The organism is Psychrobacter sp. CR212 (genome assembly GCF_059693765.1).
Genome location: NZ_JCATIF010000001.1, coordinates 692057 through 807399, shown reverse-complemented (window position 1 = coordinate 807399; position 115343 = coordinate 692057). Strand labels below are relative to the sequence as shown.

Genomic DNA, 115343 nt, shown 5'->3' with positions numbered 1-115343 from the left:
GTATCCGATATCCAAACGCCCAATGATTTGGCAGGCTACCCTACGGTACTGTGCACCCCTATGTCTACTTGGCATCTACAGCATCGTATAACGGGCGAGGTACAGACGCATCAGCCAACAAATAATATCCGTCTAAAAGTTGATAATATTAGTTTACTAACGGGGGCTATTGCGGATGGTATCGGTCTAGGTTTCATCCCCGATTATGATGCACAGCCTTTGATCACATCAGGCGGTTTGCAGCAAGTATTGCCTGATTGGAATAACCAACCTAGAGGCTGCCAGATGCTCTATCGCGACCGTGATAACATGCCTCATCGCATGCATCTATTAATTGATTTTATCCTCAAGCGTTTTGGTAAGTAGACATTCCGCAAACGCTCACCGAGAATAAATGCATCACAATATCATTGATCTTATGCTTTAATTTTTAATGTTAAAGACTAGGTTTTCGACCCTGATGTTTTACGGCTTTAAATGTGTTAATCTTCGCAGCGCAACAGCGATCAATACGGCTGGGTGATTGACTATTTGATATAGAACGTCAGTACAAAGATCCATAATTTGCCTATAAAATATGCAATCAATAGTCACTTATCTACCTAGCCACTGACAGACATAAGTGACAGTCGCTAATGATGACCGATACTAAGGCCAGTAATACCATGTCCCAAACCGACACCCATCCTCAAAGTACTGAACAGACACGCTTGACAGATTTACCGATCTTGTTTAAGTCGCTGCACATTGATACCCTGCCAAATGATGTACAGACAAAAATTGCACGCGTTGATGCTTGTCTGCCGCAAACGCAATGCGGGCTTTGTGAGCATCCAGATGGCTGCTTGCCTTACGCCACTGCTATCGTATTAAAGGGTGAGCCATACAATAAATGTGTGCCTGGTGGCCAGCCAGTAACGGACGCTATCGCTCAGACAATTGGGATAGATACTCATCTGACAGCCGCACCATCACAATGGCCGATAGACATGACATCAGGACGTCCAACAGAGGTTCGTGCTGTGATTCGTGAAGACGACTGTATCGGCTGTACCAAATGTATTCCGGCTTGTCCAGTGGATGCTATCGTCGGTACTGGCAAACACATGCATACGATTTTTACCGATTTGTGCACAGGCTGTGAGCTATGTATCGCACCCTGCCCTGTTGATTGTATCGACTTGGTCATTGTCGAGCGTGAGCTTTCTCCCTTTGAGAGAGTAGCCGAACAAGAAGACTTGAGACAGCGCTACCACACGCATCTCAAACGCGTGACAGAACAACTGGCTGATACCAGCAATAGCAAACCTGTGGTCAGCATGGTAGAGGCCAAGCTCAACAATGCAACGAGCCAATCGCTAAATATTAGCGAAGCACAAGCAAAGAATACCATTGCAGCGGCTAAACTACGTACCAAAATCAAAAAACTCGAAAAGCAGCTCAGCGTGCGCGCCAATGATAAAAAACAAATGGAGCTTGAAGGCTTGCAAGCAGAGCTCGACGCATTACAAGCGGTGCTGTGATTACGTGATTGATACTTTAATAACTCATATAAATGCCATCGCTAGCATATAATTTTGCAACACCACTCACTAAAATAATAGTTAAAACACCATGAGTAAAACGGTCAAACATAAAACAGCCGATACACCGCCCTCTAGAAGAATGCCCAATCGCGATGTGCGTCCATTTTTTGAAAAGCTAGCGGCGACGATTGACGAGCCTGTCACCGAGCTAAATTACGGCAGTAATTTCGAGCTGCTCATCGCCGTTATCTTATCTGCACAGGCAACTGATGTGAGCGTCAATATTGCCACTCAGCAGTTGTACCCCGTGGCGAACACACCTGAAGCTATACTGGCACTAGGCGAAGAAGGTCTAAAGACGTATATCAAAAATATTGGCTTATATAACGCAAAAGCCAAAAATGTCATCAAGACTTGCCGCGATTTGATTGAAAAGTTTGATAGCACCGTCCCTGACAACCGCAAAGATCTAGAATCATTAGCTGGTGTGGGGCGTAAAACCGCCAACGTAGTTTTGAATACTGCTTTTGGTCAGCCAACCATGGCGGTCGACACGCATATCTTTCGCGTCGGCAATCGTACTGGACTCGCTACTGGTAAAACGGTGCTCATCGTCGAAAACAAACTGGTCGAGCGTATACCCGATGACTTTATCGTTGATGCGCATCATTATCTTATTTTGCACGGGCGCTATACCTGCCAAGCGCGTACACCCAAATGCGGCGCTTGCCCCGTCTATGAAGAGTGCATGTTTAAAGATAAAGCGACCTTTTTAGAACTATAACGTAGTGACACTCCTGTCTCAAAGACAAACTTATGTAGCCATGAACTGGCAAGTACCTACGTTTTACGACAGTGAATCACTTGTTGAGCATTTCTTATAGTATAGCAAGTGCTGCTCACTAGAGTTTTATAACGTTTCAGGGTAGAATAACCCTATTTTGTGTTAAGAGATTTTGGCAATTACCCCGCTTCTGATAAGGCAATCTGCACACTGACAGTAGCCTATTAGAGCGAACATTGACCTAACTCTCTACCGCCATAGCCATAAAAGCTTATTATCATTGCTCCATATATGAATTGATTGAATGATAGTAGGTCTAGATTTTAGCCAAATTGATGACAAAAACTTTGTTCAACACCGATTTTTAGCATTGAGAAATACCGATTATCTGCCGCGTAAATGCGTGGTCAACATTAATTAGAGCAGCACCCAGAGTGTTGCTTTTCCTACCTTTATTGATTCAATTAAGCGATCCCATTATGCGTGAATACAACTTATTTACCTCCGAATCTGTGAGCGAAGGCCACCCTGACAAAATGGCTGACCAAATATCAGACGCCATCCTTGATGCTATCTTACGTGAAGACTTACACGCACGTGTGGCCTGCGAAACTTTAGTAAAAACAGGCGCGGTGATACTTGCCGGTGAAATCACCACAACTGCCAATATCGATTTAGAGCGGCTGGTGCGTGACACGGTCAACGGCATTGGTTATCACCACTCAGATTTGGGTTTTGATGGCGAGACTTGTGCGGTCATCAATATGCTGGGTAAGCAGTCTCCTGAAATCGCTCAAGGTGTCGATCGTCATGATCCTGAAGAGCAAGGTGCAGGCGATCAAGGTTTAATGTTTGGTTACGCCAGTAATGAAACTGATGTATTAATGCCGGCCCCTATTGAATATGCCCATCGTTTGATGGAGCGTCAATCTGAGCTGCGCCGTGCAGGCGAGCTACCATGGCTCCGTCCTGATGCCAAAGCGCAGGTTACCTTGAAGTATGATGGCAACCGTCCTGCTGCAATCGATGCGGTCGTTCTATCAACTCAGCATGATCCGAGCATCTCGCAGTCTGATCTGCAAGAAGCAGTGATGGAATCTATCATCAAGCAAGTGCTACCGGCTGATCTGTTACATGCGGGTACACGCTACCATATCAATCCAACGGGTAAGTTTGTCATTGGTGGTCCTGTGGGTGATGCAGGCTTAACAGGCCGCAAAATCATTGTCGATACTTACGGCGGTATGGCACGTCATGGGGGCGGTGCTTTTAGTGGTAAAGATCCCTCAAAAGTAGATCGCAGTGCTGCTTATGCGGTACGTTATGTGGCCAAAAACATCGTCGCAGCTGGTCTTGCTGATCGCTGTGAAGTACAAGTCAGTTACGCGATTGGGGTTGCTGAGCCAACGTCTATCTCTGTCAACACTTTTGGCACGAGCAAAATCAGTAACGATGAAATCATTCGCCTGATTCGTACTCATTTTGATTTGCGTCCTTATGGCATCACTCGTATGCTGAACCTATTACAGCCAATGTATCAGCAGACGGCTACCTTTGGACATTTTGGTCGTCAAGGCTCAGAAACTGCCTTTACTTGGGAAAAAACAGACAAAGCAGATATCTTAAAAGCAGACGCTGGCTTATAAGGGTCATAGAGTCATTACGTTGAATCATTTACAAACCGCCTTTATATACTAAAATTATCGACACTTATTATTAGGAGCAGCTTATGTCTCAAGACAGCAACACTCAAGACAACAATGTGGATGCAAGCATTGAAATCACCCCTGAAATGCAGGCGTTTTACCAACGCGCTGATGCTATCATCGGTGTCGCCAATAGTCAGCTAGGCCCTGATGCCCATTCAGGACAGGTAGGTGCTTCTTTGTTATATGCTGCCGCACGCTACAGCGCCTCTGTGGCCTCGATTGGCTTCGTGAAAGCCGATGATTTTGCCAAAGAAAAAGACGATATCGTCGAGTTTTATGTCAAACAATATCGCCAGATGCTAAGTGACAATTTGACAGATTATGCACAAAATTTCGATAAATATGTGCAGCTAAACAAAGATGATAAGCCAGCTGAATAAGTTGCTATTCTTATCTAGGTAGATATTCTGCTGTGACAATCATCTGTATTTAACAAAAAACCCAAGCCGCTCAAGCTTGGGTTTTTTGTATTATGTTATTGAGTCCATAGCCATTCATTAGTTATTATAAAACTTTAAGTGCTATATCGATCTATCAATAACGTGACGAGCGGTAATAGAACGCTTGCAAATAAGGACATCACATCATGCAAAAAACGCTATCTAAATTATCACTGCCTACACTGGCGCAATCCCTCAAACCATCATTAGCTGTCGTCTCCTTGGTATTAGCACTGGCGGGTTGCAGCGCTACGCCTGGCGCAGTTACTCCCACGCAACCTGCAACAGATAACAGTCAAATGCTTGAAAACACCTTAACTCACTGTCCAACCTCTCGCTCTGAGAAGACCATGTGTACCATGCAATATGATCCAGTCTGTGTAAAAACGAAAGTTGGCTCAGTGATAAGCTACCGTACGGCAGGTAATGCTTGCTCGGCCTGTAACATACCTGAGGCCATTAGTTATACCAAAGGTGAATGCAGTTAATTCATAAGAATACTTCATTCCAAAAAATATATTTGAGTAGCCACAAAGAAGCCCCAATTTAAAAATAAATTGGGGCTTCTATTAATGATTAGAACAATGGTTAAAATAACGATTTTACTGCTTAGTCACCCTTAACAATCTTAGGTGGGCCTTTGAGTAAATGCTCATCAACAAACTCATCTGCAGAGTTATGATCTGCTGACTCATCTGTGATATAGCTTTGCTGCGCACGGTAAAGAATCAGACGATCACGTCCTAATCCGCGTAACAACGCATACATTATGACAAAAACCACTAAAGCAAATGGCAATCCTGCTACGATGGCAGCTGCCTGCAAAGCAGACAATCCACCAGCCGCTAACAATATGGCAGCGATAACGCCTTCTGTGGTTGCCCAAAACAAACGCTGAATCTTTGGTGGATTGGTATCGCCACCAGCGGTCAGCATATCGATAACAAAACTGGCCGAATCTGACGAAGTCACAAACCAAAGCATAATCATGACAACAATCATTAACGTAATCGGTTTGGCTAGTGGGTAGTACTCAACTAGCTTAAAGATTGCGCTACCGGTATCTGCTTGTACTGCTTCAACCAAACCTGGGCTAATACCTGTCACAGCAGAGGCAAGCTCCATATGAATCGCTACGCCACCAAAGGTCGTGAACCAAAAGAACAAGATAAGCATAGGGATTAACAGTACCCCAAACGTAAACTCACGGATGGTACGACCACGAGAGATACGGGCAATAAAGATACCAACGAATGGTGCCCAGCTCACCCACCATGCCCAATAAAATATCGTCCAAGCACTTTGCCAATCTGTTCCACTATAAGACTCGCCCCACGTACCCAAAGGCACGAGTACAGTCAGATAGTTGCCGATATTTTCGATAAAGCTATCAAAGATAAAGAGCGTTGGCCCTAAAGCCACCATGAATACCAATAAAACGATTGTAAAACCGATATTGATATCACTAAGGCGCTTAATACCTTTATCCAGACCCATCATAACGGAAGCGGCTGCAAGCGCTGTGATGAAAGCTATCAAACCGAACTGTACAGTGAGACTATTCGGCATGCCAAATAGTTTCTCAAGTCCCGCATTGATCTGCATCACTCCAAGCCCGAGTGAGGTGACCACACCAAACATCGTACCGAACACGGCCAAGATATCGACCGTATGCCCCCAGCGACCATAGATTCTTTTGCCGAGCAAAGGATACAAAGTTGAGCGAATCGATAAAGGCAAACCGCGACGAAAATGAAAATACGCTAACGACAGTGCCACAATCGTATAGATGCCCCAAGCGTGTAGACCCCAATGCATAAATGAGATATTCATCGCTTGCTTTGCGGCTTCAACCGTTTCGGCCTCGCCCATTGGTGGTGCCATAAAGTGATACAACGGCTCCGCTGTACCCCAGTAGACAAGGCCAATACCAATACCAGCAGAGAACAACATACCAATCCAAGAAAACAGATTGTACTGTGGTCGCTCCGTTTGGTTACCTAAACGAATATCACCATAGCGACTCATTCCTAAGTAAATGCAAAGCCCAAGCGCTGTATTCACTAAGATAATAAATAACCAACCGAACTTATCGGTAATAAAATTCTGTAAAAAACTAAAAACCGCCCCTGCTGTTTCAGTGAAAAGTGCGCCGAAAATAATAAATCCAACGATCAACAGTGACGATGTAATAAACACAGGTTTACTCACCCGTGGAAAAGGTCCTAATCTGCCTACTTTTACTTCTTCCATGTGCAAGTCTCAAAATTTAAGGAATATTACCTTAACAAAATAGGCTTTAACTATCAATCAATTACAAAATAAAACTTGATAAAACCTTTAAACTATTCTAATAAGATTGATAGTTTTTTTTAAAAGGTCTACATAAATACAGATCTAAAAGCAGCTTTATCATGATGTTATTTAGGCAATAATCTGAGTAATCGTCCACCATCACCATCTTCCAATACCCACACTTGTCCATCGACTGCCAGCACGCTACGAACACGCTCACCCATGTCATAACGATAGCGTTCAGTAGCACTATCATCTTCATCGACACTTACGACAATAAGCGCTTTTGAAGATAAACCACTGATTAAAAAATCGCCTTGTAATGCTGGAAAGTCATTGTGGCTACCAGCCGTATATAGACTCAGTGATGACGGTGAAATAACGGGTGTCCATGTGATTTTAGGCATTTTAAACTCAGGGCGAGTGTCGTGATCTGGGATTGGTGTACCTGAATAATTACGACCATTTGATACAATCGGCCAGCCGTAGTTTTTGCCTTTTTCAATCAGATTAAATTCATCACCGCCCTTTGGCCCCATCTCGTTTGCCCAAAGCCTGCCGCTTTCATCAAATCTTATGCCGAGCACATTGCGATTGCCCATTGTCCAAAACTGAGAGGCAATGTCATTGCTATCATTGACAAATGGATTGTCCTTTGGAACCGAGCCGTCAGCATACAATCTAATAATCTTACCTAGATTCATGCTCATATTTTGTGCAGGCTCTTTTTTCTGGCGTTCTCCTGAGCTGATATATAGATACTGTCCATCAGGTGAAAACAATAAGCGATGGCTATAGTGACCTTGCCCCGTGACTTTTGGAGATTGCTCCCAAATAGGCGTGATGACCTGTAGTGTGGGCGCATTTGTGCCTAATCCTGCCAGTGTCGCTTTGATTACTTTTGCCCCAAACTTATTACTATCACCCCCCTTTCCTGCTTCTACGTAGCTGATATATACAGCATTAGAAGTCGCAAAATCTGGTGCTAATATAATATCTCCCAAACCACCTTGACCACCATAGGCCACTTTAGGGATGCCTGCTACTTGTGTCTTGCTACCCGTCGCCGTGTCTACAATGAATAACTCTCCTGTTTTTTGCGTCACTAGTAGTTTGGGCGCTTTGCCATCTATACTGGGTAGTGCTGTCATAGCCCAAGGCTCATCAAAAGTGGCGACCGCTTTGGTTGTAAACTCAGGCTTGTCTGCACTAACTTGAGCATCACTTGTCCGCATATCTGCTTTAGAGATTTGGCTCTCTTTCTGTTCTGGTACGTTGTTGCTGGTATTGACGGTTGCAGGATTGGAGCAAGCTGATGTACTAAACAATAAAGCCGCAATGAGTAACGGCGATGTTAAGGGCAGACTTGCACGTTCAATAGGGGTTGTCATTGTTTTGTCCTTTCTATCCAATTGGCATTTATTTTATTGGTCATCCATTTATTTATAGCATAGTCTTGATATTTAAGAGATATTTAAATGGTAAAAAAACAGTAACGCAAAATACCACCATAAACGAAAAACCCCTTACCTACGATTGTAGATAAGGGGTTTGTTTTAAACGTACAGTTAGGTCATAAAGACCTCAAGGCTAGAGTGACTAGCTCATTCTAAGCTTATCAAAAGTTAGCTTGTCGTCGGCACCTACATCGACTTTGATAATATCACCTGCCACAAAATCGCCCGCTAGTAGCTTCAATGATAATGGGTTTTCGATCTCCTGTTGAATAGCACGCTTCAAAGGACGAGCGCCATAAACAGGATCATAACCGACGGCAACCAATTTATTCATCGCGTCGGCTGATAGCTCAATATCCATCTCACGCTCTTGGATACGCTGACGCAAACGATTCAATTGAATATCAGCAATACCTGCCATCTGCGACATACCAAGCGGATGGAATACTACGATTTCATCAATACGGTTGACGAACTCTGGACGGAAATGCTGCCCAACAGAATCCATTACTTCCGCTTTAATATCCTCGTAACTTTCGCCAACCATTTCTTGAATCTTGTGCGAACCCAAGTTACTGGTCATGATAATGACGGTGTTTTTGAAATCTACCACCCGACCTTGCGAATCGGTTAAGCGACCATCGTCCAATACTTGTAGCAAGATATTGAACACATCTGGATGCGCTTTTTCTACTTCATCAAACAATATGACGCTATATGGCTTACGGCGTACCGCTTCAGTCAACGTACCGCCTTCTTCATAACCAACGTAACCTGGAGGTGCCCCTACAAGACGACTGACACTGTGTTTTTCCATATATTCACTCATGTCGATACGTACGATTGCATCTTCAGAGTCAAACAAGAAGTTCGCTAGTGATTTGGTCAGCTCCGTCTTACCAACGCCTGTAGGTCCTAAGAATAAGAACGAGCCTGAAGGACGGTTGGGATCAGATAATCCTGCACGGCTACGACGTACCGCATTGGCCACCGATTCGACCGCTTCGTTTTGACCGATAACACGCTCATGGAGCTTTTCTTCCATTGCGATCATTTTGTCACGCTCGCCTTGCATCATCTTGCTGACTGGGATACCAGTGGCGGCTGCTACCACTTCTGCAATCTCGTTGTCTGTGACCTTATTCCGTAGCAATTTGACACCATCACCTTCACCAGTCTGCTCTTTTTGCTCAGCCAAATCAGACTCATGAATACGTCGTTCTAACTGCGGAATGGTCTCGTATTGCAGCTTACTCATGGTCTCGTAGTCGCCTTCGCGGCTGGCTTTGTCATAAGCGATACGGGCTTTATCTAGCTCGTCTTTTAGCTGTTGACTGCCTTTGACCAACGCTTTCTCTGCCTGCCAAACTTCATTAAGATCAGCGTATTCTTTTTCCAATTCTGCTATTTGCGCATCGAGTACTTTACGTTCTGATTGCGCGCCAGCATCTTCTTCGTTTTTGAGGACTTCGCGCTGCATTTTTAGCTGAATGAGGCGACTATCGAGCTTACCTAATGATTCAGGCTTGCTGTCCATCTCCATACGCAAGCGGCTGGCTGCTTCATCAATCAAGTCAATGGCCTTATCCGGCAACTTACGATCGGTGATATAGCGATGGCTCATGCGCGCAGCAGCAATGATGGCGCTATCTTGAATATCGACGCCATGGTGCAGCTCGTAACGCTCTTTTAAACCCCGTAATATCGCAATGGTATCTTCGACTGTTGGCTCATCGACCAAAACCTTTTGAAAACGACGTTCAAGCGCAGCGTCTTTTTCGATGTACTGGCGATACTCATCAAGGGTGGTCGCACCAACGCAGTGCAGCTCACCGCGTGCCAAAGCAGGTTTTAGCATATTACCCGCATCCATCGCACCTTCAGACTTGCCTGCACCAACCATCGTGTGCAGCTCATCGATGAACAGAATGACATTGCCTTCTTGTTTGGCCAAGTCGCTCAATACGCTTTTGAGACGCTCTTCAAACTCACCACGGAATTTTGCCCCAGCGATTAGCGCGCCCAAATCTAACGACAACACTTCTTTGCGGCGCAGACCTTCTGGTACGTCGCCATTGATGATTTTTTGTGCCAAGCCTTCGACGATGGCTGTTTTACCAACGCCCGGCTCACCGATGAGCACAGGGTTGTTTTTGGTACGGCGCGACAGTACCTGAATGGTACGGCGAATTTCTTCGTCACGGCCAATGACTGGATCTAGTTTGCCAAGCTCTGCTTGCTCAGTCAGATTAATCGTGTATTTGTTGAGTGCATCACGCTGATCTTCGGCGTTTTGGTTATTGACCGTATCATCACCGCGCAGCTGCTCAATGACCGCTTTTAGTTTGCTTGCCGTCACGCCTGCACTTTCAAATATCTTTTTGGTTTCGCCTTGCTCAGCGAGTGCCAACATGACCCATTCAGTCGCAATAAAATCATCGCCTTCTTTTTGCGCCTGACGATCTGCCAAGTTCAGAATTTTGACTGAGTTTGGGTTTAAATTGACGTCACCTGTCGGCTCCGAAATGGTCGCTTGATTATCGAGCGCTTTGGCAACGCCATTTTTTAGCGCTGGAATAGAAGCGCCTGCTTGTTGGCAGATAGATAAATTAGACTCATCTTGTAGCAATACCGCAAGCAAATGCACAGGATCAATGCCCGTATGATCACGACCTAACGCTAGGCTCTGAGCTTCTTGAATCGCTGATTGCAGTTTTTGCGTAAACTTCTCAAATCTCATGTTTATATCCTTTTATAATTAGTATTTTCAGTGGAACTTCTAGGGACTCTCCTAGTCTAGTGCCCACTGTTATCTGTCATTTATATAAGGTATGCATACGGTTATTTCAAGACAATAAATCAATAAAACCTTACTTAAGACAATGATATTTATTATTAACAATATTTAAATGGGCTATTAATACCAGATAAAGGAAGTTAGTAGGTAAGAAATGCCATTTTATTGATGTAAATTCAAGAGAAATCTCCGTTGAATATGGTAATAAGCAATGCACTTATTGAGTATAGACCCAATGATAATCCGACTATGCTACTCCACGATTTCAATAGGAGTACCAAGTATCACCGATACCATAATCTCATCCATCTCGGCATTGGTCACGGCGATACAGCCATCTGTCCAGTCGCGTTGTTGATTCAGCCATCCCAAAGCGCCAAAGCCATTCATTTGCCCATGAATCATAATGTCGCCGCCCGGATTGACCTCTAATGACTTCGCTCGTGCCTTGTCTTCATCATTTGGATAGCTAATATGGATAGAACGATGCGCAATAGAGTTCTCGTTTTTATAATCTAAGGTATAAATCCCAACGGGCGTACGCTGATCGCCTTCTTGTTGCTTATGTCCCGATGGACTACCCCCTAGCGCAATACGATACGACCTAATGGCTTTACCATCGCTCATCAATGTTAAGACACGATCTGATTTGTCGACGAAGACTCGATCAATAACTGCAGACGCAGGAATACGGTTTTTGGATGTTGAGGAGTTTTTGGCATAAGCAATAGCACTGGTGCTTACAATAGCAGCAAGGCTAATGCCTATAAGTAACCAATACATGCGCTGCTCATTTGGCGGGTGAAATTTATTATAAAAAAATGACATAGGCTTTGATCCTCACAATTAATTTTTTGTCATTAATCATATGTATCAAAGCACTATGTCAGATTGTGTAGATAAACTTTGTGCAAAACGAATGAATTACTCAAATGTTACACCATACGAATTGCACCATCTAAGCGGATTACCTCGCCATTTAGATAAGCATTATCAATGATATGAGTGACCAATTTGGCAAACTCATTGGGAGCGCCCAAACGTTTGGGATAAGGCACGCCTGCTTCTAGCTGCTCGCGGGCTTTTTCAGGAATGCTCTCCATCATCGGTGTGGCAAAGACACCCGGTGCGATGGTCATAACGCGTATACCATGACGTGCCAGCTCGCGAGCAAGCGGCAAGGTCAGACCAACCACGCCTGCCTTGGAAGAAGAATAGCTGGCTTGACCCACTTGACCATCAAAGGCTGCAATAGAAGCTGTATTAATAATAATGCCTTGATCTACATTCTTTTCTGCATGCTCGCCTGCATTGCTATCATTCGCTATGCGTTTGGCAATGCTAGCCGCGACCAAACGCGCAACGTTAAATGAACCGACCAGATTGACATTGACCCCGCGACTAAATGACTCAAGGTCTGCCGGATTGTTATCACGATCCAGTAGCTTTTGTACCACTACGATACCCGCACAGTTGATTGAGCCTTGTAAGCCGCCGAAAGCTGACTCTGCCATTTCAACCGCTGATTGTACTTCATCGCCGTTAGTGATGTCACAGCGCACAAAGCGCGTACTATCACCCAGCTCAGCGACCAGTGCTTGCCCTGCTGACTCATTGAGATCAGCGATGACGACGTTGCCGCCTTGATAGACAATCGCACGAGCCACTGACTCACCCAAACCTGATGCACCGCCTGTGACCAAAAAGCTATTCTCTTTAATTTGCATGTTTATTCCTTTAAATCTTCATTTTTTATTAGCTGTTTTCTATGAATTATCTATAAACGCTCTATCGGGTAGTTACGCGGCAGATAAACTACGTAGCAAAAAGCGTTGAATCTTGCCACTTGGTGTTTTTGGTAACTCGGTCACAAACTCGACCTCACGTGGATAGGCATGAGTTGATAGACGTTTGCGCACCAGCTCTTGGATTTCTTTGGCGATTTGCTCGCTACCTTCGATACCCTCTTTTAGCACCACGTAAGATTTGATCGTATGTCCACGCACTTCGTCTGGCACGCCCACAGCCGCAGATTCTGCCACTGCGTCATGCTCTAATACAGTGTTTTCGACATCAGTAGGTCCCACGCGGTAACCTGCCGTAATGATAATGTCATCATCACGTCCTGAGTACCAGTAGCTGCCGTCACTATGACGCTCAACCACATCGCCTGTCAGATAGTAGTCATCAACGAAAGCTTGTTTTTCGTTCCAGCTATAACCATGGAAATAAAACGCAGGTGACTGGCTGACCACGACTGCTAACTGTCCTTGCTCACCATCTGGCAATACATTCATCTCGTCATCCAATACGACCAGCGTGTGACCTGGTAGCGCCATTCCCATCGAGCCAACTGGTGATTCGTGTTTCAACGCATGATGCGCACAGCACATCATGCCCGTTTCTGTCTGACCGTAATGATCTTTTACCTGACAGCCCAGATAGGTCTCAACCCAGTTAACGACTTCGGTGTTCAATGTTTCCCCTGCCGAGTTGGCACAGCGCAAAGCGAGTTTGGCGTTATTGTCTTCATTAACGTTGTCAAAAACGCCGCTGGATTTCATCATGCGAAATGCCGTTGGTGAAGAGGCCAAATTGGTGATCTGATGACGCATCATAAAGTCGCGCGTATTGGTCGCGTCAAAGCCTGCTTCATTAAAATAAGTCGTGATCCCTAATAGCAGAGGCCCTGTGATGGCGTAATACAATCCATACGCCCAGCCAGGATCAGCCATGTTCCAATATTGATCGTCTGCGCGTAGGTCAATGGCATAACGCATATAGAGATAAAACGCAGGTAAGGCTGATAATGGCACACTCACGCCTTTTGACTTACCGACTGTCCCCGAGGTAAACATCTGCAAAAATGGTGCATCCGTATCGAGCATAACGGGTTCTATCATTTGCGCCTGTGATTCCATGGACTGACGGTAGTGATCGTCACCCCACGTCTGAGCATCTTCAGTACTGCCGACCAATACCATTTTGGTTTGCACAGCCAAGTCATCAAACTTGTTGCGGTTCTCTACATTGGTAAAGACCACTTTGGTATCGGCTTTATCCATGCGATATTTGATTGAGTCATAACCAAAAGCAGTAAACAGCGGCTGATATACCGCGCCGATGCGCCATGTTGCCAATACAACCGTCAGTAGCTCAGGCGTACGCGGTAGCATCGTCGCTACTTTGTCCCCCGCTTTTACGCCATACGACTGTAATAAGTTGGCAACCTGTGCACTGGCTTTATCGAGCTCACCAAAGCTCATGCGCGTGACATTGCCTGCCGTATCTTCGTGTACCAGTGCGGCATTATCCGCGCGGCCATCACGTACATGACGACCACAGCAAGCCATATAAGCATTTAATCGATCATTGACATGCTCGCCAAAAATTTCTGACAGCAATGTATCCATATTAAAATTATTATAATAATCGGTATATTCTTTTGGTGTCGTTGAAGCATCTGTGTGACTGAGGGTAGGAGTTTGAGAGGCGGTGTTCATAAGCTAATCCTTTAGCAATAGCAGATAAAATGATATTCATATTGTAAAACGGTCACATCCTATAGACCGTTTAATATCTTTGTATTTAACATGCTCTATTAGTAACGTATTTTTATACTTATTTCAATACATAACGTATCATTTTTATTTTATATAAATAAGCATGACCTATAACTATTTATCATCAAATAGCTAATAGTAAACTTAAAAAACTTGTAGGATCAAATATTTAAATTATTTTTGAAGTACTTTCTCAAGAATCGATATTTAACGATCAGCACTGAGAAAACCTAGTAAGGCTTTCTCCTCACAGCTTTGGTATTTTTTCGTACGACCGCGGCGTGCTTGTTTGTAGTCATCATAAAATTCCCCTGCCAAAAAACGCTCAATAATGATGGGGTGAATATACGACGCGCGGCATACGGTTGGCGTATTGCCCAGCTCTGCCGCCACGCTTTTTACCATATCGGTGACCAGCTGCTGACGCTCAGCACTTTCTGGTGCGCTGGCAAGTATGTTAGCGCCTGCCGTCGTTTGTAGCTCATCATATAGATAACTTGCCGCGAGTACACTTGCCATCCATGTTCGAAAATCTTTTGCACTATATAATTTGCTTTCGCAGTCCATACCGCATGTATGCATTCGCAAGTAGTCGTTGATATCGCTACTGTCGACGACTTGTTTATGTCCATTGTCATCTAAGTATTTAAATATTTGATAGCCCGGCAGCTCAGAACATGCCTGCACGATGTCAATCAAACGCTCATCTTGCAGCTCAATGTGGTGTTCTTTGGCGCTTTTTCCGACAAAATCAAACGCCAGTCCATTATCCGTTTCGCTGACATGCTTACTACGTAGCGTACTCAGACCATAGCTTTTATTTTGCTTGGCATAGCGGCTATTACCAATACGAATCAACGTGGTTTCAAGCAATTTGACCACGGCAGCGAGTACATTGGTGCGTGACAATGATTCTGCTTCCAAATCTGTCTCGACCTGCGCGCGTAAATTGGGCAGCGCCTCTGCAAAGCCTATCATCGCATCAAACTTGGCTTGGTCACGAATATTATTCCACAAGGGATGATACAAGTACTGCTTGCGTGATTTTTCATCGCGTCCTGTCGATTGCAGATGACCTTTTTCGTCTTGGCATATCCACACCTCCGACCACATAGGCGGTATCACCAATGCATCAAAACGCTGACGCAATGCTTTGTCTTTGACTGTCTTGCCCGTTGCATCGCGATAGGTAAAGCCGCGGCCCCAACGTCTACGCTCATAACCTGGTTCGTCGTCACTCACATAACGCAGATTGGCACGGCGTGCGAGACGCTCATAGTCATGGCGCACATCCTGCGTCGTCGACTGCTCGTTTGTTTTGCCCATAACAACACTCATCTAATAATTTTATGGTTTTAGCATAATCAACTGCGCTTATTTTTGCTGTTTGTTTGCCACGGACAAAGTGTAATCCTGTGTAAAATAAAGCAGTGATAAAAATAGCGATACGGGTTCTAAGTGCTGTACTTTTAAGGCTTAATTCAGCACTACTCACGACTTAAGTTTATAAAAAATAAATCATTCTCCTATGAAAATAAAGCCACTCGCCCTCGCCGATCATGATCTTTGGGCGCACTTATGGCAAAACTATCTCACGTTCTATGAAACCAGTTTGCCATCAAACACGACGGAGACGACGTGGCGCAATCTGCTTGATAAGGGTAAGCTCGAGAATGAAATACCCACCAAAAAAAGCCAAGCATCAAATGCTTGGCTTTTTTTATTTTGATACTACTTTACAATAAAAGTCATTATTTACCGTATACACATAAATAAGCGGTTTCGACGTCAACTTTTACTTGGAATTTTTGATTGGCTTCAACGGTGAAGTGCTCGCCAGCGTTAAACGTTTGCCACTCATCACTCTCTGGTAGCTTGACCGTCAATGCACCGCTCACCACGCTCATGGTTTCAAACTCACTGGTGCCAAATTCATACTCACCAATTTCCATAACACCTACTGTTGCAGGCTTGGTTGCTGTTTGAAAAGCAATCGAAGTGACTTTATTATCAAAATAATTATTTACGCTTGGCATAATCTTCCTTAATTACATGTTAGTTGGTATTTGAATTCTATTTTATAGACCTGCTTTTAGACTGGCTTCGATAAACTGATCGAGGTCGCCATCTAGTACCGCGCCCGTGTTGAAGGTTTCAACGCCGGTACGCAGATCCTTGATACGAGAATCATCGAGCACGTATGAGCGAATCTGGCTGCCCCAGCCGACATCAGACTTATTGTCTTCAACCGCTTGTTGTTTTTCCATACGTTTTTGCATCTCAAGCTCATAGAGCTTAGCACGCAGCATCTTCATTGCCGTGGCTCTGTTACCGTGCTGACTACGCTCATTCTGACAAGTCACCACCACACCACTTGGCTCATGGGTAATACGTACCGCAGAATCTGTCGTGTTGACGTGCTGACCGCCCGCTCCTGAGGAGCGATAGGTATCGATACGCAAATCCGCAGGATTGATGTCAATCTCGACATTATCATCAATCTCAGGCGAGACAAACACCGCCGCAAATGAGGTATGACGACCATTGTTGCTATCAAATGGTGACTTACGTACCAAACGATGGACGCCAATCTCGGTACGCAGCCAACCAAACGCATAATCGCCTTTAATCTCAATGGTGGCCGACTTGATACCCGCGACACTGCCAGCAGACACTTCAATCACATCTACCTTAAAGCCATGAGCTTCCGCCCAGCGTGTATACATACGCAGCAGCATCTCCGCCCAGTCTTGTGCTTCGGTGCCGCCACTGCCCGACTGGATATCCAAGTAGCAGTTGTTTGGATCCATCTCGCCGCTGAACATACGGCGGAACTCTAGATCAGCCACGCGCTGCTCAGCATCATCTAGCTCGCTTTGCACGTCAGCTAGCAAGGACTCATCCTCTGCTTCTACTGCCAACTCTAGCATGGCAGACGCATCTTCTAGCGTGGTTTCAAGAGAGAGCACCACATCGATGACACCATCAAGGTGGCTTTTTTCTTTATTGATCTTGGTGGCACGCTCTGGATCATTCCACAGCTCTGGGTTTTCTAGCTCTAAATTGACTTCTTCTAAGCGTTCTTGCTTACCATCGAAGTCAAAGATACCTCCGCAAATCCTGCCCGCGCTCGGATAAATCTTTAATCTGTTCTTGATACGGATTGATTTCCATAAGTGTTCCTGTTTTTCTAAAAAAATAAATAACGCATTTGGCGCTATTTTAAATGAGATTGATCATAAATGGTTGGCTAATTATCATGGTGATAACCACTTATGCATCCATTAAGCTATATTGACCAATCTTCTACTGCCCAGCGATGCGCCAAGGCATGAGCATGTAGCGCCTCATCAGGTGACACACAGATCGCCACATCCGCCCATTCTAGCAACGGGATATCGTTTTTGGAGTCTGAATAGGCATAGGTTTTTTCAAAGGTGATGCCCGCTGCTTGCTGCTTATCAAGCCATTTATCTAAATGGTAGATCTTGCCTGCCTGAAAGTTTGGTTTATCAGTCAGCTTGCCCGTATAACGATTGTCTTTGATCTCAAGCGGCGTAGCCAATACATTGGCTGACTCAATACCAAAACGCTTGGCAATAGCGGACACCACAAAATCATTGGTTGCAGAAATAATCACCACATCGTGCCCTTGCTCAATATGCTGGCACAATGCTTCCATTGCTTTTGGGCGAATATGTGGCTCGATTTCACTTTTGATGTAATCTTCTCTTAGCTCATCAAGTCTATCAAGCGGCAGACTACTCAAAAACTGCGCGACGAATTCATTGTACTCTGTCGCATCTAACGTCCCTTCGATATAGTCATTATAAAACTTCTGGTTGGCTGTACGGTACTCAGCCTCATCGACAAGGTCGTGCTTGACGATATACTCACCCCACAGATAGTCACTATCGACATCCAGTAAGGTATGATCTAAATCAAATAGCGCTAGTTGTTTTTGTTGTTTTTGTGCTGGATTTGCCTGCATGGTGAGACCTTATCGTTGGTTGTGAAAAAATATGGATCTTTTAGGGCGTGTTGAACATTCGCAAATAGGCACTGCTGATCGCTAAAATGGTTCCAGACAAGGCACAAAGCGACGATAATGCAGATGCCTTAGCGAGATTTGTAACGCAGTATGGGGCAATTTTAACATCAGCCCCAACGATAAAAAGCAGGGGACAGGACTCTTTTTTGCCGCTTCATCGTTAAAAATAAGCGCTTAGTTAGTCAGGCATCGCTATTTCTGTTAAACCTGTTTTGAATTTTTGACAACGCTCAGAATAATGCAGCGCTGACATTTTCAACATCGCTACTTGCTCATCTGTCAGTGTCTTAACGACTTTGGCAGGCGCGCCCATCACCAGGGAATTGTCAGGAATAACCTGACCTTCAGTAATTAAGGCTTTCGCCCCTATCAGGCAGTTTTTACCTATTTTGACATTATTGAGTACTACCGCACCGATACCAATCAAACTATTGTCACCGATCTCACAGCCATGCAGCATCGCTAGATGGCCAATAGTCACGTAATCACCGATAGTCACTTTGATACCTGCATCAGTGTGAATCACACTATTTTCTTGCACATTACTATAGTCGCCGATATGAATACGATCGTTATCGCCGCGTATCACCGCACCAAACCAAACATTGGCCTGATGACCCAAATACACATCACCGATTACTTGTGCCGAGTCAGCAATCCAACCGTTGAACGGTACAGCAAACTCAGGGGTTTTGTCTAAATATTTAAATATCATCGTTTTTCCTTAGTAAGGATAATGTTATTTTGGAGTAAGTCATTGGTTATACCACAATCATTTTTATGCTTATTTGATTGGCATGTCAAAGAACCATCTCACTTTGGACCATAGCCATAAAAAATATATTTTACAGTATACAATCCCATTTAATACCTTATCGTATGTCCACTTTATAGTACAATTAGCAAGGCCAACATTCTCATTTTGCTATCGTAGCGCCTGCCCTAACAAGTACCGCTACCCTACTAAGGACGCATCCATGCTTCGCGAAACACACGTACCTATTATCTTGTTGGCAAGTAGTGTGATCATCACCGCGCCCAGTTATGCTGAAAATACCTCAAGTTTGGAGAGAGCCGGTGACATTGTTGCGGTTGCCATACCTGCCATTGCTTATGGCAGCACGCATTATATGAATGATAAAGAGGGACGTCAGCAATTTTATCAATCATTTGCTACCAATCTTGCCGTGACCTATGCTGTGAAGTCAACCATTAATAAAGAGCGTCCTGACCATAGCGACAATGACTCCTTCCCATCAGGACATACTTCTTTGGCATTTCAGGGCGCAAGCTTCATTCATAAACGCTATGGATTAGAATATAGTATTCCAGCTTATGTTGGCGCAACTTTTGTGGGTTATAGCCGTGTTAAAGCGGAAAAACATGATGTGGCTGATGTATTTGCTGGTGCAGCACTAGGGGTTGCCAGTAGTATGTATTTGACCAAAAGCTATAACGATCAGCTTCTCATCACAACCAATCTTGCGCCTGACTATTACGGGCTGTCTGTCCACTACCAGTTTTAATCACTCAGTTTGCCCTTGATACTAGGGCGTGTTGAACATTCGACCATGGCACTGACAGCGACTGTTTTTTAGGCGATTCGATGTTAAAAATAATAAGTTTAGTCATTCTAAGCGCTTATTTTTAACGATGAAGCGGCAAAAAAGAGTCCTGTCCCCTGCTTTTATCGTTGGGGCTGATGCTAAAATTGCCCCATACTGCGTTACAAATCTCGCTAAGGCATCTGCATTATCGTCGCTTTGTGCCTTGTCTGGAACAATTTTAGCGATCAGCAGTGCCTATTTGCGAATGTTCAACACGCCCTAGCCATAAGTTACTATTTTGTATATAATACGCAAAATCTGTGCCTAAGCGAGCGGACATGATGCAAGTTACCTATTCACTATCGAGTGAGTTTTGTAGTTTTCATCAATAATGTCTTCTCGCTTTTTTGTGGAAAATTTTTGTGTGTCGTCCTTTGATTTATTTTATCTGATAGCAGTCAAATGCCGTAAATAAAAGGATACGGAGCAATTTTAGACCAACAAAACATGATGGCACTCACCAATAATAGCGGAGGCAATCCTTGAATTCATCGGTAGAAACACAAGCAATTTTGGCACTAGCAGACGGTACAATTTTTCGCGGTGTCAGTATCGGCAGCCTAGGTCATCGTGTTGGTGAAGTGGTATTTAATACCGCCATGACAGGGTATCAAGAAATTCTAACCGATCCAAGTTACGCGCGACAGCTGGTGACCCTAACTTATCCGCATATCGGTAATACAGGCACCAATGCCGAGGATACCGAGTCTGGTAACGGTCACAAAGTATGGGCAGACGGTCTGATCATCCGTGACGCCACTATGGCAACCTCTAACTTCCGCAACTCTGAGTCGCTTAGCGACTATCTACAGCGTAACAATACCGTCGCTATCGCTGAAATTGATACACGCCAGTTGACCCGCCTATTACGTGATAAAGGCGCACAAAACGGCTGTATTATGACCGCATCAGATGGCGAGACGATCAGCGTTGAAGATGAGCAAAAAGCGATTGAGCTGGCACAAGGCTTTGCAGGTCTAAAGGGCATGGACTTGGCAAAAGAATGCTGCACGACAGAAAGCTTTGAGTGGACAGCAGGCACATGGGATCTATCAGACACCCTACTCAACCGTGACGTGGCGGGTAGCCATGACAGTGGTACTGGCGGCTTCTTTAAGCAGCTCGGCACTCATATCGATGCCAAATTCAACGTCGTCGCTTATGACTTCGGTAGCAAAACCAATATCCTACGTATGCTCGTCGACCGCGGCTGCCATGTGACGGTTGTCCCAGCACAAACGCCTATTGCTGATGTGCTCGCGATGAACCCAGACGGTATCTTCTTATCAAACGGCCCTGGCGATCCTGCCGCCTGTGACTACGCTATCGACGCCGTACGTCACATTATTGAAGAAACAGACGTACCAACCTTTGGTATTTGCTTAGGCCATCAGCTAATCGGTCTTGCCAGCGGCGCCAATACCATCAAAATGAAAACGGGCCACCATGGTGCCAACCATCCAGTACAAGATCTAGCGACTGGCACAGTGATGATCACCAGTCAAAACCATGGCTTTGCGGTTGATGAAGACACGCTACCAGAAAACGTTAAGTCAACGCATCGCTCATTATTCGATGGTACTAACCAAGGTATCGAGCTGACCAACAAGCCAGTATTTAGCTTCCAAGGTCACCCAGAGGCCAGCCCTGGCCCGCATGATTGTGGTCCGCTATTTGATAAGTTTGCTGAGATGATGGAAGCGGCTAAAACTGCTCAAGCTTAACGATTCATTATAACTTGATAATAAGTCAGTGCTTGAATCGCTAAAAGCGGTTTGAGCAGTACTGTAACAACGCATTGTAAGTATAAAACGCCATAAGCGTTATTAAAAATAAAGATTACTTAAAATATCATCAAACGAAGGTAGCTCTAACTATGCCAAAACGTACCGACATAAAAAGCATTCTTATCATTGGCGCAGGCCCCATCGTTATCGGCCAAGCGTGTGAGTTTGACTACTCAGGCGCACAGGCGTGCAAAGCACTAAAAGAAGAAGGCTACCGTGTCATCTTGGTCAACTCAAACCCTGCGACCATCATGACCGACCCTGTCATGGCAGATGCCACCTATATCGAGCCGATCACGTGGCAGACCGTTGAGCAAATCATTGCCAAAGAGCGTCCTGATGCAATCCTGCCAACCATGGGCGGACAGACTGCGCTCAACTGCGCCCTAGACCTAGATAAGCACGGCGTATTGGCCAAGTACGACTGCGAGCTGATTGGTGCGACCAAAGACGCCATCGAGATGGCAGAAGATCGCGACTTATTCGACAAGGCGATGAAACGTATCGGTCTTGAGTGCCCGCGCGCTGAGGTTGCCGAAACCATGGAAGAAGCTTTTGCCACGCAAGAAAAGATGGGCTACCCCTGTATCATTCGTCCCTCATTCACCATGGGTGGTTCGGGCGGCGGTATCGCTTATAACCGCGATGAGTTCATCGAGATTTGTGAGCGCGGCTTTGATTTATCACCGACCCATCAGCTACTTATCGATGAGTCACTCATCGGTTGGAAAGAGTACGAGATGGAAGTGGTCCGTGACAAAAACGACAACTGCATCATCATCTGTGCCATCGAAAACTTTGACCCAATGGGCGTACATACAGGCGACTCAATCACTGTCGCACCCGCGCAGACCTTGACCGATAAAGAATACCAAATCATGCGTAATGCGTCATTAGCAGTACTGCGTGAGATCGGTGTTGAAACAGGCGGCTCAAACGTCCAGTTCGGTATCAATCCTGATACGGGACGTATGGTCGTTATCGAGATGAATCCACGTGTATCACGCTCGTCTGCCCTCGCCTCAAAAGCGACTGGCTTCCCAATTGCCAAAATCGCAGCAAAACTGGCAATCGGTTATACCCTAGATGAACTGCAAAATGACATCACAGGCGGCAAAACGCCAGCCAGCTTTGAGCCTGCGCTTGATTACGTTGTCACCAAGATACCGCGTTTCAACTTTGAAAAATTCCCACAAGCGGACAACATCCTATCGACGCAAATGAAGTCAGTCGGTGAAGTCATGGCGATCGGTCGTAACTTCCAAGAGTCGATGCAAAAAGCCTTGCGCGGTATGGAAACTGGCGCGGATGGTTTCGATGAGCAAATTGATTTATCCAAAGTCAGTGCTGAGAAGGCTCGTAGTGAGATTATCAACCGCTTAACCATTCCAACGCCTGAGCGTATCTATTACGTTGCTGATGCCTTCCGTGTCGGTATGAGCGTTGATGACGTATTTAATTACACCAAGATTGACCCGTGGTTCTTGGTACAAATCGAAGACATCGTTAAGACTGAAGCGACGGTAAAATCACTCGGCTTTGGTGGCTTAAACGAAAACAACCTACGTCGCTTTAAGCGTAAAGGCTTATCAGATTTGCGTTTGGCTAAATTGCTTGGCATCTCACAAAAGCAACTACGCAAAAAGCGTTGGGATTTAGGCGTCTATCCCGTGTATAAGCGTGTCGATACCTGTGCTGCAGAGTTTGCGACCAGCACCGCTTATATGTACTCAACCTACGATAGCGAATGTGAAGCCAACCCAACTGACAAGAAAAAAATCATGGTCATCGGTGGCGGCCCTAACCGTATCGGTCAAGGTATCGAGTTTGATTACTGCTGTGTACATGCAGCGCTTGCCATGCGTGAAGACGGCTATGAGACCATTATGGTCAACTGTAACCCAGAAACGGTTTCAACCGATTATGACACCTCCGACCGTCTGTACTTTGAGCCAATCACATTAGAAGACGTGCTAGAAATCGTCCGTATCGAAAACCCAGACGGTGTGATTGTGCAGTTCGGTGGCCAAACGCCATTGAAACTTGCGCGTGCGCTAGAATCAGCGGGCGTAAAAATCATCGGTACGAGTCCTGATGCGATCGACCGTGCTGAAGACCGTGAGCGCTTCCAGCATATGATTCAGCAGCTAAACCTTGTACAACCATCGAACGCTTTAGCAACCAGCTTAGAAGATGGCTTGGTTAAAGCAAAAGACGTGGGCTATCCATTGGTGGTACGTCCATCTTATGTGTTAGGTGGCCGCGCGATGGAAATCGTCTATAACGAAGATGAGCTAAAACATTACCTGCGCACCGCAGTACAAGCCTCAAACGAAGCGCCTGTCCTGCTTGATCGCTTCTTAGATGACGCTATCGAAGTCGATGTCGACTGCGTATGTGATGGTAATGATGTCGTCATCGGCGGTATCATGCAACATATCGAACAGGCAGGTGTCCACTCAGGTGACTCAGCATGTTCACTACCACCATATTCATTGTCTGATGAGCTATGTGATGTGATGCGCGCCCAAACCATTGCTATGGCAAAAGAGCTTGGCGTTGTCGGTCTGATGAATGTTCAGTTTGCGGTTAAAGGCGAAACCGTATATATTTTGGAGGTGAACCCACGTGCTGCACGTACCGTACCGTTTGTCTCTAAGTGTATCGGTACTTCGCTAGCTCAGGTCGCGGCTCGCTGTATGGCAGGCACCTCACTCAAGGACCAAGGCTTTACGACTGAGATTGTTCCAGCATTTTATGCGGTCAAAGAAGCGGTGTTCCCATTTGCTAAGTTCCCAGGTGTTGATCCAATCTTGAGTCCTGAGATGAAATCAACAGGCGAAGTCATGGGCGTGGGCAAAACCTTTGGCGAAGCATTTTACAAAGCCATCATCGGTAGTAATGAGCGTCTGCCGGGTCTGCCTACTGAGGGCGAGACCAAAACGGTCTTTATCTCAGTTCGTGATAGCGACAAAGGACAAATCGCCCCAATCGCCCGTCAGCTTGCAGATTTCGGTTTTAATATCGTATCAACCACTGGCACGCAGAAAGTACTGAGCGACGCTGGTATCGAAAGTCAGCAAATCAACAAGGTCACTGAAGGTCGCCCGCACATCGTTGATGCCTTGAAAAACGGCAAAATTGACCTGATTATCAATACGACCGAAGGCAAGCAGGCACAAGAGGATTCGTTCTCTATCCGCCGTAGTGCGCTACAGGGCAAGGTATTCTATGTCACGACGTTAGGCGCAGCCGATGCGGTTTGTAAATCTTATGCCATTGACTTACCGTTTGATGTCTATAAGTTACAAGATTTGCATGAGCAAGCAAAGTCTATTGACGCGGCTGAATAATTTCAGTAGATTAAGCATAACCGCTAAGCTTATATAAAAGCTTAGCCAAGACTTGTTATTGATTATTTTGTGATAATCATACGTTAAAAAAACAATATCTTGAAAGAGACAAACCTACAAAAGCATAGTGGCTGAACTGCGACTATGCTTTTTATTACGTAAGGTTCAGTGCGCTTGGTGCTAAAAGTAGAGGTGCTAACACACAACAGCCTATTTACTAACGACACCATCTGAACCCCGCTCTTTTTATATTTCATACTCATTGCAACAACACTGGCACCATCTCCTTATGAGATGGTGTGGTGTTATTGGTTTAAGGAAAAAACATGCAACGTTATCCCATGACTCCGCAAGGACATGCAGCTTTAGAAGCTGAATTAAAACAGTTAAAAAGTGTCGACCGTCCACGCATCACCGCATCGATTGCTGAAGCCCGCGAGCACGGCGATTTAAAAGAAAACGCTGAATACCACGCTGCCCGTGAGCAACAAGGCTTTTGCGAAGCGCGTATTCGTGATATCGAAGCCAAGCTTGGCGGCGCACAAATCATCGATCCTTCAACATTGCCAAAAGAAGGTCGTGTCGTGTTTGGCGTCAGCGTCATAATCGAAAACATGGACACTGAAGAAGAAAAACAGTACAAAATCGTCGGCGATGATGAAGCCGATTTCAAGGCTGGCAAAATCTCAGTTAACTCACCGATCGCTCGTGGCCTCATCGGTAAGTTTGAAGGCGATGAAGTACGTATCGAAACGCCAAAGGGCGTGGTGGAATACGAAGTGATGAAAGTTATCTACGACTAATAAGACTCACTATTTCTGGTCATCCGTAGGCGTGATGCTTTCAAGGCTGGATGAAAGGCGCTTTGAATAATAGCTCTTTAAATACTAGTTCTCTTAAATAGCAAACATGTTTGACAGTGACAGATACGGCTGGCTATTCGCTACCCAATAACATGAATATAAGCAACATTACGTATTGATAGCATTTATACCGTTTCGGTTACACAATGCAGCTTTTATACACGATTTGTTTTGGCACATAATTATTTGAGTTTTTAGTGCATCGTAATTTTTATATTAGGTGATATTACCCACATAATATCGATGTAAATTTATACTGAAGCACTTTTACTCAAAATAATGATGGTCTGATTATAGACACCGACTATCGTCAGTACTGATACCCTCGTTATTTGGCATACTTTTTGGTGTCATTTAGCGGGGGTTTTGCTTGTTTAGACGTTAATTATTGCTGTTTTACTTATTGCTGCTTTTTTTTATTGATACTGTTAAGGAGTCTATTATGACCATGAAATCTTATACACCATCAGCACTAACCACCACGGTATCTGCAATGCTCGCAGGTATGGTGCTTGCATCCTCAGCCCATGCCGATCCTGAGATTGCGATTAGCTCATCTGCTGGTGGTAGCACGACGGTAGTTGAACAATACTCTGATGGCAAAACAGCCACTATTACTGCGACACCTAACGGTATCACCATGCAAGATGGCATGCCTTATGCCGTGACAAAAGTGACGACTGTGCCGCGCTATGTCGTTCGCCAATCTCCTGTGGTTCAAGGCAGCACGACTGTCACAAGCGTACCTGTAACCAATCGAGTGACCAATAGCGTCACCAAGGTAGACGTCGTCACGGCGCCAGTTAGCACTGTGACACAAGCCCTGCCTGTCACTACCGCTACTCCATTACCTGTGATGAATGCCCCAGCGACAACCGTCATCACTAACCAGCCATCTATCCATCCATCTGTGAGCAATCAAATCACGACGACCACGTTAGATACCTTGCAATTGACCCCGACTTTTAGCACGCCGGGTGTCGTCAATGCAAACACCAAGGTCATGAAAATCATGAAGAATAGTGCTGGACGTGAAGTTGCGGTGCCTGCCAACCATATCGCCCCTGGTGATATCATTGAGTATCACACCACATACACCAACACCACGGCACAGCCAGTTAATGACATCAATGCTATGGTTTCATTGCCAAGCGGCGTCCAGCTGGTATCGTTAAATAGCCCATTACCAACGTTTGCCACCACTGGCGGCGACACTTATAAAACCATTCAGCAAGTTGGCAATACCGTTGTTGTGCAAGAAAACTACTCTGGCCTGAAATGGAACTTAGCAAATCTTAATGCCAATGGTAATCAAACCGTCGTGATACGTGCCAAGGTTCAATAAATAATGCACTCACTACAAAATACGTATCTTTAACAGTATCATGTTGCAAAGGGTCTTGAATATTCAAGGCCTTTTTTAATGTATGTCATATCGAGTAGCATGTATGCTCGCTCACAACCTCTTGATGGATACGACACTATCTGTCGTGTTATTTTTTAAATTTTCTTATAAATACAATGACTTAATACATATTTTGGTAAAATGGTTACTCGTTAATTAATTGGTAACAACCGACTTATGGCAAACATCAATTATGAAAGATTACAGGGCAAGCTCAATATCTTGGCTGACGCTGCCAAGTATGATGTCTCTTGCTCCTCCTCCGCTGGTACTCGCAAAAACCAAGGCGGCGCTCTAGGCGATGCCTCAGCAACCGGTATCTGTCACAGCTATACCGAAGATGGTCGCTGTGTCAGTCTGCTAAAAATTCTTTTGACCAACCATTGCATCTATGATTGCGCGTATTGTACTTCACGTAAAAGCAACGACACGCCGCGCGCTGCTTTTACGGTTGAAGAAGTGGTTGATTTGACCATGCAGTTTTATCGCCGCAACTATATTGAGGGGCTATTTCTCAGCTCTGGTATATTCAAAAGTGGCGACTATACGATGGAGCGACTGGTCGAAGTTGCCAAGCTCCTGCGTACTCGCGAGCGTTTTAACGGTTATATTCATCTAAAAACTATTCCTGGCGCTTCAAAAGAGCTATTGCTAGAGGCAGGACTATATGCAGACCGTCTGAGCGTCAACATCGAAATTCCGACTAAGTCAGGGCTCGCATTGCTTGCGCCTGAGAAGTCACATGATGAGCTAAAAGCACCGATGGAAACGGTTAAAGAAGAGATTATAACTATCCGTGAGAGTCGCAAAACCCACAAAAAAGCGCCTAAATTTACGCCCGCGGGTCAGACCAGTCAAATGATCGTCGGTGCAAGTAACGAGACGGATCTGCAAGTGATTCAGCTATCGAGTCACTTTTACAAAACCTACGATCTCAAGCGTGTCTATTACTCAGGTTATGTACCGATGCTCTCTGATAATCGCTTGCCAGCGATTGGGACCCCTGTGCCGATGGTGCGCGAGAACCGTCTATATCAAGCAGATTGGTTAATGCGTTTTTATGGGTTTGGTGCGCATGAAATTGTCGAGCCAGAATCGCCATTTTTGGACTTAGACTGTGACCCAAAACTGGCGTGGGCGATACGCCATCGCGAGCATTTCCCCGTCAATATTCAGACAGCGACTTATGAGATGATCGTGCGTATCCCTGGCATCGGTACCAAGACGGCCAAAAAAATCGTCAAAGCGCGCAAATTTAACCAGTTGACGCTCTATCATCTAAAAAAGATGGGAGCCGCGGTCAACCGTGCCAAGTATTTTATCGCAACCACTGGCAAAAACGAGCACCTTGCCCATTTGACACGCGATAACTTCCGTCAGTATGTACTGGCGCAAACGCAGACCAAGTTTAAAGATCAACGTAGCGGACAGCTAGCGTTGTTTTAAATTTGGCATTGTCATAAATATAAATCAATCTAGGGCGTGTTGAACATTCGCAAATAGGCACTGCTGATCGCTAAAACTGTTCCAGACAAGGCACAAAGCGACGATAATGCAGATGCCTTAGCGAGATTTGTAACGCAGTATGGGGCAATTTTAGCATCAGCCCCAACGATAAAAAGCAGGGGACAGGACTCTTTTTTGCAGCCTCTGTCACGCGATGCGAACAGCACGCAAGAAAAATATCCCCCAGTAGCATTTGACAATACTTACATACATTTTATGGCGAGCCAAAATACATTTCACATCGTTTCAGGATAAACCATGTCAGCACTTGTGCAAAACGACAATTATACTATCGGTCAGTTAACGCCCAGCATTGTGCTGTATGAGCCAAGCTTTGAGGGCTGGCTCAGCGCGGTGTTTTATGTCTATGCCAATCGATTGCAAGAAGACGCCTCACTCAAACTCACCGCTCAAGACTGTTATATACCCTCCTTGATTGCGCAAGCGATTAGCGTCGCAACGGATGCAGACAACGCAGAGCGCGTATTGGTTAAACTAAATAGCTTGCTTGGTCGCTCAGGTATGCGCAATATCTTGTGGGGGTTTTTATCAGAAAAGGACGATATCGGCACGACTTTATTCCGTGTGGTTAAGTATGCCATTGACTACCCTAGCCGAAATATCATGCAAGATCTTGGTCACTTGGATGTGTTAGAGCTGGTACAGACGGTCAAATCCGTCGGCCGTGAAAAACATCGCATGGAGGCCTTTGTACGTTTTGAGCACACGACCGATGATATTTATTTTGCACGGGTCGAGCCTGATTTTAATGTATTGCCACTGATTGGGGAGCATTTTCGTCAGCGTTATCAAGATCAGCACTGGGCGATTTATGATCTGACACGCGGCTACGGCATTTATTATGATAAAAGTAATAGCACGCCTACTCGTCCCGCGCCGCTACAAACCATCACCGACCTTGATGATGCGGTACTACGCAATCCTGCCAGCATTCATAGCCCTGATGAGCAGCGTTATCAAAAGTTTTGGCAAGGCTACTTTACCAACGTCAATATCAAGGAGCGCAAAAATCCCAAGCTACACAGGCAATATCTACCGCAGCGATATTGGAAATACTTAAGCGAAAAACAAGTATTGCCCAACGCTGAGCATCTACAAAAACGCCGCTAAATACATTTGAGTAGTTTTGAGCCAAGAAAATTATGCTCATATCTGCTGGAAAGCCACATATCTGACGCCATCTTTTTATCTTGATGGTTGAGTTTTATGCGCTTTTAACTGACAATAGCAGCTTGATCCTCCTAACCTGTGACCTATGTTATTATGAAAGTGATGCGCCTACTGTCGTCTTTGAAGCATGATGAATCCGAGCGCGGTATTTTTCATCTTGGGCGCGCACTGGTCAAAAACGGGCATACCTCGATCATTGTTTCTAGCGCTGATGAGAGCAATGACTTGGTCAGACGGCTCAAGCGTGATGGCAATCACTATCATCAAGTCCACATGAACAAAAAATCGTGGCTGTCATTGCTGCAAGTTTCAGCACTACGGCATTTGATTGAGAAGTATGAGCCTGATGTCATTCATGTACATTCGCGCACCCCTGCATGGATATTGCATTTAGCATTGCGCCGAGCGCGGGTCAAGCGTTTCCCAAAGCTGGTCTCGACCATGTATGGGTTTTATCCTATCAATAAATACTCTCAAGCATTGCTCAATGTCGATACAATTATAACGGTCTCTGATAGCGTCACCCAATATCTAACAAGAAGACTGCGCCGCGAGGAAGCCGATCCCAAAGTCATCACGCGTATCTACCGCGGCATTGATACTCGGCGCTATCCTTATCGGCACAATCCATCGGTCTATTGGTTGCGTCATACCTTTGCGGAATATCCTGAGCTTGAGCATAAGAAGTGGCTCGTATTTCCAACGGTCATTGGCAATGAGTATGGTCAAGAATGGCTGATTGATATCTTGGGCAATCTACAAGAGCAATTTCCCAATATTCATGTCATCATTATGGACGATGATGATAAAGATGGTGATGTCGCTCATGAAGACTTTCGTCAACGTACTCACAGTCTGGGGTTGGCTGAGCGCATTACTTATGTGGGTAGCAAGCGTAATGACATGCGTGAATGGCTCTCAGCGGCCAATATCGTTATGGCACTTGCCAATGAACCAGAATCGATCGGCATTAATGCCCTGCAAGCGATTCATTTGGGCACACCTGTCATTGGCTGGGATAAAGCCGCCTTTAGCGAAATCTTACAACCGCTCTATCCGCAAGGTTTGGTAAAAGAACACAATGCCAACTCGTTATGTAAAGCGGTGCGCAATCAATTAGAAAGTGTGACGCGACCTGAGATGACCAACAAATTCACCATGCGTGAGATGATCGAAAAGACAATCGCGGTATACCAAGGATTGTACGATACTGCGCTGGCAGAAGAACAGGCTGAGGCCGATGCGCTCGCCGTACGAAGAACCAAAAGAAGCCTTAAAAAGACCTATAAACCTGCCTTTGGTGCGGCGGTCAAACATGTCGAACCCATCCCCAAACGCCCAAAAGTCAAATTGATCAAAGAAAAAGCAAGTAAAGCGGAATCGCCAGAAATAGAAGATGAAATAAAAGTAGAAGAAACAACAAAAGTAGATATCAAATCAGAAGCACCTGACGCTGATCAAAAGTCATAAGCTGACTGCCTACCTCTATCTGTGCAGGAGCCAATCTCAGTCATGATGAGATGTATTAAGCAAAAAAATGCCATTTCCAGCAATGGAAGTGGCATTTTCAATCTGTATTAAGATGAGTATTCAGTTTAAAGTTACAGAACACGAGCCTAATAAGTCATTGGTGTATGTGCACTTTGAAAAAATCTCTCCGCAGCATCAAGTAGTGGGAGTACGCATAAAAGAGATTGTCTATGGCGGCGGTAATATTCATTGTATTACAATGAACCATAATAAATCGCACTTATTAGCAAATGAAAGCATAGCAGTAACTGAAAATATAAGCATAAACACAAAAATGGATTTTAAACCCAAAAACACGCTAAAAATAAGGAAAAAGTATGAGCGATTATCAAATCAACAATCCAGCCACTGGCGAACTAGAAGCCACTTACCCTACCGCCACTGAACAAGACATCCAGCAAGTCATCGAGCAGGCTGACAACGCCTATCAAGACTGGCGTCAGGTTTCACTAAGCGAGCGCAGTGCACTACTGCATAAAATTGCCGATAGCTATCTGGAACGTCAAGACGAGCTGGCTCGTATCGTGACGGGTGAGATGGGTAAACCCGTTGCACAAGCCAAGGGTGAAATCGGTCTGGTCGCTGAGATCTATCGTTACTATGCAGACAATGCTGAGCAGCTACTCGCGCCGAATACCATTGACGTTGACTCAGGATCAGCTTCGGTAGAAAAACGTCCTGTTGGCGTTCTACTCGGTATCATGCCGTGGAATTATCCGCATTATCAAGTGGCACGTTTTGTCGCGCCAAACTTTATGGCAGGTAATACTATTATCTTAAAGCACGCGCCTCAATGCCCTAAGACTGCAGAAGTTATCGCTGATATGTTCAAAGAGGTCGGCGTACCTGAAGGTGTTTATAACAATATCTTTGCCACCAACGAGCAGGCAGCGACTATTATTCATGACAAGCGTGTACAAGGTATCTCACTCACTGGCTCTGAGCGCGCTGGACAAGCCGTTGCCAAAGAAGCAGGCGGCGCACTCAAAAAAGTCGTGTTGGAGCTTGGCGGCTCCGATGCCTTTATCGTTGCAGCAGATGCCGATATCAAACAAGCGATAAAAGGCGCGATCTCTGGTCGTTTTGGTAATGCCGGCCAAGCCTGTAACGCCGCCAAACGCCTAATCGTGCTTGAGTCTGTCTATGACAAGTTCGTTGAGGGCTTTACTGATGCTGTACGTGGTATGACATTGGCCAATCCTCTTGATGAAAAAACCTTTATCGGCCCAATGTCTTCAAAGGCTGCCGCGGTCAATCTGCAAGCGCAGTTAGATAGTGCCGTTGAAGCAGGCGCGACGGTCCTAGTAGAAGGTGGACTGGTCAAAGATAAGCCTGGTGCATGGTTCAAACCTGCGGTACTAACAGATGTCACTGAATCAATGGATGTCTACCGTGAAGAGTTGTTTGGTCCTGTCGCTGTCGTCTACAAGGCTCGTGATGTCGATCACGCTATCAAGATTGCTAATGATGTGCCTTTTGGTCTTGGTGCTTCTATCCAAACGCAAGATGCTGCCCTAGCTGCTGATATTGCTGATAAATTAGAAGTGGGCATGGTCACTATCAACGCGCCGTCTGGTACCGAAGCCAATACCCCATTTGGCGGCGTTAAACGTTCAGGATTTGGTCGCGAGCTTGGTACGCTTGGTATCACTGAGTTCTTAAACTATAAGCTTATCCGTGATAAGTCTTAATCGTATAAGCACTTGATTGTATGCACTAAAAAAGCCTAACGTTTGACGTTAGGCTTTTTAAGGTAGTTAACTGTCTAAAATGAGACTATTATTTATATGGATTTTCTTTTAACCATTGTTGATTAATGATTTTGAGCTCATGCAGCTCATGATCCATAATCTCTTTACTCTTACCAGGGTTTTTCATTGACGCATAGCCATACATTGCGCCGCCAAGAACCGTCCAGCCAAGGAAAATCCACCACTCGATAGGAACCAATGCCGACGGCATACCTGGCAGATAAAGCGCCAACATACCAAGGCTGAGTACGATTGTGATGACACCAACCAATTTACCTGCTGGTACTCTAAATGGACGTATCATATTAGGCTCACGGTAGCGTAGCACTAAAAATGACAATGCAACACAAGTATAAGCGATAACGATACCAAAGCCGCCCGCATCAACAATCCACACGAGCATTTTGCGACCAAATAATGGCGCTAGTGTTGCAAGGCCACCGATCAACAAGATCGCATTGACCGGGGTGTTGTATTTAGGGTGTAGCTTGCACAAGAACTGTGGCAACATGTGCGTTTTACCCATGGCGTACAATAAGCGACTGCCACCAATAAGAAACGCGTTCCAGCTTGATAAAATACCCAGTACACCGCCGATAACCAGCAGCGTACCTGCCCATTTACCATTCCAAGCGTTGGTCATCGCATCAGCAGTCGCCAATGTTGAATCTTGTGCTTGCAATAGCGGCAGGGTTTTGCCCACACTCCAAGCGACAGCCACGTACCAAAGCACGGCAATGATAATAGAGACAATCAAAAATTTGCCGATATTTGGACGCGTTAGGTTGATTTCTTCTGCGGCTTGTGGAATCACATCGAAGCCCACGAATAAAAACGGTACCATCACCATCACCGTCATGATACCGCCCATACCACCGATAAAGTTTGGTGCTTGTACTGAGTTGGAGGTTTCAGGATTGAATAATAACGCACCAACGAATAGTAAGATACCGACGCAGAAAATACCGACGACGGCCAACTTTTGGAACCACGCACTGACTTCCATACCGCGTATATTGAGCCAGGTGACAATGATGGAGCCAAGCATACCGACAGCTACCCACGTGGCATAAACATCCCAGCCTGCGACATTCCAAAGATAGCCTTGACTATAATTGGGAATGACATATTCGACAACGGTTGGCAGTGCCACCGCCTCAAAAGCAACGACGGAAAAATAACCAAATAAAATACTCCATGAGCAGATAAAGGATATATTTACCCCCAGTGCACGGTGTGTATACGTGTGCTCGCCTCCTGTGATAGGCATAGATGCCGCCAATTCAGCATAGGTCACGCCAATCAAAACCACCACAAGACCGCCAATTAAGAATGCACTGATTGCGCCCCAGATGCCTGCCGAGATAATCCAACCACCCGCCAGCACGACCCAGCCCCAACCAACCATCGCACCGAATGCCAGCGCAATGATATCGAACACACCTAACGTTTTCTTTAATTCAGACATAACCTACTCCTTGTCTGTGTGTCATCCGTGTGAACCTTTTATGGTTACACTATTTCTATTTAATGGAGTAATACCCATCATATTTACTGTATATCGTTTCCGCCAAAGAAAGCCGATTGCTCGTTGTTTGATATTCACATAGCAAAAACGGCGCCTTGACTTGCAAGGCGCCGTTTAAAATCACACTCCATGTGAGTGTCATAAGGGCAACCTTGCCGTTATCTTCACTATAACTTTTCAATCAAAATCAATGTTTGATTAGAAGCGATCCATCGCTAAATTTTATGACACTCGATAACTATTAAGCTGCAAGGATATCTTTAATGATATCAAGACCTTCTTGTAGCACCTCGTCTTCAACTGTTAATGGCACCATCACACGAATAGCATTGCCATACATACCACAAGACGCTAGTAGCAAGCCTTGCTCAAATGCTTTTGCTTTTAGGTTGGCTGCTGCTGCTGCATCAGGTTTGCCTTCGCTATCAATCAATTCAAACGCTAGCATCGCGCCTTTATGACGGATATGACCGATGCTGCTTAGGTTCAAGCCTTTTAAGAACGACGCGATGGTATCGCCAATCTCGATACTACGCTCCAGTAAGTTTTCTTCTTCGATCACTTCCATGACAGCAAGCGCAGCCACACAGGCGAGCGGGTTACCAGAGTAAGTGCCACCTAAGCCGCCGACTTGCGGCGCATCCATGATATCAGCACGGCCGATGACCGCAGAGATAGGATAACCACCCGCCAAGCTTTTCGCGGCAGTCATCAAATCAGGCTCGACGCCTAACTGTTCAGTGGCGAACAACGTACCTGTACGAGCAAAACCACACTGTACTTCGTCAAAAATAAGCACGATGCCATGCTCATCACAGATCTCGCGTAGTGCTTTGGCAAATGATGGCGTTACCTGATGGAAACCGCCCTCGCCTTGGACTGGCTCAACAATCATCGCTGCCACTTCACTCGGATCGATGTCTGCTTGGAAGATCATATCAAGGCTATGTAGCGCTTGTTCTTCGGTCACATTCAACTCTTCTGCAGGGAACAATGCATGGAACACAGGTCCTGGCATTGGGCCGAAGTTCTTTTTGTATGGCAGTACTTTACCAGTCAGGCTCATGCACATCATGGTGCGACCATGCCAGCCACCAACAAAAGAGATCACACCTGGACGCCCCGTTTTAGCACGTGCAATCTTGATGCAGTTTTCGACCGCTTCTGCGCCAGTAGTCAAAAAGAACGCTTTTTTATCACCGCTGATCGGTGCTTTTTCACACAGCTTTTCTGCCAAATCCACATAGCACTCATAGTTGATCATTTGCGCCGCAGTGTGCGTAAATTTGTCGAGCTGCTCATGCACACGCTGGGTGATTTTTGGATGGCTATGACCGGTGTTCAATACTGAGATACCACCGACAAAGTCGATATAACGCTTGCCTTCAATGTCCCAAATCTCTGAGTTCTTTGCTTTTTCTGCAAAGATAGGAAAGGCAACCCCAAGTCCTGTTGGTAAAACAGCTTTGCGGCGCTCAAGTAATGACTGATTGGTAGTCATGGGAATGTCCTTTTCTGTGTTCGTAACATAAATGCCATCTAGTGATTGGCGGTTCAGTTGATACCTTTTAGATATCGAGGGATGTTTGTTTAAGATAAAACACCATTCGACATCTAAAATGTTTCGTTAAGTTTTTTGTTAAACGAATGTTCTGCTAAATGCTAGCCGAGTTATTTATTAGCTGATGTCAGAACACCAGTATTTAGTCGTAATATAGTCTTCGATACCATATTTTGAACCTTCACGACCAAAACCAGACTGTTTTACGCCGCCAAATGGGGCAACTTCTGTAGAAATCAAACCCGTGTTATGGCCGATCATGCCGTACTCTAACCCTTCAGTGACGCGCCATGAGCGTGCATAGTCACTACTATAGAAGTAAGCGGCCAAGCCATAAATGGTATCGTTGGCAGCACGAATCACTTCTGCTTCGTCTTTGAAGGTAAATATGGTCGCAATTGGTCCAAAGATTTCTTCAGAGGCGATATCCATATCACTGCTGATATCGGTAATAACGGTTGGGTTATACGTCAGCTCTGAGGCGTCATTGACACTACCGCCCGTGACCAATTTGGCACCCTTATCTAAGGCGTCTTTTAGCAGGGCTTGAACTTTATCTAACGCTTTTTTGTTGATAAGCGGTCCAATATCGACGCCTTCTTCTAAGCCGTTACCTACTTTTAGTTCAGCGACTTTTTTGACAAAGACGTCTAGGAACTTATCTTTGATGCTGTCTTGCACGTAGACACGGTTGGCGCACACACAGGTCTGACCCGCATTGCGATATTTGGAAGCGATAAGGCCTGCCGCCGCTTTCTCAAGATCAGCATCATCAAAAACGATAAATGGCGCGTTGCCACCCAGCTCGAGTGATAGCTTTTTAATAGTCGGCGCGCATTGTGCCATTAGCGTACGACCGACTTCTGTAGAGCCTGTGAACGACAGCTTATGAATACGTGCATCGCCTGTTAGGATTTCACCAATGGTTGATGATTTGCCCGTTACAATCTGGAGCACGCCTGCAGGAATACCCGCTTGCTCTGCCAAAGCGCCCAATGCTAATGCTGAGAATGGCGTTTCGGTGGCTGGTTTGACGATAATTGTACAGCCTGCTGCCATCGCTGGAGCGACTTTGCGCGTGATCATCGCCGCTGGAAAGTTCCAAGGGGTGATGGCGGCACAAACACCGACGGGCTGCTTGAGCACGACGTGACGTAATTGCGTACTATTGGCAGGAATGACATCACCGTAAACGCGCTTGCCTTCTTCGGCGAACCAGCGAATAAAGCTATTGGCATAACCGATTTCGCCGCGTGACTCAGTAAGCGGCTTGCCTTGCTCAGCGGTCATGATGATCGCAAGATCTTCTTTATTGGCATCAATGAGATCCGCCCACTTTTGCAACAGCTCTGCACGCTCTTTAGCCGTTTTTGCCGCCCAAGCAACTTGCGCTTCATGAGCATAGGCAACGGCGTCATTGACATCATCGGTCGTGAGGCTAGGCACGGTACCGATAAGCTCGTCGTTGAATGGGTTATTGACTTCAAGTACCGCCTCGTCACTGGCAGCATACCAGCCGTCTTTGATAAAACAAGATTGTTTGAGTAGGTCTGGATTGGATAACTGTAGCGTATTTGACATGTTAACGCTCCTTCCTTGTCATATAGGTATGTTTATAAGAGTGGATATAATAGTAGTCATGAGATAATGATTGATAATTGTTTTTTTGTTCAATATACTGAACACGTATTCTATATACGAGACATCATTATAAGAACGATATGTCGTGATTTGCAACCCTTAATCGCATTATTTTGATAATTATCTTGTGCTTTTTCATTTTATTTTACTTTTATAGGTTACTTATGAGCTCGACTGCCGTACCTGCCTTAGACAAAACCTTTCAGATTTTGGACTTGATTACCGATAGCGCCCAGCCGCTGACAGCCGCTCATATTGCCAAAGAATTGGGGCTTCCTCGCAGCTCTACGCATAATATTTTGCAGAGCCTACTGTCCAAGCACGTCATTTATAAAGATCCTGAAAGCCGCTTTTATTTGGGCTCATATCTAATGTATTGGGCGGGAAAGTACGAGCAGCAGCAAGGCGTTGTACGATTGTTTAAGGATTTGATCGTGCAGTATCCGGTGCTACTGCAACACACGGTGACGTTGTCAAAACTGGATTTGGGAGAAGTGGTGTTTTTGGCCTGCCATGAATCACCTGCCCCGCTTGGTTTTACCTTTCGTGCAGGCGTGCGCGTGCCTGCGGTATTTTCGGCGACAGGCAAAGCCATGCTATCCACATTGTCGATGGATAGCATAAAGTCACTGTATAAAGAAAAGTTCCCCACACCCATGACCCAACATGGCGTCAAAAACTTTGCGGATTTATCCACTGAGCTTGCGGTGATTCAGGAAAGTCGAGTGTCGCTCGATAATGGGCAGTTGCGTGATGGGATGTACTGCTTGGGCACGTATATTCGTAATGCATCCGGCACGGCGGTCGCTGGCATGGCAGTGAGTTTTCTGCAAGGAGAGTATGAGTCCAAACGGGCTGAGGTCAGTGCGGTATTGATTGAATTGGCCGAACAGATTGAGCGGCATTTGGGCTTTATAGCTGACTCATAATTGATTGCTTATGTGACGTAGTTGCAAGATTCATTATCATGAACGGCTAATATGGGCGCGATACCGATATCGGTGACAGCGGTAACCTCTAAACCCAATGCTGCTGGTTCTTTTAACAATTCCACCATACGCTCTGGTATCTCCAGCGGCTCAAACATCTTGCCATAAGAAAAATAGGGCAACGGTCTATACAGACTTAGGTTTTCATGGCTATATATTTTCATGCTTAACATTCCTTGTTTTACACTACTTGGTTTAGCTTGTTTTGTTTAAAAATTCCATTTTTTAGTATTTATCACTGTAAAGATACTGTGGCAAGCATTGAACTAAACAATGCCGTCCGCCTTTAGCTTGGCGATTATCTCGCTGTCGTAGCCTAAATCAGCAAGCGTACTATCGGTATGCTCGCTCAAACGCGGTGGCGGTGTGCGATAGCTGACAGGGGATGCCGATAATTTGATGGGATTGCCAAGGGCGCGAACGGGGCTGCCTTGCTGAGCGAAACTCACGATCATTTCTCGCGCTTGTGCTTGCGGCATCGCCAAAGCTTCGGCGACGTTGTGAATCGCACCGCAAGGTACGCCGACCTGATCCAAAGCTGCAAGCCAGTAAGCCCGAGGCTGTTTGGCAAATATTTTAGTCAGCTCAGCACAAAGCAGCCCACGATTGGCAACGCGATTAGGATTGGTCGCAAAACGCGTATCAAGATGCCAATCAACTGACAATACGTTGCACAGTTTGGCAAATTGATGATCATTACCGCACGCTAAAATAAAGTGCGCCTCCCCTTTAGCCGCAAATACTTGATAAGGCACAATGTTGGGATGCTGATTGCCCAGTCTTGGTGGAATCTTATCTGAAGCCAAATGATTCATGCCGACATTGGCCAGCATAGACAGCGCACTGTCTAAGAGTGCGACATCGACATGTTGACCGACGCCAGTATGTTGACGCGCCAATAGCGCCGCTTGGATACCAATCGTCAGCTGTAAACCTGCAAATAAATCAATCACTGCGACGCCAACTTTGTGTGGTTCGCCATCACTTGGTCCTGTGATACTCATCAACCCTGACAACCCTTGAATAATATAATCATAACCGGGACGCTTGGCATCTGGTCCTGTCTGCCCAAACCCTGTCAAAGACGCATAAATCAGGCGCGGATTGTCTTGCTTGAGGCTGTCGTAATCTAAACCGTATTTTTTGAGACCACCGACTTTGAAATTCTCTACCAAAATATCACTGTCAGCGATGAGCTGTTTGATTATGGTCTGCCCTGCTGGCGTGGTGATGTCTACCGTGAGTGATTTTTTGTTACGATTGATGGTAGCGTAATAAGCGGAGGTGTCATCGCTGAAGGTTGGCGGTGCCCAGTGGCGCGTCTCATCACCGATATGTGGACGCTCAACTTTGATGACGTCTGCGCCCAGATCGGCGAGCACTTGCGTACAAGAAGGACCTGCCAACACTCTTGATAAATCGAGGACCTTGATACCATGCAATGCACCTTTTGGTATATCCATCATATCAGTTATATCTGCCATGAAACCCCCTTACCCTGTGGCGTATTCTTCGATTTTCTGATTAGAAAATTGCTATTCATCATTTAGTTTTTTGCGTTGTTTAATGACACACTGTTAAATAAATGGTGAGTAACAACTGAAAAACGTACGCCACTGTCGATACTCTTTTTGATAAAAAGCCAAGCAGCAACGTACGTCATGAAGTACCACTTTGTTAAATTTTCTTAGCTAAAAATACTTAAAAGAACGCCTGAATGCCTGTCTGTGCACGGCCTAAGATAAGCGCATGAATATCATGCGTGCCCTCGTAAGTATTGACGGCTTCCAAGTTCATCACGTGACGGATGATGTGGAACTCATCAGAGATGCCATTACCACCATGCATATCGCGGGCAATACGAGCGATATCGAGCGCTTTACCGCAGTTGTTACGCTTAATCATGGAGATCATCTCAGGTGCAGCGTTGTCTTCATCCATCAAACGACCGACACGTAGCGCGGCCTGTAGACCTAAGCTGATTTCGGTTTGCATATTGGCAAGCTTTAACTGCACCAGTTGGGTGGCGGCAAGCGGACGACCAAACTGCTTGCGATCTAGCGTGTATTGACGCGCCGCTTTCCAGCAAAACTCTGCCGCGCCCATACTGCCCCAAGCGATACCATAACGCGCTTTATTCAAGCAGCCAAACGGCCCTTTTAGACCGCGGATATCTGGGAAAGCATTGGCTTCAGGAACGAACACTTTGTCCATGACGATCTCACCGGTGACCGAGGCGCGTAGTGAGAACTTGCCTTCGATTTTCGGCGCAGATAGGCCTTTCATGCCTTTTTCTAAGACAAAACCACGAATCTCGCCTGCATCATCTTTTGCCCAGACCACAAACACATCCGCGATAGGACTGTTGGTAATCCACATTTTATTACCCGTCAGCTCATAACCACCATCAACGGCGCGCGCACGTGTCGACATTGAGGCAGGATCAGATCCCGAATCAGGCTCAGTTAAACCAAAGCAGCCGACGTACTCACCTGTGGCAAGTTTTGGCAAATACTTTTCTCTTTGCTTTTCAGTGCCATACGCCCAGATCGGATGCATCACAAGGCTTGACTGCACACTCATCGCTGAGCGGTAGCCTGAGTCGACCGCTTCCACTTCCTTGGCAATCAGACCATAAGCCACACTCGATAGACCTGCGCAGCCGTAGCCCTCGATGGTCACGCCAAGCAGACCCATCTCACCCATTTGACGCATGATATTACGATCAAAATGCTCATTACGGTTGGCATTGATAATACCGGGCATCAATTCCTTTTGAAAAAATTGACGGGCGCTGTCGGTGACCATGCGCTCTTCTTCAGTAAGCTGGTCGCGTAATAAGAAAGGATCTTCCCAATCAAAGCGTGGGCTAGTCGATGTTGCCATGTGTCTCTCCTTGATATCAGTCATCCTGACTGACGAATAGTGGTTGATACCTCATTTGGTTTAACAAGTTATTGACTTTGTTATTCCGCTGTGCGAAACTTTGTTTCATAATATAAAACTATTTAAACAAACTTTTGCCATCCTGTAAACCTTTATTAAAAAATAGGCATCAAAAGAGATAATCATTAAGAGAAATGGAGATAAAATGACAACATCTACATCGGCAGCTACCTCACTACTCGGACGAATGGATCACCTGATGGGTCAAAGCAAGGAAGAGAACGATCGACAGTTTGTGACGGCACTAGGTCGTGGATTGGTTATACTGGCTGCCTTTGAACACCATGAGCGCCTTACCCATCAGCAACTATGTCAGATGACCAAACTGCCAAAAGCGACCATTAGTCGCCTGATTCATACCTTGACCACGCTTGGGTTTTTGCGTACTAATGAGCACGGACAGTATCAACTGGGCAGCAGTGCAGTACGCCTAAGCGCGACCGCATGGGGTCGTCATGACATGGTGGCCTATGCTGAGCCACTATTACGGCAGTTCGCTAGCGAAAATGAGGTATCGGTAAATCTAGCGACCGAAGTTGAAGGAGAGATGCGCTATCACGCCTGCTGTCGTAGTCCTGCACGCCTATCGGTCAACTTGCAGGTTGGCTCAGCGGTGCCGGTGGCACGTACTGCCATTGGACGGGCTTTTTATGCAGTAAGCTCTCAAGCGAGAAAGGCAATGATTATTAGCAATTTGAAAGAGAATTTATCTGATGAAGATTACATTCACGCACAGTCAGCGCTCACTCAAGCAGCCCAGCACTATGAGCAGTACGGCTATACCGTCTCTGATGGGGAGTTCTCTACTGATATCTTGGCAGTCGCGGTTGGCGTCTATGATGTCGCGACTGGGCAATACGCCTATTCGCTTAATGCCAGTGTACCAAGTGCCAACTGGGAAGCGGACGACTATGCGGCAATCATAGTGCCAAAATTGCAGGCATTGGCGGAGCGGATTGGCGGTGGTGATGCGTAAAAGTAAGCGACTGTCACTTCAAGTTTCATCACCATTATAAATGGCTATAAACAGCACGCGCAGTTGCGTTTGGTTTTTGGCATTTGACCGATACCAGGGTTAAAAGTATTGGTAGGATCTAGGCGCTCATAAAATTGCTGCAAGTCAGGTTCGGCTTCATATAAGTGGCCGACATTATGCTCAGCAGGGTATTTGGCACCGCGCTTGTTTAATAGCTCAAGCATCATCTTTTTGACCTGCTTGGCATCACTGCCCTTTTTTAAAATATAATCTTGATGAAACACATAACAAAAAAAGTGACCGTAATACAGCTTTTTTTCTAAGTGCTGAGTGATGCTCTCAGGCAAATTTTCCAGCCAATCAAGCGTGTTACGCGGGATAGCAATATCGAGCGCCAGTATCTCTCCGGCGGTCTCTTCATGCATGACTTCATAACGTATGGCGGCCCCTGCAGCAGCAAAGCGATGCAAAAAGGCGCTGTCTGACTCAGCTTGCGTGCAGGTAAAATAACTGCCCGTTTCTGAATCTGCAAAAAACGACTCTAAAAAAGACTGCGCCTCATAGATGCCATCATCGCTCATTTTGATAATCAGGTGATGCTCATACTGGTTGCGGTACTCAAGCATGCGCTTGGGCAAATGCTGCGGCAATACTTGGGCGATCATTTGCATGACTTTATCGGTCAAATGATTGGGCACCCATGACCATTTACTCAGTTTGGCATCAATACTGCCTTTGATAGAAAACAGCTTGGGCAAAGCATTGGTGCCCAGATGCTTGATGCTCAAAAAGGTGTCTTTGCCGTACTTGGCAGACACATCAAATATATCGCGGTGCATATATTCGCCCACTTCAGGCATATTTTTAAACGTTGACAACACTTGCCGTCTTAGCTCGGCAAGCTCGCGCACGCTGTTGCTACCGATATAAAAGGTCTGCTCCGCTTTCGCTGTCGGATATGTGTCCAGACGCACCGCAAATACCGCAATCTTGCCTGCACAGCCACTGGCTTCATACAGCCTGCGCTTATCCGCATTAAAGCGGCTCGGCGTGTCGGCATTGACATCCTGTATTCGGGCGACATACTCTTTGTCTGAGGCCAGTTTGTTGCTTTGGGATAACTGTGACTTGTCAAAATAGCCGTTTTGTAAATTGATGAGGATTTCTTCGGGCGTATCACCCAATTCAACCTCTAAATGATTCACCAGTACCAGCTGACCGTGTTCATTAATCTGAGCAAACAGCGACAGCTCTGTGTAAGCAGGGCCTCGTTTGACCAGCGCGCCGCCTGAATTATTGGAGACACCACCGACGATTGACGCGCCCAAAGTCGATGAGCCAATCACCGAGTGCGGCGCTCGATTGACCGCTTTTAGCTCGTTCTGCAGTTGATGCAAAGTCGTACCCGGTAGGCTGATAATTTGCTCATTATCATTGATCAAATACAGCTTATTTATCGCCAGCGTATTGATGACCACCACGGGTCTATCGTAGTCATCACCGCTGGGCGTTGAGCCTTCTGTCAGACCTGTTTTGGCCGCCTGCATGATGATGATACAGTTGCCCTCAACACACACTTCCAGACATTGCCAAATCTCCAGCAGCGTTTGCGGAAACAACACTGCCAGCGCGCTACCGCCGCCTGAGCGCCAGCCCATGCGGTAGTGCTCATTTTTTGCTGGATCTGCCTGTATATTGGCAGCACCCAGTATTTTGGTCAATTTAACCAACACCTGATCTGATGGTAGCTGGCTTGTATAGGAGGCGGTTGATCGATAACGGTTCATTACTTGCTCTTTTTTTTGCTGTACATTCATAAGGTTAGCGGTCCTTGAAAGCCAAAGAAATAAATGGCTGCCATAACGATGATGCCACTGAACAACACATAATAGATGGTTGGTAAGATGGTGCGTCTCAGCGTCGCACCCTCCATCCCAAGCAGCCCAACGGTTGCTGATGCGGCCACCACATTGTGAATGGCAATCATATTACCCGCCGCGGCGCCAACCGCTTGTGCTGCGATGATGAGTGAGGGCGAGATGTGCAAGCTCATGGCCGCTTCATACTGAAACTGACTGAACATCATGTTTGACACGGTATTCGAGCCTGCGATAAACGCACCTAGGGCACCGATGGTTGAGCTGATCAGCGGAAAGGCGCTGCCAAACGTGCCTGTAAACAACTCAGCACTGGCAACTGGCATACTCGCGACATCGGATAGATTGACCCCAGAGTTGATAAAAATACGCACCATAGGGATGGTAAAAATAAGCACAAACCCAGCGCTTAAGACGGTTTTGCTTGATTCGCTCAAAGCATCACCCAGCGCACGCGTTGGATTTTTAGTTTGTACAAAAGCTGCGATTAAGGCGCTGATTAACAACAGGCCGCCGGGCAAGTATAAAGGACTAAAACCTGCACTGATATCGGCCTCGCCCAAAATCGTATTAAAGTCTAGCGTGGCGCTGCTGAGCAAGTCCTTAAAGCCAGCAAACATTCTCGAACACACCAGTAGCAGCGCCACTAGCAAGTAAGGAAACCATGCCATCAGCGTAGACATGGTCTTGCCTGCTGGGGTCGCCACATCTTCTTTGCTGACCACCAGTTTACCCATCCAATCGCTTGGCCAGCTGCTTTTGGCTTCAAAGTCCCACGTGGTCTTTGGTACCAAAAATCCTTTTTTAGCCGCCTGAATGACAATCGCCACACTGACCAGTCCACCAACCAACGATGGAAATTCAGGACCCAAGAAAATGCCCGTTAAAGCGTAAGGTACAGTGAAGGCCAACCCTGCAAAGATGGCAAAGGGCCAAATGGCTAAGCCTTCTTTCCAGCTTTTATTTTTACCAAAAAAGCGGGTGAGCATCATCACCATCAGCAGCGGCATAAACGTCCCAATCACACCGTGAATAATCGCCACTTGGGTGGTAATCAGTTGTAAAAATTCTTCCCATTGCATGCCTTCTTGCGCCAGCAGCGCACTGATGGCCACGGTATCTAGACCCTTATTCACCCCAATAACAATCGGCGTACCGACCGCCCCGAACGATACGGGCGTGCTTTGGATCATCATCCCCATAAGCACCGCACCCAATGCAGGAAACCCTATCGCGACCAGCAGCGGTGCCGCAATTGCAGCCGGTGTGCCAAAGCCCGATGCACCTTCCAAAAACGTACCAAAACACCATGCAATGATGATGGCTTGCACTCGGCGGTCAGGCGATACGTTGATAAAACCTGCACGAATCACTGCTATAGCGCCCGTGTGTTTTAGAGTATTTAATAAGAACAGCGCACCAAATACGATCCACAATACCGATATCGTAATCACGGTCCCTTGAAGAATAGAGGACGACACGCGGTTAAACGTCATGTCCCAAATAAAAAGTGCGAGCGCGGCAGTCACCGCCAAAATGATCGGCATGGTTTTTTTGGCCGACCATTGTAGACCAATAAGAAATATGCCACTGAGTATGATTGGCAATAGGGCAAGTAACCCATAGACAGTCTGATTCAAAATTCCCTCTCCCTGTTATCGTCTGTGCATCCTTGAACACCACTCTTAAACGCCGCCCTTAAACACAGTCCTTACATACAGCCACTCAATCGCTCAGATTAACAGCCTCATTGTGCTTAGGGTAGAATTCACACACTCTACGCTTTACAAGTGCAAAGATAAACAGCATGATCAGACAAGGTTATTTTCCTTTTTTGCTATAATACGAAATATATTACCCTGATTAGAGAATCGGTATGATTAAAGCTGATGACATGGTTTTGTTTGTTTTGGTAGTCGATGAAGGCTCTTTTTCCAAAGTTGCTGACAAACTGGCGCTGACCAATTCTGTAGTGAGCAAACGTATCGCGCGCCTAGAAGCCAACTTAAATGCACAACTGCTCTACCGAACCACCCGAAAACTCAGCTTGACCGATGCCGGCCGAACGCTGTATCACAAAGCCAAATTGGCTCAGCTTGCCTTTCAAGAAGCGGAAAATGCTGTCACAGGCTACGGCGAAAACATGAAAGGCTATATCCGCGTCACCGCCCCTGTGGTCTCTTCTGACTTACTACTCAGCACGGCTATCGCTGAATTTTGTAAAAAATATCCTGAGATAACCGTAGAGCTATACATCACCAACCGTTTGATTGATTTGGTCGAAGATGGCTTTGATTTGGCCATCCGAACGGCGGAGCTTGAAGACTCCTCCTTGATTGTCAAACGCCTGATAGACAGTCAATGGGTGATTTGCGCCACCCAAAATTACCTCAACAAATATGGTACGCCGCAAACCCCCGCCCAACTGCAAAATCATGATTGCCTGATTTATAAATTTGATAACACCAGTAGCGACTTGTGGCCGTTATATGAGGATGGTGCTGAGCTGCTGTTGCCTGTCTATGGACGCTTTTATAGCAATCATTTAAGCGCTATCAAGCACGCCGCGCTTAGTGATTTGGGCATTGCTTTTTTGCCGCAAGCCTTGGTCTATAACGCGTTACAAGAGCAGCGCCTCACGCAGATTTTGCAGCCCTTCACGCGCAAGCGCATGGGTATGTACGCGGTGTATCCCAAAGCGCGCCAGCCTGACCAAAAGCTCAAACAACTGGTTGCTTATTTGCAAGACGCGCTAAAAGACAAAGAAGCCTACTACTGCTAAAGCACTAGTTTTATAAGCGGCCTCACACCCAACTGTTTTATCAGATATAAAAAAGCCACCTGTTTGGATGGCTTGTTTGATGTTTCTTTTTGGGCGTTATGAGTCGGTGTTTTGCGCAATGATTTGCTGCGCTAATGTGCGTAAGTCATCCGCCATATAATCGGGCGTTGGTACGTTGTTGGCGGGCAATAACGCATTGTGCGGACGCAATAAAAACGCGCCCTGACAGCCTGCTGCCTGCGCGCCTATCGTATCCCACAGATGGCAAGCGACCAAACACAGCTCGGATGTAGGCACAGACAGTGCCTCGGCGACCAGATTGTAAGTCGCAGGTGCGGGTTTAAACTGACGCACCGCCTCAATATGAAATGAGCGCTCAAAAAATTCGCTCAACCCCGCCTTTTCTAGCGGTGGCGGTGACTCGCTGGACTCTGAATTGGTCAAGGTCACCAGTCGAAAGCCTGCCTCCTTAAGCAGCGTCAGCGCGGGCACGACATCGGCATACGCGGGCATCTTGCCCATGCGCGTCTTTAGCTCGTCAATATCGGCATCGGCAATCTCAACGCCATGAATATCAGCAACCATCCGCAGCGCGCCGACCCCAATCTCACCAAACGGCGTATACAGTCCTGATAAGGTCAGGGTTTGCGAGTACAGCACCAGCTGGGCGAACCATTCGCGCAGTATGCTGCCATCATTAAAAAGGCGGCTAAATAAAGGCGTAAGGGTACTGATATCGAGCAAGGTTTCATTAACATCAAAGACGAGAATCGGGCGGGTGTCGGTGGGCATGCGTTTTCCTATTATTATTGTTATTGTGGTTTTGGGTTAGGTTAGCATGGATGATGCCTACGAGTTTGTAGCGTTTACACACACCGCATCGTGTCCAACAAAATATGTATGATGATCTGCCACTTCTATATTATAGACATGATCCTCATAAGGGTTAGGACAGACATCGTTATAGCGTTGCATCTGCTCGTGAATACTGCTCTCTAACAATCCTGTTGCATTACCATATCTTTCAATGTTAGCTAGAGCCTTTTCAAATAACTTTTCATCACCAATACTGTTATCCTTGACTACCCTTCCATCAAAAATTAAAGGCGAATACATTTCTTTTATAAACTTACCAATTGTGTGTGTAGCAGGATCTTTATCTTGACTAAACCTCACATTCAATGTTTTATAAAGCTCAGGGTCTACAATAAAAGGTGCCCTTTCATTAATAACCAACTTGGCATCGGAAGTTTGCATATTAACGGTTTTGATCTCTTCTTTGAACGCTTCTTCTGTATTGGCTAAACTGACAAACTGGTAGCCATCATCCGTAAATCTCACAAACTGAACCAGACCGTCTGTCTCCCATAAGTCATGTTCCTCAATACTTTGAGTATAAGCTATACCTTCAGGGAAGTTCGGCAAGGTACGCACAGGGATGAACGAGTAATCATCAAGCGCAATCGTATCACCATGAGCAGAGGTTAGATATCCAGCTGGCAAGCGCTCCGCCGATAACCACTCACCCTCTAAATCTTCAGGATTTCTTTTTACCCAAAATGGGTGATTGCTGGTGCATAAGATATAATTGCTACCCTCTTCTCCTCGCGCATCAGCGGTCTCATTAAAATACTCAACTTTAAAGATGCGTTTCTTATTGGGTGATTTAAAGGTGCTAAGTACGGGTTTGTACTCTATATCACCGACCCCACCTTCGGGCTTAGAGAGTACAGGCTTTGATAAAATAAGATCGCCCACTTTGATATCCTGAATCGGCACTAACCCTTTATCCGTATGAACGAGCGTTCCTGCGACAAATCCTGTGTTATTCATATCCTCTCCTTTTTAATATTATCGTTTTAATCCATCAAACCTCAGCCCAAACTTTAGCAGATACTTCCGCAGTCGGTCGCTGTCATTGTTACTTTTTAGCTGGTTTCTGGAGTTGGCATACAGATAGCGCCCTGCCGCCGCTTGGCTGCTGTGCTGATAGCAGACCTCAATCACATACGCCAGCTGCACCGCATCAAACGGGTCGAGCGCGTCTTTGTCGTCGCTTGATAGATGGCGGCTCAGCACCGTATCTGCGTGCGCTTGCTGCTCAGTTAGGCTGGGCGTATCCGCCTTGTCCACTTGATGTTGCGCGCTACTAGGTAATGCCCACAGATGCTTAAGGCGGGTGATTTCTGCCTTAACATCGGGCATACGAATCACTTTGCCCTCGCACAATGTCGTTAAGCGCGTCATACTGGCGCTTAAATCACGAAAGTTGCCCTGCCACGTCGCCTCAGAACTCATGGCAAAGTCTTCAAAGTACGCACGCGCCTCAGGCTCAAAGCGGTACTGGTACTGCTGCTCGCTGCCCAGACGCGCCAGCTCGTAATCAATATTGGCGGGTAAGTCCTCGATACGGTCTTTTAACGACGGTAAAAAAAACGTCCACGTGTTCAGACGCGCAAACAAGTCGGCACGAAATTCGCCGTCCGCGACCGCTTGGCGCAAATCCTTATTCGTCCCTGCCATCAGCTGAAACGACACATCAATGGGCGTATCGCTACCGAGCGGATAAAAGCGCTGCGCCTCAAGCGCAGTCAAGAGCATCGCCTGTTCGTCCAGCCCCAGCTCGCCGATTTCATCCAAAAACAGCAAGCCACCGTCCGCTGATTTGAGTAGCCCCTCACGGCTCGACGCCGCGCCCGTAAACGCGCCTTTGACATGACCAAACAGCACGCTCATTGCCGTATCGCCGCGCAAGGTGGCGCAGTTGACTTCGACGAACGCGCCGAGTGCCTGTTTGTTGTTGGCTTTGTTTTTCTTGAGCGTATAGATTTGCGTTGCCAGTTGCGACTTGCCCGCCCCTGTCGCGCCCATCAATAAAATCGGCGCGTTGGAGCGCGTGGCGACTTTTTCAATATCAGCAATCAGCTGTTGATAGGCGGCGTTTTGGGTAACAAGATTGGCTTGTAAGGTTTGCCAATGCTGGGCTTTTTCGGCCTCAAAACGCGCGCGCAAACTGTCATAACGCGACACGTCCAAATCAATGACTTGATAGCGCCCTTGTGGGTCGTATTGGTCAGGCTTGGGACACGGCGAGGTCTGAATCAAATCGGCAGGCAAAAACCCCGCCTCAACCAGCAAAAACCAGCAAATCTGCGCCACATGCGTCCCTGTGGTCAGATGCAGCAGATAGTCTGTGTCTTCACGAAAGGCGAAGCCTGTGACAAAGTCATACAGCTCAGCATAGACATCGGCAAAATCCCACGGACTCGCCAGCGTCACCCGATGCCCAATGACTTTGGTATTGGCGCTGACCTGCGCCACATCATCAACGATGACGTTGAACAGTCGCTTGTCGCGCTTGCTATAGAGGATATGCAGCTCATCGACCAGCAGGTCATCATGCAGGCACAGGCTGACGCTCGGCCGCCAGCGCTGCCAACGTTTGTCATTAAAGCCGTTGTCCAAGGTCGTACCGAGAAAGCCGATAACGGCGGTTTTATGACATTTAATCATGTTGCTTTTACTCATAATAATGCGCTTGGCTTATTGGTTTTGATGTTACTTTTTGATTGCCCACGACTTCATACTGTCAATAGACAACGGCTCGTCTGCCATAATCTGCTGCGCAAGGTGACGATTCAACGGATACAGCACGCTAAAGTGCTCGTGCCGTGCAATAAACGCACAGTGCAGCATGGGGCTTTTGTTCTTATCACACATCGGCTTTAGGTCGCGATAGTTACCGTCACGCTTGCCCTCAATAATCCACGTCGGCATGCGAATATCATTCGTCCAGTTTGCAGGCGCACGCAAATCCATTTCGCGTTGCTCATCACCAGTAAAGTCAACCTCTTGCAAAAACATCGTCTCTTGCGTAGCGCCAAAGCTAATCACTTCTTTAAACAACTCAGGATGCGTGCTGCTCGCCACCTCACTGACCAATAGCGCGAGCGAGCCGCCCGTACTGTGCCCGCCCAAATAGATACGGCTGCTATCGACATATGGCAGGGTCGCCAAATATTCTGCCGCCGCGATGACATCATCGACTTCACCATAATTCACTTCGATATTGCCCGCATTGTCATTGCCACCGCGCAAGGTGGGAAACATCATGATCACGCCAGCATCACGATATGGGCTGGCGGTTTGGTCATTTTGCCTTGAGCCTTTGCGCCAAAAGTCCGCCAGCGTGTTGGACTCACCGCCCGTTATCCAAACGATAGCAGGATGCTTGTCGCCATCGTTTGGATCGGGCGTGACAAAGGCGGCGAGCGACATGCCGTCACTGTCATAGCGCACGCTGTCAAATAGGGCTGCGGGCGGCTTGGGCAATGGCATTTGCATGGTGGGCGCAACTTGTATCGAGGTCTGATAATTGCCGCGTAGCGATGCCAAAGACGGCGCAGCAAAACAACTGCTGATGCTCACGCCTAGTAAAATCGCCATGCTGAATAAGCGTTTGTTAGAGACAACGTTATGCTTTGTTTTATATTGAACCTTCACCATTACACACAATTCCTTTATAGAATAAAAGCTATATTTATAGAATAAATTATATCTTTATTTACTTGATTAAAGTCCATTTTTTTATAAAAAAAGAATTTAAAATGTTTTTTATTATTCAATATCAAATGCTTATAAAAATAAAAACTATCTTTCCCAAAAACTGGCACACCCTTAGCAGTATATAAAGTACAGACAGAACATTTTTATAAAAAACTAAGGAGACACTATGCAGCCTATCAATCACAATATCATTCAAGACGGTGGCACCCCTATCCGCCTATGGACCAAAGGCGTGCCTGTCGACCCAAAAGCCCACGACCAGCTGATTAAAGCCTCACAGATGCCCTTTATTTATAAGTGGCTCGCGGTGATGCCTGATGTCCATGTCGGTATCGGTGCGACCATCGGTACGGTGCTGCCGACCAAAGAAGCGATTATCCCAGCAGCGGTCGGCGTGGATATCGGCTGCGGCATGATGGCGGTGCAGACCACGCTGTCCGCAGATGATTTGCCCGACAACCTGCACGGTCTGCGCACCGAGCTGGAAAAAGCCATTCCGCATGGACGCAGCAAGACACGCGGTCGCGGCTCGCGCCGTGACGTGGGCGCGTGGGCGAACCCTGATGATACCGTGATGAATGGCTGGGGTACGCTGGTCGATGATTTTAATTATCTGACCCAAAAGCATCCCAAACTAAAAAACACCAACAATCTAAAGCATTTGGGCACTCTGGGTACAGGCAATCACTTTGTTGAGGTGTGCCTTGATGAGACCAATCAGGTGTGGATTATGCTGCATTCAGGCTCACGCGGCGTGGGCAATGCCATCGGGCGCTACTTTATTGAGCTGGCGCGTGAGGACATGCGCAAATGGTTTATTAACCTGCCTGATAAAGATTTGGCGTATTTTGCTGAGGGGACTGAACATTTTGACGATTATTGGTTTGCGGTTGGCTGGGCGCAGCGCTTTGCCTTTAAAAACCGCGAAATCATGATGGAAAAAGCCATCCAAGCGCTACGCACCATCGTGCCAAAACCGTTCGATGCTGCGGTAAAAGCGGTCAACTGTCACCACAACTATGTGGCAAAAGAAGAGCACTACGGCGAGGAAGTCTTTGTCACGCGTAAAGGCGCAGTGCGCGCACGCGTCGGCGAATACGGCATCATCCCAGGGTCGATGGGCGCAAAATCCTTTATCGTCAAAGGTAAAGGCAACGAAGAATCGTTTTGCTCTTGCTCGCATGGCGCAGGTCGCGTGATGTCACGCACTGAGGCGAAAAAAGTCTTTACTATTGATGACCAAATCGCCCAAACCAAAGGCGTAGAATGTCGTAAAGACGCAAACGTGATTGACGAAATCCCAGCGGCGTACAAAAATATTGAAGACGTGATGAGCGCACAAAGTGACTTGGTGGAAGTGGTACATACCTTGCGGCAAGTGGTTTGTGTGAAGGGTTAAACCAAAATATTTAAAAAAATCAGTTAATTATATTACTTTAACCTATATTAATTAATCCAAAAAATAAGGCTAAATATGATTCCCCAGACATTTATTGAAACAGCAGGTGATATTCTAGGTAGCACCGAGAAAGGCTTATCAGGCTCTAAAATTGCTAGTTTATTTGCAGCATACGCAGTTGACTATAACACTGATATTCCTTATACAAGTTATCCCTTTACAGTATCCACACCTAATAAAAGGTATGCCTTAAAGAAAAACTTAAGCTCGTTTAACCCTAAACAACAATTTAAAATCATAAAAGAACTTTGCGAGCATCCGGAAATTAAAGACTTACCTGAAGTTAGAGATCTTAAGATCAAGCTGTTGACACGCTTTAAAGGTTTGAATACTGACATAGACACGGTCAATGAAATTTTAGTAGATGAAACTAGATTTTGGTTAGATGACTATACTAAATCCCTAGAACAATATAACTATGCTTTAGAAAAATATAAAGGAAATATATTTGAGAGAAACTTGTTAGATGACCTTCGACTATCGTTAGAGCTATTAGTAAAAGAAATACTAGGAAATTCCAAGTCTTTAGAAAATCAGCTTACTGATATTGGTACATTTATTAAGAGGAATAATGGCTCCCGAGAACTAGTAAATATGTTTGTAAAGCTAATTGATTATTTTACTAAGTATCAAAACGATTACGTCAAACATGACTCTCAAGTTATCGAAGAAGAAGTTGAGTTTATCCTTGAAATAACCTCTTCATTTATGAAACATTTCATTAGAATGAAAAATAGAATTTAAGGAAAACTAAAATGAAACTCGCAGAAGCCCTACTTATCCGCAGTGATATGCAAAAAAAGCTGGCGCAAATCAAAGGACGCATTCGCAGCAATGTAAAAGTCCAAGATGGCGATACGCCAAGCGAAGACCCCAATCAGCTATTGATGGACGCAAGCCAGCTGATTACCGAGCTGTCCGCGCTTATCGCCCGTATCCAGCGTACCAACGCGGTGGCGCTGACGGACAACAATCAATCGATGCTGGCGCTGCTCGTTGAGCGCGACACCCTTGAGATGCGCCACAAGCTATTGACCGAGTCGATAGCCGCGACCGAAACCGAGGTCGATCGCTATAGCCCGCGTGAGATTAAATGGCAAGTGATGGTCTCGGTCGGCGCATTGCAAAAGCAGGCGGACGATATTGCCATGAAGCTACGTCAGCTTAACATTGTCATTCAAGCCAACAACTGGCAAATTGACCTTGTGGACTAGGCGCTTACCTAGCTCATTAAACCTTTTTTAGCTTTGTCTGTCTGATAATGGACAGACCACCCTTTTGAAATCGACTGGGCGAGTGTCAGACCCCGCGACCCACAGCAGGGGGTTGAAAATATACTGTCGTGGCTGCTACGCGTTGTGGGCAGGCGCATTTTTTACCACTTATGCCCCGCACATGGCACTTGGCACAATGCACCATTTAGACCTTACCACCAGACACTGACAGTCGGTTTCAATCTTATTTTAAATGCGACCCGAAAAGTATTGGGAAGCATTTTATTATGCCCATTAACGACACTACCAATCAATAGTCTTACAAATCATAAAGACATTTATCATGCCAGCATCAACACGTAAAGCCCTAAAAATCGACGGCAGCACAGGCGAAGGCGGTGGACAAATCATTCGTACGGCACTGTCATTATCGATGCTCACAGGCACACCGATTGAAATCACCAATATTCGTGCTGGACGCGCCAAACCCGGATTGATGCGTCAGCATTTGATGTGTGTACAAGCGTCACAACAGATATCAAACGCTAGCGTATCGGGCGCTCATTTAGGTAGTATGGCGTTCACCTTTACGCCAAGCACCGTGCAAGCGGGCGATTATACCTTCGATATCGGCTCGGCAGGCAGTACCAGTCTGGTGTTACAGACGCTACTGCCTGCCCTACTCTTTGCCAATGCTGACTCAAGCAACAAGTCCACCGTTACCATCATAGGCGGCACGCACAATCCGTTAGCGCCAACCACCGACTTTTTGCAGCACGCCTTTGTGCCGCTACTTGCCAAGCTCGGCATGCAGGTCGAGATTGAGTGCGTGCAAGCGGGCTTTGCCCCTATCGGCGGCGGCGCGATTAAAGCAACTGTTGCGCCATTTGTGCGCCGTGCTAATGCTTCACGATTAGACCTCACGGAACGCGGTAAGCTTGTCAGCACGGAGCTGGTCGCAAGCGTGCTCAATCTAGAATACGATATCTGCCTGCGTGAGCTTGCCAGCGCCAAAGCCGCGTTGATTGAAGCGGGTATGGATGAGGCGCTTATCACAACACGCGGTAATAAATTATACGGCATTGGTGAAGGCAATACCTGCTATGCAAAAGTCACTCACGAGAGTATTAGTATCCAAAATCACAAAGAATATCACTCTGAAATATTTACATTACTAGGAGAAAAACGCAGCTCAGCAGAAAAGATAGGTGGTCGTTTGTCAGGCTTAGTAAAGCGTTATTTGTTTGACACCGATGCGCTGATTGATGAATATTTGACCGATCAGCTGCTATTACCGTTAGCCTTAGCAGGCGGCGGTGCGTTTAGCGCGCGGGTTATTAGCGAGCATAGCAAAACCCAAGCATGGCTCATTGAGCAGTTTTTACCCGTTGCGATCACGTTTGATGCTATAGAGGATGAGCAAATATTAGTCAGAATCACCTGCTAAAATTTGCCAGCATTAGTATACTGTTACCCAATGATACCGACTTGGCGATAGCATCAGTGTATGATGTACGCGACAAATTTGAACGTATTATCTATATTTACAGTGACTGTTGAGCCTCGTTATGCCTGAATCCCGTACCAATCTGAACCCTGAACCCAAAACCAGCTCGCCGTATTTTGTCGGGCTGCTGCTGCGCTATAGCACACTGGGTGCAGCCATTTGTCTATTATTAGCCGGATTGCTGCTGATGCACGGTTGGCTAATTGTGATTGGAGGTTTTGGCGTAGGACTCGGTATTTATGATCTGATTCAGTCCAAGCATTCAGTGCTAAAAAACTACCCGATAGCAGGACATATACGCTACGTACTAGAGGATTTTCGTCCTGAGATTCGTCAGTATTTGCTTGAAGATGACAAAGAGCAGGTGCCATTTTCACGCCAGCAGCGCGCGCTAGTGTATCAGCGGGCAAAGAACGTCAGCGATACCAATGCGTTTGGTACGCTAGACAATCTTTATACTCATGGTAAAGAATGGTTTTTGCAATCCGCCGTTAGCCAGCCGTTAGAAAACAAAGACTTTCGTATCACTGTTGGCGGCGAGCGTTGTAAGCAGCCGCATGATATGTCGGTATTCAACATCTCCGCGATGAGTTTTGGCAGTCTGTCCGCAAACGCCATTATGGCACTCAATCAAGGCGCAAAAATAGGCGGATTTACACATGATACGGGCGAAGGCGCGATCAGCCCTTATCATCGTAAGTTCGGTGGTGATCTGATTTGGGAGTTAGGTACAGGGTATTTTGGCTGCCGTGATGCCGAAGGCAATTTTGACCCACAGTCTTTCGCCGAAAAAGCTGTCGATCCACAAGTCAAAATGATCGAGATCAAGCTGTCGCAAGGTGCCAAACCGGGTAAAGGCGGCGTGTTGCCATCGAGCAAAATCACTCAAGAGATTGCCGATACTCGCCAAGTGCCGACGGGTCAAGACTGTATTTCGCCCGCTTCGCACACCGCGTTTAGTACACCGCGTGAGCTTGTCGCCTTTTGGCAGCAGCTACGCGAATTATCTGGTGGCAAGCCTGTTGGCTTCAAGCTATGCGTGGGTCAGCCTTGGCAGTTTATGGCGATTGTCAAAGCCATGATCGAGACGGACAACTATCCTGATTTTATTGTTATTGATGGTGCCGAAGGCGGTACAGGTGCGGCGCCTGTTGAGTTTATGGACAATGTCGGCATGCCGATGGTCGAAGGGTTTTTGCTTGTTCACAATACTTTGGTCGGTGCAGGCATTCGTGACAAGATCAGACTTGGCGTCAGTGGCAAGATTGTCTCAGGGTTTGATATTGCACGGATGATTGCGCTAGGTGCCGATTGGTGTAACTCGGCGCGTGGCTTTATGTTTGCGGTTGGTTGTATTCAGTCGCGCTCTTGCCATACCAATACGTGCCCAACGGGCGTCGCTACCCAAGACCCTTACCGTCAAAAGGCGCTCGATGTCCCTAGCAAAGCAGAGCGTGTGGCAAGCTTCCATAAAAACACACTCAAATCATTGGCCAGTATCGTCGGCGCGGTGGGCTTACAGCATCCGAGTCAGCTACAACCTTATCATATCGCCCGCCGTCTAGATGACGGGCAGATTAAGCTACTGTCTAAGTTTTTCTACTTTACGGATAAGGGCGCATTACTTGATAATAGCGCGCGTGCGGATATTTTCAATCAAATGTGGGTGATGGCCAATCCTGATAGTTTCTTAGCCAATAATGATGCGCTCATTGCTTATAACAAAGACTCTCGTGATAAAGGTAAAGAGACTGGCGCACCAACCGAACATCGCGCTGGATACAGCTCCCCCTACAGCACCGATCATACGATCACAACCGATGGCGGGCAGCTCATCGGCAATGTGAATAACACCTTCCGTGACTATCCGCCCAGTAGCGACTAAAAGCGAGTACCCAAGATTTATATATGAATCAGTAGCAAACCACAAATACCACTATGTTAAAAGACGTGTGATTGATGCCAACCTCCATTTTGACCTTATTGTTATCATTGATAGTGCTTGCGCTTGGCCTTAGCGCTTGCCAGCAGACCAATACTGAGACTGTCAATAGCGACACAGACAACTGGTCATGTCAGACAAAAGACTCGCCATTTACTTATAGCGTGTGCCGCGTGGATGCAAGTGGATTAACAAGCGATCGTTATTCACTGCAGCTGTTTTGGCAAGCCTCTAATGACCAATCACTACTAACCTTTGATACGTTGCTATCTACTTTACCAAAGACTGAAACTCTAAACTTTGCCATGAATGCAGGAATGTACAACGAAAACTATGCACCAATTGGTTACACCGTCATCAAAGGCAAAGAAGTCAAATCGCTCAATCTAAAAGAAGGTGGTGGCAATTTTCATTTATTACCCAATGGCGTTATGTGGTGGGACAAAACTGGTCACGTACAAATCACCGAAAGCCACGCTTTAGATGAACAGATAAACAATGGCAACGCACAGCCTTGGTATGCGACGCAATCTGGTCCTATGCTAGTCATCAATGATGAGATACATCCCGAGTTCAATCCTGATAGTACCTCCATCAAACTGCGTAATGGTGCAGGCATTTGTGACGATGGCAGCATACAATTCGTCAATACAGATGAGCCTGTGACGTTTTATCAGTTTGCGACTCTATTCAAAGACGAGTTAGATTGTCCAAATGCGCTGTTTTTGGATGGCGGCATTGCCTCAGCACTGTATGCACCCAGTATCGATAAGCAAGACAAAAAAGAGATGGGCGTAATGATTGGACTGGTTGAAAACAAAAGCTAGCATCTATCGTCACCATAGCATTTGTCACTAATATGCCTTCTCAAAATTGGCACTACTTAACATAAAAAAGCATTTAAATTAACATAAAAAAGCACTTAAAACGATCACATCGTCTTAAGTGCTTTTTTCATATTACTCGTCCAATGTAGACTAATACTACCGCGCCATGTACTGGGTCATTTCCTCAACACCATGCAAGGTCATCGGATACATCTTATCTTCGAATAGCTTTTTGATCTCAACGATGGTTTGCGTGTACTGCCAATAGCTTGGGGTTTCAGGATTGAGCCACGCCACTTTATCAAAATGATCAAGTACACGCCTTAGCCATACAATACCGGCTTCATTGTTCATATACTCGACACTACCGCCCACGGTCATCAGCTCATAGGGCGACATCGATGCATCACCGACGAAGATGACGCGATACTCGCGCCCATATTTATTGAGTAGCTCAAACGTTGGCATCAGTGCGCTATGGCGACGATTATTGTCTTTCCATACATAGTCATATAGGCAGTTATGAAAATAAAAGAACTCTAATGTTTTAAATTCATTCTTTGCCGCAGAGAACAATTTCTCAAGTGCTTCAACATGGATATCCATACTACCGCCTACGTCAAATAGCATTAATACTTTGACACGGTTGCGGCGCTCGGCTTGCATATGTATGTCAAGCACGCCCTTTTTGGCAGTACGTTTAATGGTCTCATGAATATCGAGCTCGTCAGCGCTGCCTGTGCGCGCAAACTGACGTAGGTTGCGTAGTGCCATTTGGATTTGGCGGGTACCAAGTTGATTATCATCATCAAGATTGCGATATTTACGCTGCTCCCAGACTTTCGCCGCGCTACGTTTACGCGATTCACCGCCGACGCGCACCCCTTCTGGATGGTCGCCATAAGCACCAAATGGCGAGGTGCCACCTGTCCCCACCCATTTACTACCACCTTGGTGACGCTCTTTTTGCTCTTGTAACCGCTCCTCTAACGCTTTCATCAGCTCCTCAAGCGAGCCGTATTTTTTGAGCAGGCGTCTTTGCTCTTCGGTTAAGTTTTTTGGATCGAGCTTTAGATCGAGCCATTCTTTAGGCACATCGGTCAGCTTAGCCAACAGCGCATCCATATCAAGGCTATCCACCCCTTCAAAATAGTCTGCCATTGCCCGATCAAATTTATCAAAATGGCGCTCGTCTTTGACCATGCACAGCCGAATCAGCCGATACATATCCTCACGGCTCGCAAAAGTCGCCAGTGCTGGATCTTCAGGATGCGGCTGCATCATCAGGCCCTTATCTAACGCGGCATTAAGATCAAGCAGCTCACGCGTACTGACTGGTACGCCGTAAGTCCGCAAGGTATAGAATAGTTTTATGAACATAAGAGACGCACCACTGATTGACGTAAAACAAAAAAAGCACTGAACACTTAGACGCGCTTAACGACGCATCATATTGGCAAAACGCTGTAGTAAATTCACATCGGCTTCGTTTTTCAGCAATGCACCGTATAATGGCGGAATGGATTTTTCGCCGCGTAAGTTTTCTTCTAACTCATCCTGCGCCATGTCATCAGCGAGCAATAACGTCAACCAATCGACCAATTCAGACGTTGATGGTGGTTTTTTAAGGCCTTGGATATTGCGCAGCTTGTAGAATATATCCAACGCGTCGTTGACCAATTTTTCCTGAATATCGGGGAAATGCACCTCTATGATTTGGCGCATGGTTTGCTCTTCTGGAAAGTCGATGTAATGGAAGAAGCAACGACGCAAAAACGCATCGGGCAGCTCTTTTTCATTGTTTGATGTAATGATTACTACTGGACGCTGCGCGGCGGTAATGGTCTCGCCCGTCTCATACACATAAAACGACATCTTATCGAGCTCATGCAGCAAGTCATTAGGGAACTCGATATCGGCTTTATCGATCTCATCGATTAGTAGTACGCTGCGCTCGGTGCTAGTGAAGGCATCCCACAGCTTGCCCGGCTTGATGTAATTGCCAATCTCATAAACCTTGTCATCACCCAACTGCGAGTCACGTAGGCGCGATACCGCATCGTACTCGTATAAACCCTGCTCGGCTTTAGTCGTCGACTTGATGTGCCACGTAATCAGTGGCATCCCTAGACTCTCAGCAACCTCTTCGGCAAGTAAGGTTTTGCCCGTACCAGGTTCACCTTTGATAAGGAGCGGCTTTTGTAATGTCATGGCCGCATTCACTGCCAGTTGTAAATCGTCTGTGGCGATATAATTTTGAGTGCCGGTAAAGGTTTGCTTGTTCATAATCAGGTCTCGATTGTTGTTATAGATAAATTGTTATGAATATATGGTTATAAATAAGTAGAACTAAAAATTTGATAATGAATAAAAGATAAATTAGATTAGCACAGCCTGAGGCATTGCCAAAATACTCATGCGTTCGCCTTTGTGAGCAATGGTTGGGTGCCTCTCATAATTCTCAATAATTCATAAGGTTGCCAGACGATTTGGCATAAAAAAAGACACGCATGGGTGTCTTTTTTTATCATTACTCGATTACTTTACTGGCTCGCCTGCTTATTTATTACACCGTACAAACAGACTTCAGCGTTTTAGCGATTGTCAGCATCAGTATTCTTAGACAAGCCATTCTGTTTTTTTAAGTCAACATGACTTTTAGTATTACTGCTCTCAGGCTTAGCGGCTAGGGCCGTATCATCAGACTGCTCAGTCAACGTAGAACCTTCTGCCAAATAACTGCCGGTCGTCAGTTGCATTGTCGCTTGCGTATCCTCTGCCGTACGGCTGCGGGCTTTGTCCAAGCTCGATGCGAATGCGCCGCGTATCAGCTGCCACATAAAACCGATAAACAAACCGATGACCAGTACCACCAATATTGGCAGCATATTGGCAATCGCGCCTGCAAAGTCCTTCCTCATAACAGCGTAGACGACGCTGATACTGGCTGGTGCAATTTCACTAGAGTCACCAAGCGCTGTGCCGGGTGCCAATAACACTGCAAACAGTATCATCCAACTCATACCGCCCAGTGGTTTTGGCAATATGCGAGCGACTAGCAACCATAACACCAATACCAAAATGGAACCACCAAGATACGCATACATTGGCAAATCGGCGGGCGGTACATCTTTCACCATTTGGCCCCACCAAATAGCAATCTCACCGAGAATGTCACTAATAGATTCTAATGGTAAGCTGTGCAAAATATTTTTTAACCAATCCATACGTGTTTCACTACCTGCGTTTATCACCGTTGACACGTTATGTGCCTAGCAGTGTATGGTGCGTTCTGTCGTACCAAAATAAGATCAAATACAGTATCGATGCACACATCATGTGCGTTTCTATCTGTATTTTTTTATGTGGATGTCATGGGGTGTCAGTTTATCACGACTTTCTACCCAAATGCATGTGACCAAATGTGTCATGAGTGTTTTGTCCATGGCATTGTAAAGACCATTCTCTCAATCATCTTGCCACAACCGTCTTATCAATAAGCGTACCAATCGTCAATGTTATCTAGTGGTAAAATGTATCTAGTCGTAGATATTGTCCTGCGCTTCACGAGCGCGTAGCTCTGCTTGGCGGCGCATGACATCTTGCGGTGGCATCTGCACAAAATAACCTTGGGACGCTAGCTTTGCCAGTACTTCTTCTTTATCAACACGCGCCAGAGTGGGCGTCGCCGCCAAATCAAGATGCATGACAAACTGGCTACGGCCCAACCCTGCACGAAAGTCCTTTGGCAGTACGCCAAGCCAATCTTTGATCTCATCGGTATCATCAGGATATTCAGGGCGCGCAATATATACATACATGTCGTCATGTTTGGGAAATTTATAAATATCGCAATGCATAAAAACCACCTATCAGAAACTATGGTCGTAGGTTAGCATATTTCAGGCAAACACCAGTAGTCGCTTTGCGTGTTGCTATGGTAATTTTTGCGCCCATACATCATTTTATTGATTCTCAAAACGGCTGATAGAGATAAAAAACACTATCTTGCTAAGCGTCTTTGGTGAGCAAATGTCCTAATGAGCACACATTTTTGCCAAATTTATTTGTTTTAATGGCGGTGATGACTTGTAAAAGCGCTTTGAACCTTTCATAATAAAAGCGTTTTTCAGGAGAGAGTCTGTCGGCACAGATTTTGTATCAAACCCTATTGGTGATACAAACTGACAACTGCCATACGACCACCGAAGGCGCATCCACCCTGCCAATCGCTCAGGTAAAAGGACTGAAAAACACATGTCACTGTTGTTTGGTAGTGTTTGCTAGCATCACGCTCATAGCGCACTACTTTATCAAACGTCAGACATAACAAATCTGGAGAGTGGTAAGAACGGACGACGTCTTACCCACCGAAGGGGAGAAAATACGCAATCATTCATTGGAGCTTTATATAATTGCTCACAAATGAGGCGTGTTGAAAATCTCAGGTCACAGGACAGATAGGGCTTTAGCTTAAACCGACGTTCAGCGTCTGTTTGGCCTACGTCTTTATCTTTGCTTTCTGTGTCACCCTTTGATGTAATATTGCGCCTTGCAATATTGCTTCTCGCTACTTTTACGTTGCACACCACTCTACTCTATCGAGTACGACTGATGTACACATAAGGATTTGTTATGACTGATACCCACTCTCAAGACTCTAGCAACACCCAAACCCCTAAGCGCACCCCTTTTTACCAGTCTCATCTTGATAGTGAGGGCAAATTGGTCGATTTTTCTGGTTGGGAATTGCCAATTCATTACGGTTCACAAATCGAAGAGCACGACGCGGTACGGACAGATGCCGGTATGTTTGATGTCTCACATATGGTTGTCACAGATATCAAAGGCGCAGATACTAAAGCATGGCTCCAAAAACTACTCGCAAATGATGTCAACAAACTCACTACCGCTGGTAAAGCGCTGTACTCTGGCATGCTCAATGAGCAAGGCGGCGTCATCGATGATTTGATCGTCTATCTGATGAATGCAGAGGAAACTGAGTACCGTATCGTCTCCAATGCAGCCACTCGTGACAAAGACTTAGCACAGTTTAATAAAGTCGCTGAAGGCTTTGATATTGCGATTACCGAGCGTCCTGAGCTTGCCATGCTCGCCGTTCAAGGGCCAAATGCTATTGAGAAACTGGCTCAAGCCAAACCAAACTGGGCAGATACCTTAGCTGGGCTAAAACCTTTCGTTGGCGCTGACTTGACCGATATCGAAGGCACCGATTGGTTTGTGGCTCGTACTGGCTATACTGGTGAAGATGGCGTCGAAGTCATTATGCATGCCGATGATGCCCCTGCTTTTTTTGAGCAGCTAAAAACAAATGGCATCAAACCTGCCGGTCTTGGCGCACGTGATACCTTGCGTATGGAAGCGGGCATGAACCTATATGGCCATGACATGGATGAGAATGTTAGCCCTTATGAGTGCAATATGGGCTGGACGCTTGCACTAAAAGACGATCGCGCCTTTGTCGGTCGTGACGCTTTGGTCAGCAAACGCAAGCAGGCAAAAGAAGACAACACCGCTATGAAGCAAGTAGGTCTGCTATTGACCACGCGCGGCGTATTGCGTGAAGGCATGACAGTGACTATCAATCAGGGCACTAACAATGAGCAAACTGGCCTTATCACCAGCGGTACATTCTCCCCTAGCCTAAAAAACTCCATTGCGATTGCTCGCGTGCCTGCCAGCTTATCAGAAGATGATCACGTACAGGTCGATCTACGCGGCAAAGGTAAATTCGTCGATGTACGCGTATTAAAGCTGCCTTTTGTCCGTAACGGCAAGCAACAGTTTGACTCGTAGGTCTTATAAATCTTATTATTAGAGCGCATTGTCGTTTTAGACATAATGATAAAAACGACGACACGCCCAGCCTCCATTATTTTTGTTAATTAACCTCTATCATTTAGGAGAGAGACCATGAGCAACATCCCAGCAGAGCTAAAATATATTGCAAGTCACGAGTGGCTGCGCCTAGAAGACGACGGTACGATCACTGTTGGTATCACTGACCATGCTCAAGACCTATTGGGTGATGTGGTGTTTGTTGAGCTACCAGAAGTGGGCGATATTATCGCTGTTGACGACGAAATCTCAGTTGTTGAATCAGTAAAAGCCGCCTCTGACGTATACGCGCCTATCTCAGGCGAAGTCATCGCTATCAACGAAGCACTAGAAGATGATCCTGAAATCATCAACTCTGACCCATATGGTGAAGGCTGGTTCTTTAAAGTGAAGCCTGACAACATCGCTGACTATGAAGCACTGATGACCGCTGACGAGTACGAAAGCGAATTATAATAACCACCTCTGTATAGCAGAAAGACAGTAGCCAAACCAAAATAGCAGCCAAACTTGTAGATACTGGCAAAAGCGGGTATCTACATCTCCTATTTGATACCCCTTTCTTATCAGCAAGGTTGATTCATAGATGACGCCTTTGATAACAAAGCAGCTTTATATATAGACCACCAAAAACCATTATCGTCCGATGTTATTGCTCTCAAGCGTTATCTCATTGACTCGTATTGATCACCTCTTCGAATTCCAATGAATACGTGCTATCAATAACGACGCAAACTGATAACCCAATTCTCAGCATGGATCCTAATATGAATACCAACACCGATAATAAAGACCCCATCGCCACACCAAACCATACACCGCAGCTACAAGCCTTTCGCGATATCGTAGAATCACGCCGTTCCGTGCGCCGTTTTACTGACACGCCCATCCCTGACGACGTACTGGCAGACTGTCTGCGTTTGGCCATGCTAGCACCAAACTCTAGCAACCTACAGCCGTGGGAGTTTTATGTTATCGATGATGCTGATAATCGCAAACGCGCCATCAAAAACTGTATGAACCAAAACGCGGCAAAAACATCGGCGCGCTTAATCGCTATCGTTGCTCGCACCGACATCTGGCATGAGCATGCTCAGCAAATATTGCGCGAATACCCTGATCAGCCAGTCCCTAAGAAAGTGAAAGACTACTACAACAAAGTCGTCACGCTGGACTTTTTGCGCGGTCCTGCCAATGTGATATCCGCTGCCAAATGGGGCGCCACGCAAGTGGTCAGACGCGTCAAAGGCCCTCTCAAATCGCCTTACTATACCTTTGAGGATACCAAAAACTGGGCAACCAATAACACCGCGCTTGCTGCCGAAAACCTAATGTTGGCACTACGTGCTCATGGTTTTGATAGCTGTCCTATGGGCGGCTTTGATGAGCCTGCCATGAAAGCGTTGCTCAATCTTAGCGACGACCATCATATCGTTATGATGATTGGCGCAGGCGAGCGTGCTGACAATGGCGTTTACAACACCCAATTCCGCTTTGACCAAAAACAGTTTGTGCATTACGTATAACGTACCGCTCACAGTGTTTCCTTAACTGCTCACAATGTTTTCTTAATTGCTATTTTGTTTATTACTCCCTTAACCAAGGATTGTCATGACTATCTCTCAAAACCCATCGTTTGATACCTTTCAAGGATTGTTCAACGAAGCTGAATTTGTCTATCGCCACTTAGGTTCGAACGAAACCAAGCAAGCTGACCTACTCAGCGCTGTTGGTTATAAAGATATGCAAAGCTTTATCAATGACACTGTGCCTGAGCCGGTACGTTTGCACAAAGAATTGGATTTGCCAGTGGCAATGAGTGAGCATGCGGCACTTGCCAAACTACGCACGATGGCAGATGACATCACCGTCAATAAGAGCTATATCGGTCAAGGCTACTCTCCGGTTCGTATGCCTGCCGTCATTCAGCGTAACGTCCTTGAAAATCCAGGCTGGTATACCGCTTATACCCCTTACCAAGCAGAAATCGCTCAAGGTCGTTTGGAGGCATTGCTGAACTTCCAACAAGTTTGTATCGATTTGACTGGTCTTGAATTAGCTGGTGCGTCACTGCTTGATGAAGCAACGGCAGCAGCAGAAGCCATGGCGATGTCAAAGCGTGTAAGCAAAAGCAAGTCAACGCAGTACTTCGTCGATGAGCGCGTCTATCCACAAACGCTAGATGTCATCAATACTCGTGCGAAATACTTTGGTTGGGACGTGGTCGTGGGTGATTTTGAAACGGCCAAATCAGGCGACTATTTCGGTGCGCTATTCCAGTATGTTGGCGTAGAAGGCGACGTTAAAGACTTAACAGACGTCATCGCGGCCGTAAAAGAAAACAAGACTTACGTCAGTGTCGTCAGTGATATCATGAGCTTGGTGTTATTAAAATCACCAGCCGATATGGGTGCGGACGTAGCACTAGGTAGCACACAGCGTTTCGGTATTCCAATGGGCTTTGGTGGCCCACATGCTGCTTACTTTGCATTCTCTGATAAAGCAAAACGCTCAGCACCTGGTCGTATCATTGGCGTATCTAAAGACGCACAAGGCAATACCGCATTACGTATGGCGCTACAGACGCGTGAGCAGCATATCCGCCGCGAAAAAGCCAACTCAAACATCTGTACTTCGCAGGTATTGCTCGCCAATCTCGCTGGTATGTATGCCGTCTATCATGGCCCAAGTGGCGTGAAGCGTATTGCGACTCGTATCCATGCGTTTGCCACCGCCTTTGCTGATGCCATCACAGCAGCGAATGACAGCAGCTTAAGCGTGGTACACGATCAATTCTTCGATACAGTCGTGGTTGATTGCGGCTCAGAGAAGCTAGCTACGCAAATCTTTAAAAATGCAGACAACGTTGGCTACAACTTATGGCGTCTAAGCGACACCAAATTGAGCGTTGCCTTTAGTGAAACCAGTGATCAGCAAGATTTTGGCGTATTGACTCAGTTATTCGTCAACAAGTCACACGATCTACCTGAAACCGCTCGCATCTCACTTGACAGCGCACACCTGCGTACGGATGACATCTTGACTCATCCAGTATTCAACTCGCATCATACCGAGCATGAAATGCTACGCTACCTAAAGTCGCTTGAAGACAAAGATCTAGCGATGAACCGCAGCATGATTTCACTAGGCAGCTGCACCATGAAGTTGAATGCCACCAGTGAGATGCTACCGATTACTTGGCCTGAGTTTGCCAATGTGCATCCATTCGCACCGCGTGACCAAGTCACAGGCTATATTGCGATGATCGATAGCTTACAAGATCAATTAAAAGCCATCACTGGTTTTGATGATGTCTCTATGCAGCCAAACTCTGGCGCTTCTGGTGAATATGCTGGTCTGCTCGCGATTCGCCGTTATCATGAGTCATTGGGCGAAACCGATCGCGATGTGTGCCTCATTCCAATGTCAGCGCACGGTACCAACCCTGCTACTGCCATGATGATGGGTATGAAAGTCGTCGTGGTCAAAACCGATGAAAACGGCAACGTTGATATTGAGGATTTAACCGCCAAGTGTGAAGAGCACAGCGAGCGTTTGGGCGCTTTAATGATCACGTACCCATCGACTCATGGCGTGTTTGAAGAAGGCATCCGTCATATCTGTGATTTGACTCACAAGCACGGTGGTCAGGTCTATATGGATGGCGCCAACATGAATGCTCAGGTAGGCATGATGCAGCCTGCAGACGTTGGTGCTGATGTACTACATATGAACCTGCACAAAACCTTCTGTATCCCGCATGGCGGCGGCGGTCCAGGTATGGGTCCTATCGGTATGAAGGCGCATTTGGCACCATTCATGGCAAACCATACGCTAAGCCCTGTGCATAACGCGCAAAAAGACTGCTCAGCGGTATCGGCTGCGCCTTATGGTTCAGCGAGCATCTTACCTATCTCATGGATGTATATCACTATGATGGGCCGCGATGGCCTACTAAAAGCAACCGAGCTTGCCCTGCTAAACGCTAACTATGTAGCCGCCCAGCTAAAAGACCACTACCCTGTATTATATACAGGTAAAAACGGCCGCGTGGCTCACGAATGTATCATCGATATTCGTCCGTTAAAAGAAGAGACTGGCATCACTGAAAGCGATATTGCTAAGCGCTTGATGGATTACGGTTTTCACTCACCAACGATGAGCTTCCCAGTCGCAGGCACACTGATGATTGAGCCCACAGAGTCTGAGTCTGTCGAGGAGTTGGATCGTTTTATCAGTGCGCTGAAATCTATCAAAGCTGAAGCGATGAAAGCAAAAGCGGGCGAAGACAACTGGACGCTAGAAGACAACCCATTGGTCAATGCACCGCATACGGCTGCTAAGATTACTAATGAAGAATGGACGCATCCATACAGCCGTGAGACTGCTGCGTTCCCACTGCCTTACATCCGTGCAAACAAGTTCTGGCCAAGTGTGGCACGCGTCGATGATGCGTACGGTGACAAGAACCTTATGTGTTCTTGCCCAAGTATCGAAAACTATATGTAATGATCATTTTCGATAACTGCTCGTTTATTTTATAAAAAACCGCCAAATCAGTCGCTGATTTGGCGGTTTTGTTTTATGCATGCATTGTTAAATTTTGACACTATCAATGAGACTTAACCGCCCAACCATCCTTTATTCAAGCCACAGTCTATCCAGTTCACTTTTATCTGATCTGTAATATTAGCATTGGGATAAGTAAACGCCGCACCACCAAGATAAAGCGCATCGCCGACCTTATAGGACTTACCTTCAAATAACATAATCTCTTTATCCGCCTCCCACGAAAAGAAAGTATTCGCTAATACTAATAAAAGAGTATTGTCCTGTGTCATTACTTCTTCATTATCTCTAGTTAAAGCAAGATAGTTATTAATAACTGTCAAATATCCCGCTGTCATCGCTGTAAATCGACCATCATATTTAGTTGGGGACCAAGTAGCAATTTGTAGAGGTGTCTTAGCTGGTATAGGTTCGCTTACTACTATCATTTCTGGCATCTCCACCTTAACAATTAGTGCTCTATCTACTCTATATAGTCAATCCTAAATAAAACAGATACATTATATATCAAGGTGGAACTGGTCTAAATTCTCCTTTCGTGCTGTGCCTACGCTGCTCGATGCTGCGTAAAATTTATCCCAGTCCCACTGTATCGTTTTTATACTGAATTCACTATAAGTAGTACAACCTGACAGCGAAAAAATAGCTAATATTGAAATTAAAAATTTAGATAATTTGACAACCCTTACCCCTAAAGCGCTAATATAAGATGTCTGTCTATCCGCTCATTTTTATAAACAAGCGTCGATAAAAAAATCTTATAATGCTACTCATTTGGATATTGTTATGCAACAAAAAGACATGGCACAAAAAGCGCCTAAACGAAAAAACCTTGTGATTTTGATACATGGTTTGCATCAAACGACTTGGATGATGCGTCCATTAGCGAAGCGTTTACAAGCGCAAGGTTTTGCCACCCATCAATACAGCTATCGCAGCATGCGCGACGGTATCAAAACCAACAGCCAGCGACTACATGAGTGGCTGAGTGCCAACCACAACCCTGATCAGCCAATAGATTTGGTCGGTCATAGCTTGGGTGGATTGATTATTCGTGATTTTTTGGCCAATTATCCCAAGTGGCAAATTGGGCGCTGCGTCACGCTGGGCACGCCGCATGTGGGAAGTGTTTGCGCGGATTACGTATGGCGTTTGAGCCCTTTAATTGTAGGACGATCTTATGCTGATGCGCTCGATGGTACAGCGACGTCCTGTCCTGAACATATTCATATAGGCGTGATTGCAGGCGATAAACCGCGCGGCTTAGGACAACCTTTTTTGCAATATCATAATCGCAAACTGAATAAAGAAAGCGAATCAGCAGCCACAGAAAACTGTGCTCATGATGGTACAGTTTACGTCAGCGAAACACGTCTTGACTGCGCCAACGACCATATCGTACTGCCTGTGACCCATACAGGCATGCTGGTCGATAAAGAAGTGGCTCGGCAAGTGATTTACTTTTTAGAAAATGGTGAGTTTGAACGCTAGGGCATGTTTTTAATACCTAAAATGCTCTAGATGACAGCGAATAATGGAATAGATATGACCGAGCAAAAGTATAAGCAAGATTGTCAAAACGGCCATTTATCGATAGAGAGAAAATTGATGCTGCCATTGATTGATTTAAAAAAAATTGATTTAAAAAACAAGCAATGTGAAATTAGGCATCAATTTTTTGAGTTGGCTGTATTTGCTATCTAATACCCATCCCTTGCTGCAATTCAGTTTTATGCTTGCTGATCACTGGAATCAACGTCTGGACGACCCAGTCATTGCGCCAACCTTTGAGACCTTGTGGCAGTTCGCTGAGATTTTTATCAAGAGCAATCACTTCATACAACTGTCCTAGCCATTTTTTGCGCATTAAAACGCTGCTAGGCATGCCGATAGCCTTAGCGTGATCATCAATCGCTTGCTGCACTGCTTTTGACAGGATTTTGTTTTTTGAGCGATATGGCGGCACAAGACAAGCTGGATGCTCGGCAGGTGGTAGGTTTTTGGCGTTTCTTATTATCTTAAGCAGCTCTTCACCATAGAGACGCAGCATACTACGGTGCATCGTCGTTTTGTGCGCCAGCTCACGCATGCTGTTTGGTTTTTCAGTGACGATCTCGCGTACCGCTTGCTTTTTGATGATAAACGTACGCGGCTGATTGGTCGCACGTGCCAGCTCTTCTCGCCACGTCGCAATCCCTTTGAGTATCGCCATTTGCTGTGAGTTATAGCGATAATCTGCCATCGTCAGATACATCGCTTCATCTTCGACGTGCTGCAAGTCATACAAATCACTGGCGTAGAGCTGACAATCCGCCCAGACGTAATCGTATAGGCCTTGTGCCTTAAGCGCATGTTCGATACTGAGATACAGCGCTGGCAAATAACGCACATCATCGATGGCATATTGCTCTTGCTCGTCTGTCAACGGGCGCTGGAGCCAATCAGACTGACTGTGCTCTTTATCGATATGCATATCTAGCTGATCTGCCAATGCCTGCTGATAGCCCATTTGTAATTGACCGGTTAAATAAGACAACGCAATTTGCGTATCAAAAATATTGGTCAATGGTGGACAACCAGATAGCAGATAAAAAATGCCTAAATCTTCGCCGCAAGCATGCCAGATGGCCACATCGACTTGGCGCAAGGCCTCCCACAGCTCAGACAGTTGCAACTCAGGCGCATCTAGTAAATACACGTGATTACCCGTATTTAACTGTACGAGTGCCAAACGCGGATAGTAAGTGTCGCGTTTGATAAACTCAGTATCTAGTGCGACGCGGCCACAAGTTGCCAAGGCATTGATCACCTCAGCCAATTGGTGCTGCTCACGCACCCATGTGACATCAACAGCATCAGCGACATCCAACAGTGCATCGATATCAATTGCATCAACATCCAGTGCATCATCATTTGATTCCGAAGGTGTCGCCACTGATGTCATCTCAGTATTAGCTGCTTTTTGTGATGAGTTATCAGTAATCTCAGAAGGGTTTGATTTGACTGAAGGGTTTGATTTGACTGAAGCGTTTGAAACGTTGTTGGACACGGGCAGATACCTGCATAAATAGGAGAAAATAAAACGCGATACTGCGTCTTAATAAAATGAAAAAGGAGAACAATAATAAAGCAATTATAACAATTTCACGAAATGAAATGGGTAAGACTTTGATGTCAGCAAAACCTTATAAAAAAGAGCGGTTTTGCATGGCTTGACCCAGCGTCATACTATCTAGATACTCAAGCTCGCCGCCCATCGGTATCCCTTGTGCCAAACGTGTGACTTTATTGACATGACGACTGACGGCCTCGCTAATAAAATGTGCGGTGGTCTGGCCTTCAACCGTCGTACCTGTTGCCAGTATAATCTCTTCAACAGGCTCTTGTTTGACTCGCCATACCAGCTGATCAATATTTAAGTCATCTGCACTGATTCCATCAATCGGGGATAAGTGTCCGCCAAGCACAAAATAGCGACCACGATACCCTGCCGTTTGCTCGATTGCCATCACATCTGCTGCTGTCTCGACCACACACAGCAGCCCATCATCACGTCTAGGGTCTTGGCATAGAGGACACACCGCTTCATCACTAAAGCTATGACAGCGCTGACATTCAACGATATCGCGCATGGCTTCATCTAGTGCTTGGGCAAGCGCCATGCCTTGCGGACGTTTTTTACTAAGCAAATGTAGCGCCATTCGTTGGGCACTTTTTTGACCGACGCCTGGCAATATACGCAGCTGTTTGACCAGCTGATCAAATTTGGCTGTAAGCAAAGTGGCTTTCCTTTAGTTGACTTTATTTAACTAAATTTATAAATCGTAGCTATAAAAATGGGGTCGTATCGTGCCGATAACAACCCCATTTTTGTGTTCAGTCTAAAGTATTTAATGCTTAGAACATACCTTGCATACCTGGTGGCAGACCCATACCTGAGGTCGCGCCAGCCATGGTTTCTTCGTATAGCTCATCCGCTTGACGCACCGCATCATTGATAGCGGCAGCGATAAGATCTTCGATCATATCTGGCTCATCTTCTAGCAGACTTGGATCGATGGTCAAACGCTTGACCACATGGCGACCAGTCATGGTGACTTTAACCAGACCACTGCCCGCTTCTGCTTGAACTTCTTTGTTCGCAAGCTCTTTCTTAGCATTTTCAACGTTTGCTTCTACTTTCTTTTGCATCGTTTGTGCTTGTTGCATCAATGCTTGAATGTTCATAGCTGCCTCTTTGTCTTATAATAATAAATGGGATACTTTAAAGTGTAAAATAAAATACTGACGGCATTATACCGCTATCTTTACAAACTGTCTAAACCACGCGCCAAATCTTTGATAATATCTTCGACATCTTCCAAACCGACTGATAGACGAATCAGACCGTCTTTCACGCCAGCTTCAGCACGCGCCTCAGGGGTTAGGCGAAAATGCGTGGTCGTCGCAGGATGCGTAATCGTGGTTTTTGCATCGCCCAAGTTGTTGGTGATAGAGACCATTTGAGTCGAGTCAATCACATGCCAAGCCGCTTCTTTCGTATCGCGGCTGTCAGATGCTTTGACTTCAAAACCCATGATAGCACCGTAACCGTCTTTCATATGATGCTGGCGTGTGGCGAGCTCATGTGCAGGATGGTCACTTAGGCCGGAGAAATGTACGGTACTGACATTAGGATGATTGACCAAAAATTCTGCGACTTGATTGGCATTGTTACAATGCGCTTGCATTCGGAGTTTTAGCGTTTCAAGCCCCTTGGTAAATACCCAAGCATTAAACGGGCTCATGCTGATACCGCCTGAGCGCACTACGGTAAACGCTTCTTGCATGAGTTTGTCACTACCAACCAACGCCCCGCCAAGTACTCGGCCCTGACCGTCTAAGTACTTGGTCGCAGAGTGAATAACGACATCGGCACCCAAATCTAGAGGGCGCTGCAATGCTGGCGTGGCAAAGCAGTTATCAACGACCAGTAGTATGTCATTGGCTTTGCAAAGCGTGCTCAAATAACCGATATCGCAAATCTGCGCCAGTGGATTACTTGGGCTTTCACAATAGATCACTTTGGTGTTTGGTTGAACGGCATTGGCCCATGCCTCATTGTCAAAGCAATCAACATAGCTAACTTCAACGCCAAACTTGGCCATATAGTTATTAAACAGCCCAATAGACGAGCCAAATAACTGATTGGCAGCGAGCAGATGGTCACCCGCTTTTAGATATGCCAAGCACATGGTCAGGATTGCACCCATACCAGAGGCCGTTGCAACCGCACGTTCACCGTTTTCTAGCGCGGCGAGACGACGCTCAAAAGTACGGACGCTTGGGTTGGTATGACGAGAGTAAACGTTTCCTGTCTTTGTACCGTCAAAATGTGCCGCAGCATCAGCGGCTGATTGATAAACATAAGAGCTGGTCGTAAAAATCGGCTCTGAATGCTCGCCCTCATCGGTACGATGCTGACCTGCGCGCACGGCGATAGTTTGCATACCGTAATCTAATCCTAAATCTAAGGCATCGTTACGCCAGTTTGGATCTAACCCATCGTTTGAGTTTTTTTGGTTCAAATTATTCTCATCTTTCGTTTGCGACTGACTCATAGACGTTCCGTTGCTTTGTTTTGGTTGGTATAAAAGGACTGCTTATTTTTTTGATTATTAAGCAAATTCATCAGCGTTATCATAACATGCCGACTTATTCCACACATCTGGTTTCAGATAACTTCTAATTATTAATTTTGCCTATTAAAATAACTGGATGTTCAATATGACAGCCATTATGCAGACTTAACCGCTTAACCGACAATAAATCACGATAAACTCAATCGTCAAACCTAACAAAAATAACGTATTTATAATAGGCAGATATGCTAACAGCTGCTAAGCTTAGCGACGATTTGAATTTTGGCGTTGGTGATATTTTTATAGACCGTCCAATCAATGCTATCATCCTTAAAAATAGATGAACAATTTCAGTAAATTACTTATCCATGCATTTTATTTATCAGTATATTTAGGCTCATCAAGGTAAATTCGTTATGTCGATGTTCAGTATAGAACCAAGCAGCTTATCGTTGAGTCTGACACTTGGGCTGACTTTAGGTCTGAGCGCTTGCCAGAGCCTACCCAAACAGCCACATCTACCTGAGAGCCAAGCGTTATCAGCGCGAGTCAATGCTTTATACCAACAAGAAGACAGCCCAAAGATTGAGCAAAATACAGCGACTACAACCAACAATACTGATCTAGTGACCGCCATCACAGCACAAAATGAGATTCATCCTGATCTGTCAGGCTATCATCCGATCGTCACTGGGGCAAATGCGTTTGCCGCCCGTAGTATCTTAACAGGTATGGCCACGCGCAATATCGATGCGCAGTATTATATTTGGCATAATGATCAGGCTGGCCAACTGCTATTAAAAGACTTGTGGGAAGCGGCTGAGCGCGGTGTGATCGTGCGTTTGTTGTTGGATGATTTTAATAACAGTGCAAAGTTTGATCAGCACCTATTACGTTTTGCGAGCCACCCTAATATCGCGGTGCGTATCATCAACCCATTAATGCACCGTAAGTTTTCAACATTGAACTACGTCACAGGTTTGCCGCGTATCAATCGCCGTATGCACAATAAAAGCATGACGTTTGATAAACAGATTACCGTTATCGGCGGACGTAATATCGGTAATGAGTACATGAGTAACGATCAAAGCAGCCAGTTTGCGGATTTGGATGTTTTACTGATTGGTAAAGTCGTCGCAGACATTGATAATAGCTTTGCCAGTTACTGGTCATCGCCACTGTCGTTTGACATCGAAACTTTAGCCAAGTTCGACGATGACGTCACGCCTGATTTTTTGAAGGCATTAGACAAGCTGGGTATAGATGAGGAAAATAACGAAGGCAGTAGCTTGACGGTTTATAAAGCCGCCATCAAAGACTCGACGATAGACACTGATCTGATCAACAAGCGTGTACCATTTCGTTGGACAGACATGCAGTTTTTGAGTGACGATGTTGGCAAGCTGTCCAAAAGCGTCTCATCTGAGACCAACTTGGTGCATCAACTGCGTACGTTACTCGGTAGCCCAACCAAAAAACTGACCATCATCTCGTCTTATTTTGTCCCGACCAAAGATGGGGTCGATACTTTGGTGAAGCTCGCCAAATCTGGCGTTGATATCAAAATATTAACCAACTCATTTGATGCGACCGACGTGACCGCTGTTCATTCTGGTTATAGTCAATGGCGCCCTAGCCTGCTGCGGTCAGGCGTAAAAATATACGAGCTAAAATCAACGGCAGCTGAAGAAAAACGTGACAATAAACTCTGGCGTGCACGCAGTCAGTCATCAACCAGCCTACATGCAAAAACGTTTGCGGTAGACGACTATCAAGTGTTTATCGGTTCCTACAACGTTGACCCTCGCTCTGCCAATATCAATACTGAGATGGGCGTCATCATCAATGATGATGAGTTGGCAAGACAGCTGCATGGGGCGCTGAGTGATGATTTACTAAACCAAGCTTATGAAGTTAAGCTGCTAGACAACGGTAGCTTGGAGTGGCACACCATGGAAGATGGCAAAGAAGTCGTTTACGAGTCAGAGCCACGGGTCGATATGAGTGATCATATCTGGCTTACTATTATGTCTTGGTTACCCATTGACTGGCTACTGTAATATGTAAACTCTTTTCTAAATAGTCCCTAAAATTGCAGGATGTGCAGTTTTGCTTTTGTTAAAAGCCAAATCCTGTAATCAAAGTTCTTATTACAATACACAAAATTACTGTTCCGGCGAATCATTGTTTATATACTTTGATTTGCCGGTTTTTATCATGGCCGATTATCTAAACGATGATCGTCTTAATGACCACTTTACTCCGTGGATGCGTGATCTATTATGCCGACTCGTTCTCAATACGCCCTGATGTCTAAAAAAGACAAAAATACAGTCATATTCGTAAGCTTTGTCAGCGCTGTAATCTTTTTTGATTTCTTGATTTATTTGTACATTGCAGACATTGTCTCAGCTGCTATTTTCCCCGCTAATAACGATCCTACGGTTGCTAAGCTGCAAGGAATGGGGCTGTTTGTCATTGGTTACTTGGCTCGGCCATTTGGTGGTATTGTGTTCGGGCGTTATGGTGATCTCAAAGGTCGAAAGCCGACCTTTTTCCTGAGCATAATCGTTACGGCAGGTAGCTTGCTCGCAATGGCGTGTCTGCCTACTTATGCGCAGTGGGGTGCGCTTGCACCTGCGTTATTCATATTGCTGAGAATCATACAAGGTATGGCATTTGGTCTTTACGCACCGCTATCTTGGGTATTTGTGGCGGAGCATGTCCCTCGGCAGTATTTGTCAGTGGCTTGTAGCTACGTTACGGCTAGCTTTTTGGTAGGTGTACTGTTCTCTAATGCGTTTTTTCTGTGGCTGACTGACTTTATGACCACCGTACAGCTGACTGATTATGGCTGGCGTTTGCCGTTTTTTGTTGGCGCCTTACTAACCTGTCTGCCATTGTTGGTATGGCGATTGGTTAAAGAGACTCCGTTTTTCTTGGCGTTAGATAAGCCAAAAACTGGTAAGAATCTAGGTAGACCATTTACGGTATTATTCAAGCGCTGCAAACATTCTATCTTTGTCAGTATGGTACTGACTATAGTGATATCTAGTATCACCTCTGTCATTGTCCTACTACTGCCAGAACTAATAGAAATCAACTTTACTTTAGACAGTGATTTGTTTAGCTTTTCTCATAGCTTGGGCATCGTATTTATGGTTCTTGGCTGTGTCTTTTATGGCATGATCTCGACCCATGAGAACTTTGGTAAAATTTTGGTCATTGGTTCTGTTTTACTTATCGCTCAAACACTGGCGTTCTTTTATCATCTGCAGGCGGGTGGCGACTATATCTTAATCATGTATGCATTGCTAGGGTTCTGTGCCGGTATCATGGGCATGATCCCTGCCATTTTAGTGCAGCTATTTCCGACCAATGTACGTCTCACCGGCATTTCTTTTTGTTATAATATTACCTACGGTATCGTGGGTGTGCTGATACCCTTTGGTCTTGGTTACGCCACGACACTCATCAGTTTCTCGCCAGCGCTATATATTGCCTTTGTGGGCTCTATCGGTATTATTATGGGGCTTTATTTCTATAATTTGCCTGAATTCAAAAAGATTGATCATGTTATTTTATAAATAATAGATCAGTCACTAATTCGAACGATGTTTAAAACTAAGGTGCAATGAGATATCTCATTGCACCTTATCCATTTGTTTAAGACACAGATATTAAGGCTTGATAACCATGGTTGATATGACCAACAAACGCCTCTCCGTTGCGCCAATGATTGATTGGACAACGACAGACTATCGTTACTTTGCGCGACTATTTAACCCGCACACGTACCTGTATACCGAAATGATTAGCACCGGTGCATTGATACACGGTAACCGCGCACGTCACCTACGCTTTGACACACTTGAGCATCCACTGGTATTGCAGCTTGGCGGAGCAGATATCAGTGAGATGACACAATGCGCCGAATTTGCTCAGCAATACGGCTATGATGAAGTCAATATCAATGTTGGTTGCCCTTCTGATCGTGTGCAACACAACAAGATAGGCGCCTGTCTAATGGCAGAGCCAAAAACGGTGGCTGACTTGGTCAAGCACATGCAAGCTGCAGTCGATATCCCCGTGACGGTCAAACACCGTATCGGTATCGATGATTTTGACAGTTACGAGTTTATGGTGGATTTTGTGCAGACCGTTGCGGCGGCTGGCTGTACGCGTTTTATCGTTCATGCACGTACCGCGTGGCTACAAGGGCTGAGTCCTAAGCAAAACCGCGAGATACCACCGCTACGCTACGAGGATGTCTATCGTCTAAAACAAGACTTTCCTGAGCTTGATATTGAGATCAATGGCGGTATTGATACCATTGAAGACATAAAAATGCATTTGCAACATATCGATGGCGTGATGATTGGTCGGGCGTTTTATCACAACCCGTATCTATTAGCAGAGGCCAATAGCTTATGGAACGAGGCAGCACCCGAAACAATACCTAAGCGCTCAGAGATTTTAGAGCAGCTCTACCCTTATCTACAAGAACAAATCGCCAAAGGCGAAGCACTACCCACGATGACACGGCATTATCTAGGATTGTTTCAAGGATTGATGGGTGCACGCAAATGGCGGCAAGCATTGAGCGGCAAACCTCAGCTCACGCTCGATGACATTAAACGAGCAGCCGATGAAGTATTATTGTTAAATCCTGACGCATAGCTAAATGCTGATATAACTGGCTTGATAGAATTCACATGCTAGCCATTGTCGTGGCTAGCATGTTATCTACGCCGCTTGCGCAAGATACTGCCACATTGCTGCGCCATTATTAACGATATGTAGTACGATTGGCAGTAATAGCGACCCTGACTTGATACGTGCATAACAAAATATGAATGCCAAAACCACAATAGTACTGATTTCATAAATGCCATACTGCACATGGATAGTGGCAAATATCAAACTGGTCACGATACTTGCTACTATCGCACCGTGCTGCACAGAGTATGACGGTGCGGTGAACTGCTCTTTGATGGCTGACCATAATATGCCACGAAAGATCACTTCTTCGTAAATAGGTGCAACGACGACCATTGCAAAGACCAGCAGCCACACTGAACTAACAGACTGATATAGAGGGTCGACAAATACCAGCGGCGTCATATCCAGCATATAAGTCAGCGCCTGACTGACTATCATAAATATCAACAGCAATCCTAGCATGCCCATACCTACCGTAAATGAAAACGGCTTTAATGCTAAATACTGTCGCCATTCCCCGCCTTTTATACGAATAATGAGAACACTGGTTGTCATCAGCAGCACACAGCCTATGAGTATTGATAAGCTCACGACTGTTCCATCGTTACTGCCAAAAAAGAAGATATCGCCCATCGAAGCATTTTTGGTCGCAGGTAATACCAGCTTGCCAGCGATATAGACGCCTACCAATTGACTGATAAAAAACGCAAGCACCATCCCTACCGTCAGCATAAATGTACCAACGCGTGAAAATAATGGCGGACGCTCAGACGAGGTTGCGATATCCGGTAAAGCTGTCACGTTTTTTGGCATATATATGTCACTTAAAAAATACGCTGTCAGCTTGTATTAGACACAAGCCTACATAACGATACGTTGCTTTTATTTTGATAGTTGCCGCTTAATCAGTTCTAGTACCTGCTGCGATACAGACTCTGGGTGCTCAAGTGGGAACATATGCCCCCCTTCATGAGTCTCATAAGGTATGCCCAAGCGCGACTTTATCTGTTGGGGAAACCGACGTTTCAAAAAGATACTGTCTTGACCGATAATCAAGGTAACAGGCACTTTGGGGCCACGATTGGGCGTCAGCCAATACCAAGAAGGATTGGTACGAAACACTTCTACTTCATTAGCTTTAGGAATGGCCAGTGTCACTTTACCATCCGCGCGCTCATGCAAGCCATGATCGATATAGCCTTGGAAGCTGCGCTCATCAAAGTTTTTGAAAAATCCTTTGTGCCGCATTTTTTCGTACGCATCTGCTCGGCTGTCCCACACATCACGGCGATGCTTAGAGATACCCGCTGGTGACAATTTATCCATCAAACGCTTACTCGTAAGAGGCAATTTATCTACTGTCTTTGCCAAATGCCATAACAAGCTAACTTTGCCATAAATCCAAGGCGGATCCATGAGCACTGCTTGAGCAAACAGCTTAGGCTCACGGTACACTGCTTGCAAGGTACACATGGCGCCAAGTGAATGACCCACGCCCACCACCTGACTGACGCTATGCTTCTCACAGGCAGTTTTTACGCTATCGATCACCTGCTGCGTCAGACTGCGCCAATGATTATCCACGGGATAATCCGGCGTGTCACCCAACATGGCAATATATTCAATCGTAAAAAATGCGGACAATCCTGCAAAAAACGGCTCATAGACAGCACTTGGCATGCCATTGGCATGGGCAAAATGTAGCACAGGCTTTTTTGTTATCTTGGAGACAGGTAGCGCAGCAAAGGTCTGCAAATTGATTTCATCACTCATAACAGGCTCTCGTGGGATGGTTTATATATTATTTTTAATAATTCAACTGTCTTTCATATTAAGGTAGTTTTTAGCATTATATACAATTGAGGCTGAGCATAATTATATGCTCAGCCTCAACAATCATACACAGTATATCTAAAATATTAAACGCTTAACGCATTTTTGCATTACCTTCTTCTTGGGGCAAAAACCCATCAAGGCTCATGCTAGAGCCAATGCCTGCACCCAATTGTACCGCAAAGCGATCCATAAACATTTGGAACGGATCGGTTGGGCTATAGCTGATGATCGTATCAAGATCCAATTGTTTACTGAGGCTTGTAATACTGCCCGTTTTGTCTGCCAAACCTAACTCGATAGATTGCTCACCGGTCCAAAACAGTCCTGAAAACAGTTTGTTTTGTTCAGGATTTTTCAAGCGATCACCGCGGCCTTCTTTGACGGCATTGATGAAATGCTTGTGCGTATTAGCAAGCACACCTTCGACATGTTTTTCTTCGTAGTCAGTCAATGGGCGCGACAAACTCAAGATGTCTTTGTACTCACCCGCAGTGATAGTACGATCTTCTACGCCGACCTTGTCCATTAGGCCCTTGACATTGTAACTTGGCATAATGACACCGATAGAACCAACCAAGCTCGATGGATTGACATAGATCTCATCTGCGGCAGAGGCGATATAATAAGCACCTGAAGCACCAATATCACCGATAACAGCATAAAGCTTTTTATCGGGATATTCTTTACGCAGATCCATCATAGTCTGCCAAATTTCATCAGACTGTACCGGTGAGCCACCAGGTGAGTTAATGTCTAACGCCACCGCTTTAGAGTTACTATTTGCAAAAGCGTCTGTCAATGCCTCATTGACATCGTAAGCGTTGGCCACATCATCATTACTGATCACACCTTGCAGCTCAACCACTGCCAAATGCGGCGAGCTAGTATCAACGGCATCCATACCTGTTGGCGAACCACTACATCCGCGACCTATGGTCAAAAATATCAATAATATATAACCAAAGGTCAACAGTTTAAAGAAAATACTCCAGCGACGAGCACGGCGCTGCTCAACCACACTAGCTAATAAGGTGTTTTCCAGTACTTTCCACTCTTGTCCGCTCGGCGCGTTTGGTTGCTGCATTGGCGTTGGCTGATTTGCCGAATTATCAGGACGTTTGTTTGGGTCTGGTGGCCAGTTGGGCATATAACTTCCTAAGTCAGAAACAATCTAAAACAATAAAAAGATGATATTGGTAGATACGGCTAAAAATAAATATCTCCTCGCCGTGTCAATCATCGGTATTAATAGGCTGCTAAGTATGGTGGTATTTCGATAATGGTTCAATAGTATAACTGTGAAATATCACCATATTGTAACACTGCGAGTATAAGCAATATTTTTAAGGACTCATCGCTTCTGCGTCAACACCGTTGTTTATTATATTCAGCGATAAAGACGCTTCTAAAGGTTTGTCATCATAGGTGATAATATCATTGATGCTTTGACGACTTATGACATCAGTTGTCATCTGTGATGCACTATGACCAAGCCATGTGATGTTTTTAAACCTCATACTGTCGTTATTCGAATCAGCTGAACATAATAATGACCACATCTGCCAAACGCGTGGATGGGTGTCAGTATCTAAAACAAGCCGTGATAGAGACAAGTTTTTGTGATCCGTATCTAACTGGTTATCTGCTATTTTCGTTTGAGAGTTTACAGATAATGACTTTAGCGGATCGGCTGCGTTGTATCTTAGAACTTGTATAGGTACGCTGCTATCAATCGCAATTGTACAGTCCCACACGCTAGTATCACCTATCTCGCTCCAGCCTGTCATTGCTTGGATGGATACATCACCACTAGCCACCTGCCATGTTTTGCCTTGCTCGCAACCTTGCGCACTGATATTCGTCTTACCTTTAGACTGAGCTGCTATTTTAGAGGCTTGCTGGAATGCAGACCAACGCTCGGAGCGTCCCGCTTGCCAATATTGACTGACAGGTAGCTGCTGATTTAACTGCGCAACTGCCAGCGGTAATAACTCAGAATTTTTGGCGCTAACGACCATATTTTGCTCACTGGCATTCAACGTGTCAGTCAGTACGGTGCTACTGCTCTGCACTATGATGCCTTCTAGTTTATCGACTGACAAACTGCCCAGTTGCTGCTCTAAAGATACAGATAGTTTATCCGCTGTGAGATTGCTTGGCATGGTCCGTGTTGCGGTTGGTCTATGATCAGCCAAAAACAGCCAGCTGGTATTGTCTTTCGCAAGTGAAGATCTATCCTTACTGTTACTAACGCTTTGGTTATGTAAAGGGAATTGTAGCAAGGCTGCACTGATATAGGGATCACCCGTTGGCAAAATATATAACGTCGGCATTGTTATCATTGACTGCTGATTGGCATACACCGTCATCATTAACAGCGTCAGTGGAGGCAGTGCCAACCAGCGACTGAGCAGCCCTCTTGGCAAAAGCCAAGGTACTATACTTAACAACACCATGAGCAATATCGCCATATTAACTGGCGTATACAACCATGCGTCTGTTAATGCTGGTAATGATGTCAGCCAACCAATCAACTCATGTAGATTGCCGACGATGGCACTTACTAAAGACCAAATGCTGTCAGCTATCGTGGGTGATAACAGGTAAAAAAGCCCTGCTAACAGATTGAGCGGTACAATCACCCACCCAAACAGCCCAATCGCAAATAAATTGACAATAAGTCCCCACAATGATGCTTTACCAAATAAGAGCAGCGTAATAGGCAATAACGTCAGAAACAACCAAAACTGTAGCTTGAACATACGCCGTCCAGCTCGCAGAGCATGATAGAGCACTCTATTGCCCTTACTCCTATGCTCGTCGTACGATGATCTCAAAGCCTCTGTAGTACGCTGATACGAGGTATCTTCGTATTTGAGCAACAGCGCCACTGCGATGAAGGACAACCAATACCCTGCCTGCCACAATACATACGGATCTTGCCATGCCATCAAGACAGCTAATGCTAACAACACACGCATGGTACTGATAGGTAGCAATGTCAATCTCACCAAGCCGATAGCCAGTAGCATCCACGCCGTACGTGCAGCAGGCACATCAAAACCTGTAAATAGTGCATAGATAAAAGCAGCACCAATCATTACCCACCAACGCACCTGCCAGCGTGGCATATAGCGATAAACCACTGGGCACAGTCGATTGAATAGCAACACAACGGCGCCGCCCAATACAATGGCTAAAAACAGTACATGTGTCCCTGATATTGCAAGCAAATGCGAGATACCCGCCAGTTGATATAGATCCTTGGTGTCGCGATTGATCAAGCTACGGTCACCTGTGAGCAAACTCAATGTGACAGCTCTGGTCTGCTGCTCTGCTGTGGTTTGTGCAGGCCAATCTCTATAGAAATGATCTCTTAATTGCCAACGTCCTATATCAATACGAGTACGAAATCGCTGGAAATAAGAGTCAGACGTCGATGCTTGTTGTAAAGCTTCATCGTTATTGCTTTTGCTGACAGTCAACGCACTAACCGCCAGTATATTTGCCACACCATCAATGTGTCGACCTCGCAACCAGCGATAACCATCAAAACCAGACGGGTTGCTTATTGCTTGCTTGGAGGTAGACAATGGTACCAGTGCCAAGCTCATAAATAGCTCATCGCCTGGCTGCAAATCATTTAAATTTGAGAACGAGTCATTATTTGATGTGTTTTTTGGATAGGCATTGAGCAATACTCGGTATTCGATATGATTATTGGGTTTTTTTTCAAAATTGTCACTATAGCTTTTACTTAGGCTATTATTTTCTTCCTTCGAATAATTCCTTGTACTATCTGCCAAATCTTGGGGAGTCAACTCAGCGACTAATGGCATTAAATGCGTGACCACTGCTACTTGTCGATAGCCGCTATCTGTACTGGCATCATATACACTGTCACTTATCCCTTCGATACGAACGAGTGCTTGTACACGTATAGAGTCAGTAATTTTGGTCGTTTCGGCTTGCTGATGTGCAACTAGCGCTTGTAGCGCGCTACTCACGACCAACCCAATGGCTAATAGACCAAATAAGAAGTATTTGCTAAAAAGTGACAATTTAACATCATTAGGTGAGCTGACAGAACGCGTTTTATTGGTACTTTGAGTATTTACTGAAGGGCTATTAAGTTGAGTAGCACTAAGCAGAATAATAGCAAATATGACAAGCAACCAAAGCAAACCTGTGGCGCTGACCACATTCAATAAAGGCATGTCGATCGGCATCGCCACATTATCTGCAACTGCCAACACACCCATCATAGCAATAATTACCAGGCTACCAACTAACCAATACACCAGCACTCCTTGCTTGATGAGCAAAATATTATAATGCAGCTAACGCCAGTTATTGATGATAATAAGGCGCCAGAGCAGCCATTTTTATCGACATTTTAGAAGCGACTGAAGCATCATATCTGTGAGGCAATAGCATTTATATTTATATTACCCTATACTGATGAGGCATATTAAAATGATGGCTTTCTACCATCACCACTCTATGTATTCTCATCGGTATTTTTTATCCATAATATTACTTTATACCAGCCCATCAATACAATTGAGCGGACTGTCGTTAACGATTAAAGGCGATACTGTGCCCCACAAACGTCTAAAAGACCTGCTTCCTACACCGGAAAAAATCCTAGAAAGTCGCACCCTAAAACTGTTCGCCCCGCATTTGGCAGATCCTCGGTTATGGCACTTCAACCGCCATAGCTTAAATAAAGCAGTCTATATTGGCGTGCTTAGCGCATTTTTTCCACTGCCAGGACAGATGTTGCTGGCTTTGATTGGCTCACTTATTTTTCGAGCCAATGTGCCTATGGCTCTCGGTCTAACGTGGATTACCAATCCAGTCACCAGCTTGCCTATCTTTTATGCTGGGTATTATATCGGTGCAAAAATCATTGATGCACCAGTGATCAGTTTGCGCTTTATCGGCAGAATGATTGCTGATTTTAGCTTATGGGCATTATCAGATGGCGCCAACCCTTTTATTACTTATAAAGGCACTGTATCGCTTACAGCATTTTGTATAGGGCTAACGATTTTAGCGATTATAACCAGCATCGTTTGTGGACTTGCTTTTAAAGCGATTTGGCGTTACAAGACGGTCGTGAGTTGGCAAAAACGTCAGCAAAAACCTGATGATAAATCGCCTAAATATTAATACCGTTTAACATCATTAAACGGTATTAATATTAAACAGTACAACGTCAGCGTCTGAAGCAAGAGCTATCACTCTTCTTTGGTTCTTTCTATGGCATCTATAAGCTTATCCGTAAAATCTTTATCCATAGAGACGATCTCAATAACCTCGTCGTTTTTACAGAGCGTATAACGCTTACCTGTCGCGCTGTCTTGAACCTTTAAATCATAGTCAACCCCAGCCAAAGTGATCGCATCAAACACGGGTGTGATAAGATCCTTTTGTTCTTGTCTATCGATGGTGTCAAACAAGGTTGGATCGATATAAGGCTTTAACGGCTCATCGCCTTCTTCAGCACTGCCAAAAGCGGCGATTGGATTGTCATCTTTGTTCATTATTCGGAGACCTATAAAATAGACATAGCAGCTAGTTAATCAAGCTTCTATATCTTTTGCTATGAGATATTTACTTGATAATACAACAATATATTTCGTTAGGACAACCCTTATAAGTGCTAATTTATGACACTTATATTCATCTGAAAATCTCAACATATATAGACGTTAATACTGTTCCCAATGACCATTACGTAGCAATAATTGACGATCAGCAAGCGCCGCCAAGTTGCGATCATGTGTCACCATCAAAAGTGCTGTTTGCATAGTGCTTTGTAGCTCTGATAGCAATCCAAAGACACTTTGCGCATTGTCATAATCCAAGTTACCAGTTGGCTCATCCGCCAAGATAAGCGAAGGCTTGGTAACTAGTGCGCGCGCAATCGCCACGCGCTGACGCTCACCACCTGATAGCTCACCCGGTCTGTGCATCAACCGATGATTTAGACCGACGTTTTCGAGAATCTCAATCGCTTGCTTGCGAGCGTCAGTTGTTGATACTTCTGGACGCATCAGTAAAGGCATCGCAACATTCTCGACTGCGGTAAACTCTGCTAGCAAATGGTGAAACTGATAAATGAAACCCAAATGCTTGTTGCGCATCGCGCCGCGTTCGGTCTCATTCATGCTATTTAATAACTGACCATGTAACCAGACTTCACCACTCGTGGGCGTGTCTAAACCACCAAGCAAATGTAGCAAGGTACTTTTTCCTGAACCACTGGTCCCGACAATAGCAATGCGCTCACCAGCATGAACTGTCAGATCAAGGCCCGTCAATACTTGCGTACTAACGGCTCCCTCATCATATATTTTATTGATATTGGTCGCCTTTAAAATGGCAGACATAGCGCTTCCTTTATTTTATTTATGTCGATATTTATGCGATTGAATTACTCATAACGTAGTGTCTGGGCAGGCTGAATTTTAGCCGCTCGGCGTGCTGGATAAATCGTTGCCAAAAAGCTCAATATAAATGAGGCACCTGTAATGAATACCACGTCGAGTAAACGCAACTCTGACGGCAAATAATTCACAAAATAAGCATCAAACAGATTCAAATTAAAGACTTGATTAATAAAGCCTAAAATATCACTGACGGTGAGTGCGAATATCACACCCAATATCGTACCAGCAACGGTACCGATCACACCGATGACCACGCCTTGTACCATAAAGACTTGGGTAATCAAACGAGGAGACGCACCAAAGGTCTTTAGAATGGCAATATCTGCTTTTTTGTCAGTGACGAGCATCACAAGACTTGAGACAATGTTGAAAGCGGCAACTAAGATGATTAAAAATAGTAGCAAACCAACCATGGCTTTTTCCATCTGAATTGCACCAAATAGATTGCCGTGCGTCTGCGTCCAATCATTAGGATATAATTGTTCAGGTGCGATGGCTGCCGCTTTTTGTGACGCGATCGGCGCAGTAAAGATATCATTGAGCTTCATACGCACGCCTTGCGCCCCTTCTGGCAGACGCAGCAGTTTTGCTGCATCACCCATCGGGATGAACGCCATCAGACTGTCTACCTCTGGGCTGATGGTAAAAATACCTGTCAAAGTAAAGCGCTTAAATCGTGGTATCACACCGGCTGGCGATGGCGATGCTTCTGGTAGCACCAAAGTTACTTTGTCCCCTATCTGCAAGCCCAGAGACTGAACCATCTCCTCACCCAATACAATGCTAAAGTCACCACTTTGCAAGGTATCAATACTGCCCTCGACCATATGATCATTAATGATAGAGACGTTTTTTTCGTATTCAGGCTCGACGCCAGTCACCATAATCCCGGCGACCTGACCGTTTGATGTCAGCATCCCTTGCAATTGGATAAAGGGGGCGACAGCTGTTACTTCTGGATCTTCCTTAATCTTATCAGCGAGCTGCTCCCAATCACCAATAATCTCAGTTGAGACCACAGTAGCCTGCGGTACCATCCCCAAAATACGGGTTTTTAATTCTCGATCAAAACCATTCATGACCGATAGCACCGTAATCAATACGGCAACCCCAAGCGTCAGACCAATCATTGAAATCAGGGATATAAAGGAGATAAAGCCATTACTGCGCTCTGCTCGGGTGTATCTTAAGCCGATAAATAACGCTAAAGGACGAAACATATTCAAACTCTTTATCTTATCTACGTGCGACTTTATATAGGTTGCATCACGAGCAGTAGTAAATGCATCATACAGCTGCTACTACTCACATATAAATCAAACACAAAACAGGAGATCAGACGAGCCGAGGACAGCCGTCAAAAGGGAGCTAGTTTGACACAATTTAGCCAATATGTGCCAGTCATTAGCCGATACTAAGAGTATTTTTTACCAAAAAACTGGGTTTTGTTATTATTTTTTATAGAGGCCTTGCTATTAGATGTTTCAATACCTATATATTATATGCTAAAGACAATTGTCATTAACCCTCATTGTGGTTTGTTCACTCTTTGCTGGTAATGTCGCTGACATCATAAACCAGTTATTTGAAATACTGAATGGTACGTAAGTAACCGTCGCACTACAGTATTAGACACAAACCCCACGCTGACTTAATTTTGAGTATTTTCATGACCATAAATTATCAATATAAAAACATTCAAACTCCCACCAAGATCACACTGACCGATGAGCAGTCTGCAGGTCATGGCGATCATTGGCGTATTTTGACCGATGATATGAGCAATGATGTGCCAGAGTGGCTACAAAAAATGATTGAAGTGGCGGCAATGCCTAAAGGCCTGAACAACAACGTCAGTGCAAAAGACAGCTGTTTGTTGTTATCAGAAGACAAGCCCTGCCATATCAATCAAGTACTTGCAATGAAAGACGGTAAGCCTGAGCGATTCATCAATGCTTATCCTTGTGTTGATAGTCCTTATGGGCTTGACTGTAAAATCGAGCGCGTCATTGTTAATGACAACTCACACGATGCGGTATTACGCTTACGCACGGCTGATGGCAGCATTATTTATGCGTTTGATCAGCTCTATACGACCAATCGTCACTTATATCAGCGCGATACGTCTTATTTCGTTAACTTTAGCGCATGGGCGCACGAGATTAAGCTCAGTGAGCAAAACGAAGTCATCATGGTAGAAGACCAAGAATCTATCCGCTATCACCGTGCGTTTAACGATATCGTCGCGGCTAATGACGGAAAAATTCCAGACGATCTGCAAGCGCAAATCAGTGAATGGAAACCTGAAACCGAAGAACAAATGGCACCGGTCGAAATCAACTTAGGACACATGTGTGCTTATTTATTTGGCGATACTTTAGGGCAAGAAGATGAGGCTTGGTGTCAAGGTCAAGTGCTTGGCAAACAAGAAACGATATTTAACGATAAATCTGTCATTTTGTTTGATGTAGTGACATTACGTGAGCAGGATGCAGATCCCTTTGTCGTACGTATTGGTGCGCTTAATACGCCAGAGACCGCCAGCATTAAAGTGCATGACTATGTACAAGCCAATGTCTGGTTGCAGGCAGCGATATATAAAGAGAATCAGACAAGTGCGGCGCAGTCTAAAGCCAGCTAGTTACTGAATATAACAGCCTATTGTATTACGTGTTATGCCTAGTTTTTTACACAATAAAAAGCCCCTAAATAGGGGCTTTTGTATATCTGAGTGAATTGTATATCAATGGCTTGAGTACAAACCATTCAATATAAGATCTACGCCATCGTCGTCATTGATTTGATACGCTTATACAACTCTTTTTGCTCAGCACTTGGACGAGCAGTCTGTACTGCCATCAATTGTGACATATCCCCTTCAACGCGAATTTTACCGCTCATGAAAGCACCCATAATTTGATTGGTGTCAAAATCAGTGATGATAGACTGTAGAATGCTACGATCTAATAATAAAGTCGTCGTGCCGTTACTATTTAGACCACGATGTAATAAACCATCGGCAAAGTTGGCTTCGATGTCTTTGTCAGTATCAGACACTTTTAGGTTAACAATCATATTAGCAAGTGCTGGTGGCAAGTTTAATTCACCCGCCTCACTGCCCATTTTCTCCACTTGCTCAAACCATTCATCTGTCAAAAAAACTGCCATATTATTATCCTTAACGGGTGTTTTGTTGGGTTAACGCTGCTATTTTACGCATTAACCTGACTAGCAAATTATTAAAATGCCTGTTATTAATAGCCCACAAGTATACGGGCATTAAATATGTTCAGGCTCATTATAAGGGGCGACTTGATGAGAAGTAAAACCTATTTGTGCCGCTAGTGGTACGATTGTTACAAAATTCCTTTCGAATATCACAATTATATTTAGCAACGTTTGTCTTAGTTTGATGCAAACACGCATCTAGAATAGTGACAAAATTGGGTATAAAATAAGCAAGTAGCGCAATAATAATAAGTTGCTCGCTAACATTTATACCAAAGAGTTTGTATTTTGCCGCATAGTTCTGATGATATTTAATTAGGATTGCGTTACAATACCCTTAAACAGAGTCGGGAGTTTTAACCAAACATTACATAAACATGTTTTTTGTCAGCCGCCGCTAGCATACATCTATGGTCAGTGCGTTTTTATAGCCCTATAGATATGGGTATCTATCTTCATTAGTACAGATTTTTTCGTAATAATTAAGATATATATTTAGCCTCATAAGATGTTTGATGCTTAAAAACGGCGCGTCTTTTTATTTATCTTGATGATGTATTAACAATCCTACTATCGATTGGCTGTAAACAAGGTGCACGAAGCGCCTCATTTTATCCATCAGTATCAACTGACATAAAATCAAAGCCTAAATTGATAGTTAATAAGATTATGGTGATAAAAGGTCAAAAAACATTATGTACCGTAGCTATTGTAGGTTTATAAGTTTTTATAATATCTATAATGCGGACTGTTGGTTAATTCTGTTGATAATTCGGGCTGTAAAGGAATCATCCAATGAGTTTACAAAACACAGCAGTCGCCCCAGTTGACCGTGAGTATGAAATTACTATCGTAAGATTTTTTACGATCATGGCTGTCGTTTGGGGCATCGTCGGCATGAGTCTTGGTGTGTTCATTGCTTCACAGTTAGCATGGCCATCACTAAACTTTGACATTCCATGGCTGACCTTTAGTCATTTAAGACCACTGCACACCAATGCGGTGATTTTTGCGTTCGGTGGCTGTGCCTTGTTCGCAACGTCTTACTATATCGTTCAGCGTACCTGCAAGACGCGCTTATTTGCGCCATATTTGGCTTGGTTTACCTTTTGGGGTTGGCAAGCAGTGATTGTTTCTGCTGTTATTACCCTTCCTCTAGGTTTGACGTCAAGTAAAGAGTACGCTGAGCTTGAGTGGCCTATCGATATCTTAATTGCTTTGGTATGGATCTCTTATGCCATCGTATTTTTTGGTACACTCATCAAACGCAAAACCTCACATATTTATGTGGCTAACTGGTTCTTTGCCGCCTTCATTATTACGATTGCACTACTACACATCGTAAACAGCATGGCTATTCCTGTTAGTGCGTTCAAATCTTACTCGCTATTTGGCGGTGCAACTGATGCCATGGTCCAGTGGTGGTACGGGCATAACGCGGTAGGTTTTTACTTAACGGCAGCTTTCCTTGGCATGATGTATTACTTCGTTCCAGTACAGATTGGTCGTCCTATCTACTCTTATCGCTTGTCTATCGTTCACTTTTGGGCATTGATTGCTTCCTATATGTGGGCTGGTGGTCACCATTTGCATTATTCAGCGCTTCCTGATTGGACGCAGTCATTGGCAATGGTATTCTCCATCATTCTATTTGCACCCTCTTGGGGTGGTATGATTAACGGTGTACTCACGCTATCAGGTAGTTGGGATAAGCTACGTACCGATCCGATCATTCGCTTTATGATTGTGGCGTTGTCGTTCTACGCGATGTCGACGTTCGAAGGCCCAATGATGTCAATCAAGACAGTAAATGCTTTATCGCATAACACTGACTGGACAGTTGGTCACGTACACTCAGGCGCACTTGGCTGGGTTGGTATGATTACGATTGGTTCGCTATACGTGCTGTTACCACGTGTCTATAACAAACCCAAAATGTACTCTATCAGCTTAATCACCACGCATTTTTGGCTGGCGACTGCAGGAACGATTTTCTATATCGTGTCTATGTGGATCTCAGGTATCGGCCAAGGCATGATGTGGCTTGCTACTAACCCAGACGGTACTTTGGTATATAGCTTCGTTGATACTGTTGAATTCTCGCATTTCCCATATATTGGCCGAGCTTTTGGTGGCTTCTTATATGTATCGGGTATGTTTGTTATGGCTTATAACTGCTATAAAACACTCAAAATGCCAGAAGGTAAGCCTGTAGATGTCGCTGATCCAACGGATCATGAACCTAGTGTCGAAAAACCTTCGACAGCTAACGTATAAGGAGCGATCATGGCTGGTACACCGCATGAAATTATTGAAAAAAATACAGGCTTGTTAGTCATTGGCATCGTCATTGCTATCAGTTTTGCAACGCTAGTTGAAATCGTGCCTTTGATTTATAACAACGACAGTCCTGAAGAAGGCGGTTTGAACAAGCCCCTTCCCGCTATGGAGCCTTGGACTGCGCTTGAATTTGAAGGTCGTGATATTTATATCCGTGAAGGATGTCACGTTTGTCATACGCAAATGGTTCGCCCACTACGTGCAGAAGTTGAACGTTATGGACCATACTCACGTGCCGCTGAGTCTACGTGGGATCACCCGTTTTTATGGGGATCGAAACGTACTGGACCAGACTTAGCACGTGTTGGTGGCCGTTATTCTGAAGATTGGCAAAAGCAGCATCTAATCAATCCACGTTCGCTAGTGCCTGAGTCAGTCATGCCAGGTTTCCCGTGGTTGGCCGAGAACGAAGTCGATGGTGAGAACATTCAAGCTAAAATGCGTCTATTCCGTGATCGCTTCGGTGTGCCTTATACTGAAGAAGATATCGAAGGTGCTCCAGATGCCGTACTTGGCGCCACTGAGCTTGATGCTTTGGTTGCCTATCTACAGCAGTTAGGTACCGCAATGGAAGGACAGCGCTAATGGGTATTGGTGAATTACAAACAATTGCGACCGTTTCTGCCTTTATTGCCTTCGTAGGCGTTGCATGGTGGGCGTATTCGCCAAAAAACAAAAAACGCTTCGAAGAAGATGCACAACTTGCGCTTGATGACGAGGACATTAGATCTCTGTCTGAAGAGCAGCGCAATAAGGATAAATGATGACATTTTTTTGGAGTTCTTGGATTACGCTAATCAGTTTTGGTTGTTGGGCGTTCATTCTTGGCGTTCTGCTGTTTGTATTAAAATACAAGCCAGAGGTTGAAGAAGACGGTACCACTGGTCATGAATACGATGGTATCCGAGAATACGATAAACCACTCCCTAAATGGTGGTTAGTGATATTTTTTGGCTCAATCGTCTGGGGCGTGGTTTACTGGGTGTTTTTCCCAGCCATGCTTCCGGGAAACTGGAACGGTCTTGCAACCATAAAAGTCGATGGTGAAGATGTACCATGGACTTCTAAAAACGAGCTGTTCAGTGAGCTTGAGAGCAACAACAAAGTATTTACAGATAACTTTGAAAAGAATATCTTGGTTAAAGCAGATGCAGCAGGCGCAACCGCGACACTAGCGACGCTAAACGAGCTACAAGCGACCATGCGTCGCAGTGACAATCCACCAGCGGATCTACAGGCACAAATCGATGAGAAGGTCACAGAACTTGCACCTTATGTCGAAAAACTGTCTGAAAATCCAAATGCTTTAAAAGTTGGTAGCCGTTTGTTCTTACAGAACTGTGCAGTATGTCATGGCTCGAATGCTAAGGGTGCCCCAGGCTATCCTAATCTGACTGACAATGATTGGTTGTATGGTGGTAAAGCCGGTAACATCTTGACCACGCTACACAATGGTCGTGTTGGTGGTATGGCAGCATGGCGTGATCAGCTTGGTGAAGACGGCATACGTGCGGTCGCTGAATATGTCTTATCACTATCAGGCAACCAAAATGACTATGATCTTGATCAAACGAAAGTTGCTCAAGGTAAAGTTATTTTTCATGAGCCGACCAACTGCGTTCTTTGTCATGGACCAGATGGTAAAGGTATGATTTCAGCTGGCGCACCGAATTTGACGGATAATATCTGGTTATATGGTGGTGATCGCGAGACCATTCGTGAAACGCTACGTTATGGCCGCGCAGGTGTAATGCCTCAGTGGGAAACGAAGCTAGGTAATGAGCGTATCATGCTACTTGCCGCTTACGTCTACTCACTATCGGACAAAACTGGCAAAGCACCTGAAACTGCGATGGCAAATACTGCAGCGACTCAGCCAGTAGCGACCAAAGAAGCTACTGCTAACTAAAACACTATTGCCGTACTGTACATGGATGAGATTTAATAAAGGGAGGACTGTCAGTACAGTTCTCCTTTTTTCGTTTATTTTTGCAGAATTTACCTAATAGTCGCTATCACAGATACTTCTCAGTAGACATTATTATGATCTATAGTGCTTGCTTTTTACGATTATTACCCCATTGTTAGTAGGGAGAATGTTAGAATAGCTGTTTTCAAAATGGCTAACGAGCCAGACTGATGATGTCTTAGCTCGATCTAATAACCCACTTATAATCAATTATTTAGTAAGTGTACTAGAGGACTTTTATTTAAGTCGCTATCCATTATTTACTGACATTGATAACATCATACATTCATATACTTCACGGCGAGAGGTATTTGTTCATCATGCCAGCAGACTGATTCTTTTTTTAAAGAGGCACGTTTATGTCAGCACAACAACAATCTAATAAAATCCCCGTACAGCAGGTCGATCTTGATGCCACCAAGCATCGAGTACATCCAAGGTTTGTGACAGGGTTTTATCAAAATATTCGTGTCATCACGATGTATGCCCTTTTGGCCGCTTTTTTAATTTTGCCGTGGCTGCGTTATAATGGCAGACAAGCAATATGGTTTGATGTTCCCTCACAGCATTACTATATTTTTGGTTTGACTTTTTTGACTCAAGATTTTTATTTTATTGCCGCATTTGCCATTATTGCAGCGTTTACTTTGTTTATGGTGACTGTATATGCTGGCCGCGTTTGGTGTGGTTATGCTTGTCCACAAACCATCTGGACGCATCTCTACCAGTACGTTGAAAAATGGGTCATTGGTGATCGCAATAAGCGCATGAAGTTTGATAAATCGCCTATGAGCGCGAGTAAAGTGTTCAAGCGAACGGTAGTCTATGCGATTTGGTTTGTACTTTCTGTGATTACAGCAGCAACCTTTGTCAGTTATGTGGCAGGTACAGATTCGCTTTATCATAGCTGGCAGACCGTGGGGCTGATTCCTTTTCCTGACTGGCCAACATGGGTATGGATATCGATGTTTATCTTTACCTTTGCCACTTATGCCAATGCAGGTTATATGCGTGAGCAGATGTGTGTACAGATTTGTCCTTATGGCCGCTTCCAAAGTGTGATGTTTGATAAAGATACGCTGATCGTATCGTACGACTATGAGCGTGGTGAGCCACGCGGCGCGCGTAAAAAAGGCACAAACCCTGAAGAGCTGGGTGACTGTATCGAATGTACCATGTGTGTGCAGGTCTGCCCCACTGGTATCGATATTCGTGATGGCTTGCAAGTTGCCTGTATCCAGTGCGCCGCCTGTATTGATGCTTGTAATGAGATTATGGACAAAGTTGGCTATCCACGCGGGCTGATTCGTTATACAACCGAGCGTCAGCTGGTCGAAAAAGAACCAAGCCGTGTATTTCGTCCACGATTATTTGCTTATTTGGCGCTATTGGCAGTGCTATGTGGCGGGGTTATCTATGCGTTGACAGACCGCGTGCCGCTAGAGATTGATATCCGCCGTGATCGTAACCAGTTATCATCTATCAATACCCAAGGCATGATTGAGAACAGCTATATCGTCAAGCTAACCAACAAAACCCAAGAGCCTCACAATTATAAAATAACGCTCGCACCGCAAGAGGGTCTGAGTTTAGAGCTGCGCTTCAACGATGTACCCTTAGAAGCAGGCGAAAGCTTCGATATGCCTGTCAGTATTTACGGTGACCCTGATGTGATTGAATTTGGTCAAACGCCAGTGACGTTAAATGTGACCAGTGAAGACGGTAAGTACAAAGTCAGTAAGCAAAACGTCTTTACGACTCAAGGTCAGTAATTCATCACTGAACTGATTATTTAGTTTCCTTTATATCATTCGGTAGTCAGCGACTTTGAGAGTCAAAGGCTATCGGGTGAATGATTTATGATTAAATTGGCAGCAGGTAGCCGTCAAATTGTCCGTTGATACCATTTGTCGATATCTGATAAGCAGATCTTTGATAAATAAGTATCTGATGAATAGGTATTTTATGTCTAATCCAGCACCGAATTTTAAACATCAAGATACTCAGCCATGGTACAAGAATTACATGGTTATGATTTTTGTGATTGGCATGCCAGCTGCGGTCGTGATCGCTTGTATCTGGTTTGTCTACTACTCTTACCAGATCCGCGACAGCGTGGTACGTGACGACTGGTATATGGATGGGAAGACGCTCTATCATGACGTCTCACGTGACAAGCTTGCTTATGATTTGGACTTGCATGGCAAAATGCAATTTGCGGATAATGGCGATGTTGTGTTTTATCTCAATTATCCTGAGCAAAGTGTGCAGTCAGGCAAGCTATTGAACGGCCAGCCACTTACTTATCCCGATACGCTTAATCTTTCAATCTCGCATGCCACCGATATCAAAAAAGACCGTGACGTCGTGCTAAAGCATGTTGAAGGCAATAAATACAGCGCCCAAGTAAATCTTGATTCGGTAAAAGCCAAATATTACCTGCAAGTGAATAACGATGGCAAGGACGATTGGCGTATGCAAGATGTTGCCAAGCTTCCGCGCTCAGAGGTTAGCTTTAAACCTTTATCTGTCTTTGCTAAAAGTTAATATTATTAAGCTATGCCCTAATATCTACATTTAAAAAAACCAGCCTTTTCTTTATGAATGGCTGGTTTTTTATGGGTTACTCGATCAGTATTCGCTCATGAGATGCTAAATAAGTGGGTTAATTGTTGGAATTTTCTGAGGTGTAGTTCTACTTGTTACAGCATTGTCTGATTCTGTTGCATACGGCTTATCGCTAGCAAACTTAGGATTGAACGTTTGCGTCTTTGGTGATACCGGCAAACCAATCTCAGCCAGACTGTCGGTCTGCCCTGATTGAATATTATCCCCCTCAAACAAACGCTCGTCGTTATCACGATCAAGACTGAGTGTCTCAAAGTCAAACAACTCACGATCCGCTAACTGTGATGGCGCTACGTTTTGCATTGCCTTAAAGATAGACGCCAAACGCTGCGGATGAGCGTCATCCCATTCGCGTAGCATGTCATTGATAATGGCACGTTGTAGATTGGTCTGGCTGCCACACAGATTACAAGGAATAATCGGGAATTCTTTTAATTTGGCATACTCGATGATGTCTTTTTCTTCGACATACGCCAATGGACGAATCAGCAGGTTTTGCTTGTCATCACTCAGCAGTTTAGGCGGCATGGATTTGAGCGCGCCGCCATGAAATAAATTCAAGAAGAAAGTCGCCAGCATGTCATCGCGATGATGACCCAAGGCGATTTTGGTCGCACCAATCTGCTTAGCAAAACCATACAACGAACCACGGCGCAGACGTGAACACGCTGAGCAATAGGTCTTGCCTTCTGGCACCACACTTTTGACAATACTATACGTATCTTTTTCCAAGATATAATGGGCAATGCCCTGCTCGTTTAGATAAGCAGGCAGAATATCTTCCGGATAGCCGGGCTGCTTTTGGTCAAGATTGACTGCGACGATATCGAAATGAATGGGGGCGATACGTTTTAGTAGGAGCAAAATATCCAGCAAGGTATAGCTGTCTTTACCGCCCGAGACACAGACCATCACCACATCGCCGTCTTCGATCATATTAAAATCACGAATGGCCCAAGAGACTTGGCGACGAAGCTTCTTTTGTAGCTTACGAAAAGCCGCAGATTCAGTAGGCGATTGTGAGTCAGTAGATTGTTCATCAACGATATCTTCATTGCTACCCTCTTCAGCATCAGCCTCTAAAACATAACGATTAAAGTCTGATTCATCAGACATCTCATCAAACTTAGGAGGAATGTTTGGCGTAAATAAGGTTGCTGGGGTCATAAGTTACTCAATATCTTTATAAGGATGATTTTACTATAAAGTAGTTTGCGATAAAGCACGATCAATGAGGTAGGGTTATCGATGCTTTAAAAGCGGCAATTATAACAAATATTGCTAACAGATTGAAAAGATGACAGTAATACGCACTTTATTTTTATTGCAATACTGCTTAGCATGGCTTTGTCGCTTTAGTGACGCGTGATTGATCGCTTCATGGTTCTGTAATAGCCGTATTTTTGCTAAAATAGCCGTTTTCGTAAACCAATAATAGATAACACTATGACTAACGTTACTTTGCAGAACCCCTCAATGAATCAAGCGTCCAACAGCAACGATACTCCTCACAAAAACCAAAATGCCGTGGTGCTTTTATCAGGTGGTCTCGATTCGGTGACGTGTTTGTATTGGGCAAAGGCGCACTATGCCTCGGTGACAGCGGTCAGCTTTGACTATGGGCAACGTCATAATAGTGAGCTTGTCGCAGCAAAGCGCATTGCTGAGACAGCAAGCGTCAATCATAGAATCATTGATATTGATATCGCCCAGCTTGGTGGCTCATCACTCACCGATCACAGCATGATCGTACCAGACGGCGATACCGACAAATTCCCTAATAAAAAGCGCGATGAGATCGATAACGATGCCATTCCGAATACTTATGTGCCTGCACGTAATACAATCTTTTTGTCTTATGCGCTAGCCGTCGCTGAAGTGACTGATGCCAATCATATCGTCATTGGGGTCAGCTCAGTCGATTACTCTGGCTATCCCGATTGCCGTCCAGAGTATATCGAAGCATTTGAGCACATGGCCAATCTGGCGACAAAAGCGGGCGTTACCGGTCATCGCTTGTCTATCCAAACCCCACTACAAAAGCTGTCCAAAGCTCAAACTATTGAGCTTGGTCTATCATTGGGCGTTGATTATGGACAAACGATTTCTTGCTACCGTGCCGATGTGAACGGACTTGCTTGCGGCGTTTGTGACAGCTGTGCGCTACGTCGCCAAGGCTTTGCTCAAGCTGGCGTCACTGACCCTACTCATTACCAAGCTGGATAGAGATACTGACTTTTTATCAAACAGCGGCATCAATCAACATTAGCGAAACATTCGCTTGCATTAACACAGCACGTCGACATTGTATTTTAATCAATATACTTGCTATGGTATGGACAATCATTTTTGCCAATTGAATAGATTACATGTGATATAGGTTACATGAGATATCACCAATGATTCAGTCACTCACATATCAGTGATCCAGCTGTCTGTTGATTATAAAATCACATTGAATACCAGAGTCAAAAATTGACACTATCTGTAAGAGGATATTTATGAAGTTATTGCCATTACTCCCCCTAGCCTTAGCTGCCACGTTCGCAATGCCGCAGGCGAATGCTACTGATATTAAGCAAAGTAATATCAACTCATGCGTCGATGGCGCAGTTAAATATAAAGTCGCTAGTAAAAGTGATGCGACAAAGTTATGTAAGTGCACTATCGGTGTGCGTAGCAACATGACGATTGGTCAGATGTGGGAGATTGAGAGCTACGCAAAAGACAAAAAAGATCCTTCAAGCTTGCCATACGTCAAGACCATGCAAAAAAACCTGCAGCAGTGCACAGTCGGCTTAGACTTGAAGCAGCCGCAAAAGCCTGCTTAATTACTATTTGTTTGATATACAAAAGACTGGCCATTGCCAGTCTTTTATTTGTACCTAAGACATTGTTTTTATTACCTATATATTAAATACTATATTTTTTGGTAGCCAGTTTGGTAGCCATTCTTATAGCTACCTGTAGCTTTCAATGCTTTTATAGCACTCCGAAAAACCAGCCTTACTTCATTCTCTTAACACTAGTAACCCCATCAAACTTAGTTAAGCAGCTCATATAATAATCTTCTATCTCGTGATATTCAGTGAATAGCCGCTTGTAGGTTTTATAATGCATGCCTTTAGGTTTTCGATAAGGGTTTTCATGCCACTTCAAACGCTTTCTAATACTCTCCATACGGTTATCGGGTCGCTGGTAAGTATGTTGTAGCTGGCTATAGTAACTAAGCCCTAAGCAATGCCTACAAACGTAAAGCCCTGCACAATACAGCACGCCTACACGCTTGGCACACTTCGGGCACTGCCACCAGTAGCGAACGCCGCCATAATGGCAAGGTGTGGTAGTTATCTGTAATTTGTAGCTGTAGGGTTTGCCTCTGTAGTTATAAGAAAAATCAAAGTAACTTATAGTCCCTTGCTTACTTGCTTCTTTAATATGCTCTTTGTAGTCAGTTATTGATAATTTTTGATGACGGTCTAAACAGCTAGCTGTAGCATTTTTTGGCATAGGTTGTCTAAATCATTAATGAAGTTCGCCTAACTCTATCAGGACCTATCTGTTTATGTCTTTATTTTGGTTTTGAATGTAAGGTTTTATAAGGTTTTGGCATTGGCTAATTCGCGTTTGAATAACAGGTTTTGACAGGTTCTAGCCTTGGGGTAATCTTGGGGTTCGCCATCATGGCTAGGGTGTGAAGTTCTTAATGCCCAGCTTTGGACTTATCTATTTTGTTTGACAGCTCTATGCTGTTTTAGTGAGGCTGCCACGCTGTAGGCTAATGATGGTCATGCTTTTAGCTGTTATTGCTGCCATTCATGTTTTGCAATCGGTAAAATGTGGTAAAAACAATTATGCTTTTAAACCTTAACATTTCTTAACATGCTGGCAGTCGGCAAACTGTTTTGAATGTAAACAAATGACAACATACTGTCCATGATTTGCAAGTGAGTATTGAGCGCCTAACCTTAGGTTTCCCTTAGGTTTTTGCAGTCCATAAAAAAAGCAGACGATAAACGCCTGCCAATATAGTTTTATACCTACAAAAAGTCGCTAAAGTTGCTAAAGTTCGCTCTATCCCTTTATTTATAAGGCGTTTGGCTTAGCTTGCCACCTGCTAAGGGTCGCTAAAGTTGCTATAGTTCTGCTAACGTTCGTCTGTATTGGCTAAGTTTAGCGATAGATTAGCAAGTCTAGCAATGCTTAGCAGTCATACAGCTAAAGTAAAGCCCTTAACTGGTAAGGGCTGTAGGTAAGTTTAGCAAGTTTAGCGGCTTTTACTGGTCGCTAATCAGTAATTAGTTTGGGATTAACATACACTAAGCGGCGGCGGCCCTCACTTTCTAGCCTGATATGCCCCATGCTTTCAAGATCATCAAGTAAGTAATTAAGCTTTTTACCTCTTAGCGCATTGGGTGCATGCTGTGTCACAAAAGACTTGTTTAATACCGCTGGGTTTTTACCTTTGGCCTTGTCTATTAGCCATACGCTTAGCTTTTCAAGGTCAGTTTGTTCACCTGTTGGCGTTGCATCTTGATAGCGCAAACGTTCGGCCGTTGAGTAGCTAACCAACATAAAAGCCCGTTTAATGTCATCGGTAGTAATAGCCTTACGCTTATCAAAGAATGCTATCAGTGTGGCTATGCGGCTGGCATTTTCTGCCATACGTGAGGCATACGCTTTTAAATACTCTAATGGCATGCTCTTAGCTTGCTGGTTCTCTATGGCCTGCATATGCTCATAGAATACTTGTTCTGTCTGCTTATCTTGCCAGCTCATCTTAAAGCGTTTAGGTGCTCCTTTCTCATCGGTGGGCGCGTTACTGTCCACGGGGTCTAGTAGGTCGCTGCATCTGCTCCAATAAGCTTGTAGGTCGCTGTCCATAAATGGGCTTTGCTGCCTGCGCTCTATATCGTCCCATGTTCTATAACCTTGCAAGCTGTTAGGGCAAGCAATTAAGGCCCTTGCTAAAAAGCCTTGCTGGTTCATCATGTCATCAGTTAAGGCCGGTTCTAAGATGATACGTTGAGCCATTAGCATAAGCGTCATACGCACGTTATAGGCTTTGGTGCGTGGGTTTGCATAAGCGTTCTTTTGTGATCGTGTCCGGTTCACTTCGCCGCCGCTGTAAAGGTCTGTAATGGCTGCTAGTGCGTTGCCTGCAGTGTCACCTTTCATTGTATGACCATTAAAGAATTGGGCCGCATCATCAGTTGACCATGATGCATCTGTTATTTCACCATTCACAAACTTATCGAGTACCGGTTCAATCGTGGCATCTTTGAATAGCCGTTCGGGGTTATGGGGTATCGGCTCATTGGCTTGGTAGTCTTTGAGCTCAGCACCTTTAAGGCTGGCAAGCTGTGCCTTGTGTTCATCATACCGTGTTATATATTCCTCATACTGTTTTTGCTCATACTCTTTGATTTTGTAGTGGCTTAAGTCCATTGCTTGCGTTTTACCGCTGCCACTTTCACCCTCTGTGATTAAAATCAGGCTTGCTGGCATGTGCTTATAGCCAATAGGTGCATCAACGTGGGCCTGCCCCATGTGGGCCAATGCTCCTAAAATACATTGGCCTGCCATAGCATCAGGTACTTGTTGATAGTAAGCTATTTTCTTAATGACCTTTTGTAGCAGTCCGTCCCATGCTTCTATGGGGTAGCGTGTCGGTTTGCTTGGGTCGCTTGATAACGGTTCAGGTGTGGGCCATGCCAATATTGACAAGTCGATAGTGTCCGCGTCTGCAATAAGGTTACCTATCAAATCACCTTCATTCAGTCTGCTAATAATGGTATCTATCGTGATATGAGCAATGGCATTCACACCTGCTAAGCGGCTCGTTAATGCGTCTTTGTGCTGGGCCGTGTCTATAATATGAATGGTTTTGACTTCACTAAAATGTCTTAACGTCATATCAAACATACTTTGATTAAGGCACGCTAACACAGTCACTTTATTATCAAGTATCGCAAGGGCTGCATATAACGTGACAGCATCTTTTAAACCGGTCACTAGCCACCAGTCACTATCACGGCTCATTGATCCAATAGCATACGCGCCTGCTTGTGTGGTGTCCGATATGATAGGCGGCTTGTCATCGCTGTTTAGTGTGCGTGCTGCTATGTTGACGGGTTCAGCTTTATTGTTGACCATGACAAGGCCGTACCTGCCTTTAGTATTGGGTAGTCTTTCACCTTTGCTATTGCCACCCCTCATGCTAATATCATCGTGTAGATAACGTGTATTATCTATATGATTGGTTGGTAGGTTTAAACCATCTTGTAAGCCGTCTAACTGGCTAATACTGTCATCTAGTGCGCGTTGTTCAGGTGTCGCATTTTCAATATCAGCAATATAGCCAATGAAACTGCCCATGTTGTCCGCATGGGCTTTTTCTTTGCTGTCTGTTTGTGCTGCGTTCATTGGTCGCCCTCCATGCAGTCATCATCATATGATCGCTGTATCTTGTCCGCTGCCCGTTTGATTTGGTGGTAGCGTTGTATCTCTTTATCGCGCCTTTTCTGCTCTTTGCCCTGCTTTGATTTAGCATAGGCAAGTTGAGCATCTAAAAAGGTTTTGGCGTTATCGCTGCTCATAAGTCACCCCTTGTTCTTTTTCTTGCTGGCAAGTAGGTATGAATAACAACACGAACAAGCAAATCATTGCTGACATAGAAATAATGAAAGCGCGGTCATTGGCTTTGCGTTTCTGTCGCTCTCTATGCTGCCCGTGGTCGGCTTTTAGATTGGTTTTGTTATCTTTGCTCATTTCTTACGTCCTCCACGTTGAAAGCGATTTCTGCTATGCGTTTGGATAGCTCTTTGAGTGAGTCGACTTGTCGGCTGCCTGTTGGTATTGCACAGCGTAAAGCTAGTAATTGGTTTTCTACCTCTACTATCTCTATCAGGCTGTTAATGGCAGTCACATTGGCGTGTAAGGTAGTGATTAACTGGTCGATAAAGTCATCAGGTATCATCAGCACGCCTTTGTCTTTTAACCTGTCCATGACTTCATTTATAAACGTGTCATCACTCATAGTCATTCACCTTGATTTCAGGTAGTAAGATAAGCCCGTCCATCTGCTCGCTTAAAGTGGTTGCCAGTTCACTATTAGCAAGTAAGGCAGACCTTACAGCGACTATTACGCCCTTGCTTGCGTCATCATCGGTACTGATCGCACCAAGCGCCATTGCTAGGCTCTCAGCATCGTTTGATAGGTCTTGTATGCGGTCATTAATGACAGACAAGTAATAACTATCTACTGCCACTAGGCGCGGTTCTAATATGTCGTTTGATTGGCTCATGATTGCACCCCATTAGCTAGATTATCGGTATCAATCCAATAGACGTTCCAATGCTTGCCGTCTTTACTTACTCGCTTGCGCTGTATGGTTAAGCCTGTATTTTCTAACTGGTTAATGCGAGTGGGTAGCGTGGCTATCTTATAAAGCTCGATAGCTTGCCAGCGTGTAATTGATTGACCAGTTAAAAGGTGATCTTTGATTATTTGGTTTTGGGTGCGTTTTAGCTTATCCATGATTAAGCCCCCTCATTAGTAGCGTTTAGATAGTCCACAATGTCGCTACCTTTGAAGTAGTAAACGCCATTGATAGATAACGGCTTTGTTATCGTGCCAGCTTTGATCCAGCGTCTAATGGTTTCAGGGTGTTTTTGGAATACATCGGCTATTTGCTTAACCTGATAAAGCTCTTTTGGGTTCGCTAATAGATAAGCTAGGTTTAGCTTGTTGGTGGGTGCTGTGTGGGTAGTGTTAGGCATTGCCTTAACTCCTATTCAGTTGATGAAAGTTGTTAAGGCTTATTGTGCGGTGTGGGGTGTTGTTAAAAATTAAAGTTAATTAATTAAAGTTAAAGTTAAGATTTTTTCAGCGGTTGTTTATAGAGAATATCCGTATATTCCTGAATAGACGCACTGATTTTAGCTATGTTGGCTTTTAGGCCATTTGTGTCTTCATCAGCTATCTTTAAGTCATCAATTGCGAATTGATAAATAGCTTTGCTGATTTGAGTAGCATTTGGTTTGTTGTCACCAATAGTATAAACATTAGATTTGCTGGCAAGTAGTAAGGCTAAAATAGCTATTAACTTTTTATCTTGTGATCTGCTATTTATCGGCTCATTATCATGGGTTCCTGTTTCTTGCTTAGTTTCTTTATTTTCATTTGGTAAAGGCTCCTCACCAGTAATGAATTTAAATGCTGCTTGAAGTTTTTCATGATCCAGTCGTATAAGCTTCTTAAAACTATTATTATCTTTAGGAGAATTTTTTGTCTTCTCGTATTCAGATAGGCTAGTTTCTATCCTTTTAAAAACTCTTACAGACATATCGTTATTCATATCGACTAAATTTGCTGTAACTGAGTCACATATATAGACTGTATAGTTATATAGACGGGCTTCACTAAAGCTTAGGTTAAAGGGTTTAATGTATTCAAGTTTTTCTAAATCGTTAAGCTTTAAATAAAATTTATTATTTACATCTTGATATTCTTCATAGCTTGGCGCGTCCTTAACTTCATAGTAAAGATCAAAGCTGTCTAAATATTCCATATAAATAAAATATCCATCTATACTTATCTGTTTAAAAAGTTCATCTATATTTTTATCAATTGCATCAACTTGCATGCCTTTGCAAACTCGATAATGCTTATCAGCTTCATAGGAATTTATATCTTTATCAAAACCATTGTAAAGCAGCCATGAAACAACGGTTTCAACTGGTTCTTTTAATTTAAACGATAGATATAGAATAAAGTCATCTATATAAATATAATTTTCTTCAAAATCACTTTTTGGCTTATCCATCAATCCCATAACCATGCCTTACTTGTCATTCATACCTTAATAAGAATAGGTGCAAGGCATGCCAGCCTAAGGCATGAAATGGCTGGCGTTCGGGTAATTAGTCCTAGCCTTGCATGGTCATTGTAGCGGTGTTATCCGCTAGATAGGGTTATGCTGTTAATCGTCTATCGCGTCTTACTAGGCTTTCATAATAGCCAGTTATCTTTAAAGTGATATTGTCATGCTTTTTAGATAGGCGTTGCATCTCTGTAACTGCCAACTCATAAGGGAATGAGTTCATTAATGTTTTGCCGTCATCTGTTTTAAAGTCGATAGGCTCACCATCTTGTAAAATAGAATAACAAGGTGAGTATTCAAAGCCGTCATATTCTGCACCATCTGGCGGTAGATTATCCCAAAATGAGCGGTCATCTAATTGCTGGCGTGTTGGTTTGGCATCTAAAATCATCATGGCTTATGCTCCAATTTTGGGGTTAATAACTGCGCTATCATTGATTAAATGGGTCATGCTTTCATGGTCGTTCTGTATCATTGCAGACGTATTGCTTAAGCTGTCTATCATCATATTAATAGCGCCTTTTAACTGTGCTGTGTCATTGCTTTCACTTGCCAGCCTTGCCACTGCGATAACGTGCTCTATGCGTTCGACTTGATAAAGCATGTCTGTATGCAAGTCATCTAGACAAAAAGCGTTAATAGCAATTGTGCTTTCATGGTTAATATCATTCATTGTGTCGATCTCCTTTGGCGGTTTTGTTGATTAGGTTTTAGCCGTGGTTCTGTTTGGCTGCTTTCTTAAAATCAGCATGAATAACATTATCAAACTTGCCAGCTTTGATAGCGTCTAAGTAGTTGGCCCATGCTGTCATCATTTCGGCTCGCTGCTCTAGTCCAGTCATGCGATTGTATGCAGTGCCATAGGCGTTAAGCATGCGGTGACCTAGTGCCAGTTCGGTTATCAGTTCATCATAGCCTAGCCTTTCCATTAGCATGGTTTTTGCGCTACTTCTAAATCCATGTGGGCTATGAATACCTTTATAGCCTTGTCCGTTATTCATTAGATCACTGTTTAATACTTTATTTATTTCTTGCGTATGGTGGTAAGGCTCAGTTCTACGCCTTGGATTATGGAATACATACTTGCTATCACCTGTCATGCTTTGCATCTGCTCCAATATAGCTATGGCTTGCGGTGCTAGTGGTATTACCATGCTTTCTACCATATCTGCCCTAGTGCCTGATTTTTGCGGCTTAAGCTCCCATTGTTTTTTAAACCAATGAATATCTGCCCATTGCATAGCGCAAGCATCACCTACGCGAGTAAAGGTAAGGGCTAGTAGCTGTAATATGTACTTATTGTATAGCTGGCTTGCATCATCTAGCTGCTCAATATCTCTTAGCAGTTCGGCAAATTCTTTGGGGTCTGTTAATGATGGGTAGTGAACAGCTTTATGAGTCTTTAACGTGCCTTGTAGGTCACTGGCTGGGTTGTACTCAATCACCCTATGTTTTTTGGCTAGCTGTAAAATACTTTTTAACAGTATTTTTACTTGTAGGCCTTTGACTGGGCTTGTCTTTTGTATGTCAGTTATAAACTTTATGACCATGCTAGGTGCTATCTCTGTAACCCTCATATGCCCTAACTGCTTTTGAATAGGCTTTAACAACACTTGATTGTTATATAGTGTTTTGGGGCTTAGGTTTTTGCTGGCTTGTAATTCTTGCCACTCGCTAATGAAGTGATCTAGTGTGTTGAGCCTATCTAGCAACTCGTTTTGTCTTTCTAATTCTTTATGTTCTAAAGGGTCTATGTCCTTAGCTAGTAGTGTCATGTTGTTTCTGTACATGTCTTTAGCATCAGCAAGGCTTAACGCTGGGTATTGTCCTAGCGTCATGTAAGGGCGTTTGCTTGTTATTGGGTGGCTGTATCTATGTCTAAAATCCACTGCAGCATCTAAGCCGTTCTTATGTGGTCTTATCCGTACTTCTAGACCTTTATAGCCAGCGATTGGATAGCTAACAGTCTTGCCAGCTTGGATTGTGTCCTTGGTGGCTTTTTGAATTTGTGAGTCTAGTTTTATCGCTTTTGTGGTCATATCCCTTTGCCTTTACCTTGGTAGCCAACTTGGTAGCCATTTTGTTAATGCTGGTAGCCATTTTGGTAGCCATTTAAAATGCTTTATATCGTGGCATAATGTTGTACGTTGTTAGATATGTTATAGCTAAAACGTCCGTATATCAAGGTTTTTAAAGGGTTTTGCAGTATTTTTTATTGAACGCTGTTTTTTGATGTAAGAAAAAATAGAGTTGAAAGATACTGGCCATTGCCAGTATTTTTTGTTACCAATGGATGAGCAAAGTGTAAAACTGATTATTTATTGCTACCAATCTGCCTATAATAAGAAGACGATAAATAAAACCCTATCTAAACCATCAAAAAAACCAATATACATAACCAAAATCAATAAGGATTTTACCATGGCAAAACCAACAACAGAAACGATCAACCTACCCGACTTTCCAGTGACCATCGTACGCAAACTTGCCGGAAACTTTATCCATGATGAGATCAGTCTCAAAGAGATGGTTGCCAATACCGACAAAGGTCTTATTCTCTATTTTTATCCTAAAGACAATACACCAGGCTGTACCACGCAAGCGACGGAATTTACCTCACATCTTCATGATTTTGATGACTTAGGTTATGACATTATTGGCGTCTCTCGTGACAGCGTTGAGTCACATGAGAAGTTCATCGATAAATACGACTTACAGATCCCACTTGTCAGTGACACTGATGAAAAGCTATGCCAGTATTTTGAAGTCATTAAAGAGAAAAACATGTACGGCAATATTACTTTGGGACTGGTGAGATCAGCATTTGTATTTGATAAAGAAGGCAAGCTGACTCACGCACAGCGTAACTTACGTGCCAAAGATTACACCAGTCGTCTACTCAGCATATTGGCACCATAACCTGATCGTTATAACAGAGTACATTTTTGCCGCAAAAACGATAAAACGCGCGAATATAAGGCTCTGAGTCACTGGTCAACACATACGCTTATAATCCCTTCTTACTAGAGAATCATATGAATAAACAGTCTGGTACTACTACTGATAAGGCACCGCAAAAAATCACGCGCAACGTCTCTGTTGCCGTTATCGGTGCAGGCACGGCTGGTCAAAATGCCTTTCGCCAAGCGAGCAAAATTAAAGACGATGTCGTCATTATCAATGAAGGGTTTTGGACCACTACCTGTGTCACTGTCGGCTGTATGCCTAGCAAACTGCTGATTGCAGCCGCTGACCGTGCACACGATGCCAACCATTCTGGCGACTTTGGGGTTCATGCCACGGTAAAAATAGATGGCAAGCAAGTGATGCAGCGCGTGCGTGATGAGCGCAGTCATTTTGCAAGCTACATCAAAAAACAAGTAGATAGCTGGCCTGATCACAAAAAAATCGATGGGCGTGCTCATATCAATGAGCATGGACTAATCGAGGTCAATGATGAGCTCATTGCCGCAGAGCAAATCATTGTGGCAACTGGCAGCTCACCTTTTATACCTGACGGTTGGGCTGATAAACTGGGTGACACGATGCTCACCTCTGATAGCGTGTTTGAGCTTACAGACTTACCCAAATCTATGGCAGTAGTAGGCGCAGGAGCCATTGGTCTAGAGCTTGCACAAGCATTTACGCGCTTGGGCGTAGAGGTTACGCTACTCAACCGAGTCAAACAGGTTGCTGGTCTCAAGGATAATGACATCAACCAAAAAGCCATCGAGTGCTTAAGTCATGAGCTTACCATGCACTTGGGAAGCAAGATTACTGATGTGGGTCAAAACGTAAATAAAGACACTCAAACTGCGTTTATTGAATATGAAGACAGTGCTGGTGAGTCAAGACAATGGCAAGGCGACTGTGTCTTGGTCGCGACTGGTCGCCGCAACAACATCAAGCAGTTGGGTGTCGAACACTTAGGCGTTGAGCTTGATGACAAAAACCGCCCGAAAAAGTTGAGTAAAAAAACAGGGCAAATTGGTGATTCAGATATCTATATCGTTGGAGACGCCAATGCTCACATTCCTCTACTGCATGTAGCGAGTGATGAGGGCTATAGTGCTGGCAACATGGTCTGTGAAAATACCGAAGATGCTTATATTCGCCCGCCCGCCACCCCATTTTCTATCGTATTTTGTTCACCGCAAATCGTCAATGTCGGAATGTCTCTACCCGAGATCCAAAAAGACCCTGAGCTGGAATTTGTGATTGGTCGCGTCAGTTTTGACAACCAAGGGCGCAGCCGTGTGATGGGCGTTAATTGTGGTCTGCTACATATCTATGCCTGCAAAAAAACCGACAGAATATTAGGCGCGAGCATGGTGGGCCCTGATGCCGAGTATATCGGTCATATATTAGCCACAGCGATTACCAATGACTTGAGCATTAAAGAGATGCTTGACACGCCTTTTTATCACCCTACGATATTAGAAGGACTGCGTACGGCACTCCGTGATGTGCAGGACAAAATGGAGATACCCTATCAATCTCAAGACGCGCAAGAAGACAATTTTTAATTTACAGTTAGGCCTTGCTCTAAAAAATAGAGTTAGGCTTAGTCATCACTCATGCTATATTTGATTGACTAGACAACTTGAGGTGACGTGTGACCGGACACCTCATTTATCAAACCTTGTATAAACACACCCTGCATGGACGAAAAAATGCCAATCGCTAGTGTTACCGACTTTTTTAAAGAAATCATTCGTGACCTGCATACTAGCCTCTACCTTGCGCTTGGTGGCTCTATAGACGAAGAGACACTCAACTGGTCTTCTCAAGCAGTAGAGCTTGCTAGCACTGGCATAAAGATCCTAATACTGCTTGCGGTATTGGGATTTTTTTATTGGTTGGCCAATTATATTCTTAGACAAAGTAAAACTAAGATTCGTTTAAACGATCGCCGTACCAAGATTGCCCGCTCAACGCTACGTTACGTTTGGATAGTCGCCAGTCTGATAGCGATCATGAGTCAGATAAATTTTGAACCAGAAACCATCAAGGCGACAGCAAAAGCAAGTACGTGGGCTGGTATCTACTACGTACTGTGGGCGTCGTCTGGTCAGATTATTCATAAAGTCCTACAGCATTATGGACTCAACGCCTCGATAGAACAGCTGCTCAAAAATATCTTGTCGGTGCTCCTATTGGTACTTGGCCTCGCCAGCGTGATGGCACAATTTGGTTTTGACATCGTATCGCTCGTTGCAGGTTTGGGTATTGTCGGCTTAGCTGTCGGTTTCGCTGCTCAATCGACGCTTGCCAACTTTATCGCCGGTATCACTATTTTGCTGGAGCAGTCGTTTCAAGTTGGGGACTGGATTCATATCAATGATAATGAGGGACGCGTGGTGCTTATTGCCTTGCGCACTACCCATATCCTAACTCGAGACAATATTACTGTTATTATTCCAAACTCTAATGTCGCCTCCTCAGAAGTGATTAACTTAACCTCCAAAAACTTTATACGTTTCGATATACGCGTGCGTATTGCCTTCGAAAATGATATTGAGCTTGCACGCAAAGAGATTTTGCAAGTACTCAGCAATACCGATGCAGTACTCAATCGTCCTGAGACCTCAGCGACCGTGGCCGAAATCGGAGAGTATGGCGTATTTTTTATCGTGCGTTTTTGGGTCAAGCCAGCAGCCGTGGCACGTATACCCAAAATCAAAGAAGTGCTACAAGAAGAGATAAAAATTGCCTTTGATGCGGCCAATATCTCGACGCCCTATCCACATATGCGCCTGCTCATGCCAAAAGACGTCGACTACCCTATCGCGACTAAACCTTTTGCAACCACCACTCAAGTTGTATCAGGAAAGGGATCATTGGCAAAGGATGAGTAGCTGACTTATTTTCATGTATTTAGTTATCGCACCTTAAACCTATCGTACCTTAAACCTATCGCACCTTAAACATAGCCACTTTGAACCATCCTACCGTGAATTATGGTAAAATTACTGGTTAAAACATCTATTTTATTATTTGCCTCTTTTGTCAATTTAGCCCACAGGTACCCGTATGACCGAACAAACCGCAGCTGCACCCTCTTCTACATTGTCGCTTGATCTTATCATTACTTGTGCCGATGGGCTTGAGGCACCGCTGCAGACTGAGCTGACAAGTTTCGGTATTGATAGCGAAATCAAGAGTACTGGTCGTCTTGCCGTCACGGGTGATTTACGCGACTTGTATACCATCTGCCTTTGGTCACGTGTGGCTTCGCGGGTATTGATGCTCATCAAACGCAAAAACATCAATGCAGAATACGATGTTGCAGAGCAGCTATATGGTTTGGCAAAATCCGTCAATTGGACTGAGCAGTTTAGCTTAGAGCAAACCTTTGCCATCCGTCTGTCTGTCGATAAGCGCGTTGCCGTCAGCCAGCAGTTTGCCATGCTACGTGTCAAAGACGCCATTGCGGACACCTTCAACGAAGTGTACGACAGCCGTCCGAATGTCGATAGCAAAAACCCAGATTTTTCTATTTTTGCGACCGTCAATGACAAACAGGCCGAGCTGTATTTAGATTTATCAGGGACCAGTTTGCATCGCCGTGGTTATCGCGTGGCTATGACAGAAGCCCCATTAAAAGAAAACTTGGCAGCCGCCCTACTCTATAGCGCTGGTTGGCACAAGAAAAACGATGCAGGCGATGCACCTTACTATAATGCGTTAATAGACCCAATGTGTGGCTCTGGTACCTTCCTTATCGAAGCGCTACTCATGCACTGTGATTATGCTGTAGGTATCGACAAAGCGGCCAATCAATTTGGCTTCTATGAGTGGCAGCATCATGACGAGACGCTATGGCAGGAGATGATTGAGGATGCACAGACACGTTTTCGCGAAGCATTAGAGATTGCCATTGAGCAACCAGATACGCTGCCGCTTGTGTTGGGTTTTGATGCTGATAATGGCGCGATTATCGCAACCGAAAAAAACCTCATCGCGGCAGGACTTCAAGATTTGCTTCCGCTACTAGACATCGAACAGCGTGCGCTTGATGAACTTGGTAGCGCCCTAAAACCGCTCGTGGATGCCGGTCGATTGAGTAATCCTTTAATCATTACCAACCCGCCTTATGGTGAGCGTTTGGGTGATGAAGAAATGATCAAGCCACTGTATCAAGCCATTGGCCTGATTGTGCAAGACAGCTTTGCTGGCAGCGGTATCGATCCAATGCTTGGCATATTGGCTGCTCGTGTCGAGCAAGTAGATATCCTACCGATTAAAGAACCAAAAACGTTACGCTGTCATAATGGCGCGATCACCGTCTATTTCCGCTACGGAACGCTTATCGCTGGACAGACAGGCAATCTTGTCAGCCGTTTTGAAAAGCGTGAGATCGACGTAGAAGACGGACAAGATTTTGTCAATCGTCTACAAAAAAACCTGACCAAGCTTAAGAAACTGGCGAAAAAAGACAATGTCAGTAACATTCGTGTCTATGACGCCGATTTGCCTGACTTCAAGGTTGCTATCGATTTATACGGCGATTATGCCCACGTGCAAGAGTATGCACCGCCTAAGACTATTCCACCTGAAACAGCCAAAAAACGCTTTAATCTCGCGCTGATGGGTATCCGTGAAGTGTTTGATATTAATCGTGAGCAAATCTTTATCAAAACGCGTGCCCGTCAGTCTGGTAACGATCAGTACAGTAAACAGAACACCACAGAAAAACGCGGCAAGTTTCATGTCGCCCGCGAAGATGGTGCTTATTTTTACGTTAACTTTACCGACTATCTAGATACGGGTCTGTTCATCGATCACCGTAATATGC

At 44.9% G+C, this 115343-nt stretch carries 102 protein-coding genes and 2 riboswitches (2 of these 104 running past the window's edge); of the genes, 49 read left to right on the top strand and 53 right to left on the bottom strand.

What is annotated here, in order from left to right; translation table 11 throughout:
• From AC58CZ_RS03460 to AC58CZ_RS03435, 6 genes are all read left to right on the top strand, one after another.
• Nucleotides 1–366: the end of a LysR family transcriptional regulator gene (locus AC58CZ_RS03460; RefSeq protein WP_071001831.1), read on the top strand. 525 nt of this gene lie to the left of the window's left edge; the window shows 366 of its 891 coding nt (coding positions 526–891); the start codon falls outside the window, past its left edge; its stop codon occupies nucleotides 364–366.
• Nucleotides 367–665: 299 nt separating this feature from the next.
• Nucleotides 666–1523, top strand: a complete 858-nt coding sequence (locus AC58CZ_RS03455; RefSeq protein ID WP_071003639.1) for an RnfABCDGE type electron transport complex subunit B — start codon at nucleotides 666–668, stop codon at nucleotides 1521–1523.
• A gap of 142 nt (nucleotides 1524–1665) precedes the next feature.
• A complete protein-coding gene (nth, locus tag AC58CZ_RS03450) occupies nucleotides 1666–2310 on the top strand; it encodes an endonuclease III (protein ID WP_497413136.1) in 645 nt (214 codons plus the stop codon).
• 479 nt (nucleotides 2311–2789) lie between these two features.
• Nucleotides 2790–3956: a methionine adenosyltransferase gene (metK, locus tag AC58CZ_RS03445; RefSeq protein WP_075105952.1), complete on the top strand. Its 1167-nt coding sequence runs from the start codon at nucleotides 2790–2792 to the stop codon at nucleotides 3954–3956.
• A gap of 83 nt (nucleotides 3957–4039) precedes the next feature.
• Nucleotides 4040–4399, top strand: a complete 360-nt coding sequence (locus tag AC58CZ_RS03440) for a DUF3144 domain-containing protein (RefSeq protein WP_071001833.1) — start codon at nucleotides 4040–4042, stop codon at nucleotides 4397–4399.
• Between the two features lie 206 nt (nucleotides 4400–4605).
• Nucleotides 4606–4947: a hypothetical protein gene (locus AC58CZ_RS03435; RefSeq protein WP_071001835.1), complete on the top strand. Its 342-nt coding sequence runs from the start codon at nucleotides 4606–4608 to the stop codon at nucleotides 4945–4947.
• Nucleotides 4948–5068: 121 nt separating this feature from the next.
• Here AC58CZ_RS03435 and AC58CZ_RS03430 read toward each other — a convergent pair whose 3' ends face one another.
• The 7 genes from AC58CZ_RS03430 to AC58CZ_RS03400 all read right to left on the bottom strand — a co-directional run bounded on the left by AC58CZ_RS03430 (nucleotide 5069) and on the right by AC58CZ_RS03400 (nucleotide 15897).
• The gene (locus AC58CZ_RS03430; RefSeq protein WP_093068229.1) at nucleotides 5069–6712 is read right to left on the bottom strand and encodes a BCCT family transporter; all 1644 of its coding nucleotides are present in this window, start codon (nucleotides 6710–6712) and stop codon (nucleotides 5069–5071) included.
• A 167-nt stretch (nucleotides 6713–6879) separates the two neighbouring features.
• On the bottom strand, nucleotides 6880–8145 hold the full coding sequence (locus AC58CZ_RS03425) for a PQQ-dependent sugar dehydrogenase (RefSeq protein WP_494223405.1): 1266 nt from the start codon (nucleotides 8143–8145) through the stop codon (nucleotides 6880–6882).
• A gap of 208 nt (nucleotides 8146–8353) precedes the next feature.
• Complete coding sequence (gene clpB / locus AC58CZ_RS03420; RefSeq protein WP_058025183.1) at nucleotides 8354–10951, bottom strand: ATP-dependent chaperone ClpB; 2598 nt, start codon at nucleotides 10949–10951, stop codon at nucleotides 8354–8356.
• Between the two features lie 309 nt (nucleotides 10952–11260).
• A complete protein-coding gene (locus tag AC58CZ_RS03415) occupies nucleotides 11261–11836 on the bottom strand; it encodes a L,D-transpeptidase family protein (protein ID WP_494223406.1) in 576 nt (191 codons plus the stop codon).
• Nucleotides 11837–11943: 107 nt separating this feature from the next.
• Nucleotides 11944–12735 carry an SDR family NAD(P)-dependent oxidoreductase gene (locus AC58CZ_RS03410; protein ID WP_494223407.1) on the bottom strand — a complete coding sequence of 264 codons (792 nt, stop codon included), beginning with the start codon at nucleotides 12733–12735 and terminating at the stop codon, nucleotides 11944–11946.
• A gap of 72 nt (nucleotides 12736–12807) precedes the next feature.
• Nucleotides 12808–14511, bottom strand: coding sequence for an AMP-binding protein (locus AC58CZ_RS03405; RefSeq protein ID WP_494223408.1), 1704 nt, complete (start codon nucleotides 14509–14511; stop codon nucleotides 12808–12810).
• A gap of 267 nt (nucleotides 14512–14778) precedes the next feature.
• Nucleotides 14779–15897: a DNA topoisomerase IB gene (locus tag AC58CZ_RS03400; protein WP_093068457.1), complete on the bottom strand. Its 1119-nt coding sequence runs from the start codon at nucleotides 15895–15897 to the stop codon at nucleotides 14779–14781.
• Nucleotides 15898–16099: 202 nt separating this feature from the next.
• On the opposite strand from AC58CZ_RS03400, the gene AC58CZ_RS03395 reads away from it, so the two are divergent.
• Nucleotides 16100–16300, top strand: a complete 201-nt coding sequence (locus AC58CZ_RS03395) for a hypothetical protein (protein ID WP_186474262.1) — start codon at nucleotides 16100–16102, stop codon at nucleotides 16298–16300.
• 22 nt (nucleotides 16301–16322) lie between these two features.
• Here AC58CZ_RS03395 and ppnP read toward each other — a convergent pair whose 3' ends face one another.
• The 4 genes from ppnP to AC58CZ_RS03375 all read right to left on the bottom strand — a co-directional run bounded on the left by ppnP (nucleotide 16323) and on the right by AC58CZ_RS03375 (nucleotide 19337).
• Entirely contained in the window at nucleotides 16323–16607 is a 285-nt protein-coding gene (ppnP, locus tag AC58CZ_RS03390) for a pyrimidine/purine nucleoside phosphorylase (protein WP_186474260.1), read from the bottom strand.
• Between the two features lie 42 nt (nucleotides 16608–16649).
• Nucleotides 16650–17745 (bottom strand): peptide chain release factor 2 gene (prfB, locus tag AC58CZ_RS03385; RefSeq protein ID WP_156770966.1). Its coding sequence is split into 2 segments (ribosomal slippage): nucleotides 16650–17672 and nucleotides 17674–17745, totalling 1095 coding nucleotides; the frame shifts between segments, so codons are not numbered across the junction.
• Nucleotides 17746–17860: 115 nt separating this feature from the next.
• The gene (locus AC58CZ_RS03380; RefSeq protein ID WP_186474258.1) at nucleotides 17861–18562 is read right to left on the bottom strand and encodes an HAD family hydrolase; all 702 of its coding nucleotides are present in this window, start codon (nucleotides 18560–18562) and stop codon (nucleotides 17861–17863) included.
• Between the two features lie 238 nt (nucleotides 18563–18800).
• A complete protein-coding gene (locus AC58CZ_RS03375) occupies nucleotides 18801–19337 on the bottom strand; it encodes a gamma carbonic anhydrase family protein (RefSeq protein ID WP_212564376.1) in 537 nt (178 codons plus the stop codon).
• Nucleotides 19338–19599: 262 nt separating this feature from the next.
• Here AC58CZ_RS03375 and AC58CZ_RS03370 point away from each other — a divergent pair, with 262 nt between their 5' ends.
• The 10 genes from AC58CZ_RS03370 (at nucleotide 19600) to AC58CZ_RS03325 (ending at nucleotide 33555) form a co-directional block, all read left to right on the top strand.
• Nucleotides 19600–20148 carry a phosphatase PAP2 family protein gene (locus AC58CZ_RS03370; RefSeq protein WP_212564375.1) on the top strand — a complete coding sequence of 183 codons (549 nt, stop codon included), beginning with the start codon at nucleotides 19600–19602 and terminating at the stop codon, nucleotides 20146–20148.
• 563 nt (nucleotides 20149–20711) lie between these two features.
• Entirely contained in the window at nucleotides 20712–21953 is a 1242-nt protein-coding gene (gene carA / locus AC58CZ_RS03365; RefSeq protein WP_212564374.1) for a glutamine-hydrolyzing carbamoyl-phosphate synthase small subunit, read from the top strand.
• 152 nt (nucleotides 21954–22105) lie between these two features.
• On the top strand, nucleotides 22106–25369 hold the full coding sequence (carB, locus tag AC58CZ_RS03360; RefSeq protein ID WP_212564373.1) for a carbamoyl-phosphate synthase large subunit: 3264 nt from the start codon (nucleotides 22106–22108) through the stop codon (nucleotides 25367–25369).
• A 326-nt stretch (nucleotides 25370–25695) separates the two neighbouring features.
• Complete coding sequence (gene greA / locus AC58CZ_RS03355) at nucleotides 25696–26172, top strand: transcription elongation factor GreA (protein ID WP_071001849.1); 477 nt, start codon at nucleotides 25696–25698, stop codon at nucleotides 26170–26172.
• A gap of 502 nt (nucleotides 26173–26674) precedes the next feature.
• Nucleotides 26675–27577: a hypothetical protein gene (locus tag AC58CZ_RS03350; protein WP_071001850.1), complete on the top strand. Its 903-nt coding sequence runs from the start codon at nucleotides 26675–26677 to the stop codon at nucleotides 27575–27577.
• Between the two features lie 237 nt (nucleotides 27578–27814).
• Entirely contained in the window at nucleotides 27815–29083 is a 1269-nt protein-coding gene (locus tag AC58CZ_RS03345) for a putative DNA modification/repair radical SAM protein (RefSeq protein ID WP_071001851.1), read from the top strand.
• A 318-nt stretch (nucleotides 29084–29401) separates the two neighbouring features.
• Entirely contained in the window at nucleotides 29402–30274 is an 873-nt protein-coding gene (locus AC58CZ_RS03340) for a TIGR03915 family putative DNA repair protein (protein ID WP_071001852.1), read from the top strand.
• Between the two features lie 153 nt (nucleotides 30275–30427).
• A complete protein-coding gene (locus AC58CZ_RS03335) occupies nucleotides 30428–31804 on the top strand; it encodes a glycosyltransferase (RefSeq protein ID WP_093068198.1) in 1377 nt (458 codons plus the stop codon).
• 67 nt (nucleotides 31805–31871) lie between these two features.
• Entirely contained in the window at nucleotides 31872–32249 is a 378-nt protein-coding gene (locus AC58CZ_RS03330; RefSeq protein ID WP_227674257.1) for an agmatine deiminase family protein, read from the top strand.
• Nucleotides 32182–33555, top strand: coding sequence for an NAD-dependent succinate-semialdehyde dehydrogenase (locus AC58CZ_RS03325; RefSeq protein ID WP_093068195.1), 1374 nt, complete (start codon nucleotides 32182–32184; stop codon nucleotides 33553–33555). The genes AC58CZ_RS03330 and AC58CZ_RS03325 overlap by 68 nt, the downstream gene beginning before the upstream one ends.
• 88 nt (nucleotides 33556–33643) lie before the next feature.
• Here AC58CZ_RS03325 and AC58CZ_RS03320 read toward each other — a convergent pair whose 3' ends face one another.
• The 3 genes from AC58CZ_RS03320 to AC58CZ_RS03310 form a co-directional block, all read right to left on the bottom strand.
• Complete coding sequence (locus tag AC58CZ_RS03320; protein ID WP_093068191.1) at nucleotides 33644–35083, bottom strand: APC family permease; 1440 nt, start codon at nucleotides 35081–35083, stop codon at nucleotides 33644–33646.
• A gap of 301 nt (nucleotides 35084–35384) precedes the next feature.
• Nucleotides 35385–36644, bottom strand: coding sequence for a 4-aminobutyrate--2-oxoglutarate transaminase (gene gabT / locus AC58CZ_RS03315; RefSeq protein WP_071001855.1), 1260 nt, complete (start codon nucleotides 36642–36644; stop codon nucleotides 35385–35387).
• 177 nt (nucleotides 36645–36821) lie between these two features.
• Nucleotides 36822–38285 (bottom strand): NAD-dependent succinate-semialdehyde dehydrogenase, encoded by a 1464-nt coding sequence (locus AC58CZ_RS03310; RefSeq protein WP_071001856.1) that lies wholly within the window; start codon nucleotides 38283–38285, stop codon nucleotides 36822–36824.
• A 224-nt stretch (nucleotides 38286–38509) separates the two neighbouring features.
• On the opposite strand from AC58CZ_RS03310, the gene AC58CZ_RS03305 reads away from it, so the two are divergent.
• Entirely contained in the window at nucleotides 38510–39274 is a 765-nt protein-coding gene (locus AC58CZ_RS03305; protein WP_071001857.1) for an IclR family transcriptional regulator, read from the top strand.
• 8 nt (nucleotides 39275–39282) lie between these two features.
• Here AC58CZ_RS03305 and AC58CZ_RS03300 read toward each other — a convergent pair whose 3' ends face one another.
• The 3 genes from AC58CZ_RS03300 to AC58CZ_RS03290 form a co-directional block, all read right to left on the bottom strand.
• A complete protein-coding gene (locus AC58CZ_RS03300) occupies nucleotides 39283–39498 on the bottom strand; it encodes a hypothetical protein (RefSeq protein ID WP_071001858.1) in 216 nt (71 codons plus the stop codon).
• A 102-nt stretch (nucleotides 39499–39600) separates the two neighbouring features.
• A complete protein-coding gene (locus AC58CZ_RS03295) occupies nucleotides 39601–40818 on the bottom strand; it encodes a CaiB/BaiF CoA transferase family protein (protein WP_093068186.1) in 1218 nt (405 codons plus the stop codon).
• A gap of 217 nt (nucleotides 40819–41035) precedes the next feature.
• Entirely contained in the window at nucleotides 41036–42220 is a 1185-nt protein-coding gene (locus tag AC58CZ_RS03290) for an acyl-CoA dehydrogenase (RefSeq protein ID WP_093068181.1), read from the bottom strand.
• 205 nt (nucleotides 42221–42425) lie between these two features.
• On the opposite strand from AC58CZ_RS03290, the gene AC58CZ_RS03285 reads away from it, so the two are divergent.
• A complete protein-coding gene (locus AC58CZ_RS03285) occupies nucleotides 42426–43256 on the top strand; it encodes an IclR family transcriptional regulator (protein ID WP_093068178.1) in 831 nt (276 codons plus the stop codon).
• 44 nt (nucleotides 43257–43300) lie between these two features.
• On the opposite strand, the gene dld is transcribed toward AC58CZ_RS03285, so the two are convergent.
• Both dld and AC58CZ_RS03275 read right to left on the bottom strand, forming a co-directional pair.
• Nucleotides 43301–45043 (bottom strand): D-lactate dehydrogenase, encoded by a 1743-nt coding sequence (gene dld / locus AC58CZ_RS03280; RefSeq protein WP_186475517.1) that lies wholly within the window; start codon nucleotides 45041–45043, stop codon nucleotides 43301–43303.
• Between the two features lie 26 nt (nucleotides 45044–45069).
• Nucleotides 45070–46773 (bottom strand): L-lactate permease, encoded by a 1704-nt coding sequence (locus AC58CZ_RS03275; protein WP_186474243.1) that lies wholly within the window; start codon nucleotides 46771–46773, stop codon nucleotides 45070–45072.
• A 236-nt stretch (nucleotides 46774–47009) separates the two neighbouring features.
• On the opposite strand from AC58CZ_RS03275, the gene AC58CZ_RS03270 reads away from it, so the two are divergent.
• Complete coding sequence (locus AC58CZ_RS03270; RefSeq protein ID WP_083328836.1) at nucleotides 47010–47915, top strand: LysR family transcriptional regulator; 906 nt, start codon at nucleotides 47010–47012, stop codon at nucleotides 47913–47915.
• Between the two features lie 96 nt (nucleotides 47916–48011).
• Here the strand turns inward: AC58CZ_RS03270 and AC58CZ_RS03265 are convergent, their stop codons facing one another.
• Genes AC58CZ_RS03265 through AC58CZ_RS03250 form a run of 4 tightly spaced genes read right to left on the bottom strand, consistent with a single transcriptional unit; the run spans nucleotide 48012 to nucleotide 52361 of the window.
• Nucleotides 48012–48707: a haloacid dehalogenase type II gene (locus tag AC58CZ_RS03265; protein WP_071001863.1), complete on the bottom strand. Its 696-nt coding sequence runs from the start codon at nucleotides 48705–48707 to the stop codon at nucleotides 48012–48014.
• A 57-nt stretch (nucleotides 48708–48764) separates the two neighbouring features.
• On the bottom strand, nucleotides 48765–49748 hold the full coding sequence (locus tag AC58CZ_RS03260; protein WP_284719515.1) for a Hint domain-containing protein: 984 nt from the start codon (nucleotides 49746–49748) through the stop codon (nucleotides 48765–48767).
• An 18-nt stretch (nucleotides 49749–49766) separates the two neighbouring features.
• Entirely contained in the window at nucleotides 49767–51428 is a 1662-nt protein-coding gene (rtcR, locus tag AC58CZ_RS03255; protein WP_071001868.1) for an RNA repair transcriptional activator RtcR, read from the bottom strand.
• A gap of 45 nt (nucleotides 51429–51473) precedes the next feature.
• Nucleotides 51474–52361 carry an alpha/beta hydrolase family protein gene (locus tag AC58CZ_RS03250; protein WP_284719516.1) on the bottom strand — a complete coding sequence of 296 codons (888 nt, stop codon included), beginning with the start codon at nucleotides 52359–52361 and terminating at the stop codon, nucleotides 51474–51476.
• Between the two features lie 286 nt (nucleotides 52362–52647).
• Here AC58CZ_RS03250 and AC58CZ_RS03245 point away from each other — a divergent pair, with 286 nt between their 5' ends.
• The 6 genes from AC58CZ_RS03245 to AC58CZ_RS03220 all read left to right on the top strand — a co-directional run bounded on the left by AC58CZ_RS03245 (nucleotide 52648) and on the right by AC58CZ_RS03220 (nucleotide 59430).
• Nucleotides 52648–53880 carry an RtcB family protein gene (locus AC58CZ_RS03245; protein WP_071001870.1) on the top strand — a complete coding sequence of 411 codons (1233 nt, stop codon included), beginning with the start codon at nucleotides 52648–52650 and terminating at the stop codon, nucleotides 53878–53880.
• A gap of 75 nt (nucleotides 53881–53955) precedes the next feature.
• Nucleotides 53956–54684, top strand: coding sequence for a hypothetical protein (locus AC58CZ_RS03240; RefSeq protein ID WP_071001871.1), 729 nt, complete (start codon nucleotides 53956–53958; stop codon nucleotides 54682–54684).
• Between the two features lie 11 nt (nucleotides 54685–54695).
• Nucleotides 54696–55154: a DIP1984 family protein gene (locus AC58CZ_RS03235; protein WP_071001872.1), complete on the top strand. Its 459-nt coding sequence runs from the start codon at nucleotides 54696–54698 to the stop codon at nucleotides 55152–55154.
• 343 nt (nucleotides 55155–55497) lie between these two features.
• Entirely contained in the window at nucleotides 55498–56601 is a 1104-nt protein-coding gene (gene rtcA, locus AC58CZ_RS03230) for an RNA 3'-terminal phosphate cyclase (protein ID WP_093068163.1), read from the top strand.
• 121 nt (nucleotides 56602–56722) lie between these two features.
• Complete coding sequence (locus AC58CZ_RS03225; protein WP_093068160.1) at nucleotides 56723–58546, top strand: FMN-binding glutamate synthase family protein; 1824 nt, start codon at nucleotides 56723–56725, stop codon at nucleotides 58544–58546.
• 74 nt (nucleotides 58547–58620) lie between these two features.
• Complete coding sequence (locus tag AC58CZ_RS03220) at nucleotides 58621–59430, top strand: phosphodiester glycosidase family protein (protein WP_071001875.1); 810 nt, start codon at nucleotides 58621–58623, stop codon at nucleotides 59428–59430.
• Nucleotides 59431–59586: 156 nt separating this feature from the next.
• Here AC58CZ_RS03220 and AC58CZ_RS03215 read toward each other — a convergent pair whose 3' ends face one another.
• The 4 genes from AC58CZ_RS03215 to AC58CZ_RS03200 form a co-directional block, all read right to left on the bottom strand.
• The gene (locus AC58CZ_RS03215) at nucleotides 59587–60810 is read right to left on the bottom strand and encodes a vWA domain-containing protein (protein ID WP_071001876.1); all 1224 of its coding nucleotides are present in this window, start codon (nucleotides 60808–60810) and stop codon (nucleotides 59587–59589) included.
• Between the two features lie 57 nt (nucleotides 60811–60867).
• Entirely contained in the window at nucleotides 60868–61716 is an 849-nt protein-coding gene (locus AC58CZ_RS03210; RefSeq protein WP_071001877.1) for an AAA family ATPase, read from the bottom strand.
• A gap of 308 nt (nucleotides 61717–62024) precedes the next feature.
• Nucleotides 62025–62693, bottom strand: a complete 669-nt coding sequence (locus AC58CZ_RS03205; RefSeq protein WP_284719518.1) for a hypothetical protein — start codon at nucleotides 62691–62693, stop codon at nucleotides 62025–62027.
• Between the two features lie 276 nt (nucleotides 62694–62969).
• Nucleotides 62970–63290 (bottom strand): YcgL domain-containing protein, encoded by a 321-nt coding sequence (locus AC58CZ_RS03200; protein WP_071001878.1) that lies wholly within the window; start codon nucleotides 63288–63290, stop codon nucleotides 62970–62972.
• Between the two features lie 260 nt (nucleotides 63291–63550).
• A riboswitch (glycine riboswitch) is annotated at nucleotides 63551–63689 on the top strand.
• Nucleotides 63690–63755: 66 nt separating this feature from the next.
• A riboswitch (glycine riboswitch) is annotated at nucleotides 63756–63900 on the top strand.
• A 165-nt stretch (nucleotides 63901–64065) separates the two neighbouring features.
• Here AC58CZ_RS03200 and gcvT point away from each other — a divergent pair.
• The 4 genes from gcvT to gcvP all read left to right on the top strand — a co-directional run bounded on the left by gcvT (nucleotide 64066) and on the right by gcvP (nucleotide 69798).
• Nucleotides 64066–65247 (top strand): glycine cleavage system aminomethyltransferase GcvT, encoded by a 1182-nt coding sequence (gene gcvT / locus AC58CZ_RS03195; protein WP_071001879.1) that lies wholly within the window; start codon nucleotides 64066–64068, stop codon nucleotides 65245–65247.
• 117 nt (nucleotides 65248–65364) lie between these two features.
• Nucleotides 65365–65745 (top strand): glycine cleavage system protein GcvH, encoded by a 381-nt coding sequence (gene gcvH, locus AC58CZ_RS03190; RefSeq protein ID WP_071001880.1) that lies wholly within the window; start codon nucleotides 65365–65367, stop codon nucleotides 65743–65745.
• 311 nt (nucleotides 65746–66056) lie between these two features.
• The gene (locus AC58CZ_RS03185) at nucleotides 66057–66815 is read left to right on the top strand and encodes a nitroreductase family protein (protein ID WP_212564370.1); all 759 of its coding nucleotides are present in this window, start codon (nucleotides 66057–66059) and stop codon (nucleotides 66813–66815) included.
• A gap of 85 nt (nucleotides 66816–66900) precedes the next feature.
• Complete coding sequence (gene gcvP, locus AC58CZ_RS03180; RefSeq protein ID WP_284719519.1) at nucleotides 66901–69798, top strand: aminomethyl-transferring glycine dehydrogenase; 2898 nt, start codon at nucleotides 66901–66903, stop codon at nucleotides 69796–69798.
• A gap of 113 nt (nucleotides 69799–69911) precedes the next feature.
• Here gcvP and AC58CZ_RS03175 read toward each other — a convergent pair whose 3' ends face one another.
• Nucleotides 69912–70295, bottom strand: a complete 384-nt coding sequence (locus AC58CZ_RS03175) for a hypothetical protein (protein WP_093068134.1) — start codon at nucleotides 70293–70295, stop codon at nucleotides 69912–69914.
• A gap of 349 nt (nucleotides 70296–70644) precedes the next feature.
• Here AC58CZ_RS03175 and AC58CZ_RS03170 point away from each other — a divergent pair, with 349 nt between their 5' ends.
• Nucleotides 70645–71349, top strand: a complete 705-nt coding sequence (locus tag AC58CZ_RS03170) for a lipase family alpha/beta hydrolase (protein ID WP_227674255.1) — start codon at nucleotides 70645–70647, stop codon at nucleotides 71347–71349.
• A 54-nt stretch (nucleotides 71350–71403) separates the two neighbouring features.
• A complete protein-coding gene (locus tag AC58CZ_RS03165; RefSeq protein WP_156770969.1) occupies nucleotides 71404–71562 on the top strand; it encodes a hypothetical protein in 159 nt (52 codons plus the stop codon).
• On the opposite strand, the gene AC58CZ_RS03160 is transcribed toward AC58CZ_RS03165, so the two are convergent.
• The 4 genes from AC58CZ_RS03160 to AC58CZ_RS03145 form a co-directional block, all read right to left on the bottom strand.
• Entirely contained in the window at nucleotides 71555–72907 is a 1353-nt protein-coding gene (locus AC58CZ_RS03160; RefSeq protein WP_227674254.1) for a ribonuclease D, read from the bottom strand. The genes AC58CZ_RS03165 and AC58CZ_RS03160 overlap by 8 nt on opposite strands.
• Before the next feature lie 136 nt (nucleotides 72908–73043).
• Complete coding sequence (recR, locus tag AC58CZ_RS03155; RefSeq protein WP_071001884.1) at nucleotides 73044–73637, bottom strand: recombination mediator RecR; 594 nt, start codon at nucleotides 73635–73637, stop codon at nucleotides 73044–73046.
• Between the two features lie 118 nt (nucleotides 73638–73755).
• Nucleotides 73756–74085 (bottom strand): YbaB/EbfC family nucleoid-associated protein, encoded by a 330-nt coding sequence (locus AC58CZ_RS03150; protein ID WP_025651278.1) that lies wholly within the window; start codon nucleotides 74083–74085, stop codon nucleotides 73756–73758.
• An 80-nt stretch (nucleotides 74086–74165) separates the two neighbouring features.
• Entirely contained in the window at nucleotides 74166–75458 is a 1293-nt protein-coding gene (locus AC58CZ_RS03145; protein WP_071001885.1) for an O-succinylhomoserine sulfhydrylase, read from the bottom strand.
• A 437-nt stretch (nucleotides 75459–75895) separates the two neighbouring features.
• Between AC58CZ_RS03145 and AC58CZ_RS03140 the strand changes: the two genes are divergently transcribed.
• The 3 genes from AC58CZ_RS03140 (at nucleotide 75896) to dusA (ending at nucleotide 80159) form a co-directional block, all read left to right on the top strand.
• Entirely contained in the window at nucleotides 75896–77539 is a 1644-nt protein-coding gene (locus AC58CZ_RS03140; protein WP_071001886.1) for a phospholipase D family protein, read from the top strand.
• Between the two features lie 222 nt (nucleotides 77540–77761).
• Entirely contained in the window at nucleotides 77762–79066 is a 1305-nt protein-coding gene (locus AC58CZ_RS03135) for an MFS transporter (RefSeq protein WP_093068129.1), read from the top strand.
• A gap of 109 nt (nucleotides 79067–79175) precedes the next feature.
• A complete protein-coding gene (dusA, locus tag AC58CZ_RS03130; protein ID WP_071001888.1) occupies nucleotides 79176–80159 on the top strand; it encodes a tRNA dihydrouridine(20/20a) synthase DusA in 984 nt (327 codons plus the stop codon).
• A gap of 66 nt (nucleotides 80160–80225) precedes the next feature.
• Here dusA and AC58CZ_RS03125 read toward each other — a convergent pair whose 3' ends face one another.
• The 4 genes from AC58CZ_RS03125 to AC58CZ_RS03110 form a co-directional block, all read right to left on the bottom strand.
• A complete protein-coding gene (locus AC58CZ_RS03125) occupies nucleotides 80226–81014 on the bottom strand; it encodes a CPBP family intramembrane glutamic endopeptidase (protein WP_071001889.1) in 789 nt (262 codons plus the stop codon).
• 69 nt (nucleotides 81015–81083) lie between these two features.
• A complete protein-coding gene (locus AC58CZ_RS03120) occupies nucleotides 81084–81974 on the bottom strand; it encodes an alpha/beta fold hydrolase (RefSeq protein WP_071001890.1) in 891 nt (296 codons plus the stop codon).
• A gap of 154 nt (nucleotides 81975–82128) precedes the next feature.
• Complete coding sequence (sppA, locus tag AC58CZ_RS03115; RefSeq protein WP_071001891.1) at nucleotides 82129–83184, bottom strand: signal peptide peptidase SppA; 1056 nt, start codon at nucleotides 83182–83184, stop codon at nucleotides 82129–82131.
• A gap of 196 nt (nucleotides 83185–83380) precedes the next feature.
• Nucleotides 83381–86338, bottom strand: coding sequence for a ComEC/Rec2 family competence protein (locus AC58CZ_RS03110; RefSeq protein WP_227674253.1), 2958 nt, complete (start codon nucleotides 86336–86338; stop codon nucleotides 83381–83383).
• A gap of 298 nt (nucleotides 86339–86636) precedes the next feature.
• On the opposite strand from AC58CZ_RS03110, the gene AC58CZ_RS03105 reads away from it, so the two are divergent.
• Nucleotides 86637–87212, top strand: coding sequence for a DUF2062 domain-containing protein (locus tag AC58CZ_RS03105; protein WP_223335218.1), 576 nt, complete (start codon nucleotides 86637–86639; stop codon nucleotides 87210–87212).
• Between the two features lie 68 nt (nucleotides 87213–87280).
• On the opposite strand, the gene AC58CZ_RS03100 is transcribed toward AC58CZ_RS03105, so the two are convergent.
• From AC58CZ_RS03100 to AC58CZ_RS03090, 3 genes are all read right to left on the bottom strand, one after another.
• Nucleotides 87281–87586 carry a hypothetical protein gene (locus tag AC58CZ_RS03100; RefSeq protein WP_058024771.1) on the bottom strand — a complete coding sequence of 102 codons (306 nt, stop codon included), beginning with the start codon at nucleotides 87584–87586 and terminating at the stop codon, nucleotides 87281–87283.
• A 168-nt stretch (nucleotides 87587–87754) separates the two neighbouring features.
• Complete coding sequence (gene lolD, locus AC58CZ_RS03095) at nucleotides 87755–88435, bottom strand: lipoprotein-releasing ABC transporter ATP-binding protein LolD (protein ID WP_093068124.1); 681 nt, start codon at nucleotides 88433–88435, stop codon at nucleotides 87755–87757.
• A gap of 44 nt (nucleotides 88436–88479) precedes the next feature.
• On the bottom strand, nucleotides 88480–89715 hold the full coding sequence (locus tag AC58CZ_RS03090) for a lipoprotein-releasing ABC transporter permease subunit (protein ID WP_494223409.1): 1236 nt from the start codon (nucleotides 89713–89715) through the stop codon (nucleotides 88480–88482).
• A gap of 449 nt (nucleotides 89716–90164) precedes the next feature.
• Here AC58CZ_RS03090 and AC58CZ_RS03085 point away from each other — a divergent pair, with 449 nt between their 5' ends.
• Nucleotides 90165–91136 (top strand): hypothetical protein, encoded by a 972-nt coding sequence (locus AC58CZ_RS03085; RefSeq protein WP_186474219.1) that lies wholly within the window; start codon nucleotides 90165–90167, stop codon nucleotides 91134–91136.
• A gap of 137 nt (nucleotides 91137–91273) precedes the next feature.
• Here AC58CZ_RS03085 and AC58CZ_RS03080 read toward each other — a convergent pair whose 3' ends face one another.
• Nucleotides 91274–91663, bottom strand: a complete 390-nt coding sequence (locus AC58CZ_RS03080; RefSeq protein ID WP_071001896.1) for an SCP-2 sterol transfer family protein — start codon at nucleotides 91661–91663, stop codon at nucleotides 91274–91276.
• An 855-nt stretch (nucleotides 91664–92518) separates the two neighbouring features.
• Between AC58CZ_RS03080 and ccoN the strand changes: the two genes are divergently transcribed.
• From ccoN to AC58CZ_RS03050, 6 genes are all read left to right on the top strand, one after another.
• Nucleotides 92519–94000, top strand: a complete 1482-nt coding sequence (ccoN, locus tag AC58CZ_RS03075) for a cytochrome-c oxidase, cbb3-type subunit I (RefSeq protein ID WP_071001897.1) — start codon at nucleotides 92519–92521, stop codon at nucleotides 93998–94000.
• Nucleotides 94001–94009: 9 nt separating this feature from the next.
• Nucleotides 94010–94648 (top strand): cytochrome-c oxidase, cbb3-type subunit II, encoded by a 639-nt coding sequence (gene ccoO / locus AC58CZ_RS03070; protein ID WP_071001898.1) that lies wholly within the window; start codon nucleotides 94010–94012, stop codon nucleotides 94646–94648.
• The gene (locus tag AC58CZ_RS03065) at nucleotides 94648–94827 is read left to right on the top strand and encodes a CcoQ/FixQ family Cbb3-type cytochrome c oxidase assembly chaperone (RefSeq protein WP_058024764.1); all 180 of its coding nucleotides are present in this window, start codon (nucleotides 94648–94650) and stop codon (nucleotides 94825–94827) included. The genes ccoO and AC58CZ_RS03065 overlap by 1 nt, the downstream gene beginning before the upstream one ends.
• Nucleotides 94827–95972 (top strand): cytochrome-c oxidase, cbb3-type subunit III, encoded by a 1146-nt coding sequence (gene ccoP / locus AC58CZ_RS03060; protein ID WP_071001899.1) that lies wholly within the window; start codon nucleotides 94827–94829, stop codon nucleotides 95970–95972. The genes AC58CZ_RS03065 and ccoP overlap by 1 nt, the downstream gene beginning before the upstream one ends.
• A gap of 419 nt (nucleotides 95973–96391) precedes the next feature.
• Complete coding sequence (gene ccoG, locus AC58CZ_RS03055; RefSeq protein ID WP_093068113.1) at nucleotides 96392–97804, top strand: cytochrome c oxidase accessory protein CcoG; 1413 nt, start codon at nucleotides 96392–96394, stop codon at nucleotides 97802–97804.
• 193 nt (nucleotides 97805–97997) lie between these two features.
• A complete protein-coding gene (locus AC58CZ_RS03050; RefSeq protein WP_093068108.1) occupies nucleotides 97998–98579 on the top strand; it encodes a FixH family protein in 582 nt (193 codons plus the stop codon).
• A 105-nt stretch (nucleotides 98580–98684) separates the two neighbouring features.
• On the opposite strand, the gene ttcA is transcribed toward AC58CZ_RS03050, so the two are convergent.
• Complete coding sequence (gene ttcA, locus AC58CZ_RS03045; RefSeq protein WP_093068104.1) at nucleotides 98685–99827, bottom strand: tRNA 2-thiocytidine(32) synthetase TtcA; 1143 nt, start codon at nucleotides 99825–99827, stop codon at nucleotides 98685–98687.
• Nucleotides 99828–100136: 309 nt separating this feature from the next.
• Here ttcA and queC point away from each other — a divergent pair, with 309 nt between their 5' ends.
• Nucleotides 100137–100886 carry a 7-cyano-7-deazaguanine synthase QueC gene (gene queC / locus AC58CZ_RS03040; protein ID WP_201587727.1) on the top strand — a complete coding sequence of 250 codons (750 nt, stop codon included), beginning with the start codon at nucleotides 100137–100139 and terminating at the stop codon, nucleotides 100884–100886.
• Nucleotides 100887–101161: 275 nt separating this feature from the next.
• Nucleotides 101162–101491 (top strand): hypothetical protein, encoded by a 330-nt coding sequence (locus AC58CZ_RS03035; protein ID WP_093068095.1) that lies wholly within the window; start codon nucleotides 101162–101164, stop codon nucleotides 101489–101491.
• Nucleotides 101492–101666: 175 nt separating this feature from the next.
• Here AC58CZ_RS03035 and AC58CZ_RS03030 read toward each other — a convergent pair whose 3' ends face one another.
• The 12 genes from AC58CZ_RS03030 to AC58CZ_RS02975 form a co-directional block, all read right to left on the bottom strand.
• Complete coding sequence (locus AC58CZ_RS03030; protein ID WP_494223410.1) at nucleotides 101667–102170, bottom strand: hypothetical protein; 504 nt, start codon at nucleotides 102168–102170, stop codon at nucleotides 101667–101669.
• 777 nt (nucleotides 102171–102947) lie between these two features.
• Complete coding sequence (locus AC58CZ_RS03025) at nucleotides 102948–105086, bottom strand: DUF3987 domain-containing protein (protein ID WP_494223411.1); 2139 nt, start codon at nucleotides 105084–105086, stop codon at nucleotides 102948–102950.
• Nucleotides 105083–105259 carry a hypothetical protein gene (locus AC58CZ_RS03020; protein WP_494223412.1) on the bottom strand — a complete coding sequence of 59 codons (177 nt, stop codon included), beginning with the start codon at nucleotides 105257–105259 and terminating at the stop codon, nucleotides 105083–105085. Before AC58CZ_RS03020 ends, AC58CZ_RS03025 begins: the two co-directional genes overlap by 4 nt.
• On the bottom strand, nucleotides 105246–105431 hold the full coding sequence (locus tag AC58CZ_RS03015) for a hypothetical protein (protein ID WP_494223413.1): 186 nt from the start codon (nucleotides 105429–105431) through the stop codon (nucleotides 105246–105248). The genes AC58CZ_RS03020 and AC58CZ_RS03015 overlap by 14 nt, the downstream gene beginning before the upstream one ends.
• Nucleotides 105418–105699 (bottom strand): hypothetical protein, encoded by a 282-nt coding sequence (locus AC58CZ_RS03010; protein ID WP_494223414.1) that lies wholly within the window; start codon nucleotides 105697–105699, stop codon nucleotides 105418–105420. Before AC58CZ_RS03010 ends, AC58CZ_RS03015 begins: the two co-directional genes overlap by 14 nt.
• A complete protein-coding gene (locus AC58CZ_RS03005) occupies nucleotides 105692–105967 on the bottom strand; it encodes a hypothetical protein (protein WP_494223415.1) in 276 nt (91 codons plus the stop codon). The genes AC58CZ_RS03010 and AC58CZ_RS03005 overlap by 8 nt, the downstream gene beginning before the upstream one ends.
• Nucleotides 105964–106200, bottom strand: a complete 237-nt coding sequence (locus tag AC58CZ_RS03000) for a helix-turn-helix domain-containing protein (protein ID WP_494223416.1) — start codon at nucleotides 106198–106200, stop codon at nucleotides 105964–105966. Before AC58CZ_RS03000 ends, AC58CZ_RS03005 begins: the two co-directional genes overlap by 4 nt.
• A gap of 2 nt (nucleotides 106201–106202) precedes the next feature.
• The gene (locus AC58CZ_RS02995) at nucleotides 106203–106442 is read right to left on the bottom strand and encodes a helix-turn-helix domain-containing protein (RefSeq protein ID WP_494223417.1); all 240 of its coding nucleotides are present in this window, start codon (nucleotides 106440–106442) and stop codon (nucleotides 106203–106205) included.
• 95 nt (nucleotides 106443–106537) lie between these two features.
• Nucleotides 106538–107497 (bottom strand): hypothetical protein, encoded by a 960-nt coding sequence (locus AC58CZ_RS02990; RefSeq protein ID WP_494223418.1) that lies wholly within the window; start codon nucleotides 107495–107497, stop codon nucleotides 106538–106540.
• Nucleotides 107498–107636: 139 nt separating this feature from the next.
• The gene (locus AC58CZ_RS02985; RefSeq protein ID WP_200661739.1) at nucleotides 107637–107939 is read right to left on the bottom strand and encodes a hypothetical protein; all 303 of its coding nucleotides are present in this window, start codon (nucleotides 107937–107939) and stop codon (nucleotides 107637–107639) included.
• A 3-nt stretch (nucleotides 107940–107942) separates the two neighbouring features.
• Complete coding sequence (locus AC58CZ_RS02980) at nucleotides 107943–108218, bottom strand: hypothetical protein (protein WP_494223419.1); 276 nt, start codon at nucleotides 108216–108218, stop codon at nucleotides 107943–107945.
• Nucleotides 108219–108255: 37 nt separating this feature from the next.
• Nucleotides 108256–109584 carry a tyrosine-type recombinase/integrase gene (locus AC58CZ_RS02975; RefSeq protein WP_494223420.1) on the bottom strand — a complete coding sequence of 443 codons (1329 nt, stop codon included), beginning with the start codon at nucleotides 109582–109584 and terminating at the stop codon, nucleotides 108256–108258.
• Between the two features lie 382 nt (nucleotides 109585–109966).
• Between AC58CZ_RS02975 and AC58CZ_RS02970 the strand changes: the two genes are divergently transcribed.
• The 4 genes from AC58CZ_RS02970 to rlmKL form a co-directional block, all read left to right on the top strand.
• Nucleotides 109967–110464 carry a peroxiredoxin gene (locus AC58CZ_RS02970; RefSeq protein WP_277077628.1) on the top strand — a complete coding sequence of 166 codons (498 nt, stop codon included), beginning with the start codon at nucleotides 109967–109969 and terminating at the stop codon, nucleotides 110462–110464.
• Nucleotides 110465–110580: 116 nt separating this feature from the next.
• Nucleotides 110581–112071, top strand: coding sequence for a dihydrolipoyl dehydrogenase (locus AC58CZ_RS02965; protein WP_093068090.1), 1491 nt, complete (start codon nucleotides 110581–110583; stop codon nucleotides 112069–112071).
• Nucleotides 112072–112218: 147 nt separating this feature from the next.
• A complete protein-coding gene (locus AC58CZ_RS02960) occupies nucleotides 112219–113403 on the top strand; it encodes a mechanosensitive ion channel family protein (protein ID WP_284719525.1) in 1185 nt (394 codons plus the stop codon).
• Nucleotides 113404–113578: 175 nt separating this feature from the next.
• On the top strand, nucleotides 113579–115343 hold the 5' portion of the coding sequence (rlmKL, locus tag AC58CZ_RS02955; RefSeq protein WP_093068083.1) for a bifunctional 23S rRNA (guanine(2069)-N(7))-methyltransferase RlmK/23S rRNA (guanine(2445)-N(2))-methyltransferase RlmL. 530 nt of this gene lie beyond the right edge of the window; the window shows 1765 of its 2295 coding nt (coding positions 1–1765); the start codon lies at nucleotides 113579–113581; its stop codon lies beyond the right edge, outside the window.

Excerpts from the sequence above, each read along its gene's own strand:
- AC58CZ_RS03455 (WP_071003639.1), top strand. The coding sequence starts at position 666 with ATGTCCCAAACCGACACCCATCCTCAAAGTACTGAACAGACACGCTTG.
- nth (WP_497413136.1), top strand. The coding sequence starts at position 1,666 with ATGCCCAATCGCGATGTGCGTCCATTTTTTGAAAAGCTAGCGGCGACG.
- metK (WP_075105952.1), top strand. The coding sequence starts at position 2,790 with ATGCGTGAATACAACTTATTTACCTCCGAATCTGTGAGCGAAGGCCAC.
- AC58CZ_RS03440 (WP_071001833.1), top strand. The coding sequence starts at position 4,040 with ATGTCTCAAGACAGCAACACTCAAGACAACAATGTGGATGCAAGCATT.
- AC58CZ_RS03435 (WP_071001835.1), top strand. The coding sequence starts at position 4,606 with ATGCAAAAAACGCTATCTAAATTATCACTGCCTACACTGGCGCAATCC.
- AC58CZ_RS03430 (WP_093068229.1), bottom strand. The coding sequence starts at position 6,712 with ATGGAAGAAGTAAAAGTAGGCAGATTAGGACCTTTTCCACGGGTGAGT.
- AC58CZ_RS03425 (WP_494223405.1), bottom strand. The coding sequence starts at position 8,145 with ATGACAACCCCTATTGAACGTGCAAGTCTGCCCTTAACATCGCCGTTA.
- clpB (WP_058025183.1), bottom strand. The coding sequence starts at position 10,951 with ATGAGATTTGAGAAGTTTACGCAAAAACTGCAATCAGCGATTCAAGAA.
- AC58CZ_RS03415 (WP_494223406.1), bottom strand. The coding sequence starts at position 11,836 with ATGTCATTTTTTTATAATAAATTTCACCCGCCAAATGAGCAGCGCATG.
- AC58CZ_RS03410 (WP_494223407.1), bottom strand. The coding sequence starts at position 12,735 with ATGCAAATTAAAGAGAATAGCTTTTTGGTCACAGGCGGTGCATCAGGT.
- AC58CZ_RS03405 (WP_494223408.1), bottom strand. The coding sequence starts at position 14,511 with ATGAACACCGCCTCTCAAACTCCTACCCTCAGTCACACAGATGCTTCA.
- AC58CZ_RS03400 (WP_093068457.1), bottom strand. The coding sequence starts at position 15,897 with ATGGGCAAAACAAACGAGCAGTCGACGACGCAGGATGTGCGCCATGAC.
- AC58CZ_RS03395 (WP_186474262.1), top strand. The coding sequence starts at position 16,100 with ATGAAAATAAAGCCACTCGCCCTCGCCGATCATGATCTTTGGGCGCAC.
- ppnP (WP_186474260.1), bottom strand. The coding sequence starts at position 16,607 with ATGCCAAGCGTAAATAATTATTTTGATAATAAAGTCACTTCGATTGCT.
- AC58CZ_RS03380 (WP_186474258.1), bottom strand. The coding sequence starts at position 18,562 with ATGCAGGCAAATCCAGCACAAAAACAACAAAAACAACTAGCGCTATTT.
- AC58CZ_RS03375 (WP_212564376.1), bottom strand. The coding sequence starts at position 19,337 with ATGATATTTAAATATTTAGACAAAACCCCTGAGTTTGCTGTACCGTTC.
- AC58CZ_RS03370 (WP_212564375.1), top strand. The coding sequence starts at position 19,600 with ATGCTTCGCGAAACACACGTACCTATTATCTTGTTGGCAAGTAGTGTG.
- carB (WP_212564373.1), top strand. The coding sequence starts at position 22,106 with ATGCCAAAACGTACCGACATAAAAAGCATTCTTATCATTGGCGCAGGC.
- greA (WP_071001849.1), top strand. The coding sequence starts at position 25,696 with ATGCAACGTTATCCCATGACTCCGCAAGGACATGCAGCTTTAGAAGCT.
- AC58CZ_RS03350 (WP_071001850.1), top strand. The coding sequence starts at position 26,675 with ATGACCATGAAATCTTATACACCATCAGCACTAACCACCACGGTATCT.
- AC58CZ_RS03345 (WP_071001851.1), top strand. The coding sequence starts at position 27,815 with ATGGCAAACATCAATTATGAAAGATTACAGGGCAAGCTCAATATCTTG.
- AC58CZ_RS03340 (WP_071001852.1), top strand. The coding sequence starts at position 29,402 with ATGTCAGCACTTGTGCAAAACGACAATTATACTATCGGTCAGTTAACG.
- AC58CZ_RS03335 (WP_093068198.1), top strand. The coding sequence starts at position 30,428 with ATGAAAGTGATGCGCCTACTGTCGTCTTTGAAGCATGATGAATCCGAG.
- AC58CZ_RS03330 (WP_227674257.1), top strand. The coding sequence starts at position 31,872 with ATGCCATTTCCAGCAATGGAAGTGGCATTTTCAATCTGTATTAAGATG.
- AC58CZ_RS03325 (WP_093068195.1), top strand. The coding sequence starts at position 32,182 with ATGAGCGATTATCAAATCAACAATCCAGCCACTGGCGAACTAGAAGCC.
- AC58CZ_RS03320 (WP_093068191.1), bottom strand. The coding sequence starts at position 35,083 with ATGTCTGAATTAAAGAAAACGTTAGGTGTGTTCGATATCATTGCGCTG.
- gabT (WP_071001855.1), bottom strand. The coding sequence starts at position 36,644 with ATGACTACCAATCAGTCATTACTTGAGCGCCGCAAAGCTGTTTTACCA.
- AC58CZ_RS03310 (WP_071001856.1), bottom strand. The coding sequence starts at position 38,285 with ATGTCAAATACGCTACAGTTATCCAATCCAGACCTACTCAAACAATCT.
- AC58CZ_RS03305 (WP_071001857.1), top strand. The coding sequence starts at position 38,510 with ATGAGCTCGACTGCCGTACCTGCCTTAGACAAAACCTTTCAGATTTTG.
- AC58CZ_RS03300 (WP_071001858.1), bottom strand. The coding sequence starts at position 39,498 with ATGAAAATATATAGCCATGAAAACCTAAGTCTGTATAGACCGTTGCCC.
- AC58CZ_RS03295 (WP_093068186.1), bottom strand. The coding sequence starts at position 40,818 with ATGGCAGATATAACTGATATGATGGATATACCAAAAGGTGCATTGCAT.
- AC58CZ_RS03290 (WP_093068181.1), bottom strand. The coding sequence starts at position 42,220 with ATGGCAACATCGACTAGCCCACGCTTTGATTGGGAAGATCCTTTCTTA.
- AC58CZ_RS03285 (WP_093068178.1), top strand. The coding sequence starts at position 42,426 with ATGACAACATCTACATCGGCAGCTACCTCACTACTCGGACGAATGGAT.
- dld (WP_186475517.1), bottom strand. The coding sequence starts at position 45,043 with ATGAACCGTTATCGATCAACCGCCTCCTATACAAGCCAGCTACCATCA.
- AC58CZ_RS03270 (WP_083328836.1), top strand. The coding sequence starts at position 47,010 with ATGATTAAAGCTGATGACATGGTTTTGTTTGTTTTGGTAGTCGATGAA.
- AC58CZ_RS03265 (WP_071001863.1), bottom strand. The coding sequence starts at position 48,707 with ATGCCCACCGACACCCGCCCGATTCTCGTCTTTGATGTTAATGAAACC.
- AC58CZ_RS03260 (WP_284719515.1), bottom strand. The coding sequence starts at position 49,748 with ATGAATAACACAGGATTTGTCGCAGGAACGCTCGTTCATACGGATAAA.
- rtcR (WP_071001868.1), bottom strand. The coding sequence starts at position 51,428 with ATGATTAAATGTCATAAAACCGCCGTTATCGGCTTTCTCGGTACGACC.
- AC58CZ_RS03250 (WP_284719516.1), bottom strand. The coding sequence starts at position 52,361 with ATGGCGATTTTACTAGGCGTGAGCATCAGCAGTTGTTTTGCTGCGCCG.
- AC58CZ_RS03245 (WP_071001870.1), top strand. The coding sequence starts at position 52,648 with ATGCAGCCTATCAATCACAATATCATTCAAGACGGTGGCACCCCTATC.
- AC58CZ_RS03240 (WP_071001871.1), top strand. The coding sequence starts at position 53,956 with ATGATTCCCCAGACATTTATTGAAACAGCAGGTGATATTCTAGGTAGC.
- AC58CZ_RS03235 (WP_071001872.1), top strand. The coding sequence starts at position 54,696 with ATGAAACTCGCAGAAGCCCTACTTATCCGCAGTGATATGCAAAAAAAG.
- rtcA (WP_093068163.1), top strand. The coding sequence starts at position 55,498 with ATGCCAGCATCAACACGTAAAGCCCTAAAAATCGACGGCAGCACAGGC.
- AC58CZ_RS03225 (WP_093068160.1), top strand. The coding sequence starts at position 56,723 with ATGCCTGAATCCCGTACCAATCTGAACCCTGAACCCAAAACCAGCTCG.
- AC58CZ_RS03220 (WP_071001875.1), top strand. The coding sequence starts at position 58,621 with ATGCCAACCTCCATTTTGACCTTATTGTTATCATTGATAGTGCTTGCG.
- AC58CZ_RS03215 (WP_071001876.1), bottom strand. The coding sequence starts at position 60,810 with ATGTTCATAAAACTATTCTATACCTTGCGGACTTACGGCGTACCAGTC.
- AC58CZ_RS03210 (WP_071001877.1), bottom strand. The coding sequence starts at position 61,716 with ATGAACAAGCAAACCTTTACCGGCACTCAAAATTATATCGCCACAGAC.
- AC58CZ_RS03200 (WP_071001878.1), bottom strand. The coding sequence starts at position 63,290 with ATGCATTGCGATATTTATAAATTTCCCAAACATGACGACATGTATGTA.
- gcvT (WP_071001879.1), top strand. The coding sequence starts at position 64,066 with ATGACTGATACCCACTCTCAAGACTCTAGCAACACCCAAACCCCTAAG.
- gcvH (WP_071001880.1), top strand. The coding sequence starts at position 65,365 with ATGAGCAACATCCCAGCAGAGCTAAAATATATTGCAAGTCACGAGTGG.
- AC58CZ_RS03185 (WP_212564370.1), top strand. The coding sequence starts at position 66,057 with ATGAATACCAACACCGATAATAAAGACCCCATCGCCACACCAAACCAT.
- gcvP (WP_284719519.1), top strand. The coding sequence starts at position 66,901 with ATGACTATCTCTCAAAACCCATCGTTTGATACCTTTCAAGGATTGTTC.
- AC58CZ_RS03175 (WP_093068134.1), bottom strand. The coding sequence starts at position 70,295 with ATGCCAGAAATGATAGTAGTAAGCGAACCTATACCAGCTAAGACACCT.
- AC58CZ_RS03170 (WP_227674255.1), top strand. The coding sequence starts at position 70,645 with ATGCAACAAAAAGACATGGCACAAAAAGCGCCTAAACGAAAAAACCTT.
- AC58CZ_RS03165 (WP_156770969.1), top strand. The coding sequence starts at position 71,404 with ATGACCGAGCAAAAGTATAAGCAAGATTGTCAAAACGGCCATTTATCG.
- AC58CZ_RS03150 (WP_025651278.1), bottom strand. The coding sequence starts at position 74,085 with ATGAACATTCAAGCATTGATGCAACAAGCACAAACGATGCAAAAGAAA.
- AC58CZ_RS03145 (WP_071001885.1), bottom strand. The coding sequence starts at position 75,458 with ATGAGTCAGTCGCAAACGAAAGATGAGAATAATTTGAACCAAAAAAAC.
- AC58CZ_RS03140 (WP_071001886.1), top strand. The coding sequence starts at position 75,896 with ATGTCGATGTTCAGTATAGAACCAAGCAGCTTATCGTTGAGTCTGACA.
- AC58CZ_RS03135 (WP_093068129.1), top strand. The coding sequence starts at position 77,762 with ATGCCGACTCGTTCTCAATACGCCCTGATGTCTAAAAAAGACAAAAAT.
- dusA (WP_071001888.1), top strand. The coding sequence starts at position 79,176 with ATGGTTGATATGACCAACAAACGCCTCTCCGTTGCGCCAATGATTGAT.
- AC58CZ_RS03125 (WP_071001889.1), bottom strand. The coding sequence starts at position 81,014 with ATGCCAAAAAACGTGACAGCTTTACCGGATATCGCAACCTCGTCTGAG.
- AC58CZ_RS03120 (WP_071001890.1), bottom strand. The coding sequence starts at position 81,974 with ATGAGTGATGAAATCAATTTGCAGACCTTTGCTGCGCTACCTGTCTCC.
- sppA (WP_071001891.1), bottom strand. The coding sequence starts at position 83,184 with ATGCCCAACTGGCCACCAGACCCAAACAAACGTCCTGATAATTCGGCA.
- AC58CZ_RS03100 (WP_058024771.1), bottom strand. The coding sequence starts at position 87,586 with ATGAACAAAGATGACAATCCAATCGCCGCTTTTGGCAGTGCTGAAGAA.
- lolD (WP_093068124.1), bottom strand. The coding sequence starts at position 88,435 with ATGTCTGCCATTTTAAAGGCGACCAATATCAATAAAATATATGATGAG.
- AC58CZ_RS03090 (WP_494223409.1), bottom strand. The coding sequence starts at position 89,715 with ATGTTTCGTCCTTTAGCGTTATTTATCGGCTTAAGATACACCCGAGCA.
- AC58CZ_RS03085 (WP_186474219.1), top strand. The coding sequence starts at position 90,165 with ATGACCATAAATTATCAATATAAAAACATTCAAACTCCCACCAAGATC.
- AC58CZ_RS03080 (WP_071001896.1), bottom strand. The coding sequence starts at position 91,663 with ATGGCAGTTTTTTTGACAGATGAATGGTTTGAGCAAGTGGAGAAAATG.
- ccoN (WP_071001897.1), top strand. The coding sequence starts at position 92,519 with ATGAGTTTACAAAACACAGCAGTCGCCCCAGTTGACCGTGAGTATGAA.
- ccoO (WP_071001898.1), top strand. The coding sequence starts at position 94,010 with ATGGCTGGTACACCGCATGAAATTATTGAAAAAAATACAGGCTTGTTA.
- AC58CZ_RS03065 (WP_058024764.1), top strand. The coding sequence starts at position 94,648 with ATGGGTATTGGTGAATTACAAACAATTGCGACCGTTTCTGCCTTTATT.
- ccoP (WP_071001899.1), top strand. The coding sequence starts at position 94,827 with ATGACATTTTTTTGGAGTTCTTGGATTACGCTAATCAGTTTTGGTTGT.
- ccoG (WP_093068113.1), top strand. The coding sequence starts at position 96,392 with ATGTCAGCACAACAACAATCTAATAAAATCCCCGTACAGCAGGTCGAT.
- AC58CZ_RS03050 (WP_093068108.1), top strand. The coding sequence starts at position 97,998 with ATGTCTAATCCAGCACCGAATTTTAAACATCAAGATACTCAGCCATGG.
- ttcA (WP_093068104.1), bottom strand. The coding sequence starts at position 99,827 with ATGACCCCAGCAACCTTATTTACGCCAAACATTCCTCCTAAGTTTGAT.
- queC (WP_201587727.1), top strand. The coding sequence starts at position 100,137 with ATGAATCAAGCGTCCAACAGCAACGATACTCCTCACAAAAACCAAAAT.
- AC58CZ_RS03035 (WP_093068095.1), top strand. The coding sequence starts at position 101,162 with ATGAAGTTATTGCCATTACTCCCCCTAGCCTTAGCTGCCACGTTCGCA.
- AC58CZ_RS03030 (WP_494223410.1), bottom strand. The coding sequence starts at position 102,170 with ATGCCAAAAAATGCTACAGCTAGCTGTTTAGACCGTCATCAAAAATTA.
- AC58CZ_RS03025 (WP_494223411.1), bottom strand. The coding sequence starts at position 105,086 with ATGAACGCAGCACAAACAGACAGCAAAGAAAAAGCCCATGCGGACAAC.
- AC58CZ_RS03020 (WP_494223412.1), bottom strand. The coding sequence starts at position 105,259 with ATGAGCAGCGATAACGCCAAAACCTTTTTAGATGCTCAACTTGCCTAT.
- AC58CZ_RS03015 (WP_494223413.1), bottom strand. The coding sequence starts at position 105,431 with ATGAGCAAAGATAACAAAACCAATCTAAAAGCCGACCACGGGCAGCAT.
- AC58CZ_RS03010 (WP_494223414.1), bottom strand. The coding sequence starts at position 105,699 with ATGAGTGATGACACGTTTATAAATGAAGTCATGGACAGGTTAAAAGAC.
- AC58CZ_RS03005 (WP_494223415.1), bottom strand. The coding sequence starts at position 105,967 with ATGAGCCAATCAAACGACATATTAGAACCGCGCCTAGTGGCAGTAGAT.
- AC58CZ_RS03000 (WP_494223416.1), bottom strand. The coding sequence starts at position 106,200 with ATGGATAAGCTAAAACGCACCCAAAACCAAATAATCAAAGATCACCTT.
- AC58CZ_RS02995 (WP_494223417.1), bottom strand. The coding sequence starts at position 106,442 with ATGCCTAACACTACCCACACAGCACCCACCAACAAGCTAAACCTAGCT.
- AC58CZ_RS02990 (WP_494223418.1), bottom strand. The coding sequence starts at position 107,497 with ATGGGATTGATGGATAAGCCAAAAAGTGATTTTGAAGAAAATTATATT.
- AC58CZ_RS02985 (WP_200661739.1), bottom strand. The coding sequence starts at position 107,939 with ATGATGATTTTAGATGCCAAACCAACACGCCAGCAATTAGATGACCGC.
- AC58CZ_RS02980 (WP_494223419.1), bottom strand. The coding sequence starts at position 108,218 with ATGAATGATATTAACCATGAAAGCACAATTGCTATTAACGCTTTTTGT.
- AC58CZ_RS02975 (WP_494223420.1), bottom strand. The coding sequence starts at position 109,584 with ATGACCACAAAAGCGATAAAACTAGACTCACAAATTCAAAAAGCCACC.
- AC58CZ_RS02970 (WP_277077628.1), top strand. The coding sequence starts at position 109,967 with ATGGCAAAACCAACAACAGAAACGATCAACCTACCCGACTTTCCAGTG.
- AC58CZ_RS02965 (WP_093068090.1), top strand. The coding sequence starts at position 110,581 with ATGAATAAACAGTCTGGTACTACTACTGATAAGGCACCGCAAAAAATC.
- AC58CZ_RS02960 (WP_284719525.1), top strand. The coding sequence starts at position 112,219 with ATGCCAATCGCTAGTGTTACCGACTTTTTTAAAGAAATCATTCGTGAC.